Annotated in this window: 96 protein-coding genes, 4 tRNA genes, 3 rRNA genes, 3 pseudogenes and 1 riboswitch (1 of these 107 running past the window's edge); of the genes and pseudogenes, 77 read left to right on the top strand and 29 right to left on the bottom strand. The window is 34.5% G+C overall.

Annotation, left to right across the window (positions count from 1 at the left end; translation table 11 throughout):
* The first annotated feature begins 126 nt into the window (after window positions 1-126).
* The 4 genes from VSF34_RS06695 to VSF34_RS06680 all read left to right on the top strand — a co-directional run bounded on the left by VSF34_RS06695 (window position 127) and on the right by VSF34_RS06680 (window position 2,378).
* Entirely contained in the window at window positions 127-594 is a 468-nt protein-coding gene (locus VSF34_RS06695; protein WP_326716572.1) for a YehS family protein, read from the top strand.
* A 21-nt stretch (window positions 595-615) separates the two neighbouring features.
* Window positions 616-1,074 (top strand): YaiI/YqxD family protein, encoded by a 459-nt coding sequence (locus VSF34_RS06690; RefSeq protein ID WP_326716571.1) that lies wholly within the window; start codon window positions 616-618, stop codon window positions 1,072-1,074.
* Between the two features lie 10 nt (window positions 1,075-1,084).
* Window positions 1,085-1,276, top strand: a complete 192-nt coding sequence (locus VSF34_RS06685) for a hypothetical protein (RefSeq protein WP_326716570.1) — start codon at window positions 1,085-1,087, stop codon at window positions 1,274-1,276.
* A 295-nt stretch (window positions 1,277-1,571) separates the two neighbouring features.
* Window positions 1,572-2,378 carry a homocysteine S-methyltransferase family protein gene (locus VSF34_RS06680; protein WP_326716569.1) on the top strand — a complete coding sequence of 269 codons (807 nt, stop codon included), beginning with the start codon at window positions 1,572-1,574 and terminating at the stop codon, window positions 2,376-2,378.
* Between the two features lie 46 nt (window positions 2,379-2,424).
* Here VSF34_RS06680 and VSF34_RS06675 read toward each other — a convergent pair whose 3' ends face one another.
* Window positions 2,425-2,595 carry a glycine zipper domain-containing protein gene (locus VSF34_RS06675; RefSeq protein WP_326716568.1) on the bottom strand — a complete coding sequence of 57 codons (171 nt, stop codon included), beginning with the start codon at window positions 2,593-2,595 and terminating at the stop codon, window positions 2,425-2,427.
* Window positions 2,596-2,737: 142 nt separating this feature from the next.
* On the opposite strand from VSF34_RS06675, the gene recQ reads away from it, so the two are divergent.
* The 15 genes and pseudogenes from recQ (at window position 2,738) to VSF34_RS06600 (ending at window position 22,650) form a co-directional block, all read left to right on the top strand.
* On the top strand, window positions 2,738-4,510 hold the full coding sequence (gene recQ, locus VSF34_RS06670; protein WP_326716567.1) for a DNA helicase RecQ: 1,773 nt from the start codon (window positions 2,738-2,740) through the stop codon (window positions 4,508-4,510).
* Between the two features lie 126 nt (window positions 4,511-4,636).
* On the top strand, window positions 4,637-5,263 hold the full coding sequence (locus VSF34_RS06665) for a trimeric intracellular cation channel family protein (protein WP_326716566.1): 627 nt from the start codon (window positions 4,637-4,639) through the stop codon (window positions 5,261-5,263).
* A gap of 169 nt (window positions 5,264-5,432) precedes the next feature.
* The gene (locus VSF34_RS06660; RefSeq protein WP_326716565.1) at window positions 5,433-6,974 is read left to right on the top strand and encodes an ABC-F family ATP-binding cassette domain-containing protein; all 1,542 of its coding nucleotides are present in this window, start codon (window positions 5,433-5,435) and stop codon (window positions 6,972-6,974) included.
* Between the two features lie 198 nt (window positions 6,975-7,172).
* The gene (locus VSF34_RS06655; RefSeq protein WP_326716564.1) at window positions 7,173-10,031 is read left to right on the top strand and encodes an endo-beta-N-acetylglucosaminidase; all 2,859 of its coding nucleotides are present in this window, start codon (window positions 7,173-7,175) and stop codon (window positions 10,029-10,031) included.
* A gap of 400 nt (window positions 10,032-10,431) precedes the next feature.
* Window positions 10,432-11,760, top strand: coding sequence for a polysaccharide deacetylase family protein (locus VSF34_RS06650; protein WP_326716563.1), 1,329 nt, complete (start codon window positions 10,432-10,434; stop codon window positions 11,758-11,760).
* Window positions 11,761-11,922: 162 nt separating this feature from the next.
* Window positions 11,923-12,126 (top strand): hypothetical protein, encoded by a 204-nt coding sequence (locus tag VSF34_RS06645; RefSeq protein WP_326716562.1) that lies wholly within the window; start codon window positions 11,923-11,925, stop codon window positions 12,124-12,126.
* Between the two features lie 142 nt (window positions 12,127-12,268).
* Window positions 12,269-13,390 (top strand): hypothetical protein, encoded by a 1,122-nt coding sequence (locus VSF34_RS06640; protein ID WP_326716561.1) that lies wholly within the window; start codon window positions 12,269-12,271, stop codon window positions 13,388-13,390.
* 79 nt (window positions 13,391-13,469) lie between these two features.
* Window positions 13,470-14,537, top strand: coding sequence for a dual-specificity RNA methyltransferase RlmN (gene rlmN / locus VSF34_RS06635; protein ID WP_326716560.1), 1,068 nt, complete (start codon window positions 13,470-13,472; stop codon window positions 14,535-14,537).
* A gap of 22 nt (window positions 14,538-14,559) precedes the next feature.
* Window positions 14,560-15,279, top strand: coding sequence for a gamma-glutamyl-gamma-aminobutyrate hydrolase family protein (locus VSF34_RS06630; RefSeq protein ID WP_326716559.1), 720 nt, complete (start codon window positions 14,560-14,562; stop codon window positions 15,277-15,279).
* Between the two features lie 182 nt (window positions 15,280-15,461).
* Window positions 15,462-16,823: an MFS transporter gene (locus VSF34_RS06625; protein WP_326716558.1), complete on the top strand. Its 1,362-nt coding sequence runs from the start codon at window positions 15,462-15,464 to the stop codon at window positions 16,821-16,823.
* 348 nt (window positions 16,824-17,171) lie between these two features.
* Complete coding sequence (cdaA, locus tag VSF34_RS06620; protein WP_326716557.1) at window positions 17,172-18,068, top strand: diadenylate cyclase CdaA; 897 nt, start codon at window positions 17,172-17,174, stop codon at window positions 18,066-18,068.
* Entirely contained in the window at window positions 18,058-19,044 is a 987-nt protein-coding gene (locus VSF34_RS06615; RefSeq protein WP_326716556.1) for a CdaR family protein, read from the top strand. The genes cdaA and VSF34_RS06615 overlap by 11 nt, the downstream gene beginning before the upstream one ends.
* A 73-nt stretch (window positions 19,045-19,117) precedes the next feature.
* Complete coding sequence (glmM, locus tag VSF34_RS06610) at window positions 19,118-20,479, top strand: phosphoglucosamine mutase (RefSeq protein WP_326716555.1); 1,362 nt, start codon at window positions 19,118-19,120, stop codon at window positions 20,477-20,479.
* A 192-nt stretch (window positions 20,480-20,671) separates the two neighbouring features.
* A pseudogene (locus tag VSF34_RS06605) lies at window positions 20,672-21,261 on the top strand (IS30 family transposase); the annotation flags it as partial.
* A 147-nt stretch (window positions 21,262-21,408) separates the two neighbouring features.
* Window positions 21,409-22,650, top strand: coding sequence for an IS256 family transposase (locus tag VSF34_RS06600; RefSeq protein ID WP_227258472.1), 1,242 nt, complete (start codon window positions 21,409-21,411; stop codon window positions 22,648-22,650).
* A gap of 324 nt (window positions 22,651-22,974) precedes the next feature.
* On the opposite strand, the gene VSF34_RS06595 is transcribed toward VSF34_RS06600, so the two are convergent.
* The 8 genes from VSF34_RS06595 to VSF34_RS06560 form a co-directional block, all read right to left on the bottom strand.
* Window positions 22,975-24,066 (bottom strand): M42 family metallopeptidase, encoded by a 1,092-nt coding sequence (locus VSF34_RS06595; protein ID WP_326716554.1) that lies wholly within the window; start codon window positions 24,064-24,066, stop codon window positions 22,975-22,977.
* Between the two features lie 17 nt (window positions 24,067-24,083).
* Window positions 24,084-25,133, bottom strand: coding sequence for a M42 family peptidase (locus VSF34_RS06590; protein WP_326716553.1), 1,050 nt, complete (start codon window positions 25,131-25,133; stop codon window positions 24,084-24,086).
* A 49-nt stretch (window positions 25,134-25,182) separates the two neighbouring features.
* Window positions 25,183-25,707, bottom strand: a complete 525-nt coding sequence (locus VSF34_RS06585; protein ID WP_326716552.1) for a GrdB-related putative oxidoreductase — start codon at window positions 25,705-25,707, stop codon at window positions 25,183-25,185.
* Window positions 25,708-25,721: 14 nt separating this feature from the next.
* Window positions 25,722-27,059: a PTS sugar transporter subunit IIC gene (locus VSF34_RS06580; RefSeq protein ID WP_326716551.1), complete on the bottom strand. Its 1,338-nt coding sequence runs from the start codon at window positions 27,057-27,059 to the stop codon at window positions 25,722-25,724.
* Between the two features lie 20 nt (window positions 27,060-27,079).
* On the bottom strand, window positions 27,080-27,406 hold the full coding sequence (locus VSF34_RS06575) for a PTS sugar transporter subunit IIB (protein ID WP_326716550.1): 327 nt from the start codon (window positions 27,404-27,406) through the stop codon (window positions 27,080-27,082).
* A 22-nt stretch (window positions 27,407-27,428) separates the two neighbouring features.
* A complete protein-coding gene (locus tag VSF34_RS06570; RefSeq protein WP_326716549.1) occupies window positions 27,429-28,382 on the bottom strand; it encodes a glycosylasparaginase in 954 nt (317 codons plus the stop codon).
* Window positions 28,383-28,575: 193 nt separating this feature from the next.
* On the bottom strand, window positions 28,576-29,286 hold the full coding sequence (locus tag VSF34_RS06565; RefSeq protein ID WP_326716548.1) for a GntR family transcriptional regulator, LSA1692 subfamily: 711 nt from the start codon (window positions 29,284-29,286) through the stop codon (window positions 28,576-28,578).
* Window positions 29,287-29,306: 20 nt separating this feature from the next.
* Entirely contained in the window at window positions 29,307-30,617 is a 1,311-nt protein-coding gene (locus tag VSF34_RS06560; RefSeq protein ID WP_326716547.1) for a Sapep family Mn(2+)-dependent dipeptidase, read from the bottom strand.
* A gap of 469 nt (window positions 30,618-31,086) precedes the next feature.
* On the opposite strand from VSF34_RS06560, the gene VSF34_RS06555 reads away from it, so the two are divergent.
* The 5 genes from VSF34_RS06555 to VSF34_RS06535 all read left to right on the top strand — a co-directional run bounded on the left by VSF34_RS06555 (window position 31,087) and on the right by VSF34_RS06535 (window position 33,960).
* On the top strand, window positions 31,087-31,629 hold the full coding sequence (locus tag VSF34_RS06555) for a recombinase family protein (RefSeq protein WP_326716546.1): 543 nt from the start codon (window positions 31,087-31,089) through the stop codon (window positions 31,627-31,629).
* A gap of 151 nt (window positions 31,630-31,780) precedes the next feature.
* On the top strand, window positions 31,781-32,416 hold the full coding sequence (gene udk, locus VSF34_RS06550; RefSeq protein WP_326716545.1) for a uridine kinase: 636 nt from the start codon (window positions 31,781-31,783) through the stop codon (window positions 32,414-32,416).
* Window positions 32,417-32,444: 28 nt separating this feature from the next.
* Complete coding sequence (locus tag VSF34_RS06545; protein WP_326716544.1) at window positions 32,445-33,029, top strand: peptidylprolyl isomerase; 585 nt, start codon at window positions 32,445-32,447, stop codon at window positions 33,027-33,029.
* A 111-nt stretch (window positions 33,030-33,140) separates the two neighbouring features.
* Entirely contained in the window at window positions 33,141-33,509 is a 369-nt protein-coding gene (locus tag VSF34_RS06540) for a CvfD/Ygs/GSP13 family RNA-binding post-transcriptional regulator (RefSeq protein ID WP_326716543.1), read from the top strand.
* 82 nt (window positions 33,510-33,591) lie between these two features.
* Window positions 33,592-33,960 (top strand): hypothetical protein, encoded by a 369-nt coding sequence (locus VSF34_RS06535; RefSeq protein WP_326716542.1) that lies wholly within the window; start codon window positions 33,592-33,594, stop codon window positions 33,958-33,960.
* 10 nt (window positions 33,961-33,970) lie between these two features.
* On the opposite strand, the gene VSF34_RS06530 is transcribed toward VSF34_RS06535, so the two are convergent.
* Entirely contained in the window at window positions 33,971-34,930 is a 960-nt protein-coding gene (locus tag VSF34_RS06530; RefSeq protein WP_326716323.1) for an IS30 family transposase, read from the bottom strand.
* A gap of 428 nt (window positions 34,931-35,358) precedes the next feature.
* Between VSF34_RS06530 and VSF34_RS06525 the strand changes: the two genes are divergently transcribed.
* The 6 genes from VSF34_RS06525 (at window position 35,359) to VSF34_RS06500 (ending at window position 40,541) form a co-directional block, all read left to right on the top strand.
* A 16S ribosomal RNA gene (locus VSF34_RS06525) occupies window positions 35,359-36,923 on the top strand.
* 71 nt (window positions 36,924-36,994) lie between these two features.
* Window positions 36,995-37,067, top strand: a tRNA-Ala gene (locus tag VSF34_RS06520).
* A gap of 184 nt (window positions 37,068-37,251) precedes the next feature.
* Window positions 37,252-40,168: ribosomal RNA gene (locus tag VSF34_RS06515) — 23S ribosomal RNA — on the top strand.
* A gap of 77 nt (window positions 40,169-40,245) precedes the next feature.
* Window positions 40,246-40,361: ribosomal RNA gene (gene rrf, locus VSF34_RS06510) — 5S ribosomal RNA — on the top strand.
* Together the 16S, 23S and 5S rRNA genes with 3 tRNA genes alongside form the textbook arrangement of a ribosomal RNA operon.
* A 10-nt stretch (window positions 40,362-40,371) precedes the next feature.
* Window positions 40,372-40,445 (top strand) — tRNA-Asn (locus tag VSF34_RS06505).
* 22 nt (window positions 40,446-40,467) lie between these two features.
* Window positions 40,468-40,541 (top strand) — tRNA-Asn (locus tag VSF34_RS06500).
* A gap of 196 nt (window positions 40,542-40,737) precedes the next feature.
* Here the strand turns inward: VSF34_RS06500 and VSF34_RS06495 are convergent.
* The 3 genes and pseudogenes from VSF34_RS06495 to VSF34_RS06485 form a co-directional block, all read right to left on the bottom strand.
* Window positions 40,738-41,696 (bottom strand): annotated as a pseudogene (locus VSF34_RS06495) (IS30 family transposase).
* A gap of 374 nt (window positions 41,697-42,070) precedes the next feature.
* Window positions 42,071-42,445 (bottom strand): lactoylglutathione lyase, encoded by a 375-nt coding sequence (gloA, locus tag VSF34_RS06490; protein WP_326716541.1) that lies wholly within the window; start codon window positions 42,443-42,445, stop codon window positions 42,071-42,073.
* A 73-nt stretch (window positions 42,446-42,518) separates the two neighbouring features.
* Window positions 42,519-43,400 (bottom strand): hypothetical protein, encoded by an 882-nt coding sequence (locus tag VSF34_RS06485; protein ID WP_326716540.1) that lies wholly within the window; start codon window positions 43,398-43,400, stop codon window positions 42,519-42,521.
* 174 nt (window positions 43,401-43,574) lie between these two features.
* On the opposite strand from VSF34_RS06485, the gene VSF34_RS06480 reads away from it, so the two are divergent.
* Genes VSF34_RS06480 through asnS form a run of 4 tightly spaced genes read left to right on the top strand, consistent with a single transcriptional unit; the run spans window position 43,575 to window position 49,289 of the window.
* Window positions 43,575-46,280: a helicase C-terminal domain-containing protein gene (locus tag VSF34_RS06480; protein ID WP_326716539.1), complete on the top strand. Its 2,706-nt coding sequence runs from the start codon at window positions 43,575-43,577 to the stop codon at window positions 46,278-46,280.
* Between the two features lie 10 nt (window positions 46,281-46,290).
* Window positions 46,291-46,770 (top strand): cell wall elongation regulator TseB-like domain-containing protein, encoded by a 480-nt coding sequence (locus VSF34_RS06475; protein ID WP_326716538.1) that lies wholly within the window; start codon window positions 46,291-46,293, stop codon window positions 46,768-46,770.
* 14 nt (window positions 46,771-46,784) lie between these two features.
* Window positions 46,785-47,978 (top strand): pyridoxal phosphate-dependent aminotransferase, encoded by a 1,194-nt coding sequence (locus VSF34_RS06470; RefSeq protein WP_326716537.1) that lies wholly within the window; start codon window positions 46,785-46,787, stop codon window positions 47,976-47,978.
* A 12-nt stretch (window positions 47,979-47,990) separates the two neighbouring features.
* A complete protein-coding gene (asnS, locus tag VSF34_RS06465; RefSeq protein ID WP_326716536.1) occupies window positions 47,991-49,289 on the top strand; it encodes an asparagine--tRNA ligase in 1,299 nt (432 codons plus the stop codon).
* A 64-nt stretch (window positions 49,290-49,353) separates the two neighbouring features.
* Here the strand turns inward: asnS and VSF34_RS06460 are convergent, their stop codons facing one another.
* Window positions 49,354-49,740, bottom strand: a complete 387-nt coding sequence (locus tag VSF34_RS06460; protein ID WP_326716535.1) for a FeoB small GTPase domain-containing protein — start codon at window positions 49,738-49,740, stop codon at window positions 49,354-49,356.
* Window positions 49,724-49,969 (bottom strand): FeoA family protein, encoded by a 246-nt coding sequence (locus tag VSF34_RS06455; protein WP_326716534.1) that lies wholly within the window; start codon window positions 49,967-49,969, stop codon window positions 49,724-49,726. Before VSF34_RS06455 ends, VSF34_RS06460 begins: the two co-directional genes overlap by 17 nt.
* 159 nt (window positions 49,970-50,128) lie before the next feature.
* Between VSF34_RS06455 and VSF34_RS06450 the strand changes: the two genes are divergently transcribed.
* Both VSF34_RS06450 and VSF34_RS06445 read left to right on the top strand, forming a co-directional pair.
* Window positions 50,129-51,295 carry a MalY/PatB family protein gene (locus tag VSF34_RS06450; protein WP_326716533.1) on the top strand — a complete coding sequence of 389 codons (1,167 nt, stop codon included), beginning with the start codon at window positions 50,129-50,131 and terminating at the stop codon, window positions 51,293-51,295.
* A gap of 112 nt (window positions 51,296-51,407) precedes the next feature.
* A complete protein-coding gene (locus VSF34_RS06445; protein WP_326716532.1) occupies window positions 51,408-52,370 on the top strand; it encodes an LCP family glycopolymer transferase in 963 nt (320 codons plus the stop codon).
* 93 nt (window positions 52,371-52,463) lie between these two features.
* Here the strand turns inward: VSF34_RS06445 and VSF34_RS06440 are convergent, their stop codons facing one another.
* On the bottom strand, window positions 52,464-53,798 hold the full coding sequence (locus VSF34_RS06440) for a C1 family peptidase (RefSeq protein WP_326716531.1): 1,335 nt from the start codon (window positions 53,796-53,798) through the stop codon (window positions 52,464-52,466).
* A 135-nt stretch (window positions 53,799-53,933) separates the two neighbouring features.
* Here VSF34_RS06440 and uvrB point away from each other — a divergent pair, with 135 nt between their 5' ends.
* The 10 genes and pseudogenes from uvrB to VSF34_RS06390 all read left to right on the top strand — a co-directional run bounded on the left by uvrB (window position 53,934) and on the right by VSF34_RS06390 (window position 65,828).
* Window positions 53,934-55,934 (top strand): excinuclease ABC subunit UvrB, encoded by a 2,001-nt coding sequence (gene uvrB, locus VSF34_RS06435; protein ID WP_326716530.1) that lies wholly within the window; start codon window positions 53,934-53,936, stop codon window positions 55,932-55,934.
* A gap of 10 nt (window positions 55,935-55,944) precedes the next feature.
* Window positions 55,945-58,764 carry an excinuclease ABC subunit UvrA gene (gene uvrA, locus VSF34_RS06430; protein ID WP_326716529.1) on the top strand — a complete coding sequence of 940 codons (2,820 nt, stop codon included), beginning with the start codon at window positions 55,945-55,947 and terminating at the stop codon, window positions 58,762-58,764.
* Window positions 58,765-58,870: 106 nt separating this feature from the next.
* Window positions 58,871-59,773 (top strand): RNase adapter RapZ, encoded by a 903-nt coding sequence (rapZ, locus tag VSF34_RS06425; protein WP_326716528.1) that lies wholly within the window; start codon window positions 58,871-58,873, stop codon window positions 59,771-59,773.
* Window positions 59,770-60,762: a gluconeogenesis morphogenetic factor MgfK gene (mgfK, locus tag VSF34_RS06420; protein ID WP_326716527.1), complete on the top strand. Its 993-nt coding sequence runs from the start codon at window positions 59,770-59,772 to the stop codon at window positions 60,760-60,762. The genes rapZ and mgfK overlap by 4 nt, the downstream gene beginning before the upstream one ends.
* An 18-nt stretch (window positions 60,763-60,780) precedes the next feature.
* On the top strand, window positions 60,781-61,704 hold the full coding sequence (gene whiA / locus VSF34_RS06415) for a DNA-binding protein WhiA (RefSeq protein WP_326716526.1): 924 nt from the start codon (window positions 60,781-60,783) through the stop codon (window positions 61,702-61,704).
* 149 nt (window positions 61,705-61,853) lie between these two features.
* Window positions 61,854-62,669: a GAF domain-containing protein gene (locus VSF34_RS06410; protein WP_326716525.1), complete on the top strand. Its 816-nt coding sequence runs from the start codon at window positions 61,854-61,856 to the stop codon at window positions 62,667-62,669.
* Window positions 62,670-62,673: 4 nt separating this feature from the next.
* Complete coding sequence (locus VSF34_RS06405; protein ID WP_326716524.1) at window positions 62,674-63,174, top strand: helix-turn-helix domain-containing protein; 501 nt, start codon at window positions 62,674-62,676, stop codon at window positions 63,172-63,174.
* Window positions 63,175-63,368: 194 nt separating this feature from the next.
* Window positions 63,369-63,644 (top strand): annotated as a pseudogene (locus VSF34_RS06400) (FAD-dependent oxidoreductase); the annotation flags it as partial.
* Between the two features lie 19 nt (window positions 63,645-63,663).
* Entirely contained in the window at window positions 63,664-64,605 is a 942-nt protein-coding gene (locus VSF34_RS06395; RefSeq protein WP_326716523.1) for an alpha-ketoacid dehydrogenase subunit beta, read from the top strand.
* A 17-nt stretch (window positions 64,606-64,622) separates the two neighbouring features.
* Complete coding sequence (locus tag VSF34_RS06390; RefSeq protein WP_326716522.1) at window positions 64,623-65,828, top strand: dihydrolipoamide acetyltransferase family protein; 1,206 nt, start codon at window positions 64,623-64,625, stop codon at window positions 65,826-65,828.
* 22 nt (window positions 65,829-65,850) lie between these two features.
* Here the strand turns inward: VSF34_RS06390 and VSF34_RS06385 are convergent, their stop codons facing one another.
* The 4 genes from VSF34_RS06385 to VSF34_RS06370 form a co-directional block, all read right to left on the bottom strand.
* The gene (locus VSF34_RS06385) at window positions 65,851-67,215 is read right to left on the bottom strand and encodes a hemolysin family protein (RefSeq protein WP_326716521.1); all 1,365 of its coding nucleotides are present in this window, start codon (window positions 67,213-67,215) and stop codon (window positions 65,851-65,853) included.
* A gap of 214 nt (window positions 67,216-67,429) precedes the next feature.
* A complete protein-coding gene (locus tag VSF34_RS06380; RefSeq protein ID WP_326716520.1) occupies window positions 67,430-67,939 on the bottom strand; it encodes a thioredoxin domain-containing protein in 510 nt (169 codons plus the stop codon).
* A gap of 14 nt (window positions 67,940-67,953) precedes the next feature.
* On the bottom strand, window positions 67,954-68,547 hold the full coding sequence (gene clpP / locus VSF34_RS06375) for an ATP-dependent Clp endopeptidase proteolytic subunit ClpP (RefSeq protein ID WP_326716519.1): 594 nt from the start codon (window positions 68,545-68,547) through the stop codon (window positions 67,954-67,956).
* A gap of 190 nt (window positions 68,548-68,737) precedes the next feature.
* A tRNA-Arg gene (locus VSF34_RS06370) sits at window positions 68,738-68,809 on the bottom strand.
* Window positions 68,810-68,875: 66 nt separating this feature from the next.
* Here VSF34_RS06370 and rpoN point away from each other — a divergent pair.
* The 14 genes from rpoN (at window position 68,876) to VSF34_RS06300 (ending at window position 87,378) form a co-directional block, all read left to right on the top strand.
* Complete coding sequence (gene rpoN / locus VSF34_RS06365; protein WP_326716518.1) at window positions 68,876-70,216, top strand: RNA polymerase factor sigma-54; 1,341 nt, start codon at window positions 68,876-68,878, stop codon at window positions 70,214-70,216.
* A 181-nt stretch (window positions 70,217-70,397) separates the two neighbouring features.
* Window positions 70,398-71,432, top strand: a complete 1,035-nt coding sequence (locus VSF34_RS06360) for a sugar-binding transcriptional regulator (protein WP_326716517.1) — start codon at window positions 70,398-70,400, stop codon at window positions 71,430-71,432.
* A gap of 43 nt (window positions 71,433-71,475) precedes the next feature.
* Window positions 71,476-72,480 carry a type I glyceraldehyde-3-phosphate dehydrogenase gene (gene gap / locus VSF34_RS06355; protein ID WP_326716516.1) on the top strand — a complete coding sequence of 335 codons (1,005 nt, stop codon included), beginning with the start codon at window positions 71,476-71,478 and terminating at the stop codon, window positions 72,478-72,480.
* Between the two features lie 91 nt (window positions 72,481-72,571).
* On the top strand, window positions 72,572-73,759 hold the full coding sequence (locus VSF34_RS06350; RefSeq protein WP_326716515.1) for a phosphoglycerate kinase: 1,188 nt from the start codon (window positions 72,572-72,574) through the stop codon (window positions 73,757-73,759).
* 25 nt (window positions 73,760-73,784) lie between these two features.
* Window positions 73,785-74,540, top strand: coding sequence for a triose-phosphate isomerase (gene tpiA / locus VSF34_RS06345; RefSeq protein WP_326716514.1), 756 nt, complete (start codon window positions 73,785-73,787; stop codon window positions 74,538-74,540).
* Between the two features lies 1 nt (window position 74,541).
* A complete protein-coding gene (gpmI, locus tag VSF34_RS06340; protein ID WP_326716513.1) occupies window positions 74,542-76,068 on the top strand; it encodes a 2,3-bisphosphoglycerate-independent phosphoglycerate mutase in 1,527 nt (508 codons plus the stop codon).
* 107 nt (window positions 76,069-76,175) lie between these two features.
* Window positions 76,176-77,477, top strand: coding sequence for a phosphopyruvate hydratase (gene eno / locus VSF34_RS06335; RefSeq protein WP_326716512.1), 1,302 nt, complete (start codon window positions 76,176-76,178; stop codon window positions 77,475-77,477).
* 347 nt (window positions 77,478-77,824) lie between these two features.
* On the top strand, window positions 77,825-79,363 hold the full coding sequence (locus VSF34_RS06330) for a class I SAM-dependent DNA methyltransferase (protein ID WP_370659249.1): 1,539 nt from the start codon (window positions 77,825-77,827) through the stop codon (window positions 79,361-79,363).
* The gene (locus VSF34_RS06325; RefSeq protein WP_326716511.1) at window positions 79,353-80,630 is read left to right on the top strand and encodes a restriction endonuclease subunit S; all 1,278 of its coding nucleotides are present in this window, start codon (window positions 79,353-79,355) and stop codon (window positions 80,628-80,630) included. Before VSF34_RS06330 ends, VSF34_RS06325 begins: the two co-directional genes overlap by 11 nt.
* A gap of 3 nt (window positions 80,631-80,633) precedes the next feature.
* On the top strand, window positions 80,634-81,947 hold the full coding sequence (locus tag VSF34_RS06320) for a KAP family P-loop NTPase fold protein (protein ID WP_326716510.1): 1,314 nt from the start codon (window positions 80,634-80,636) through the stop codon (window positions 81,945-81,947).
* A gap of 16 nt (window positions 81,948-81,963) precedes the next feature.
* Window positions 81,964-85,065 carry a type I restriction endonuclease subunit R gene (locus tag VSF34_RS06315; protein WP_326716509.1) on the top strand — a complete coding sequence of 1,034 codons (3,102 nt, stop codon included), beginning with the start codon at window positions 81,964-81,966 and terminating at the stop codon, window positions 85,063-85,065.
* A gap of 21 nt (window positions 85,066-85,086) precedes the next feature.
* On the top strand, window positions 85,087-85,743 hold the full coding sequence (locus VSF34_RS06310; protein WP_326716508.1) for an EcsC family protein: 657 nt from the start codon (window positions 85,087-85,089) through the stop codon (window positions 85,741-85,743).
* Window positions 85,744-85,946: 203 nt separating this feature from the next.
* Window positions 85,947-86,267 carry a hypothetical protein gene (locus VSF34_RS06305; RefSeq protein ID WP_326716507.1) on the top strand — a complete coding sequence of 107 codons (321 nt, stop codon included), beginning with the start codon at window positions 85,947-85,949 and terminating at the stop codon, window positions 86,265-86,267.
* A gap of 151 nt (window positions 86,268-86,418) precedes the next feature.
* Window positions 86,419-87,378 carry an IS30 family transposase gene (locus tag VSF34_RS06300; RefSeq protein WP_326716323.1) on the top strand — a complete coding sequence of 320 codons (960 nt, stop codon included), beginning with the start codon at window positions 86,419-86,421 and terminating at the stop codon, window positions 87,376-87,378.
* A 61-nt stretch (window positions 87,379-87,439) separates the two neighbouring features.
* On the opposite strand, the gene VSF34_RS06295 is transcribed toward VSF34_RS06300, so the two are convergent.
* The gene (locus tag VSF34_RS06295; protein WP_326716506.1) at window positions 87,440-87,928 is read right to left on the bottom strand and encodes a type 1 periplasmic-binding domain-containing protein; all 489 of its coding nucleotides are present in this window, start codon (window positions 87,926-87,928) and stop codon (window positions 87,440-87,442) included.
* Window positions 87,929-87,984: 56 nt separating this feature from the next.
* On the opposite strand from VSF34_RS06295, the gene VSF34_RS06290 reads away from it, so the two are divergent.
* Complete coding sequence (locus VSF34_RS06290; protein WP_326716505.1) at window positions 87,985-89,043, top strand: IS30 family transposase; 1,059 nt, start codon at window positions 87,985-87,987, stop codon at window positions 89,041-89,043.
* A gap of 70 nt (window positions 89,044-89,113) precedes the next feature.
* Here VSF34_RS06290 and VSF34_RS06285 read toward each other — a convergent pair whose 3' ends face one another.
* The 3 genes from VSF34_RS06285 to VSF34_RS06275 all read right to left on the bottom strand — a co-directional run bounded on the left by VSF34_RS06285 (window position 89,114) and on the right by VSF34_RS06275 (window position 91,207).
* Window positions 89,114-89,623, bottom strand: coding sequence for a LacI family DNA-binding transcriptional regulator (locus VSF34_RS06285; RefSeq protein ID WP_326716504.1), 510 nt, complete (start codon window positions 89,621-89,623; stop codon window positions 89,114-89,116).
* Window positions 89,624-89,641: 18 nt separating this feature from the next.
* Complete coding sequence (locus tag VSF34_RS06280; RefSeq protein ID WP_326716503.1) at window positions 89,642-89,932, bottom strand: hypothetical protein; 291 nt, start codon at window positions 89,930-89,932, stop codon at window positions 89,642-89,644.
* Window positions 89,933-90,019: 87 nt separating this feature from the next.
* The gene (locus tag VSF34_RS06275; RefSeq protein WP_326716502.1) at window positions 90,020-91,207 is read right to left on the bottom strand and encodes an FtsW/RodA/SpoVE family cell cycle protein; all 1,188 of its coding nucleotides are present in this window, start codon (window positions 91,205-91,207) and stop codon (window positions 90,020-90,022) included.
* 198 nt (window positions 91,208-91,405) lie between these two features.
* Here VSF34_RS06275 and VSF34_RS06270 point away from each other — a divergent pair, with 198 nt between their 5' ends.
* Complete coding sequence (locus VSF34_RS06270) at window positions 91,406-92,575, top strand: MFS transporter (protein ID WP_326716501.1); 1,170 nt, start codon at window positions 91,406-91,408, stop codon at window positions 92,573-92,575.
* 60 nt (window positions 92,576-92,635) lie between these two features.
* Here the strand turns inward: VSF34_RS06270 and VSF34_RS06265 are convergent, their stop codons facing one another.
* The 4 genes from VSF34_RS06265 to VSF34_RS06250 are packed head-to-tail and all read right to left on the bottom strand — an operon-like array spanning window position 92,636 to window position 95,880.
* Window positions 92,636-93,361, bottom strand: a complete 726-nt coding sequence (locus VSF34_RS06265; protein ID WP_326716500.1) for a TatD family hydrolase — start codon at window positions 93,359-93,361, stop codon at window positions 92,636-92,638.
* 14 nt (window positions 93,362-93,375) lie between these two features.
* Window positions 93,376-94,113 (bottom strand): ABC transporter ATP-binding protein, encoded by a 738-nt coding sequence (locus VSF34_RS06260; protein WP_326716499.1) that lies wholly within the window; start codon window positions 94,111-94,113, stop codon window positions 93,376-93,378.
* 2 nt (window positions 94,114-94,115) lie between these two features.
* Window positions 94,116-95,135 carry an ABC transporter substrate-binding protein gene (locus VSF34_RS06255; RefSeq protein ID WP_326716498.1) on the bottom strand — a complete coding sequence of 340 codons (1,020 nt, stop codon included), beginning with the start codon at window positions 95,133-95,135 and terminating at the stop codon, window positions 94,116-94,118.
* The gene (locus VSF34_RS06250; protein ID WP_326716497.1) at window positions 95,128-95,880 is read right to left on the bottom strand and encodes an ABC transporter permease; all 753 of its coding nucleotides are present in this window, start codon (window positions 95,878-95,880) and stop codon (window positions 95,128-95,130) included. Before VSF34_RS06250 ends, VSF34_RS06255 begins: the two co-directional genes overlap by 8 nt.
* A 52-nt stretch (window positions 95,881-95,932) precedes the next feature.
* Window positions 95,933-96,034: riboswitch (TPP riboswitch) on the bottom strand.
* Between the two features lie 108 nt (window positions 96,035-96,142).
* Between VSF34_RS06250 and VSF34_RS06245 the strand changes: the two genes are divergently transcribed.
* From VSF34_RS06245 to VSF34_RS06175, 15 genes are all read left to right on the top strand, one after another.
* On the top strand, window positions 96,143-98,443 hold the full coding sequence (locus VSF34_RS06245) for a helix-turn-helix domain-containing protein (protein WP_326716496.1): 2,301 nt from the start codon (window positions 96,143-96,145) through the stop codon (window positions 98,441-98,443).
* A gap of 200 nt (window positions 98,444-98,643) precedes the next feature.
* The gene (locus VSF34_RS06240; RefSeq protein ID WP_326718040.1) at window positions 98,644-99,573 is read left to right on the top strand and encodes an asparaginase; all 930 of its coding nucleotides are present in this window, start codon (window positions 98,644-98,646) and stop codon (window positions 99,571-99,573) included.
* Window positions 99,574-99,592: 19 nt separating this feature from the next.
* Complete coding sequence (locus tag VSF34_RS06235) at window positions 99,593-100,954, top strand: aspartate ammonia-lyase (RefSeq protein WP_326716495.1); 1,362 nt, start codon at window positions 99,593-99,595, stop codon at window positions 100,952-100,954.
* A gap of 15 nt (window positions 100,955-100,969) precedes the next feature.
* Window positions 100,970-102,328: a class II fumarate hydratase gene (locus VSF34_RS06230; protein ID WP_326716494.1), complete on the top strand. Its 1,359-nt coding sequence runs from the start codon at window positions 100,970-100,972 to the stop codon at window positions 102,326-102,328.
* 277 nt (window positions 102,329-102,605) lie between these two features.
* Window positions 102,606-104,099 carry an allantoin permease gene (allW, locus tag VSF34_RS06225; RefSeq protein WP_326716493.1) on the top strand — a complete coding sequence of 498 codons (1,494 nt, stop codon included), beginning with the start codon at window positions 102,606-102,608 and terminating at the stop codon, window positions 104,097-104,099.
* Window positions 104,100-104,110: 11 nt separating this feature from the next.
* Window positions 104,111-105,478 (top strand): allantoinase AllB, encoded by a 1,368-nt coding sequence (gene allB / locus VSF34_RS06220; RefSeq protein ID WP_326716492.1) that lies wholly within the window; start codon window positions 104,111-104,113, stop codon window positions 105,476-105,478.
* 157 nt (window positions 105,479-105,635) lie between these two features.
* Window positions 105,636-106,880 carry an MFS transporter gene (locus VSF34_RS06215; protein WP_326716491.1) on the top strand — a complete coding sequence of 415 codons (1,245 nt, stop codon included), beginning with the start codon at window positions 105,636-105,638 and terminating at the stop codon, window positions 106,878-106,880.
* A gap of 14 nt (window positions 106,881-106,894) precedes the next feature.
* Complete coding sequence (allC, locus tag VSF34_RS06210) at window positions 106,895-108,127, top strand: allantoate deiminase (RefSeq protein WP_326716490.1); 1,233 nt, start codon at window positions 106,895-106,897, stop codon at window positions 108,125-108,127.
* 39 nt (window positions 108,128-108,166) lie between these two features.
* A complete protein-coding gene (gene allE / locus VSF34_RS06205) occupies window positions 108,167-108,952 on the top strand; it encodes a (S)-ureidoglycine aminohydrolase (RefSeq protein WP_326716489.1) in 786 nt (261 codons plus the stop codon).
* A gap of 18 nt (window positions 108,953-108,970) precedes the next feature.
* Window positions 108,971-110,038 carry an ureidoglycolate dehydrogenase gene (gene allD / locus VSF34_RS06200; RefSeq protein WP_326716488.1) on the top strand — a complete coding sequence of 356 codons (1,068 nt, stop codon included), beginning with the start codon at window positions 108,971-108,973 and terminating at the stop codon, window positions 110,036-110,038.
* Window positions 110,039-110,059: 21 nt separating this feature from the next.
* Window positions 110,060-111,805: an acyl-CoA synthetase FdrA gene (gene fdrA / locus VSF34_RS06195; protein WP_326716487.1), complete on the top strand. Its 1,746-nt coding sequence runs from the start codon at window positions 110,060-110,062 to the stop codon at window positions 111,803-111,805.
* A gap of 18 nt (window positions 111,806-111,823) precedes the next feature.
* Window positions 111,824-113,086: a YlbE family protein gene (locus VSF34_RS06190; protein WP_326716486.1), complete on the top strand. Its 1,263-nt coding sequence runs from the start codon at window positions 111,824-111,826 to the stop codon at window positions 113,084-113,086.
* The gene (locus VSF34_RS06185) at window positions 113,086-113,856 is read left to right on the top strand and encodes an oxamate carbamoyltransferase subunit AllH family protein (protein WP_326716485.1); all 771 of its coding nucleotides are present in this window, start codon (window positions 113,086-113,088) and stop codon (window positions 113,854-113,856) included. The genes VSF34_RS06190 and VSF34_RS06185 overlap by 1 nt, the downstream gene beginning before the upstream one ends.
* Window positions 113,857-114,783, top strand: coding sequence for a carbamate kinase (gene arcC / locus VSF34_RS06180; protein ID WP_326716484.1), 927 nt, complete (start codon window positions 113,857-113,859; stop codon window positions 114,781-114,783).
* Between the two features lie 158 nt (window positions 114,784-114,941).
* Window positions 114,942-115,268: a P-loop NTPase family protein gene (locus VSF34_RS06175; RefSeq protein WP_326716483.1), complete on the top strand. Its 327-nt coding sequence runs from the start codon at window positions 114,942-114,944 to the stop codon at window positions 115,266-115,268.
* A gap of 2 nt (window positions 115,269-115,270) precedes the next feature.
* On the opposite strand, the gene VSF34_RS06170 is transcribed toward VSF34_RS06175, so the two are convergent.
* On the bottom strand, window positions 115,271-115,343 hold the 3' end of the coding sequence (locus VSF34_RS06170) for an alpha/beta hydrolase fold domain-containing protein (protein WP_326716482.1). Its footprint extends 770 nt past the window's final position; 73 of the gene's 843 nt are visible here — the last part of the coding sequence; its start codon lies off the right edge, out of view; its stop codon occupies window positions 115,271-115,273.

Here is a 115,343-nt window from a genome sequence, read left to right as displayed (position 1 = left end):
TTTCAGGTGTGATTGAGCTACCAGTTGAACATGGTGAACGGTATGCTTATCAGTATGGTCTTTTATAACATCAAAAACTTATCTCTGTTATAATACAAGAGAATATATGAAATAAGGGAGAAAAGAATGAATAATAACGATAGAATCAAACGTCTACGCTACGCTTTAGACATAAAAGACAATGATATGATTGAAATATTTAAGTTGGGTCATGTGGAAGTTACAAAGGATGAATTTTTAAGCATGCTACGTAAAGTAAATGATGAAGATTACGAATTAGAGCTTACTGATGAGCAGTTTGAACGCTTTTTAAATGGGATGATTATTTCTCAAAGAGGCGTGAAGGATGGACCAGAACAACCTTTAGAACTTCATCCTGGTAATGCCAATAATGTCATGTTAAAGAAATTAAAAATTGCTTTATCATATACAACTGAAGATATGATTGATACTCTTGATGATGCTAATATTATTGTATCAAAGAGTCAAATGGGATCATTTTTGCGAAAAGAAGGTCATCGTAACTACGAGCCTTGTGGTGATAATTATGCAAGGAATTTCTTAAAGGGGTTAATGACAAATTACAGAAAATAAATAGTTACAGGAGGTATATTCATGCGTTTTGTGATTGATGGAGACGGCTCCCCTGTAAAAAATGAAGTGATTAAATTAAGTGATATATATCAAATTCCAGTTTTAATTGTGACTAGTGTGGATCATTATACGACAAAAGAATATAGTGATTTAGTAAGGTTTATCTATGTAGATAAAGGAGCTGACGGGGCTGATTATCGAATCGTAAAAGAGATTAATAATGATGATATTGTTATTACCCAAGATTATGGTTTGGCCGCTTTACTTTTAGGGAAGCAAACTCGGATTTTTCACCACTCTGGTACTGAATACCGTCTGGAAAACATTGATATGTTATTAAATCAACGCTTTATGGGAGCAAAAATGCGACAGGCTGGTAAAAGAACTAAGGGGCCAAAACCTTTTACAGCTGCAGACCGAGAAAGATTTTATAAGATGATGGAGCAAGTATTATTGCAAAGTAAGGAGTTAGAAACATGACTCAAAAAAGTTGAAGTATTTTAATGGACTAGATATTATTACCTTAACTGAGGGTGAGGATAATGTTGAAACAATCACCCACAATGAAGGAAATAACTGGGTAATTGTTGTTCAAAATAATCAGCGAAAAACGATTGTTAGTACTTATATGGAATATACAGAAAATATGCCTTTATATAGCCGGAATAATTCTTCCTTTTAAATAAATATTATGAAACTACTTTTGATACTCACAAACATCAAAAGTAGTTTTTTTTGTCTGTTATTCATCCAAAATTAATTGGTTTTTATTTTTTAAAATTGCTATGATTATCTTGTATCAATAAGTTAGAAACTTATTGATTAGCTAAATAACTGTATGAGTTAAAAATAATGAGTCAATAGGTACCTTTAGTTATTTTTAGTCTTTTAAATAGAATTAGTCACTATCCTTATGGTACAGAAACTAATCAATAAACTAAAGAGAAAAATAGAAGTTGTAGGGGAGGAAAAACATGATGTTGAGTGAAGTAATTGGAACTCACTGTTTAATATTTGACGGTGCTATGGGAACGGAGTGTTTGAAAAAAGGGTTATCCTATCAAGAATTTAGTCAAAGTGTGATGAGTCATACTGAAGATATTGTAAATATTCATCAATCATATTTAAATGCTGGTGCTAATGTTTTGAAAACACATACCTTTAGCTTGTCCCTGGATGACCTTCCAGAAGAAGAGATACATCAGTTAGGTATTAGAGCTTGTGGTTTAGTCAAAGGATTACATCCTGATTTTTGGGTCTATGATATGAGCCCAGCTCCTCTTGGTTGGGATAAGGAAAAAAGAAGACAACGTTATCAAACACAGGCAAAAGTTGCCTTAGAAGAAGACTGTCACCAGATATTACTAGAGACTTTTTATGATTTGAGAGAATTGAAATATGCTCTAAATTGCGTTGAGGAAGTGGCCCCAGCTATTGATGTGATTGCTTCAATCACTAATTTAGAGGACTTAACTGTAGCTGAAATTGAGCAATTTGGAAACCTTGTAAATAGGAAGCAAGTGATTGCCTTAGGTATCAATTGTGTGTCTGATTTTAATCAGGTAAAATCTTTTCTTGAGTCATTTAGACAAGTATCAGATTTTCCTGTTGTTATTAGTCCTAATAAAGGAATACCAACAAAAGATGATGAGCGTTTAATTTATCCTGTTAGAGATATGGAATATTTAGAAGGAATTGCTCAAATACAAAAGTTTTCTCATGTTAGTATCGGTGGTTGTTGTGGGACAACGCCTGATATGATTTATAAAATAACTCAAATCTAATCAGAGATAAAAAAAGAAGTAAATGGACATGGTGACATGCATCCATTTACTTCTTTTTTTTGTCTTGTTTCATTAAAAAATCAAACCCTGCACCAATAACTAACCCAATACCCAGCCCTAGCCAGATTTTATTGAAAATAACCCCGTAGATAAGACCAAGAGCAACTCCAATATATAGGTAGTATCCTTTTGTTTCTTGTTTTTTCTTTTTAGCCATAAGAATTCTCCTTACAACTATTATAGCAAAGACACCTTGAGACAGACAATACGAAATTCAGGAAAACAAGGGAATCTTATTTATGAAATAAGTAAGGTATGTTATATTGAGGTGGCGAAAATGATGTAAAGGAGATATTTTTATGGAAAAAATCTACCAATGTTTAGAAGAGGTATTTGGCTATACAACATTTAGGGCTGGCCAGGAAGATATTATCCGCTACATTAATCAAGGAGAAAATGTATTAGGGATTATGCCAACAGGAGGAGGCAAGTCAGTTTGTTACCAACTACCCGCAGTGATGAGTTCTGATCTCACTTTGGTTGTCTCTCCTTTAATTTCTTTAATGAAAGATCAAGTAGATGCTTTAAATGATATGGGAATTTCCGCTACGTATATTAATAGTACTCTGGATTATCAAGAGATAAATCACCGGCTTAGGCAAGTTTTATATGGGGATATTAAGCTTCTCTATGTTGCTCCGGAACGCCTTAGCTCAGCAGAATTTATTCAGCAATTAAACCAACGTCAGATTGGTCTAATTGCCATTGATGAAGCACATTGTATTTCTCAGTGGGGACATGACTTTAGGCCAAGTTACTTAGATCTTGCCGAGAATTTAAAATATTTTTCTAATCAGCCGACTATTGTTGCATTAACTGCAACAGCAACTGAAGAAGTAGCACAAGATATTTGCCAGTTGTTACATATACCTAAATCAAACCGTGTTCAAACAGGATTTGCTAGGGAAAATTTATCTTTTCAGTTATTCAAAGACCAACATGATAACTATTTATTAGAATATTTAAAAACTAATAAAGGTCAATCAGGAATCATCTATGCTACGACTAGAAAAGAAGTAGAGCGCCTTTATAGATTAATCAAACATGCTGGGTTATCAGTAGGGATGTATCATGGTGGCCTATCAGAAACTCAAAGATCAAAAAATCAAGAAGATTTTATTTATGATCAAACCCAGGTTATGATTGCTACAAATGCTTTTGGTATGGGTATTGATAAAAGTAATGTGAGGTTTGTGATTCATGCCCAGTTACCTGGAAATATTGAGTCCTACTATCAAGAAGCAGGAAGAGCGGGTAGAGATGGTTTACCTAGTGATGCTATTTTGTTATATGCCCCTCAAGACATTCAAATTCAGCACTATTTTATTGAGCAATCTACTGGTGAGGCTGAATATAAACAGCATGAATATGAAAAACTACGAGAGATGAATCAATACGCTCACACACAGATGTGCTTACAACAATATATTTTGAGGTATTTTGGCGAAAATGGGGTGGCGTGTGGCCATTGTAGCAACTGTCTAGATGATAGAGAAGTTGTTGATATCACTAAAGATGCTCAAAAAGTACTCTCTTGTGTGAAACGTATGGGTGAAAAGTTTGGTAAAGGTTTGATTGGTAAAGTATTGATAGGTTCTAAAGATCAAAAAATTACCCAATGGCAGTTTGATAAGCTATCAACTTATGGTTTATTATCTGACATGACACAAAAAGAAGTTGTAGATCTCATTGACTTTTTAACTGCTGAACAATTACTTGTTCCAACAAAAGATCAGTATCCTGTTTTACTGGTTTCAGAAAATGGCATTGATGTGTTACTTGGGAAAAAACAAGTGTTTAGAAAACAATTAGCTGTTAAGCAATTGATGAAGGCAGATGAATTATTTGAATCCCTTCGATTGCTTCGATCAGATTTAGCAACCAAACAAAACTTGCCGCCTTATGTCGTATTTTCTGATAAAACCTTACAAGATTTAGTAGACAAAGTCCCTACAACATCCATTGAATTTCTACAAATTAAAGGGGTAGGTCAAAACAAACTAGATAAGTACGGAGAAGATTTTATGAGAGTGATTAAACAACATCTTGAAATGCAAGGACATGCTAACTAGTTTGTGAAAAATAGGAGTCAAAAGTTTATAAATGAGAGAAATTTAAGAAAAAAGTTGCCCTTTTTATGATTGAAACGTTTATAATTGAATCGAAAAGATTGTGGTGGTGTTTAGGGAGGTTTTATCATGAATGTATTAGAAATAACCAGTATTATAGGAACGATTGCATTTTCCTTCTCAGGAGCTTTAGCTGCGATGGAGGAGAAGTATGATTTATTAGGAATTGTGGTTTTAGGTTTTGTAACAGCATTTGGTGGTGGTGCTTTAAGAAATTTGATTTTAGGGTTGCCTATGGAGATTTTTTGGAGTCAAACACAGTTATTTTATGTTTCTTTTATAACGATTATTCTTGTTTATTTCTTTCCTAAGAAGTTATCTTCTTTACGAACCTTTGAAATTATTGCTGATGCTGTTGGCTTAGCAGCATTTAGCATACAAGGAGCTTTGTATGGTTTAGAACTACATCATGGTGTTGGTCCAGTCATTGTTGCAGCGATTCTAACTGGTACTGGTGGTGGATTAATTCGAGATTTGTTAGCAGGTAAAAAACCAACTGTACTCTGTGCTGAGGTCTATGGAAGTTGGTCGATTTTAATTGCGTTAGCTATGTATTTTTTACCTCCACAAAATTCAGAATTTTATATTTTATTGATTATGTTAACAGTTATTCTAAGAGTCATAGGGTTAAATCGAAATTGGCGTTTACCCACTGGTGACTTTGTTAAATCAGAAAAAGAAATAATCAATAAATAAGACATGTAGCTAGGTCCAGTATTATTGACTAATAAGGTCCAAAATGCTATATTTCTACTACATGTAAATCGAGACGATATTAATTATAAATAGTTGAGAGAGCGATTGATGAGCAGTTCAATTGTTCTCTTTATTTTTGTGATAATAGGTATATAAAAAGGAGAAAAAAATGAGTATATTAGAAATAGATGATTTAAGTTATGAATTACCTGATAAAGTGTTGTATGAAGACGGATCACTACGTTTAAATAAGGGAGAGCATCTTGGATTAACTGGAAAAAATGGAGCAGGAAAATCAACTCTTCTTAAGATGATACAAGGAGAAATCATGCCTGATAGCGGACGAATTGTGTGGCAAAATAATTTGAAAATTTCTTACTTAGAACAAGTATTGACCTATGAGCCAGGAGACACTATGTTTGATTACTTAAAACAAGCTTTTTCTGATCTGTATAAAAAAAATGATGAGATTCAAGCTTTGTATGTAGAATATGCCGAAACGTATGATGATGCTCTTCTTGAAACAATTGGAAAGTACCAAGAGCAACTTGAAGCTAATGACTTTTATGGTATTGAAACAAAAATTGAGCAAGTTGCCAGTGGTTTAGGCTTGACGGCGATTGGATTAGATAAAGAGGTAGATCAACTAAGTGGTGGTCAGCGCTCTAAAGTCAGTTTAGCTAAATTACTACTTGAAACAGCAGACGTCTTTTTATTAGATGAGCCGACTAACTATTTAGATGTCTCTCATATTGAGTGGTTAGCTGATTATTTAGGTCAATTAGATAGCACGTATATTGTGATTTCTCATGACCGTGATTTTTTAAATAAAGTAACCAATTGCATTTGTGATATCGATTATCAAACTATCACCAAATATAACGGAAACTTAGAAGCTGCTATGAAGCAAAAAGAAGCTAAAGCTGAGCAACATTTAAGAGATTATGCCAAACAGCAAAAAGAAATTGATAAATTAGAAAATTACGTGCGTAAATATAAAGCTGGAAGCCGATCGAATATGGCCAAAAGTCGTGAAAAACAATTGAATAAAATTGAACGTCTAACACCGCCATCTGAAGGTAAACCAGGAAAATTTGATTTTCCATATGAAATGAGTCATAGTCATTTAGTTGTTCAAGTAGATGATTTATCTATTGGTTATGAATTCCCATTACTTGAGCCGATTAATTTTAGAATTCAAAAAGGCGAGAAGATTGCTATTAAAGGATTTAATGGGATTGGAAAATCCACTCTCTTGAAAACATTAGTTGGAGATATTCCTGCCTTATCTGGTGAGATTGAAATGTCTCGTGATACTAAAATTAATTATTTCTCTCAGGATTTAAACTGGGAGCATCCCAATCAATCAGCTGTTGATTGGCTACAATTTAAACATCCAAAACTAAATCATAAAGAAACAAGACGAATGCTATCTAAAAGTGGGATTACTGATGATAATATGACCAAACCACTTAGTCAATTAAGTGGTGGCGAACAGTGTAAGGTAAAACTATGTTACTTAACCTTGATCAAGAGTAATTTTTTAGTATTGGATGAGCCGACAAACCACTTGGATCAACAATCAAAAGATTCATTAAAACAAACACTAAATGAGTTTGAAGGAACAGTTTTACTAGTGTCTCATGAAATGGACTTTCTAGAAGATTTGGCAGATGGCATCTTTGATGTGGCGTTAGGAAAAATGATCTAGTTATTAGTTAGATTTAAAAGACAAACCTTGATGTATGAGGTTTGTCTTTTATTTTTTTCAAAAATTAGCAGATGTAGCGAATAAAAAACAAATAACCTTTAATTTGTTCACAAATACCTTTAATATGTTTGTTAAAAACCAACTATGAAAACGTTATTATTAATCAGTAGAAGAAAGAATAAACCTAGGAGGAGTTTGATGACAACAAATCGTTTAACAAAATCAGCTGCAGTACTTATGATGTTGGCAACAGGAGTTATTGCCACTGGTTGTGCTAAAGATAACTCTAATGAATCAGCTTTGAGTAATTTAAAATTCCAAGAGACGGAAACAAGTAAATTAGATAAGGGTATGGTCAATCAACCAGAATCATCTTATTGGTTTCCAAAGGACTTTCTAGCATGGAGTTTTGACAAAGATCCGGATGCTAAATTTAATGTAGGTAGCGTGCCTCTTGCAAAACGTGTAGATAAAAAAGAATTACCAACTTCCAATGACTCTCAAGATAAAAACATGAATGTTGTAGCATTATCTATTATGAACAACAGTACAAGTGGTAATGCACCACATGGTATTAACACCTTTGATGCTAATGTATTTTCTTATTGGCAATATGTGGATCAAATGGTTTATTGGGGAGGATCATCAGGTGAGGGGATCATCGTACCACCAAGTGCTGATGTGATTGATGCTGCTCATAAAAATGGTGTACCAGTTTTAGGGACTGTTTTCTTCCCACAACTAGCTCACGGGGGAAAAATTGAGTGGTTAGATGAATTTTTAGTTAAGGATGCTGATGGTAATTTTCCAGCAGTAGATAAAATGATTGAAGTAGCTGATGCTTACGGATTTGATGGTTGGTTTATTAATCAGGAAACAGATAATGAAGTAGAAAGTTTTGATGATGTTAAAGACGGTAAAGAAGAGAAGAAAGAGAAAAAAGACGACGAGAATGGTTTTTCTAAAAAACACGCTGATTTAATGCGTGAATTAATTGCTCAGTATGAAGCAAAAGCTGAGGATAGATTAGATTTAATGTGGTATGACTCAATGACAGTTGATGGTGAGATGGACTGGCAAAATGCTTTAACAGACAAAAATAAAGATTACTTAGTTGATGCCGATATGAATCCACTAGCTGACACTATGTTCTTAAATTTCTGGTGGAATACTGATAAGTTTGCTAAAGATGAGTTGCTGAAAAAATCAAATGAAAAAGCTAAAAAAGAAAACATTGACCCATATTCATTGTATGCAGGAATTGATTTACAGGGAAATGGTTTTGCCACACCTGTTAAATGGGACTTATTTATGGATGATAAGGGAACGCCTTATACGTCTCTTGGCTTATATGTGCCAAGTTGGACATTTAATTCATCTGAAACAGCTGATGAATTCCAGGAAAAAGAAGGTATTTTCTGGGTGAATGGTAAGCAAGATCCACGTGATTCTACCTTACCAAAAGGTGAAGAATGGCCAGGTATCTCGACGTTTGCTGTAGAACAAACAGCGATTACAACAGTTCCATTTAAAACAAACTTTAGTTTAGGTAATGGGTATAATTATTTTATTAATGGTGAAAAAGTATCAGCTATGAACTGGAATAACCGTAGTATGCAAGATATTATGCCAACATATCGCTGGGAATTTGACCATGGTAAAGGAAATGAGTTAATACCTTCTATGGACTATACTGATGCTTATAATGCTGGTAACTCAGTTAAATTAAGAGGTAAAATGGCTAAAGGTGAAACAACACATATGAATCTTTACCGCTCAGAAATTGAAATACCAGAAGGTGCTACATTTACATCAACTGCTAAAGCAACGGAAGAAACATCTCTTGATTTAGTGTTAACTCTAGGTGATGACAAAAAAGAAACAATTAAAGCTGATAAAAAAATTGGTGATGAGTGGACGACTGTTACTTATGATATGAAAAATGTTGTAGGTAAAACAATCAAGGAAATGGCTTATGACATCACAAGTGATAAAGAATCACATGATTACGAATTAAAACTTGGTCAATTAGCTATCTTACCAAAAGAAGAAAAAGTAGACATGGCAGTAAAAGATTTAATTGTTGAAGATACTGTCTTTGATGAAGAGGAAACAAACTTCACCGGTGTACGTATGTCTTGGAGTGAAGCAGGGGATGAGAAAGTTGATTACTATGAAATTTACCGTATTAATGGTGATGATTCTCGTTCATTCTTAGGTGCGACACCAACGACAAATCACTATATTAACGCACTAGAACGTAATGATGATACGAACAAAACAGAATTTGAAGTCATTCCAGTAGATGTTTATGGCCGTCGTGGTACAGCAAGTGAGAAAGTTGCAATGGAGTGGCCAGATAATAGTATTCCAAAAGCAAGTTTCAAAGCATCACGTACATTAATTGCACCAGGAGATGAGGTAACATTTACTAATACATCATCACAAAATGCAGAATCTATTGCTTGGGATTTTGTTGGTGGAACACCTGAGAAGAGTGATCAGGATTCAGCAGTGGTTAAATATGAAAAAGAAGGCACTTATGAGGTTAAATTAACAGCTAAAAATGAATCAGGTGAAAATATTGCCGAAGAGAAAAACTTTATCACAGTAACAAAAGATGCTAAAGGTGAGTTACCTAAGTTATCAGAAGGTGCAACGGCAGAAGCATCATCATTTGTCAATGACGGAGAAGCACCAGAGTTTGCACTTGATAGTAAATTAGATACTAAGTGGTGTGCAGTCGGTCCTGCTCCTCATGATATCACGGTTGATTTAGGTCAAGTTGATACAGTCAGTGAAGTGAAAATGAGCCATGCTGAAGCAGGTGGCGAGGGTCCTGATATGAACACGAAAGCTTACAAAATTGAAGTTAGTGAAGATGGAAAAGAATACAAACAAGTCACACGTGTGATTAATAATTCAGCTGGCGAGACTACAGACACATTCGCTCCAGTTGAAGCAAGATACGTAAAAATTACATTAGACAAACCAACACAAGGTGCAGATTCTGCAGCAAGAATCTATGAAGTATCTGTTTATGGTATGAAAAAATAATCATTTTTTATTCATAACTACACATATTTACCCACATAAACAAAGGAGAGGTTGACTTTAATTAGTCAGCCTTTTTTTGTGTTAAAAATACATTAATCACCTATTTTTGTTGCTTTAGAGAAGTATAGTGACTATTTGATCAAGACATCAAGATCAAAATATTTTACAATTTGGAAAAAAGTAGGTATAATCTTTTAGAATGCCTTAATAAAGTCTATAATTGTCTTCTAGTATGAGATGTTGCTTAGAAAAACTTAGGATTATGGTTATTTTTTTAATGAAACTAATACTGATATTTGAAATTTATTGTGATACAATGACGAGACAAGTTTTATTTTCTCCAAGAAAAGTGTAAAAAAATGTCACTGCTGTATGCGTGGAAAGGTGTAGATGATATAAAATGACTCAAGGTAAAAATAAAAAAATTGTTTTAGCAATCTTAGTGATTATATTATTAGTAGAAGTAGTTTTTCTAGCGAAAAAAATGACAACGGATAGGAAAGCAACTGATATGTTAAAAGCAGCTGAGGAAGAGCAGGTTATGATTACAAAGGCTGTGGATCAACTTAAAAAAACTAGTTTGGAATCTTATGTTGCAGACAATACAATTAAAGATCAAGTAACAAAAACGAAAAAATCAGTAGATGAGAATAAAACGATGTTAGAGAATTTAACTCATATTTCTGGTGAAATGAAAAAACAAAAAAGTGATTTAATCACTCAATATGATAATGATTCTAAAGCGATTGATGCAATGAATAAAAAAATAACCATTTCAAAAGAAATAGCGACCACCTTTGACAAAGATCCTTTTAAAGGAAATAGTTTGGAAAAAGGGTTAAGTGTTAGTAAAGTGATGAGTGAAGCAGATGAGAAAAAGATGTCTGAGAACATTAACTCACTTCCTAAAGATGAACAACGTGCCACTTTAGAAGTAGCTTATAAAGATATTGCTTCTCAAACAAAAACAATTCACACGGCACAATCAGAGTTAGATAAGTACATGAACAAAGATGATATTAAAGAAGTCCCATCGACTGAGGAGTTTGAAAAATTAGTAGCTCAAGTAGATGAGATTAAGAATCCAGAAGTGAAGAAACCTCTAATGAATAGGACACAAATTTTACGTAAGGAAATTCAAAAAGAACATCCTGATGAACTAGTAGACAACCGTAAGTTAGTTGCATTAACTTTTGATGATGGTCCGAATGATGGTAGCTCTGTTCAAATTTTAGATACACTAAAAAAACATGATGTAAAAGCGACATTTTTCGTTTTAGGTAATATGGTAGAAAATTATCCTGACACATTAAAGAGAATTGCTGATGAAGGACATGAAATTGGTAATCATAGTTATGACCATTCTGATTTGTCTACTCTAGATCAAGCAAGTGTGAAAAAACAAATTGATGTCACAAATGATGCTGTTGAAAAAATTACAGGAAAACGTCCAACGATGCTTCGCCCGCCGTACGGAGCATATAATGAAACTGTCACAAATGCGACTGATATGGACATTGCTTTATGGAATGTGGATACTCTAGATTGGCAATCAAGAAATTCTGATGCTATTTTAGGTCAAGTGAAAGCTCAGCCATTTACACAAGCTGTTGTATTGATGCATGACATTCATGACACGTCAGCTGATGCTCTAGAAAATGTGATTCTTTATTATAAAGATCAAGGATATACATTTGTACCAGCTAGTGAATTAATTGGTCAAATTTAAACCAAGAAGAGGATGACTAATTTGTCATCCTCTTTTTGGTCTAAATGAATAGTACTTCATAGTTAAAGTAAAACCAACTTTTGACTTATTCAGTTTTAATGAGTAGTAAATATAGATATAAGAGATGTCTATATAATTTGATGACATAATAAAATTAAAAATATGAAGGAGAATATGATGACACCAGAAGAATTAGCAACATTTAAAGAATATGTTAGAGAAGATAAAACGTGGATTAATGATGCCTATTACCGTTTAAGAGAAATCCCAGAAGGTTATGAGTTTGCCAAACTAGAAATTGATGCGTGTGGTGCATCCATAGTAAGTCCTAAAATCACGTTACAATTAGATAAAGGGCAGTGGTAAGCTATTTCATTAATTGATTTAAGTGTCAGCCCAACAGTTTTTATCGAATTAAGCGATGACACATCTCAAGTACTAAAGACAAAACTAAAGAAGCTGATGAGAGATTGTCAAACAAGTTATCAGAAAACCTAAGGAGGAGTAAATGATTCAAGCATATCAACATATCGATATATTGCCATTAACTGTTCAGCAACGTTATGAGATTTATTCTAAAATGACAGTTAAGCAACGTGATTTATTAGATGATTATAGAAAATATTTACTTCGTTCTGAGTTTTTACAAAATAGTTATTTGCAAGCTTCTGATTGGCGTTTTGATGATTTAAAAATAGACTATCACTATCCCAAAGAAACGCAAAATCAACTGTTTTGTCAGTGCGGCAGAAGATTAAAGTTTCAATATATTATTGTGTCAAAAGTCACAGGGGAAAGTCTAGCTTTAGGTAGACAGCACTTTAAAGATCACTTAAACATTCCAGCTCAAGTTGCAACAGAAATAAATCGTCAAATCAATCATGTGGATTTAGGGATTGATGAGTTATTCACTTATATTAAAGCAGGCATCCCATTTCCAAATGATATATGGCAACAATATCAATATTTATTATTTCAAAATCATATGCAACAAACTCCTCTAGAGGTTGATTTAGCTTTTATTAAGAAGGTAGCAGCTTTTTCTGAGGCTGACATGCCATTATATTTTACTGATATGACTAGTTTAAATAAAAAGTTAAATGTATTGTCAGATTATTTAAAAGGAAAGAAAGAAGTGACGGATGAGTCGGCCTTTGACTTGTTTAAGGAGCATTTCCATCAAGAAATTGAAAGAGAAATTTTGTTCCAGCAAACTGCTATTTGGTCGGAGCAAATTAAGCAACAAATGAAAAAACAAGGCAAGCCAGTCAAAATTTCAGATTCTTATTTTTTAGAATTGTATCAATTAATTCAGGATAATGAAAAAAATGCTTCTAAATTAAAAACAGCACTAAACAAATTTTCTCACCGTGGGATGGGTAGATGGATCCAAAAAGAGGTTTATCAACACTTGTATGAACAAATTATAATTTATGGGTTAAGTGAAGAGTTATTTACTCAAATCCATCCTTTTTTTAGAGAGGGATTACAGATTTATGTGACATATGATAAACGAGGCGTAGAGGTAGAAAAAACTATTTCAAAAATCGAATCTTTGCTAGAGGAGTTAGATACTACTGAAGTGTCAGCTGTTTTAGATTATTTTCAGATGAAAAAACCGATTGAATGATGAGAAAACTCTTGATTGCATGGCATGAATAAATCATATATAGTGATAAAGTCTATAAATGTAAGAAAAGAGGGAAATAATGAAACCATCAATCTATGATTTAACCCAATCAGAACTAAGTGATTGGTTAGTAGAACATCATGAAAAGAAATTTAGAGCGAGTCAAATTTGGCAGTGGTTGTACGAAAAACGTGTGATAAGTTTTAAAGATATGTCAAATTTATCACATAAAACAATTGAATTATTGGAAGAGTCATTCATAATTGCTCCTTTAAAAGAAGTGGTTGTACAAGAAGGTGAAGATGGAACAACTAAGTATTTATTTGAATTAACTGACCACCATATGATTGAGACGGTTTTAATGCGTCAAGCATACGGGTTATCAGTTTGTGTGACCACTCAAATCGGTTGTAATATTGGCTGTACATTTTGTGCGAGTGGGTTACTAAAAAAACAACGTAATTTGACAACTGGTGAAATTGTCGCTCAAATTATGAAAGTTCAGCACTATCTCGATGATCAAGGAAAAGGTGAGCGTGTTAGTCATATTGTAGTCATGGGAATAGGTGAACCTTTTGATAATTATAAAAACGTTATGAATTTCTTAACAATCATGAATGATTCAAAAGGTCTCCATATAGGTGCTCGTCACGTGACGGTTTCAACCAGTGGATTAGTTCCTAAAATTAAAGAGTTTGCTGAAAATGGCTTACAAGTCAACTTGGCTATCTCGCTTCATGCGCCAAATAATGAAGTTAGAACATCAATTATGCAAATTAATAAAGCTTATCCTATTGAGAGATTAATGGATGCTGTTGATTTTTATTTAGAGAAAACTAATCGCCGAATAACATTTGAGTACATTATGTTAGCAGGTGTTAATGACCAGGCTGAACATGCTAGACAATTAGCTGAATTATTGAAAGATAAGAAAAAATTAACTTATGTTAACTTAATTCCTTATAACACTGTAGAAGAGCATAATAATTATCAAAGAAGTAGCAAAGAAGATACGTTAGAATTTTATAATATTCTAAAGAAGCAAGGTATTAATTGTGTCGTACGTCAAGAGTTTGGAACAGATATCGATGCTGCTTGTGGTCAGTTAAGAAGTAAGCAAATGAAGAAAGAAAAAGTTAAAAAATAATAATGAGTAAGTGGGGATGTAAGTGAAACCTATTATTGGTATTTCAGGAAATGAAATTCAAGATGCTGGTAGCATATTACATAATATGCCGATTACCTATTTACCAGCTGGTTATGCTAGAGGTATTCAGGCAGCAGGGGGATTACCTATTCTTATTCCAGTAGGTACAAATGAAGATGCAAAAATGTATATCTCAATGATTGATAAATTAATCTTAACAGGTGGTCAAAATGTCTCTCCGAGTTTATACGGTGAAAAATCTATTCATGAAGAAGAATTAACATACTTAGAACGTGATATATTTGAAATTGCCTTAATAAAAGAAACGTTAGCCCAAAATAAACCAATTTTAGCTGTTTGTCGGGGGATGCAGTTATTAAATGTGGCTTTAGGTGGCACTTTAATACAAGATCTAAGTCTTAGAGATCCAGAGCCAATTAAGCACATGCAAGCCCCACTAGATAGATGGGTAGCCACTCATGACGTCATAATTGATAAGAATCATGTTTTAAGTCAAATTTACGGTACACGGCCAAAAGTCAATTCTTTTCATTTTCAAAGTATTAACAAGCTAGGTCACTGTATGAAAGTAGTTGGAAAAAGTCCAGATGGAGTCATTGAGGCGGTATCACCTCTTGATGAATCAAAAAAATGGCTTGGTATTCAGTGGCATCCTGATTTTGCATGGGAAGAGTTACCTCAAGAAAAAGAAATGTTTAAGTATTTTATTGAAAGAATGTAGTGTGTATGTGATTAAAGTAAAAAATACTTTTATTTGTTGACATTTCGACTATTTTTTTTTAAACTAGGTATTGTAATAATTCGTACAGATAACACAGTATGTTTACTGTGTCGAGAGAGAGGCGGAATTTATCAATTGATAGATTTCGTCTATTTTTTTGAGAAAATGTTAGGAGGATAATAATGACAGAAAAAAAATTTCACGTTAATTTAGCCGTATTAGCCACTGGAATGATGGCATTTGCTGGTGTGCTAATTGAAACAGCAATGAACGTAACTTTTCCAACTTTAATGCAGGAGTTTGATATCTCAACATCCCAAGTGCAGTGGGTAACAACTATTTATCTATTAATGATTTCAATAGTGGTACCCCTTTCATCTTACATGATAAAAAATATTAGCCGTCGTCAGTTATTTTTAGCATCCAGTTTATTATTTATAGCTGGTGTGGCTGTTGATGCTTTTGCATTTAGTTTTTTATCTCTATTATTAGGTCGTGTGTTGCAGGGGGTTGCTACAGGGATTGCATTACCCTTAATGTTTAATATTATTTTAACAAAAGTGCCACTAGAAAAAAGAGGGATGATGATTGGTATTGGTAATTTGACGACCTCAATTGCACCAGCCATGGGCCCAACATATGGTGGTGTTTTAACCACGCAACTTGATTGGACTTATATTTATAAGTTTTTAATTCCAATTTTGATTATTTCCACATTGATTGGTCTATATGCCATTCCAAAAGAAAAAGTGAGTAAGCAAGATACAATCAATATTAAAGCTGTTATCTACTTATCAGTGATGTTCACTGGTTTATTGATGTTCTTTAGTTATTTAGAAAATGGACTAGGTTGGGTATCACTAATTGTTGGTTTAATTAGTGGTTGGTTATTTTATCGTAGTAACCAAGAAAAAATGTTACTTAATCTATCTGTTTTTAAACATAAAATGTTCACTATTTATTTAGCTTCATTTTTAGTTTTCCAAATTTTACTCTTAGGTGTTTCTTTTGTATTACCTAATTTTATTCAGATTGTACAAGGAGTACCAGCCAGTGAGGCAGGGCTTATGATGTTTCCAGGTGCCTTAGTTGGGGCATTGTTTGCTCCAATATCTGGTAAGATTTTAGATAAGTTAGGCTTTAGAAAACCTATTGGGGTCGGGATTGCTGTGGCAACAGCTGGTTGGTTGCTTTTAATTTTAATTATTCAAACTGGTAGTGTGCCATTAATTATCTTGTCTCACGTTATCTTTATGATTGGTGTGGGACTTGCTTATAGCAATGTGATGACAGTTGGCCTATCTTCAATTGATAATAACCTTCAAAATGATGGTAATGCTGTCTTTAGTACTCTACAACAATTTATGGGGGCCATCTCGACATCATTTGTAGCGATTATTGTTGGGTTATTCCAAGCTAAATCAAGTGATTTTGCTCAAGGAACAAGCATTGGATCTAAAGTTGCTTTAATTTGTTTATTTGTGCTATTAGTAATAAGTAGTTTAGCAGTCTTTAAAACATTTAAAGAAAAAGTTAAGCAATAACATGAAAGAGTTAGTCAAGAATGAACTTATTAAGTTTGTTTCTTGACTAATTCTTTTTTCTTTTTACAATTAAGGTATAAAGAAATTTTGAGGAGAGGTTTGACATGGAGAGTTTCATCACAGGATTTGATCCTTCATTTAAATGAGTTAAAAAAATTGATCACAAAAAAATAGAAGGAGTTGAGATAAGCCAAATATCTCCTTGATGTCTTTTGATTTAATGATTATTTTTAACCACAAGGAAGAGTTTAATGAGTTAAGTAGTCAGACTCATAAAAAAAATAATTAGAAATATCTAGTGATATGATATACTAATAATTGAAATAATAAAGAAGGGGGCAGAACAAGATGCTTGTGAATGGTATTGGCTTGTTCAAGCCTGAAGAATGGCAACATTTATTGGACAAATACTTCACACTAAGTACTTTGGTCCATGTCATTGATATTTTAGTGGTCTGGTACGTGATTTATAAATTAATTATGATGTTAAATGGCACAAAAGCCACCCAAGTATTTAAAGGTATTGCTGTGATTATTATTGTGAGGATTGTGAGTGATTTTCTAGGATTAAATACTGTCTCCTGGCTAATGAATCAGGTTATAACGTATGGTGTCATTGCAGCTATTGTTATTTTTCAGCCAGAAGTTAGACGAGGCTTGGAACATCTGGGGCGTGGGACGATAATAAAGTCTCCTCATGCTAAACAAGATCACAAAGAATCATTTATTACAGCCCTTGATGACTCACTACAGTATATGTCAAAGAGAAAAATAGGTGCTTTAATTACCATCAAAAAAAATGATAGTCTGACTGATATCATTGAAACAGGTATTGCTTTAGATGCAGATGTGTCAAGTCAGCTATTAATTAATATTTTTATTCCAAACACACCTCTACATGATGGTGCTGTTGTGATTGAAGGAGATAGAATCGCATCAGCCTCATCATACCTACCATTGTCAGAAAGTACGACAATTCCAAAAGAATTTGGAACAAGGCATAGAGCTGCTATTGGAATGAGTGAGGCATCTGATGCCTTAACTTTGGTTGTCTCAGAGGAAACAGGTGACATCAGTATTACTTATAATAAAATATTTTTACCCAGATTATCCAGAGAAGCCTATTTAGATGTTTTAAAAAGTGAGCTATCTGAAAGTAAAGAAGATGACAAGCATAATGTGGTTGTGAAATTCTTTGATGATTTGAAACATTCTTTTTCAAGGAGGGGTAAAGATGAAGAATAAAGAAAACAGATCCCCTTGGCTAATTAGAATATTGTCTCTTTTTTTTGCGATTTTACTTTACTACAATGCTAATTCCTTAACGTTAAGTAGTAATAACCCTAACCAACATTTTAATAATCTAGAGGCAACGGCAGAAAATGTACCAGTCAATGTGACGTATAATCAAGAAAAATATTTTATTTCAGGTTTTGAAGAAACAGTTCAAGTTGATTTAACAAGCTCAAATAAAATTTTATTAGACAAAGAATCAAATGCAGAAACAAGGGGTTTTTCAGTTGTTATGGATTTAACGAAATATGGTGAAGGGCATTTTGATGTTCCGTTAGAAATCATAGGTCTACCTAAATCAATTCAAGCAACTATTGAGCCAGATATCTTGTCCGTTGTGATTGAAAAAAGACAAACGAATACTTTTAAAGTAGAAGGTGCTGTCGATAGTAAAATTTATGCTGATGGTTATGAGACAGAGTCCATTGTGATTGATCCGCCTGTCGTTAATATATCAGGTGCAGAGTCATCTATTAAAGAGATTGACCGTGTGATTGCAGGTATTAGTGACAAGTCTAATATCACAGGTAATTTTTCTGAAAAAGTAAAGCCATATGCGATCAATAAAGATGGTCAACCTTTAAATGTGATAATTGATCCAGAAACTGTATCTGTTCAAGTAGGTGTTACTGTTCCTAGTAAACGAGTCAGGGTCACCCCTATTCAATCTGGTATTATTCCAAAAGGGATTAAGGACTACACTTTTTCTATTCAAAATGACATGGTAGATTTAGAAGGGCCAAAAGAGATATTAGATGAAATTAATGGTATAGATTTAAAAATTGATACAACCAATATAAGGGAAACGATGAGTAGCTCTTATGCAGTCGTTGTACCAAGAGGTGTTAAGGCTAATCCAGAATCAGTCTTTGTAACAATTAAACCAAATGAAGTATCAACTGATAAAAGTTCAGTCAGTAAAAAATAGACACAAATAACGTGTTCTGTTACACTGTCAACTATAAAAATGAAGATGAGAAAATGTGAGGAGATTTTTAATAATGGGTAAATATTTTGGAACAGATGGTGTTAGAGGTGTTGCTAATAAAGAATTAACACCAGAATTAGCGTTTGAAATTGGTCGTTGTGGTGGGTTTGTATTATGTGAACATAGCCGATTGGGGGATGAAAAACCTCAAGTTTTAGTTGGTAGAGATACTAGAATTTCTGGGCAATTATTAGAACAGGCTCTTGTTGCAGGTCTTTTGTCTGTAGGAATTGAAGTCTTACAACTAGGTGTCATCTCAACACCAGGAGTCGCTTATTTAACTAGAACACAAAAAGCAGCAGCAGGTGTGATGATTTCAGCTTCTCACAATCCAGCTGAGGATAATGGTATTAAGTTCTTCGGACCTGATGGATTTAAGTTAGCTGATGATGAGGAAGAAGAAATTGAACTATTACTAGATGCTAAGGAAGACACTCTACCTCGTCCTTCTACAGATGGATTAGGGACTTTAGATGTCTATAAAGAAGGGTCACAAAAATACATTGAATTTCTAAAAAAATCAGTTAAAACAGAAGATAAATTAGCTGGTTTAACAGTTTGTTTAGACGGAGCAAATGGGGCAACTGTACCACTTGTTAACCAATTATTTGCTGATTTAGGTACTGAGTTTTACACAATGGGTGTTAGACCTGATGGCTTAAATATTAATGCTGGCGTTGGTTCTACTCATCCAGAAGCATTGGCTGAATTTGTAGTGGAAAAACAAGCTGATTTAGGGTTAGCTTTTGACGGCGATGGTGACCGTGTGATTGCAGTTGATGAAAAGGGCCAAATTGTTGATGGAGATAAAATTATTTACATTTGTGGTAAATACTTAGCTTCTAAAGGTGAGTTAAATAAAAATACTGTTGTTGCGACAGTGATGAGTAATTTAGGGTTTCATAAAGCGATTAATGAAGCAGGCTTAAAAGCTATCACAACCCAAGTTGGAGACCGCTATGTGGTGGAAGAGATGCGAAAACATGATTATAATTTAGGTGGCGAGCAGTCTGGACATATTGTTTTCCTTGATTACAATACAACAGGTGATGGTTTGTTATCTGGTATTCAATTAATGCAAGTTATGAAAGAAACAGGGAAAACTTTGTCGGAACTTGTGTCAGAGATTGAAGAATATCCACAAAGATTAGTTAATATTCGCGTTTCTGATAAGTACGGTGCGACTGAAGTACCTGCTATTAAATCAGTGATTGAAGAAGTCGAATTAGAGATGAATGGTGACGGGCGTGTATTAGTTCGTGCATCAGGGACAGAACCGTTGCTACGTGTTATGGCAGAGGCACCAACAAAAGAAAAAGTTGATTATTATGTTGATAAAATTAGCAACGTAGTTATTGAAGAGATTGGTATTTAATAATAAGTGTTCTATAAAGTAGAGTCAGGCTTAAAACCTGGCTCTTTTTTTGTGAATTGATTAAAACACGAACTATTTTTGTTAAATCGCCGATTGTAAAATTAAGCTAGACAAATAAAAAAATCATTTGTGATACACTCAAATTGTCCAAATTGTATTTCCGACGAAAGAAAACAAGGAGAGTGATCACAAATGACCTATATACATCTTACTACAGACGAGCTTGTTTTAATAGAATCTTATTATCACCAAGCTAAAAAAGTTAAACATGTTGCTGATACTTTAAAAAGATCAAGACAAACTATTTATAATGTTTACAACGCTTTAAATGAGGGATTATCTATTCTAGATTACTATCAAAGATACAAAAAAATAAAAAGAAATGTGGAAGGCGTCCTATTTCTTTACCTGATAATGAAACAAAATATATTCAAAACAAAGTGGCTCAAGGATGGACTCCTGACGTGATTATCGGTCGTGCTGAGATTTCTATTTCTTGTTCTGTTCGGACACTTTATAGATTGTTCTCGCGTGAATCTTTTGATTCCACAACTTTACCAATGAAAGGTAAAAGAAAACCTAATGGGCATAAAGAAAAACGAGGTAAACAAGCATTTAAACGAACCATTCATCAGAGAGACGCTGAGCATAACGAGTTTCAAAGTGAATTTGGTCACCTAGAAGGTGACACTATTGTTGGGAAAAATCATAAAAGTGCTGTTATTACATTAGTTGAAAGGTTATCAAAAGTTATTATTACCTTAAAGCCAACAGGGAGACAGGTTGCGTCAAGAATTATGTGTAAATGGAAAATCCATTCCATTTTTTTAGAGAGTGTAATATAAACCGTGTAAGTAACCTACCATCCTAGGTAGTGGGTTGCTTCGCGGTTTTTCTTTTTTTACAATAGATTAAAGGAGTGGTAAGTCATGACAAAAAAGAAAAAAGATCAAAAATCAGCGAAGTTAGCTCAATCAATTATTGATGCCTATCAACCAGAATCGGTTGAAGACATGCAAGAAGCCCTAAAAGATGTTTTTGGACCGATGTTTGAAGCAATGCTTCGTGGAGAATTAGATAATCATTTAGGTTATGAGAATCAGTCAAGACAAGAAAAAGAAACTCAAAACAGACGGAATGGATATGGAAATAAAAAATTAAAAACAAGTTTTGGTGAATTAGACATTCAGGTTCCTAGAGATAGAGACGCTTCTTTTGAGCCAGAAATTATTCCTAAAAGAAGCAGAGACGTTTCAAGTATTGAAGGAAAAGTTCTTTCTATGTATGCCAAAGGCATGAGTCAACGAGATATTGCCTCGACAATTGAAGATATTTATGGTTTTACTATTTCTCATGATATGGTGTCGGATATCACAGATCAAATATTACCAGAACTTGAGGAATGGCAAATCAGACCTCTGGCCAAATGCTATGCCTTCTTGTTTGTCGATTGTATGTATGTCACTCTAAGAGAAAATTATGAAGTGAAAGAATGTGCGGTGTATACAATTCTTGGTTATGATTTAAAAGGAAATAAAGAAATTCTAGGTCTTTGGCTAAATCAAACAGAATCGAAAAATAGATGGATGCAGATTTTTGATGAGATTAAAGAGCGTGGCGTTGAAGATATTTTGTTTATTTCAATGGATGGTGTATCAGGGCTTGAAAATGGAGCCAAAGCTATTTTCCCAGGTGTTGTCGTTCAACGTTGTCTGGTCCATTTAGTTAGAAATGCCCTTCGTTATGTGCCAAGTAAAAGTTATAAAGAGGTTTGTAAGGATATGAAGTCTTTTTACAGTGCCTCCTCTTTAAAAGCGGCTCAAACAGCTTTTGATACCTTTCAAACAAAGTGGGCAGTCTATCCTGGAGCTATTGATGTTTGGAAAAGAAATTTCCACCATGTCGAACAATTATTTGATTACGGCTCAGCTATTCGAAAAATAATGTACACGACAAATGCTGTAGAAAGTGTTCACTCTAGTTTCCGCAAGGTAACTAAAAAAGGAGCTTTCCCTAATGAGAATGCCCTTCTTAAGCTATTATATCTTCGAGTGAAAGAACTTCAAAGTAAATGGGAAGGTGGGCATGTTCATAATTGGGCTATGGTGCTTAACCAATTAACGGTCAACGACTCTTTTTCAAAACGTGTCGAAAAATATAATCGTTACTAATCAAAATAAGTGAGACATATAAAATTTGACAACGAGTCTCTCGTCCTGCGATTTTTTATCGGGACAAGAGGTTTATTAAAAATACCCTCTTATTCCTAGAGATTATCACAGGACGACTCATTGTCAAATTGAGTTTCTATTTTTATTTTTAAGGAATTTACACACTTAACTTGACAAACCCTTTCTATTTTTATTTTTAAGGAATTTACACACTTAACTTGACAAACCCAGGATTTATGAATTCCGACTCTTTTATTTAAGAACTATGATTACTTATGTCACAGTCTCCTCTTTTTAAGAATAAAAAATGTTAGTTATACTATTTTAAATAATACTTTCCTTAATACCAATCAACATTTCATTATCTAACTTGGAACAAAATTCGCTCAGTAAAGTAATTGTTTGACTATAATCTTTTCTATGGATTAGAAGAGTAGGAGAGTGCATGTAGCGAGTTGGGATAGAGAGTGTCATTGTTGGGACGCCTTCCATTGCTTTATGAATATTACATGCATCGGTTCCACCATCTACCATAAAGTCATAGTTCACATCTAGTTTATTATCTACAGCGACTGTTTTCATAACATCATATAAACCTTTATGTGCCATCGTTAAAGAGTCTAAAAATGACAAGATGACACCATTTCCTAAAGCAACATTTCCCTTGTCTAAAGGAGTATCTAAACTCGTTGTAACATCTAGTGCAATCGCAATATCGGGTTTAATTGTGTGAGTTGCAGTTCTAGCACCCCGAATACCAACTTCTTCTTGTGTAGAGGCAACAAAGTATACATTAGCATCTGTATGTGTTTCTTTTAATGCTCTAGCCACCTCAATTAAAACACCAACACAAATCCGATCATCCCACGCTTTTCCACATAAATAATTTGGATTATTCATAACAAAGAATTCAGTAGCTGGAGTTACCATATCCCCAATCTCAATGCCTAATTCACTGACTTCAAGATCATTCGAGACCCCTAAATCTAAGTATAAATCTAGAGGGTTGATAACAGTATTACGATCTTTTTCATTCATTCCATGAGGTGCCCTTGATCCTATAATACCAATAATTTGTTCATCAGTACTTGTTGTTATTACCATTTTTTGTGAAGGCATTACATGACCCCACCAACCACCAATGGGCATTAAAAAGATAAAACCCTGCTCATCAATATGTCGTACTATAAAACCAACCTCATCCATATGAGAAGAAATCATAATTTTAGGACCATCTTCTTTACCTTTTTTTAAGCAAATAAGTGAACCAGAGTTGTCATAAGAAATATCATCACAAAATTCTGTCATATAATCTTTGACAATTCGACTAACATATTTTTCACAACCACCAATGGCATGGACATCACTCAAGCGAGATAAAAGGGTCAAATCAATATCTCCATATGCTTTTTCCATCAAAATCAACTCCTTAATTATCTATTTTCTTCTTTAAATGAATGTATATCCATTGTTGTTAATTTTTCTATAATACTTACTGTGGCATTTAGAGCATCTTCAATGTCTTTTATGTGAACCCCATTTAGAGAATAGTCTAAATTAGTACCAGCTACATTAATTAAAAGGGTTGGTGTTCCAATACGTAATTTATGAATCCACCCAGCATCACTTGATTGCATAGAGAAATATGGCTGTGTGTTAATTCCTTTTTCATGACAAGTAGACGTCATAAGTTTTGTTAAACTTCTATTCGGTAAAATACTACGATCATAGTAAGTAATAAGAGCACCTTCACCCAATTTACCTTGGACTTCTGACGAATCAGAAACTTTTTTAGAAGCAGGTAAGACATCAAAAGTAATGGCTAAGTCTGGTTTAACTAAATTTGTAGCAGTTTGTGCACCCCGGTTACCGACTTGATTTAAAACAGTTCCCCCAACGTATAGATCAAAAGGTAAATCTGTATCTTTTAATTCTGATAAAACATTTAACAACTGAAGGCTACCATAAGAACGTCTTATAGCTTTTCCAAAAAATTGTTTTTGGTTGATTGAAGTGTAGCCCGTAACACAGAAACTAATACTATCCCCATAATCAACATCAAAAGATATGGCTTCATCTTTTGAACTAAAACCAAAATCAATTATAACCTCACCTTTTAATTTTTCAAAAGGTGAATGTAAGATAATACCATCAATAGCTTGAGTTTCTTTTTGAATGTAAACTTTAGAGCCCACAATATTATCAGCTTTGATATCTCCAATCACTAATGCTTTAATTAAACCATTATCTTTGATTTCTTTAACAACAAAACCAGATTCATCTAAAAATCCCGTTAACATTACTTTTGGAGCATTACTAGTGTTAGATTTTTTAATCCCATAAATAGAACCTAAGTTGTCATAAACAAACTCATCAACCAAGGGTGTCATTTTAGTTTTTAATAAACGTGTTAAATTTTTTTCATCTCCTGAGATAGCTTGGACAGCTGTTAATTCGTTTAGTATTTGTTTAATATCAATCATAGTTTATTCTCCTTTAAGTAAAAGCCTCCTTATATAAGGAGGCTTTGTATTAATAACAGTGTTCAGAAACAAAAGTAGTGACTTCTTTTGAATCGATTGATTTAAGAAAAGCTAATTCACAAATGTTTGATAAAGCCTCTGTTAATCCAGTTCCGCCTTTTTTAGGCATTTTAACAATACTGATATCATTTTTATAGGTGTCAATTGTTGTTTGACACTCAACTGACATAGCAGTTACAACAGGGATTTTGACTTTATCTTCGATAAAGGTCCCAACTTTAGCACACATACTAGCATAGCCTTCATAGTTATATGAAGGACCTGCAATAACAACATCAGGATTAATTTTTTTAACCATGCCTGCCATCTTTTTAGTGACATCTTCTTCATTTGCTTCAAAAAAACCATCACCACAGTAAAGAGTTGCGACTACTTTACCATCGTGTTTATCGAGGAAAGGTTGTAACATATTAGCTGCACCAATTCCCATGTTTTTTCCTCCAAGAGGTAACATTGGTTTTTCTTTTCCACCAAGACCTGCTTGAGTTTGATCAAATATTAGTAAAACTTTCATAACATGTATACCTCCTATAGGTCATCAAATGAAATATCGTCAAATGAGATATCTTCATCATCAATTGATTGAACAGCTTGTGCTTCATCAAGTAAATATTTTTTATCTAATGTTTTAATAAATGGATAATAAATTACACAACCAAGAGCAAGTAATGCAAATTGCCAAATTGAGGCGACAAAACTACCAGTCGATAGATATCCAGAAAATCCAATTGGAGTTGTCCATGGTAGAGCGACACCAGTTGTATAAGGTATAATTCCCAATTTAGTTGCATATGTTGATAAGATTAAGTTTACCTGTGGCACGATAATAAATGGAATTGCCATAATTGGATTTAAAATAATTGGCAAACCAAAGATAATCGGTTCATTAATTCCGAATATACCAGGTACTAAAGATAATTTACCTAATTGTTTAATACGTTGTGATTTACAGAATAAAATCATTACAATTACTAGTGATAAAGTACTACCACCACCGCCCCAGTTTGTAAAGAAGTTAGAGAAGGGGTCTGTAAAAATATTTGGTAATGTTTGTCCACTTTGGAAAGCATCTAAGTTTTCCATAGTTAATACTTTAGTCACTGGCCCAAATACAGCATTAGCTACTGCTGGACCATTGATACCAAATACCCAGAATACAGTACTTGCAATACCATAAACTAATTGAGCTGTTAGAGTGTTACCAACACCCTTTAATGGTGTTTGAAGAATTTCAAAAATCAAATTATGCATTGTTTCGAATGCAGTAAAGCCAATAAAGATTCTTACTAAGAAGAATAATGTAATAACAACTGCACTAGGAATTAAAGCTTCAAAAGATTTCACAACTGCTGGTGGTACACCGTCAGGCATTTTAATTGTCCAACCCTTACGGTAAACCCAGTTAAAAATCCAAACAGAAATAATAGAAACGATAATAGCTAAGAAAATTCCGTCAGATCCTAAAAATTCTAAACCAATGGCACCGATTGGATCAGGTAGCCCTTCAACAGTAATACGTGTTGGTGTTAAAATAATAAACGAGACAATACCAATAGCAGAACTTTGGATAGCATCACCCTTAAGTTCACGACCGTAAGCATAACTTGTACCGAATACTGTGAACAATCCAATTAGATTAAATACAGCACGAGAAACATTAGTAAACCAAGCTTCCCATCCAGTACCGAAAATACCATTCCAAAATTCAGCCCAGTTTGGAATAGGGAAGTTTGCAAAAAGCAAGAACATAGAAGCAACAATAACAAGAGGTGTCGTAATTAGGAAACCGTCTCTAATTGCAACCAATATTTTATTTTTACCTAATTTATCCGCAATAGGCATTAGGTACTTTTCTAATTTATCCATTAACTCAACTCCAACCTTTATTATTTATTATTTTTTAATGCTACAAGAGCTTGTTTTAGTACTTTAGCACCATTCATAACACCATAATCCTCAGATGAAATCATTTCAATAGGTTGTCCGTAATGGCCAAATTTAGTGACTGTTTCGTCATAAAGGTATCTCACTTGTGGTCCTAAAAGAATGACGTCTGGATGTTTCTCATCAATAATTTCTTGAAGAAGGCCATGAGAGAAAGCTTCCACTTCTACTGGCATATTATTCTCATCTGCTACCTTTTGCATTTTTTGAGCTAACATACTTGTTGACATACCTTGACTACAAAATAAATAAATTTTCTTTTTACTCATTGTTATTTCCTCCTAATAAATATTATTTAATTGGTGCTTTAATCCTTTTTTCATAAGCATCTAACCATTCCTGAGTGATTGGTTCAATCACAGTTGTATGATTTTCACCCATGTTTGCTATAAAAATAGCAGCTTCTTCTGAGTCGTTACCAACAGAGAAAGTAAACTCAACGTTTGTAGCAACGCCCCATTCACCTTTGTTATTCATAGCAACTAAAGAGAATGCACCAGCTTTTCCGTAACGTTTTGTTAATTTGTCATGAAATGGATAAACTGTTTGGTCACAAGCTTCTTGAGGTGATAATCCTTCTTCCATTTTACGAACAATTTCGTAAGAAAGAATTCCTTTCATTAAATCCTCACCAAGACCAGTTGCAGCAGCCCCACCAACGTCACTATCCACATAAAATCCTGACCCAGATAAAGGAGAATCTCCAACGCGACCTGGTTTTTTCATGAACAGACCAGAACTAGATGTTCCTGCACTCATACTTCCATGGGAATCTAGACTGACAACACCAATTGTGTCATGACCATCATAAGGACTTAAGTTGTGTTCAGCCATTTCAGCTAAACGATTTTCCCACATTTTTTTGGCACGTTCTGTTAGCATATTACGTCTTTCAAATCCATTTAACATAGCGTATTTAGTAGCACCTTCTCCGACTAAAAAACTATTAAACTTATCATGGCTTAACTGACGAGCTACAGAGATAGGATGCATCACATCTTCAATTCCAGCAACAGCACCAATCTTAAATGTGTCACCACACATGAAGGCAGCATCCATTTGTAAAATACCTTCAATATTCGGTAAACCGCCATAACCTACTGATTTGTAATAAGGATATGCTTCAACAACTTTAATTGTTGATTCGACAGCATCCCCAGCAGTGCCACCTTTTTCTAGAGAATTTAGTGACTCAACAATACCATCATGAGCCATTCTCCATGTTGCAATACTTCCAAATGACATAATTTCACCTTTCTTTATTTATTTTATAGCGTTTTCACCTGTATTATATAATAGTATATACTATTTTGTCTAGACTATTTCTACTAAATAGTCAATAGAAAGAAATACGTAAAAATTTAGTTTTTAAAACTAGAATTTATAAAAAATAAGCATTTCCTGACAAAAATTGTTTTTTTATCAGGAAAAACTTATCTTATCTATGTAGTGTATTTTTAAAAGAATATTTATCAGCTCTATAATAGGAATTATCAAAAAGAATTGGTAAACCTGCTGCTGAAAATGTCAATGTTTTAACTAAAAGAATAGGATTTCCTATGGCTAACCCCATTAAATGATGAAGCTTTTCATCAACTAAAGTAGCTTCAACTTCTTGATGAGAGTACGAAATGTCTACCTGTTTTTCAATAATAGAAAAAAGAGAGTGTTCTAATTCATTAATCTTTTGAAAAGTTAAATATTTTTTGGGGATATATAACTCTTCAACAGTCATGGGATCATGATCAAAATACCTCAATCTAGCAAGATGAATGATATCCTCTTCAGAAGTATCAAGGTTATTTAAAACTTCTTTGGGCACATTTGGTTGTTCATCAAAAACAATAATTTTTGATGAAGATGTCTTACCGTACAACTTAGCACTTTCAGTGAAACTTACTAGTCCGTCTCGTCCACTTTGAATTTTAGAGGTATAATTCATCGGATAAGTCCCTCTACCTCGGTGTTTAACGACGATATTTTGTTTAATGAGTAAATCAATGGCTTTTCGGATAGTGAGGCGGCTTACATCAAATTGCTTAGCTAAATCATATTCTGAAGGTAATTTTTGATTCATGTTATAAGTACCATCATGGATTAATAGCTTAATTTCGTTAGCGATGTCTTCAAATACAGCAGTGTTACTCAAATGAATACTCTCCTTATGTTTTATTTACCTAAATCAGCTAAAAGTAGGCCGTAGATATGTAAGTTAGTAATTAAATCTTTTTTATCCATATATTCGTCCTTGTTATGTGCAATACCTTTTTGACCAGGAAATGATGGCCCAAATGCCATGATGTTAGGCATTGAGCGAGCATATGTTGCACCAGTGGTAGTCACAGGTGTACCGTCAAGGCCTGTCACTTCTTCATAAACAGTTGTCATTGTATCAATCATAGGATGATCCACTGGAAATAAGACAGAAGGCATACTTCTAGTAATAGTAATGGTTGATTGTGTTGGTAAATGTTTTTTTATTTCTGCTATTATATCATCTTCCTTAACACTAATTGGATATCTGGATGAAATTGACAGACAAATCTCATTTTCATTAATTGATAAATCATAGGGTGATAGTGATAATTCTCCAGAGGCTTCATCAGAAAAATCAATACCTAATCCTGCCCCGTTATGCTGGTTATGTAAGCCATCAGACAACCATCTCATATACTGTAATGCTTCACCAGCTAACACATTTTGTTCAACTATTTCTTTGGCTAAAAGAGTAATGGCATTTAAGCCCATATCTGGAGCGTTGCTTGGTGAGCGTTTACCTGTTACATTGATTTCTTCACCATTTTGTAAAATAATAGTTGCTGAATCTGGAATGGCACTACGATCAAAATTACCACTTAGTTCAGTAATAGCTGCTAAGGAATTGTCAGTAATAGTTGTTTTGATATCAATTCCTAAAACTCCACGTTCACCATAAACAGCAGGGTATTTACAGTCCGGTGTATAACCATACATAGGAGGAGCTTCTTTTTCTAGGTATAAGGGGATATCTAGAGAGCCGCTTTCTTCATCAGTTCCAAAAATAATTCGAATAGTTTTTGTAAAAGGATAATTTATTTTTTTTAGAGCATAAAGAGCGTAAAGGTTGGCTAGAATGGGTCCCTTGTTATCTAAAACACCTCGTCCGTAAAAGGTACCATCGTCTAAAGTTAAATCAAAAGGTGGGTAAGACCAACCATCTCCTTCATGAACAACATCTAAGTGACCAACAACACCAATATAATTTTCATTATCATCACCCAATTGTGCATAGCCCATAGCATCATTAATAATAGCTGTTTTAAAGCCCATTTTATTAGCTATATCTAGTGTTTTAACTAAAGCTTCTTTAGGGCCCTCACCAAACGGTGCATGTGTTTTTGGTTCACTTTTGACGCTATTAATTTTCAGAATTTCTTTTAAGCCATCAAAAAACTCTGGCTCAATAGCAGTTAGTGCCTGTACAATATGTTGTCTTTTCATAAAAGAATCATCCTATTCGTTGTTTTTTTATTTAGTATATACTATTTGAAAGTAAAACCCAAATAAAGTGAGTAATTGAAACATATAATAACCCATATTAAACAACTATGTTAAAATGATTTAGTTATCTAAGTGTTTTAAAAAAATATATTATAATAGTGTTTTTTTAGAATAACGTCGTATTATTCAAAAGAAATGATTAGTTTTTCATGAGAAAAATAAGGTTGTTTACAATCATCTTAGTGCGTTTTTTAATTGTTATATCATAAAAAGCTTAGTTATTTAATCATATTTTACGTTTTTTGTTTAATTGTACATTTTTTTGGGGGAGATGGTGATTCACTAGGAAATAATTTCTCATGGTTATGAAAAAATTGATAATGTATAATTCAACAAAAGACGTTATAGTATGTTCATAAAACAAAGTAAAAGAAAAAACATATAAAAATAAGAAGAAGAGGTAATTGAGATGAAACAAATTGGATTTTTATTTAATACATCAGATAAAGAATTTATGGAAGTACAAGAGACAGCCTTTAGAGATTTAGATTTAGATGACATATATGAACGAACAAGTGATGCTAGCGAGTCCTTCTTACTTAGCTTTATTAATAATCTATCAGCTGGAGACCAAGTTATTTTTTATGATTTAAGTTGTATTGGCAAGTCTGTTATCCAACTATCTGACTTTTTAAATTATTTAAGTACAAAAGGAATCAATTTAGTGATTCTAGATAAAGGTATAGGAGCTAAAGAGGTTAGCGATGAAGCTTATATTCAAATGCTTTTAAAAGTTGCTGATATGGAAAAAGAAATTATTCGTGATAGAACAACTAGAGGGCTTCAAAAAGCTAGAAAAAACGGCCGAGTTGGTGGACGTCCAAAAATATCAAATGAAACAATTGAGCAAATTCGTTACTTATACAACAACAATCGCTACACTTTAAGAGAGATTGCAGAAGAGTGTAATATTTCTTTAGGAACAGCATATAAATACGTTCAAGAAGGCTAAATGATTATTCTTTAAATGAAACAATAAGTATTTGGAATAGAGTTATTAAAAATGAGGAAATACTTAATAAAAAAAACTTAGTTATATTGAAATAAAACCGCTTATAGAGTAGGATATCAAAGAAGGAAAAAAAGATAAGCGAGGAAATCTAATGATAACGAAGAAAGAACAGCCTATTGTAATTGGTGTCACGGGTGGATCTGGAAGTGGTAAGACCAGTGTTAGTCGTGCTATTTTAGAAGCTTTGCCAAACCACTCTATTTTACTATTTGAACAAGATTCTTATTATAAGGATCAAAGCCATCTGTCATTTGAGGAAAGACTAGATACTAATTATGATCATCCGTTTGCTTTTGATACAGATTTGTTAATTGAACAATTAAAAATGTTAATGAACTTTGAACCAATCGAAAAGCCTGTTTATGATTATGAGGCACATACAAGAAGTCAAGAAGTTATTTTTCAGGAACCTAAAGAAGTTATCATTGTTGAAGGTATCTTAATTTTAGAAGATGAGCGTTTACGTGAGTTGATGGATATTAAAGTATATGTTGATACAGAAGATGATATTCGCATCATTAGACGTATTGAACGAGATATGGAAGATAGGGGTCGCTCTTTAGATTCAATTATCAATCAGTATTTAGATGTTGTAAAACCAATGCATCAACAGTTTATCGAGCCTACTAAGAAATATGCAGATATCATTGTACCTGAGGGTGGTAAAAATCAAGTGGCAATAGATTTGCTTACAACCAAAGTTCGTAGTATTCTAGAAGATAAGTAGTACAATATATTATTGGAGGAATTACATTATGTCAAAATACCCACAACTTGTTGCCAAAGAGCAAGCAACAACAGGAACAATTAAAACAAATAGAGGGGATATTAAAATTGTTTTATTCCCAGAACAAGCACCTAAGACCGTTAAAAACTTTGTTGAATTAAGTAACAAAGGCTACTATAATGGTGTAATTTTTCACCGTGTTATCTCTGATTTCATGATTCAAGGTGGAGATCCTACTGGAACAGGTATGGGTGGAGAGAGCATTTATGGTGATAAGTTTGAAGATGAGTTCTCTAATCAGTTATTTAACTTAAGAGGCGCATTATCAATGGCTAATGCAGGACCTAACACTAACGGGAGTCAATTTTTCATTGTTCAAAATGAAAATGTACCGGCTAATATGTTGGGACAATTAGAAGGTGCTGGCTACCCAGAGGAAATTATGGAAGCATACAAATCAGGTGGAACACCTTGGTTAGATTTCAAACATACTGTTTTTGGACATGTAGTTGAAGGCATGGATGTTGTAGATGAGATTTCTAAAGTGAAAAGCGACCGCCAAGACCGTCCAGTTCACGATGTTGTGATTGATGAAATCATCATTGATGCTTAAAAATTAATAAATTTAAGAAGATAGTAGCTTTCATCAACGAAATGCTTTCTATCTTCTTTTTTTATGTTAAAATATCTATTGAATATATAGATAGAAAAAGAAGGTAGAAAAATGGAATTTAAAATAGGGATGGTATTAGAAGGTGAGATAACAGGAATTCAGCCATATGGTGCATTTGTATCTCTTGGAGATGAACAACAAGGTCTTATTCATGTGTCTGAAGTCAAGCATGGTTTTATCAAAAATATTAATGAAGAACTAGAAATTGGAGATAAGGTCACTGTTCAAATTATAGATATTGATGAATACACTAAAAAAATCAGTTTATCACTACGAGTTTTTCAGGAAGCAGTTCCTGTTGTATATAAAAAGAAAAAGTATTTTACTAATAGATATAAAACAATTGGCTTTACTTCGATTGATGAAAAGTTAGATGGTTGGGTGAATGAATTTTTAGACGATTTATTGGAAAAAGACTGATTTTTTTCTGAAAGTGTGGTAAAGTTAGAACGATAAATATAATATAGTCAATCTAAAAAAATTAATGAAGAGGTGTTTTCATTTGGAACAATCCAAAGTTGCTGGTACGGTTATTCTTAATCAAGAAAATGGTCATAAAAAATTTTTAGTAAAGAAAGAAAACAAAGACGTTGCTTTTATTAATGTATCTGGAAATTCAAATGTTACTAGCCTTGCTTGTATTTTAGATGAGTTAAACGATGTTGTTGGATTGGATTCTAGTCATATGGACCTTGTTGAATTAACGAATATTAATATTCATGAAGAAAAAGTCCCGTTTTACGTATTCAGTATGGATGAAACCAAATTGTTACATGATATGGAAGATAACGTCTTTTTATGGGAGACACCTTCAATTTTAAGAGAAGTTTTGCAAAAATTTAATGTTAGTGGCGTGCCGTATTTTTATTAAATTTCATTTGTCAAATTAAGCTAGACAAAATGTCATTGTCTACATAGCTCAAAAATACTTCTAATGGTGTTTTATAGTTTAATGATTTTCTAGGAATATTATTTCTTTTGGATGCAACAGATTGAATGAAAGATTCATCAACTTCGTTGAAATCCATTTTCTTAGGCAATCCATCCTTACGCAATAGCCCATTAGAATTTTCATTTAAACCTCGTTGTGAAGGTGTACCAGGGTCAGCAAAGTAGATATCAATATCATTTAAGTTACTGATAGATTTCCAGTTAGAAAATTCTTTGCCACAATCAAATGTGATAGATTTAAACAAGTGATTAGGGCATTTTTTTAACCATTCATTTAAGCTATTCTCAATATCTATAGCGTGTCTCCCTGTTGGCTTTAAGGTAATAATAACTTTTGATAACCTTTCAACTAATGTAATAACAGCACTTTTATGATTTTTCCCAACAATAGTGTCACCTTCTAGGTGACCAAATTCACTTTGAAACTCGTTATGCTCAGCGTCTCTCTGATGAATGGTTCGTTTAAATGCTTGTTTACCTCGTTTTTCTTTATGCCCATTAGGTTTTCTTTTACCTTTCATTGGTAAAGTTGTGGAATCAAAAGATTCACGCGAGAACAATCTATAAAGTGTCCGAACAGAACAAGAAATAGAAATCTCAGCACGACCGATAATCACGTCAGGAGTCCATCCTTGAGCCACTTTGTTTTGAATATATTTTGTTTCATTATCAGGTAAAGAAATAGGACGCCTTCCACATTTCTTTTTATTTTTTTTGTATCTTTGATAGTAATCTAGAATAGATAATCCCTCATTTAAAGCGTTGTAAACATTATAAATAGTTTGTCTTGATCTTTTTAAAGTATCAGCAACATGTTTAACTTTTTTAGCTTGGTGATAATAAGATTCTATTAAAACAAGCTCGTCTGTAGTAAGATGTATATAGGTCATTTGTGATCACTCTCCTTGTTTTCTTTCGTCGGAAATACAATTTGGACAATTTGAGTGTATCACAAATGATTTTTTTATTTGTCTAGTTTAATTTTACAATCGGCGAAATTAAATAGAAAGTCGATATTTTTTTAAAATGTTGACTTCTTCTTTTTTTTTTGTTATTATATTTTTTGTTCCAAGTAACAAGGTGAGCGGTTATAAAAAAGTTTTTTAAAATCATAAAAAACTATTGACAAATAATCTCAAACTTGGTATTATATAAAAGTTGCTGATGCAACAAGATTAGATCTTTGAAAACTGAACAAAGTAAGACGAACCAAATGTGTAGGGTGTTTTTATTAGTAAAAACAAACCATATTTAGTGAATAAATTCGCTAGCAATTTTTAAAACAAATGAGCTAAACATCTTAGGATGTTAATCAACTTTTATTGAGAGTTTGATCCTGGCTCAGGACGAACGCTGGCGGCGTGCCTAATACATGCAAGTCGAACGAACTTCTCTTCCCACCGGAGCTTGCTCCACCGGGAAGAGAAGTGAGTGGCGGACGGGTGAGTAACACGTGGGCAACCTGCCCATCAGAGGGGGATAACACTTGGAAACAGGTGCTAATACCGCATAATTCTTTTCTTCACATGGAGAGAAGATGAAAGACGCTTTTAAGTGTCACTGATGGTTGGGCCCGCGGTGCATTAGTTAGTTGGTGGGGTAATGGCCTACCAAGACCATGATGCATAGCCGACCTGAGAGGGTGATCGGCCACACTGGGACTGAGACACGGCCCAGACTCCTACGGGAGGCAGCAGTAGGGAATCTTCGGCAATGGACGAAAGTCTGACCGAGCAACGCCGCGTGAGTGAAGAAGGTTTTCGGATCGTAAAACTCTGTTGTTAGAGAAGAACAAGTGATAGAGTAACTGCTATCACCTTGACGGTATCTAACCAGAAAGCCACGGCTAACTACGTGCCAGCAGCCGCGGTAATACGTAGGTGGCAAGCGTTGTCCGGATTTATTGGGCGTAAAGCGAGCGCAGGCGGTCTTTTAAGTCTGATGTGAAAGCTCTCGGCTCAACCGAGGAAGGTCATTGGAAACTGGAAGACTTGAGTGCAGAAGAGGAGAGTGGAATTCCATGTGTAGCGGTGAAATGCGTAGATATATGGAGGAACACCAGTGGCGAAGGCGACTCTCTGGTCTGTAACTGACGCTGAGGCTCGAAAGCGTGGGGAGCAAACAGGATTAGATACCCTGGTAGTCCACGCCGTAAACGATGAGTGCTAAGTGTTGGAGGGTTTCCGCCCTTCAGTGCTGTAGTTAACGCATTAAGCACTCCGCCTGGGGAGTACGGCCGCAAGGCTGAAACTCAAAGGAATTGACGGGGGCCCGCACAAGCGGTGGAGCATGTGGTTTAATTCGAAGCAACGCGAAGAACCTTACCAGGTCTTGACATCCTTTGACCACTCTAGAGATAGAGCTTTCCCTTCGGGGACAAAGTGACAGGTGGTGCATGGTTGTCGTCAGCTCGTGTCGTGAGATGTTGGGTTAAGTCCCGCAACGAGCGCAACCCTTATTGTTAGTTGCCATCATTAAGTTGGGCACTCTAGCAAGACTGCCGGTGACAAACCGGAGGAAGGTGGGGATGACGTCAAATCATCATGCCCCTTATGACCTGGGCTACACACGTGCTACAATGGACAGTACAATGAGTCGCAAGACCGCGAGGTTTAGCTAATCTCTTAAAGCTGTTCTCAGTTCGGATTGTAGGCTGCAACTCGCCTACATGAAGCCGGAATCGCTAGTAATCGTGGATCAGCATGCCACGGTGAATACGTTCCCGGGCCTTGTACACACCGCCCGTCACACCACGAGAGTTTGTAACACCCAAAGTCGGTGAGGTAACCTTTATGGAGCCAGCCGCCTAAGGTGGGACAGATGATTGGGGTGAAGTCGTAACAAGGTAGCCGTATCGGAAGGTGCGGCTGGATCACCTCCTTTCTAAGGAATATTACGGAAAACACATTACGTCTTATCTTTGTTCAGTTTTGAGAGATTTATTCTCAAAATTAGGGGCCTTAGCTCAGCTGGGAGAGCGCCTGCCTTGCACGCAGGAGGTCAGCGGTTCGATCCCGCTAGGCTCCATTTGATGAAATAATTCATCAATATTTGTTCATTGAAAACTGGATAATTGAAGTTAGATATCAATATAAACCGAGAACACCGCGTTGATCAGTTTCTTAATAAAGAGCTGTGAAATGTGTTAGTCAATAATTATCGCTAATTATTGGTTAACGAAAAATTAGTAGCTAACCGTAAGGTTAGAAAAGGTTAAGTGAATAAGGGCGCACGGTGGATGCCTTGGCACTAGAAGCCGATGAAGGACGGGACTAACGCCGATACGCTTCGGGGAGCTGTAAGTAAGCTATGATCCGGAGATTTCCGAATGGGGGAACCCAGCATCTTTTGTAGGATGTTATCCAGTGGTGAATACATAGCCACTGGAAGGTAGACGCAGAGAACTGAAACATCTAAGTACCTGCAGGAAGAGAAAGAAAAATCGATTTCCTTAGTAGCGGCGAGCGAAACGGAAGAAGCCCAAACCAACAAGCTTGCTTGTTGGGGTTGTAGGACTCAAACATGGTAGTTGTTGAAAGTAGTCGAAGTGACCTGGAAAGGTCAGCCGAAGAGGGTAAAAGCCCCGTAGGCGAAACTTTCAATGCACCTATGAGTATCCTGAGTACGGCGGAACACGAGAAATTCCGTCGGAATCCGGGAGGACCATCTCCCAAGGCTAAATACTCTCTAGTGACCGATAGTGAACCAGTACCGTGAGGGAAAGGTGAAAAGCACCCCGGAAGGGGAGTGAAATAGAACCTGAAACCGTGTGCCTACAAGAAGTCAAAGCCCGTTAATGGGTGATGGCGTGCCTTTTGCAGAATGAACCGGCGAGTTACGATAGCATGCGAGGTTAAACTGAAGAAGTGGAGCCGTAGCGAAAGCGAGTCTGAATAGGGCGAATGAGTATGTTGTCGTAGACCCGAAACCATGTGACCTACCCATGTCCAGGTTGAAGGTGTGGTAAAACGCACTGGAGGACCGAACCCACGTACGTTGAAAAGTGCGGGGATGAGGTGTGGGTAGCGGAGAAATTCCAATCGAACTTGGAGATAGCTGGTTCTCTCCGAAATAGCTTTAGGGCTAGCCTCGGAATTAAGAATGATGGAGGTAGAGCACTGTTTGGACTAGGGGCCCGTCTTGGGTTACCGAATTCAGATAAACTCCGAATGCCATTCATTTATGTCCGGGAGTCAGACAGTGAGTGATAAGATCCATTGTCGAAAGGGAAACAGCCCAGACCACCAGCTAAGGTCCCCAAATATATGTTAAGTGGAAAAGGATGTGAGGGTGCACAAACAACTAGGATGTTGGCTTAGAAGCAGCCACCATTTAAAGAGTGCGTAATAGCTCACTAGTCGAGTGCCCTTGCGCCGAAAATGTACCGGGGCTAAACATATTACCGAAGCTGTGGATAGAACCTTTTGGTTCTATGGTAGGAGAGCGTTCTAAGTGCGCAGAAGTCAGATCGTGAGGACTGGTGGAGCGCTTAGAAGTGAGAATGCCGGTATGAGTAGCGAAAGACAGGTGAGAATCCTGTCCACCGAATGACTAAGGTTTCCTGGGGAAGGCTCGTCCTCCCAGGGTTAGTCGGGACCTAAGCCGAGGCCGAAAGGCGTAGGCGATGGACAACAGGTTGAGATTCCTGTACTCGTTTGTTTTGTTTGAACAATGGAGGGACGCAGGAGGTTACAGAAGCGCACTGTTGGATATGTGCGTACAAGCAACAAGTCTTGGAGTGAGTCAAATGCTTACTCCTTTAAGGATGAGTTGTGATGTGTAGGGAAATAAAGTACCGAAGTTCTAATATCACACTGCCAAGAAAATCTTCTAGTTAGAAGCAAACGACCCGTACCGCAAACCGACACAGGTAGTCGAGGAGAGAATCCTAAGGTGAGCGAGAGAACTCTCGTTAAGGAACTCGGCAAAATGACCCCGTAACTTCGGGAGAAGGGGTGCTGAACGCAAGTTCAGCCGCAGTGAATAGGCCCAAGCGACTGTTTATCAAAAACACAGGTCTCTGCAAAATCGAAAGATGACGTATAGGGGCTGACGCCTGCCCGGTGCTGGAAGGTTAAGAGGATTGGTTAGCATTTATTTGCGAAGCTAAGAATTGAAGCCCCAGTAAACGGCGGCCGTAACTATAACGGTCCTAAGGTAGCGAAATTCCTTGTCGGGTAAGTTCCGACCCGCACGAAAGGCGTAACGATTTGGGCACTGTCTCAACGAGAGACTCGGTGAAATTTTAGTACCTGTGAAGATGCAGGTTACCCGCGACAGGACGGAAAGACCCCATGGAGCTTTACTGTAGTTTGATATTGAATGTTTGTGACACATGTACAGGATAGGTAGGAGCCGTAGAACTCGGGACGCTAGTTTCGAGAGAGGCGCTGGTGGGATACTACCCTTGTGTTATGACCATTCTAACCCGCATCACTGATCGTGATGGGAGACAGTGTCAGATGGACAGTTTGACTGGGGCGGTCGCCTCCTAAAAAGTAACGGAGGCGCCCAAAGGTTCCCTCAGAATGGTTGGAAATCATTCGTAGAGTGTAAAGGCAAAAGGGAGCTTGACTGCGAGAGTTACAATTCGAGCAGGGACGAAAGTCGGGCTTAGTGATCCGGTGGTTCCGCATGGAAGGGCCATCGCTCAACGGATAAAAGCTACCCTGGGGATAACAGGCTTATCTCCCCCAAGAGTTCACATCGACGGGGAGGTTTGGCACCTCGATGTCGGCTCGTCGCATCCTGGGGCTGTAGTCGGTCCCAAGGGTTGGGCTGTTCGCCCATTAAAGCGGCACGCGAGCTGGGTTCAGAACGTCGTGAGACAGTTCGGTCCCTATCCGTCGCGGGCGTTGGAAATTTGAGAGGAGCTGTCCTTAGTACGAGAGGACCGGGATGGACATACCTCTGGTGTACCAGTTGTTCTGCCAAGGGCATTGCTGGGTAGCTATGTATGGACGGGATAAACGCTGAAAGCATCTAAGCGTGAAGCCCCCCTCAAGATTAGATTTCCCATTCCTTTAAGGAAGTAAGACCCCTGAAAGATTATCAGGTAGATAGGCTAGAAGTGGAAGTGCAGTGATGCATGGAGCGGACTAGTACTAATCGGTCGAGGACTTAACCACATAAGCGGTGGACGATTATATGTTGTCTAATTTCAAATCCAGTTTTGAGTGAATAATCACTCATATAGATACAAAAGTGTAGTGGTGATGGCAAAAAGGATACACCTGTAACCATGCCGAACACAGAAGTTAAGCTTTTTAGCGCCGAGAGTAGTGAGGGGTTTCCCCTTGTGAGGGTAGGACGCTGCTACGCTTTGTATCATTCCGGCATAGCTCAGTTGGTAGTAGCGCATGACTGTTAATCATGATGTCGTAGGTTCGAGTCCTACTGCCGGAGTTAGTACCAAAATAAATATTTTTCCGGCATAGCTCAGTTGGTAGTAGCGCATGACTGTTAATCATGATGTCGTAGGTTCGAGTCCTACTGCCGGAGTGATTGAAGATGAGAAATCATCTTCTTTTTTTTGTAAAATTTTATAAATGAGATTCAGTATAAGCGGTCATATATTGAAAAATAGATAATTAAAGGCTCTTCGTCAAATCGTGTTGATATTTAAAAATTGATAAAATAAGGCATTAGAAGAAGGGGGATTTTTCCTCCTTCTTCTTTTTAATTAAATTTTCATTTGTCAAATTAAGCTAGACAAAATGTCATTGTCTACATATCTCAAAAATACTTCTAATGGTGTTTTATAGTTTAATGATTTTCTAGGAATATTATTTCTTTTGGATGCAACAGATTGAATGAAAGATTCATCAACTTCGTTGAAATCCATTTTCTTAGGCAATCCATCCTTACGCAATAGCCCATTAGAATTTTCATTTAAACCTCGTTGTGAAGGTGTACCAGGGTCAGCAAAGTAGATATCAATATCATTTAAGTTACTGATAGATTTCCAGTTAGAAAACTCTTTGCCACAATCAAATGTGATAGATTTAAACAAGTGATTAGGGCATTTTTTTAACCATTCATTTAAGCTATTCTCAATATCTATAGCGTGTCTCCCTGTTGGCTTTAAGGTAATAATAACTTTTGATAACCTTTCAACTAATGTAATAACAGCACTGTTATGATTTTTCCCAACAATAGTGTCACCTTCTAGGTGACCAAATTCACTTTGAAACTCGTTATGCTCAGCGTCTCTCTGATGAATGGTTTGTTTAAATGCTTGTTTACCTCGTTTTTCTTTATGCCCATTAGGTTTTCTTTTACCTTTCATTGGTAAAGTTGTGGAATCAAAAGATTCACGCGAGAACAATCTATAAAGTGTCCGAACAGAACAAGAAATAGAAATCTCATCATGACCGATAATCACGTCAGGAGTCCATCCTTGAGCCACTTTGTTTTGAATATATTTTGTTTCATTATCAGGTAAAGAAATAGGACGCCTTCCACATTTCTTTTTATTTTTTTGTATCTTTGATAGTAATCTAGAATAGATAATCCCTCATTTAAAGCGTTGTAAACATTATAAATAGTTTGTCTTGATCTTTTTAAAGTATCAGCAACATGTTTAACTTTTTTAGCTTGGTGATAATAAGATTCTATTAAAACAAGCTCGTCTGTAGTAAGCTGTACATAGGTCATTTGTGATCACTCTCCTTGTTTTCTTTCGTCGGAAATACAATTTGGACAATTTGAGTGTATCACAAATGATTTTTTTATTTGTCTAGCTTAATTTTACAATCGGCGTTTTACAGAATGGACTTTCTTTTTTTCTACCCTAAATTTCTATTTACACAAAATATTTTACCCTATCAAAACCTACTCTTTTTTTATTATATTATGTCAGCACTATAAAAATGACTGCTAAGATTTAATATAATGAAATCATCTTCTTTTTATGACCTACTTAAGATTTGAGAAACGATAATGGTTAATTTTAATCACAAAAAAACTGTAGAAGTTAGTTTTCTTATCTAACTTCTACAGTTTATGTCATTATTATTGGTTTATTTATCTTATTTAAAACGAATAACTTCAATTTTATAGCCATCTGGATCAATGACAAAATAGTATGATGGAGGAACGCCAGGTAAATTTTTAAGATCAGTAACATCAAAGCCTGCTGCTTTGTGTTTAGCGTGTAAACCTTCCAAATCATCTGTTGCGATTGCAATATGACCATAACCATTTCCAAGGTCATAACCATCTGAATCATAGTTGTAAGTTAGCTCTAATTCGTAATCATCACCTGGTAAAGTTAAATAAACTAAACTAAATTTACTATCAGGAAAATCTCTTCTTCTTGAAATTTCAAAATCAAAAGCTTTTTGATAAAAATCTAAAGAAGCATCTAAATCTTTCACTCTTACACAAGTATGTGCCATTTTCATAATCTAAATCATCCTTTCTCTATGATTTACATATTAGCACGTATAAAAAAAGCTTTCTACTTTTGAGCCTCACCTAAGCATTATAAAATGCTAGAGAGATAGTTAAATTATAGCTAATAAAATCTTTAATGATTTTAATTTCTCCTTGTGAATTCATATAAGCACGTTTATACGTCCCACCAAGAATAGTCGGGAAAACTTGAATATCTGAATATTTTTTTAATAACATATCCGCTTTATAACTATCCTCAATAGCAATAAAACCAAGAGAATCATCTGGGGTAGAAGGATCAATATTTGGTAAAAAAATAGCGATTCTATTACTATCTGATGCTGGGTCATATAATAATTTTGCATATGTATTAGGTAAAATATGATCATACAATTCAAAAATATTTCGATTTTGGTACTCATCAAACTTGGTAATGAGATCTTCGTTAGTGACATTTCCATAAAAACTAGTAAAAAAGGATTGTTGTTTTAGTCTTTGAATGGTATCAAATAAGATTTGTTGAGCTTCTCCTTCGTAAAGGCTTGGAATATTTGTATGTAAGTATTCTTTATTCCGAATGTTTGAAGGTGATTCATTGATGATAATTCTTGAGTCTTTCGTATTTTTTCTACGATTGGCAACATGGCCAATTTCAAAAGAATGTCGTTTTTTGCGGCGTTTCTTTTTACGTCGATTATTTTTAGTTACAATAATGTCGTAGTAATCATCTTCCTCATATGGTAAGGATTTGGTTGAGGCATGTCTTAGTCTATTCATAAATGAATTATTCTTATTTGTAAAATCCATAATTTCTTTTTGATATAATAAAATACCTGCTAAAAGAATGGCGATAGCTGATATGATAAAATAGGCATACCAGAAGAAAGAATGATTATAGGTAAAAATAAGAGCTATTATCCAAATAATTAGAATGACTATACCTGTAATTTTTAAATATTTCATAGTATTAGATATCCACCTAGTTAAATTTTATATAAATCGTTATATAATCTATTTAACCATAGATTTTATTTGAACACAATCGAACTGATAAATCTATTTGTTTATAAATTGTTTAATGAAAAAAAATCGAAATATAGTATAATCATATTTGTATGAAAAGGAGGGAGATATGGATTGGATACAAATAGTTTATTTGCTGTTGTAGATATTGAAACAACAGGTACCGATCAAGAGCATGATAAGATTATTCAATTTGCTTGTGTATTTATTGAAAATTCACAAATTGTTAATCAATTTTCAATAGATATAAATCCCTTACGTTCAATTCCTAAAACTATCAGTCTATTAACTGGTATAACCAACTCAGATGTCACTCAGGCACCTTATTTTGAAGATGTAGGGTTTACAATTCGTCAAATGTTAGACGGTTGTGTCTTTGTAGCTCATAATGTTTTTTTTGATTTTAATTTTTTAAATAGCGAATTAGTCCGAGCAGGTATTGAGCCTTTAGCTCTTGAGTGTATAGATACTGTAGAGTTGTTTCAAGCAATTTACCCAACATCAAATGGGTTTCGGGTAAGTGATATGGCAAGTGAGTTACAAATACTTCATGAAAATCCTCATGAAGCTTTAAGTGATGCTTATGTGACCGCTAATGGGTTAATTAAGATGATGGAAAGACTTAATACTTATCCTTTAGTGACTCTAGAGAGCCTAACTGATTTATCAAAACATATGGGTGTTGATAATCACTTATTTTTTGAAATGGTATTGAATAAAAATAAACAGGTCAAAAATAGACAATTAAATGAAGGGATTAAAATTGTTGATGGATTGGCACTAAAAGAAAAAGATTATTCTTTTCTGAATACTAAGGAATTTTTTAAAGAAGATAGTAACAAAAATCTTCTTCGTCCAACACAACAAGTGATGGTTGATAATATTGAGGTATTTTTACAAGATGATAAAGCCAAAAATTTATTGATTGAGGCAGAAACAGGAATTGGTAAAACGATGGGATATATTTACCCTTTCACTTCTAAAAAATATAATAAGCCTGTTTTAATATCTACTTCTACTATCATGCTTCAAGAACAATTTGTTTCAAAAGACATACCCTTCTTTAATGATTTAATGAAGGCTCAAGCTATTGCAGTACTTAGAAAGAGTCAGCGCCACTATATTTATTTAGATGCTTTTAAAGTAGGTTTAATCAATGAATATGGCAATGAGCAAAAACATTATGTTATCACACAAATGGCAATTTTATCTTGGTTATTAATTACAACAACAGGGGATCTAGATGAAATTAATGTCAATAAAACAAATATTATCTATAAACATATTGCTCACCCGGGAAGTCATGTGATGTCAAAAAAATCTTCTTTTTATGAAGAAGACTTTTATCTTTACTTGGATAAGAAATGCCAACATGCAGATTTCATAGTAGTTAACCATGCTTTTTTACTTTCTGATCAGTTTAGAATTAAAAAGCAATTACCAAGTAGTGATTATGTAGTGGTTGATGAGGCTCACAGGTTACCTCAAATGGCTGAGGAAACAGCAATGATTCGATTTTCTTTTAATAATACTAACTTTTTAATAAAATCACTTTTATCATACGGGGAGGTATCTGAAAAATCATCTGAGGTATCTTTAAATCACCTTGTTGATTTGGCTAATAATATAATAAATGAATTAAGAGAAAATTTGGAATGGCTAGAGTTTAGCTTAATGCAATTTTTTAAAGTATCTGAAACTAAGCAAGATACTATCATGAATTTAGATGACTACTTGACTCAAATTAGTTTTGCCAAAAAGAATATGTCAGAGACGAATTTGTTATTTAAGGAATTAATAGTTCTTAAACAGAGTATTAAAGAATCTGTCTACCGAGGATCGGCTATAAATTTAATTGATTATTTAAGTCGTTTAGAGGAATTGGTTTTATTAGGAGACTCTTTTATGTCAATTTTTACATTTTCTAATAAAGGGGAAGTGAAGTGGTTTAATCAGCATAAGTCGCATTTAAACGTTTTGATGGTTAATATGCAAGAAACAATGCTTAGTGATCATGATTGGTATAAGCAAGCTAAAAAAATCGTTTATACTAGTGGAACGTTACAATTAGATAAGGATAGTCATTATTTTGAGGATAGGCTAAAGCTGGAGCATGTAAAAAGTATAAAGTTACCTTCTTTATATCATTATGACAAGCAAAGTCGATTTTATGTTGTCAGACATCCACAATTTCAAGCAGTTCATGATACAAAAGACTTTGCTAAAAGAATTAGTCAGATTGTTAAGAAAGTTTATAAAACACAAGAAAAGAATATTTTGATTTTGTTTACAAATCATAAGTTATTACAAGCAACTTTTAGACAATTAAATGATTACTATGCTAATACACAAGTACAGGTATTAGCTCAAGGAATTACAGGAACAAAAGAGAAAATTATAAAAAAAGTTAATCAAGGGGAGCACTCTATTATTTTAGGTGCAACAAGTTTTTGGGAAGGTGTTGATTTTGAGAGTGATCTAGTGGATATTGTGATGATGACTAAAATTCCATTTGATCCCCCCAATCGACCTTTTGTACAGGCTAGGTATCAAATGCTTGAGGATCAAGGATTAAACCCTTTTAAAGTGGATGCACTACCTCTTGCTGGCTTAAGGTTAAGGCAAGGATTAGGTCGTCTACTTAGAAGTCCTCAAGATAAGGGAGTTGTGATGATGCTTGATGAGCGTTTCATGACAAGTGATTATCACAAAGCTCTGTTGTCTTATTTACCAGAGAGCCTATCAGTGGATTATTTACCTATGAAGGATATACTAGAGGACATGACAGCTTTTTTTGATGACAAATCAACAATAAATTAGGAGGTTTATAATGAAAGGACATAAAATAGCAAAATACACATCTATTGTGTTGATGATTATTATTTTAGCGATTGGTTTTGTATTAATTAAATCAACAAGTCCTCAACGAGCAGCGAAAAAACAAGCTGTTAAAATTGCAAAGGACATTGGTAATATTAAACAAGTAGATGAGTTTTACTGGTTTACAAGAGACCAATCATTTTTTACCATTGTAGGAAAAGATGATAAAAATCAGGGGAAAATTGTCATTATACCTGAAGACGGTAAAGAAGGTATTGTTTATGATACAAAAGACGGGGTTCATTATGGTGAAGCAGTACAAGCTGTACTAGACTCAAATGAAACAACTCATATAAAAAATATTAATTTAGGAATGGTTGATAACAAGCCTGTGTGGGAAATTTCAGCAGATGGTAAAAATCATGAGCTAAATTATTATTTAGTTGATTTTAAAACAGGAAAGATTATTGAAAAAATAATAGGCGTTTAAAGGAGATGCTTTTAATGTATCTATCAAAAAAAGTAGTTAACATGCAACCTTCGCAAACACTAGCAGCAGCCGCTAAAGCTAAAGAGTTAAAAGATCAAGGGGTTGAAGTATTAGATTTAACGCTTGGAGAGCCAGATTTTACAACGCCAAAAGCAATAGAAGAGGCAGCTATTGCTTCAATTAAAAATGGTTCTGCCAGTTTTTATACACCAGCCACTGGCTTAGTGAACTTAAAACAAGCCATTATTAACCGAACGAAGTTAGATTATGGGTTAGTCTATCAGATGGATGAAGTTTTAGTAGGAACAGGGGCTAAATTTGTTCTGTACAGCCTCTTTCAAGCTCTTTTAAATCCAAGTGATGAGGTCCTAGTTCCAGAGCCTTACTGGGTGAGTTATGTTGCTCAAATTGAGTTAGCTGAAGCTAAGGCAGTAGTTGTTAAAACAAAATTAGAAAATCAGTATAAAGTGACAGTAGATGAGTTGAATCAACAACTTAGTCGTAAAACAAAAGCTCTTGTTTTAAATACGCCTACTAATCCTACAGGCTCAGTGTATACAAGACAAGAGTTAGAATCCATTGGAGAATGGGCAGTAAAAAACAATATTTATCTGATTGCCGATGATATTTATGCTAAATTAGTTTATAATGGGAATGTATTTACATCAATAGCAAGTATATCCAAGGAAATCAAAGAACAATCGATTGTTATTAATGGGGTATCAAAAGCCTATTCAATGACAGGTTGGCGAATAGGTTATGTCTTAGGTAATCAAAAATTAATTCAACAGATGGCTAAAATAGTCTCTCAATCAACTAGCAACCCAGCTGCTGTGAGTCAGTATGCAGCTATTGAAGCCTTAAATGGTAGTCAAGCTGACGTTGAGATTATGAGGCAAGCTTTTGAGGAGCGTTTAAATCAAACATATCCTCTACTAAGTCAGTTACCTGGTGTGAAAATTGAAAAACCTGCAGGGGCTTTTTATTTTTTTCCAGATATTAGTGAGTGCTTGAGTATATGTGGTTATGAGGATGTTTCTGAGTGGGTTAGTGATTTACTGATTGAAGAACACGTAGCGGTCGTATCTGGTAGAGCTTTTGGAACCGATCACCATATTCGCTTAAGTTATGCTACAGATATTGAGACATTGACAGAGGCGATAGACCGGATAGGAAACTTTATTGATCGTAAAAGAAATTTGAAATGATGGGGTGTTGAAATGGAAACAATCAATATTATTGATTCAAAAAATCATGTTGGAGAAACAGTTAAAATAGGGGCATGGGTAGCCAATAAGCGCTCTAGTGGAAAAATCGCCTTCTTACAATTAAGAGATGGGTCTGCATTTTTCCAAGGAGTTATTGTAAAAAGTGAAGTAGGTGAAGAACTTTTTGATTTAGCTAAAAGTTTAAACCAAGAAACATCAGTTATCGTAACTGGTGAAATTAGAGAAGATACACGTTCTAAATTCGGCTATGAAATTGGTATTACTGGAATCGAAGTGGTTGGAGAAAGTATTGATTACCCAATTACTCCAAAAGAGCATGGAACAGACTTTTTAATGGATCATCGTCATTTATGGTTACGTTCATCTAAGCAACATGCGATTATGCAAGTGAGAAATGAATTAATTCGTGCTACTTATGAATTTTTTAATGATCGTGGTTTCATTAAAATTGATCCACCGATTTTAACAAGTAGTGCACCAGAAGGAACAACAGAGCTATTTGAGACTGATTATTTTGGTAAGGAAGCTTATCTATCACAAACTGGTCAATTGTACTTAGAAGCAGCAGCAATGGCTTTTGGTAAAGTCTTTTCATTTGGTCCAACATTCCGTGCTGAAAAATCAAAAACACGCCGTCATTTAACAGAATTTTGGATGATGGAGCCAGAGATGGCTTTTGTCGAACAAGAAGAAAGTTTAGAAATTCAAGAGCAGTATGTTGCCTTTATGATTGAGAAAGTGTTAGAAAATTGTGACTATGCTTTAGATGTTTTAGAAAGAGATACTGAGTTACTTAAAAAATATACTCAACTACCTTTCCCTAGAATTTCTTATGATGAGGCTGTCGAATTATTACAACAAAATGGTTTTGAGGATATCACATGGGGTGATGACTTTGGTTCACCACATGAAACGTTTATTGCCAATCACTATGAAAAACCAGTATTCATTTTAAATTATCCAAAATCAATGAGTCCGTTTTACATGAAACCACATCCAACAAGAGAAGATGTAGTAATCCGTGCTGACTTAATTGCACCGGAAGGATATGGTGAAATTATAGGTGGTAGTGAACGTGCGATTGGTTACGACTATTTATTAGCTGAAATTGAAAAAGATGGTTTAGATCGTAAAGATTATGAATGGTACTTAGATCTACAACGCTACGGGGCTGTTCCTCATTCTGGATTTGGTTTAGGTTTAGAGCGAACTGTAACCTGGGTTTGTGGTATTGATCACGTGAGAGAGGCAAGTCCATTCCCACGTTTATTACAACGTATTTACCCATAAAAATAAAAAAACTTTTGACATGATCATGTCAAAAGTTTTTTTGTTTTTATAATTTAGATTATATTTAGACTAAATGAAATAAATGAGCGATAAATGTTGTCATCATAGTAATACCTACACCAATAATGGTTGGAATTATAAATGATGCAAAGGTCCATTTTTTACTTTTGGTCTCTTTATAAATAGTTAGTAGTGTAGTGGAACATGACCAGTGATATAGGATAAATAAAATCACATTCATAGCTGTTAACCAAGTCCAGCCATTATCAAGCAGTAATTGTCTAAATTGCTCTAGTGAGCTAAAGTCTGTAATAGTTCCTATGTGTTGCCTGAGCCTTGTTAATTCATTAAAAATTGAGCTTTTTCCAACATTAGGATTTCCAGCTAAAGAAATCACTAAATCACTGGGTTCTTTTTTGTCTATAATAAATCCATTAGCTGTCATGTCCATCTTGTATCATTACCTCCACATATGCTGCATCATAATTTCTAATTGCAATGGTTGTTCCACGTACTCTATAGGCAATAGGATCTCCTTTTGGACTAGTTAGAACTTTTTTCACAAGTGTTCCCGGATAAAAACCTAAGTCGTAAAAACGTTGTGTCATATCTTGATCAGGGTGATTAATTGTTTGTATTACAGCATTATCTTTTTCTGTTATATTGAGTAAAGAAATCATGTCACCCTACTTTTTAGGGTTGCTTAATTTAAAGTTGTTCTACACCTAACTAATTTAATAAACAAGTGTTTTTAGAAAAAAAGAAATTTTTATTTGTTTTGTCTGGTATTTCTATTATGATGGTATTAAGAAGGAAAGGAAGAGAAGAGAGGTGATTAAATGGAGGATTTTATTCATCAATATTATGTACCAAGAATAGGTACAGATTCTATAAAATGGGATGGTATGACAAATACTTATGGTGAAGAAGGATTATTACCACTTTGGGTTGCTGATCTGGATTTTAAAGTACCAAAAGAGGTTCAGCACGCTCTATCTGAGAGGGTAGATCATGGAATATTTGGCTATAGTATGCCACCTAAAAATTATTATGAGACATATCTAGATTGGCAACTAAATCAACATGATATGAAGATAAAACAAGATTGGATACGTTTTAGTACCGGTGTGGTCAATTCGATTCATTATATGATTCAATGTTTCACTAAAAAGCATGATAGTATTATGATTTTAGCACCTGTCTATTATCCATTTTTTGATGCTGTGCGTGATAATCAGCGGAAATTAGTTGTATCAGATTTGGTTATAGAACATGAACAGTATGAGATGGACTTTGATGATATTGAAGCAAAGATAAAAGCACATCAAATCAAGATGTTAATTCACTGTTCACCTCACAATCCTGTTGGTCGGGTGTGGTCTCAAACAGAATTAGAAAAATTACTTGATATCTGCTCTAAACACGATTGTTTAGTAGTATCTGATGAAATTCATCAAGATTTTGTAGCGAGTGGTTATACATTTGTTAGTGTTCTTAATATAGGTGAGAAGTATAGAGAGAATCTGATTATCTTAAATTCTGCATCGAAATCATTTAATTTAGCTAGTCTGCTACATTCACATATTGTGATTCCTTCGAAAGAAAAACAAGAGCAATATGATTTGTTTGCTAAAATTGTAGTTAATAATGCACCAAGTTTATTTGGAATGGTAGCAACACAGGCTAGTTATGAATATGGCCTAAAATGGTTAGCATCTTTAAATCAAGTCATTGACAATAATTTCATCTTACTTAAAGAGCTATTTAAGGAGTTACTCCCAAAAGCTGTAGTCTATGACAAACAAGGAACTTACTTGGCATGGATTGATTTATCTTTTTACCTAAATGGTGAGGTGAGTATCCAAGACATTCAACATAAAGCAAAAGTAGCTGTTGACTACGGAGAGTGGTTTAGTGATAAAAGTAAAACTTGTATTCGACTTAACTTAGGAACACACCCAGATATTATCAAACAGGCTGTGTATCAAATAAAGAGCATTTTTTAGGAAATTATTTAAATGTTTAAATTTGTTTAAGGTTCACCTAAAATGATAAACAACGTATATCATTCTATGTTAGAATACATTTATTAATTAAGAGATGTTTAGGAGATGACTTATGGAAACAAGAAAAAGTAGAAGTGAACAAAATAATAAATCAAATAAGCCAAAGAAAAAAATGAGTGGTCTCAAAAAGACTCTGATTGCTTTAGCAACAGTTTTAGTAATTTGTTTAGCCGGAGCAGGAATCTTTTTTGCTAAAACATATTTTGATGTCAAAAATGTTGCAGAAAAGATGAGCGTACCTGTTGAAGGACGGCCTGAGAGTGTGAAGGTGAAAGAAGGCGATCCTTTCTCAGTTTTACTACTTGGAATTGATACAGGGGATTTTGGAAGAAACGATGTTGGTCGTTCTGATACCATGTTAGTGGCTACTGTAAATCCTCGTGAAAAGAAAACAACTTTAATAAGCGTACCGCGTGATACAAGAACTGAAATTATTGGACATGATACCACTGAAAAAATAGCTCATGCCTATGCTCATGGACAAGAGAAAATGGCGATGGATACTGTTGATAATTTATTAGATATGCAACTAGATCATTATATTTGGATCAATATGATGGGGTTTGAAGGTTTAGTTAATGCTGTTGACGGGGTTGATGTGGATAATAAATTTGAATTTGAGCAAGATGGCTTTAAATTTAAAAAAGGGCCTCAATCACTTAACGGAGAAGAAGCATTAGCTTATACTCGTATGCGCTACGAGGATCCAAATGGTGATTATGGTCGTCAAGTTCGTCAACAAGAAGTGATTGAAGGAATTGCTGATAAAGCACTTAGTCTTGGTGGAGTTAAGCATTATAAAGCTATTTTAAAAGCTATTGAGGACAATATGAAAACAGATTTAGAGCCAGATGAGATGTTTGAAATTGCTCTAAATTACCGGGATAGTTTCCAAAATATTGAAGATGAAACCTTATATGGCGAGGGTGTTTGGATTGATGATGTGTCTTACCAAGAAATCCCAGATGATGAGTTAGTTCGTGTTCAAAATATTATTAAAGGACAAGTTAAGTAGAAGTAGATGTTTAGCTTGTAATAAAGAAGAGGAAAATGCTTATGGTGCATTATAGAACCACAGGCATTTTCCTCTTTTTTTATACAAAATAGCTTAAGCTAGTGCCCCCATTGGATCCCACGGAGCTAAAACAGTCACGTCATCTTTTTCAACAATGGTTTTTAATTCATCAGAAAGATATTTTTTATTAATAACGACTTGGTATGTAAATTCTTCAAACCAATCATCACTCATAACGAAATAGCCTTTACTTCCAACTTTGTCACCCCAACTGTTTTCTACTTTCCATTTTTTAGCTATATCATTAACTAAATCCACACCAGTGATAACCATGGCATGAGTCATTAGACTCTCACCATAATCAAGTCTTTGGGCTTTTGACATAGTTAAATCAATATCAAGGGTCTCTTCAACACTGTAAATATCCAGAGCCATAATACCTGAATCACGAGTTGAAGACTGTCCAACGTCACAACCAAACCAGACACTTTCTCCATCTTGAAGTTGTTTAATCGTTAGTTCTTTAAATGTTTTCATATCTAAATTAAGATGTCTGATTTCTTTTCCGCCTACTACAGTTCCTAGCATATCTATGGTGTAGAGCTTGTTATAAGGTTTATCTTTGGTTGGTGCATTGATAATACTAATATAATCATCTAAATCAACCCCAATGAATTCATCAAAAAAAGTTTGAGGTGTTAATCCTTGTTTAATATGATAATTATTGTCAGTATCATAATAAGCATAATCAAATTCAGTTGGTGGTGTCCCAAGTGCGATGCTTAAGAGATTATAAACTTCTTGTAGTAATTGATTAATGATATTTTGAATATCAGATTTACTAGCACCTTCATCAAGGGCTTTTCGAAGTGTTAGGGCATCTTTTCTTAGTTTTTTATTTAAAATAGTGTTTAATTCACGGCTATTTGAGCTACTACTTGTTTCTGGCATAATTGTTTTTGGAACGATACCATATTTTTGAATAATCGCAACTAACATGTCCCACTGGCCACCATCTTGTTGTGGGGTAGCAAGTAAAAAGGCTACATCACGACTTGTAATATCTTCGTGGGAAGTTTTAATAATGTTGTGGTAAAAATAATTAGCTTTTTCAAATTTGTCCCAAAAGAAAGTATAGTTTTGTGATAATTCAAAATCTTTAATATGATGATTGTTTAAAACATCATGTCTAAATGTATTAAGTGCCGCAAACATCCAGCATCTTCCACTTTGTTTTTGATTGGTCACATTACCTGTATCTAAATCAATTGAAAATGTTGGGTGATTAGCTACTACAGAATCCATATTTTCTGAAGAAGCTAAAATTCCATTTTTACTAACAGAACGTTGTGCAATATGGTGCTCTTTACTCGACTTAAATTCTTGTTGCATTGTTTTAATAGTTTCTTTATTAATTGAAAAACTCATAATACATTACCCCTTTCATTGAGATTATTCTACTCCTTTTTTTATTAAATTCAAAGGACTAAGAACTTGGCGAAAATATGTTCGGTATGTTAAACTTTAACAAGTTAGAGTCAAATGACAAAGGAGAGTATGCAAGTGATAGAAAGACAGACCCATCATACTTTTGATTTAGTATCTAAATACGCCCCTGCAGGAGATCAGCCAGAGGCCATTAAACAATTAGTTAAACATATCGAAGACAAAGAAAAAGCTCAAATTTTATTAGGTGTAACAGGTTCTGGTAAAACATTCACCATGAGTAATGTGATTAAAGAGGTTAATAGACCTACTTTAATTATCGCTCATAACAAAACTCTAGCAGGGCAACTTTATAGTGAGTTTAAAGAATTTTTTCCAAATAATGCTGTTGAATATTTTGTGAGTTATTATGATTATTATCAACCAGAGGCTTACGTGCCATCAAGTGATACTTATATTGAAAAAGATTCTAGTGTCAATGATGAGATTGATAAATTAAGACATTCAGCCACAAGCTCACTGTTAGAGCGTAATGATGTCATTGTTGTGGCTTCTGTGTCTTGTATTTATGGTTTAGGTGATCCTAGAGAATATCAAGATCAAGTGTTATCCTTAAGAGAAGGCATGGAGATGGAGCGAGATGAGTTACTTAGAGCTTTAGTTGATATTCAGTTTGATCGTAATGATATAGATTTTCAGCGTGGTAGATTTAGAGTTAGAGGTGACGTTGTAGAGATTTTTTTAGCATCAAAAGATGAGCATGCTATTCGTGTTGAATTTTTTGGTGACGAAATTGATAGAATTAGAGAGTTTAATACTCTAACAGGTGAAGTACTAGCTGATAGAGAACATGTGGCAGTTTTTCCGGCGACTCACTTTGTGACAAATGAGGAACATTTAGAAGAAGCCATAGGAAATATTCAAGCTGAATTAGACGTTAGGCTGGCTGAGCTTCGCCGTGAAGATAAATTAATTGAAGCACAAAGACTTGAGCAGCGAACAAACTACGATATTGAAATGATGCGTGAGATGGGTTATTGCTCAGGAATTGAAAATTATTCAAGACACATGGATGGTCGTAAAGAAGGAGAGAGTCCTTATACTCTAATTGATTTTTTTCCTGATGATTTTTTAATTATGGTAGACGAGTCACACGTTAGTTTACCGCAAATTAGAGGCATGTATAACGGGGATAGAGCTAGAAAACAAATGCTTGTAGATTATGGGTTTAGACTACCAAGTGCTTTAGATAACCGTCCTTTAAAACTAGAAGAATTTGAAGAAAAAGTCAATCAGATTATGTATGTATCAGCAACACCAGGTCCTTACGAAATGGAGGAGACAGATCATGTTGTAGAGCAAATCATTCGCCCAACCGGCCTTTTAGATCCTGTGATTGAAGTTCGTCCAATTATGGGACAAATTGATGATTTGGTTGGAGAAATAAATGAGCGGACACAAAGAAATGAACGTGTCTTTATTACAACATTGACTAAAAAAATGTCAGAGGATTTAACAGATTATTTAAAAGAGTTAGGTATTAAAGTGAAGTATCTTCATAGTGATATCAAAACTTTAGAAAGAACAGAAATCATCAGAGATTTAAGACTAGGTGAGTTTGATGTTTTAATCGGAATCAATTTACTACGTGAAGGTTTAGATGTTCCTGAAGTGTCTCTTGTGGCGATTCTTGATGCAGATAAAGAAGGCTTTTTAAGAAGTGAGCGCTCATTGATTCAAACTATTGGACGAGCAGCGAGAAATGCTGATGGGAAAGTTATTTTGTATGCTGATAAGATGACAGATTCTATGATGAAAGCGATGGATGAAACAAGTAGACGTCGTCAAATTCAGGAAGCATATAATAAAGAACACGGTATCGTACCTAAGACAATTATGAAAGAAATTAGAGATTTAATTAGTATTACAAAAGAAGCAGATCACACCTCAGAGGAGCGTTTATCTATTCAAGAGCAGTACAAAGAACTTGACCGTGAGGGACGTGAGGCTGTCTTACTTGATATGGAGTTACAAATGAAAGATGCTGCAAAAAATCTTGATTTTGAAAAAGCAGCAACGCTAAGAGATACCATTTTAGAATTAAAAGCAAGTAAATAGGAGATAAATTATGGCAAATGATAAAATAGTCATTCACGGAGCGAGAGCTCACAATTTAAAAAATATAGACGTTACCATTCCAAGAGACCAGTTAGTTGTCATTACTGGACTATCAGGATCAGGAAAGAGTTCACTGGCCTTTGACACACTATATGCTGAAGGTCAAAGGCGATACGTAGAAAGTTTGTCATCATATGCCAGACAATTTTTAGGGCAAATGGACAAACCAGATGTGGATAGTATCGACGGTCTAAGTCCTGCTATTTCAATTGATCAAAAAACTACAAGTAAAAATCCAAGGTCAACTGTTGGGACGGTTACTGAAATCAATGATTACCTGCGTCTACTTTATGCCCGAGTTGGCACGCCGATTTGTCCTAACGATGGCACAGAAATTAGTAGTCAATCGCCTGAGCAGATGACAGATAAATTACTAGAGCTCAAAGAGCGTACCCGACTACAAATTTTGGCTCCTGTTGTTAGAGGGAAAAAAGGACAACACAAAAAAGTTATTGAAAAAATCAAAAAAGATGGGTTTGTCCGTTTAAGAATCGATGGGGAAAATTATGATATTTCTGAAGTACCTGAACTTGAAAAAAATAAAAAACATGATATTGAAATCGTAGTTGACCGTATTGTAGTTAAAGATGGTGTCAGGTCACGTTTATTTGATTCAATTGAGCTGGCTTTAAGACTAGCTGAAGGGTATGTTCTAGTAGATGTTATATCTCAAGAGGAGATGTTGTTTAGTGAGCATTATGCTTGTCCTTATTGTGGGTTTACTGTAGGAGATATTGAGCCTAGATTGTTCTCATTTAATACCCCGTTTGGTGCTTGTCCTGAGTGCGATGGTTTGAGTCTTAGACTAGAAGTTGATGAGGATTTAGTTATTCCTGATCCAACTAAATCACTAAGAGAAGGAGCGATTGCGCCTTGGAATCCAATTAGTTCAAACTACTACCCACAAATGCTAGAACAAGCGTGTCAAAGTTTTAATATTGATTTTGATATTCCTTATGAAAGTATTTCAGAAGAAGATAAAAATATATTACTTCGTGGTTCAGGAGAGAAGACATTCCATTTTCATTATGAAAATGAGTTTGGTGGAGTTAGAGATGTAGACATTCCTTTTGAGGGGATTATTACAAACATAAATAGACGTTATCATGAAACAAATAGTGATTATACAAGAGAACAGATGAAATTATACATGACAGAACTAACGTGTGAAACGTGTCATGGTTATCGGTTAAATAAAGAAGCATTATCAGTTAAAGTAGAAGGTAAACATATTGGTGAAGTAAGTCAGTTATCAGTGAAAGACTCACTAATACATATGTCTCAGTTAACTTTTGGTCAGCAAGATACTGTTATTTCAAAACCTATTTTAAAAGAAATTCAAGACCGTTTGAGCTTTTTAGAAAATGTTGGGTTGGGCTATTTAACTCTAAGCCGGGCTGCTGGTACTTTATCTGGTGGAGAGGCACAAAGGATTCGTTTAGCGACTCAAATTGGCTCTAACCTCTCAGGTGTTCTATATATTTTAGATGAGCCTTCAATTGGGTTACACCAAAGAGATAATAATCGATTAATTGATTCGCTTAAAAAGATGCGTGATTTAGGTAATACTTTAATTGTTGTAGAACATGATGAAGATACAATGCGTGCTGCAGACTATTTAATTGATATGGGACCAGGTGCTGGTGAATTTGGTGGTGAAGTGATTGCTTACGGGACACCAGAAGAGGTGGAACAAGATGAGAAGTCATTAACAGGCCAATACCTTTCTGGAAAAAAAGAAATAAGCACACCAACAAAGCGAAGAAGCAGTAACGGGCAAGCAATTAGACTAACAGGTGCTAGTGAGAATAATTTAAAAAATGTTTCAGTCGAGTTTCCTATGGGGCAATTTGTTTCGGTGACAGGTGTTTCTGGTTCTGGAAAGAGTACGTTAGTAAATAGTATTTTGAAGAAAGCTCTCGCTCAAAAAATTAATCGAAATTCAGAAAAACCAGGAAAGTATAAAACCATTAGTGGTTATGAATCAATTGAAAAAATCATTGACATTGATCAAAGCCCGATTGGTAGGACACCACGTAGTAACCCAGCTACCTATACTAGTGTATTTGATGATATTAGGGATTTATTTGCTCAAACAAATGAAGCAAAAACACGAGGGTATAAAAAGGGACGTTTTAGTTTCAACGTCAAAGGTGGTAGATGTGAAGCTTGTCGTGGGGATGGTATTATCAAGATAGAAATGCATTTTTTACCTGATGTGTATGTGCCTTGTGAAGTGTGTCATGGAAAAAGATATAATTCTGAAACGCTAGAGGTACAGTTTAAAGGTAAAAATATTGCTGAAATATTAGAAATGACAGTGGAAGATGCCGTTGAGTTTTTCAGAGCGATTCCTAAAATTCATAGGAAATTACAAACAATTGTCGATGTAGGACTAGGCTATGTTAAGTTAGGACAATCTGCCACAACACTATCTGGTGGTGAAGCCCAAAGGATGAAGTTAGCTAGTGAATTACATAAACGCTCCACAGGTAAGAATTTTTATATCTTAGATGAGCCAACAACAGGGTTACACACAGAGGATATCAAACGATTATTAGTTGTCTTAAATCGTTTAGTCGATCAAGGTAATACTGTACTTGTGATTGAGCATAATTTAGATGTGATTAAAACAAGTGATCATGTCATTGATTTAGGTCCAGAAGGTGGAGATGGCGGTGGTACAATTATTGCAACAGGGACACCTGAGGAGATTATTTTAGTTGAAGAAAGTCATACAGGACACTATTTAAAAGATGTTATGAAGTAAGTGCATATGATTCTATAAGTATACTTATGGAATCATATGCATTTTTGTGTTATGATACACCAGGAATGTTAGAAAAACAATGGATTGTTAAGGAGTGAGTATATAAATGGAAGAAAATCAACAAGTAGATAGTTTACAATTAGTCGTTATCACAGGTATGAGTGGTGCTGGTAAAACAGTTGCTATTCAAAGTTTTGAAGATATGGGATTCTTTTGTATTGATAACTTACCACCAAGTTTAATTCCAAAGTTTTGGGAATTAATTAAAGAGTCAGGAAAAATTGCTAAAATTGCGTTAGTGATTGATTTGAGGTCTAGAGGATTTTTTGAAGAATTACAAAACATGCTCATTGAAATTGAAAATACAAAGATGATTGACACAACAGTGATGTTCCTAGATGCCTCAGACAAAGAGTTAGTTTCTCGTTATAAAGAAACAAGACGTGCTCACCCTATGGCGATGGATGGCCTAGTAACAGAAGGTATTGATAAAGAACGTGCCTTATTAACTGAAATTAAAGCAGAAGCGCAATTAGTGATTGATACAACAAAACTGACACCACGTGAATTACGTGAACAAATTATTCATCATTTTAAAGAAGAAGAAGATGTGTCAACATTTAGAGTTGAGTTAGTATCATTTGGTTTTAAATATGGCTTACCTATTGATGCTGATATTGTAATGGACGTCAGATTTTTACCAAACCCTCACTATGTCGATGAATTACGCCCCTTAACAGGTAAAAATCAAGAAGTTTATGATTATGTTATGACATCAGAGTTAACAGAAGATTTTTATCAAAAATATGAAGATTTAATTTTAAGTATCTTACCAGGATATATTAAAGAAGGAAAAATGAGTTTAACGATTGCGATAGGTTGTACAGGTGGCCAACATCGCTCCGTTGCTCTAACTGAGCGTTTAGGTGCTAGAATTATGGAAGAGTATAAAGCTAATATTACTCACCGTGATATCTTAAAACGTAAAGAGTCGGTTAATAGATCATGAAAACGTACCGTATAAGAAAGCCAAAAATAGTTGTTATTGGAGGCGGGACAGGTTTACCTGTTATCTTAAAAGGCTTAAGAGACCAAAGTGCTGACATCACTGCTATTGTTACTGTAGCTGATGATGGGGGGAGTAGTGGTTTACTAAGACAAAGTGTGAAAATGAGTCCACCTGGTGATTTAAGAAATGTTTTAGTCGCACTGTCAGATATGCCTAAAACATATGCTGATATTTTTCAGTACCGATTTAAAAAAGAAGATGATTTTTTAGCTAATCATACTGTAGGAAATCTAGTCATTGCTGCTATGTCTGAAATGAAAGAAAGTACCTATGAAGCGATTCAGATTTTAAGTAAATTTATGCATGTGGATGGTCACATTTATCCAGCATCTGAAAATTCAATGACCTTACATGCTAAATTTTTAGACGGGACACATGCAACTGGTGAGAGTTCTATTGCAAGAGAACGAAAAGATATTGATTATGTTTATGTCACTAATTCAGAAGATGGCAAACCCGTTGAGCCAGCTAGAAAAGTGATTTCTTCTATTATGGATGCTGATATGATTGTTCTTGGACCTGGTAGTTTATACACCAGTATTTTACCAAACTTAGTTATCCATGAAATAGGAAAAGCCATTAAAGAATCAAGTGCAGAGGTTGTCTATATTTGTAATATTATGACTCAAAAAGGAGAGACAGAGCATTTTTCTGATGCTGATCATGTGAGGGTATTACATAAACATCTTGGTTCAAATTTTGTTGATACTGTGCTTGTAAATACAGAGCAAGTACCTGATGGTTATATGGATCCAGAAGTATATGATGAATATTTAGTCCAAGTTAGTCATGATTTTAAAGGCTTACGAGAGCAAGAGTGTCGTGTTGTTTCGACGGATTTTCTAGAACTTAGAGATGGTGGTGTCTTCCACGATGGCACAAAAGTAGTTGAGGAATTGTTCCGATTAGTATTTGGAACGAAATATTAAAGAGTGAGGTGAGTCAAGATGTCTTATGCATCAGATGTCAAAAAAGAACTAACAACACTTGAGGTTCATAAAGAGCATGCAAAGGCTGAATTGGCAGCTTTAATTCGAATGAATGGTTCAGTGACACTAGCTAATCATCATTTTGTATTAAATGTACAAACTGAAAATGCAGCAATAGCTAGACGAATTTATACCTTATTAAAGGACCATTATCAAGTTAATAGTGAACTTTTAGTACGTCGTAAAATGAAATTAAAGAAAAATAATGTCTATATTGTTAGACTAAAACAAGAAACAAAAGCTGTATTAAGTGATTTAGAAATTATGGACGGCATGATGTTTAACCTCAACGCGGCACCTTCTATTATGGGGAATGAACAAAAGATGCGCTCTTATTTAAGAGGGGCATTTTTAGCAGGTGGCTCAGTAAACAATCCAGAAACTAGTCGATATCATTTAGAAATCTACTCTATGTATGAAGAACAGTGTGAAGATTTATGTGAGATGTTAAAATTCTACGGCTTAAATGGTCGTGTGATTGAGAGGCGTTCTGGATTTATCACTTATTTAAAAGGTGCCGAAGAAATTGCTGATTTTTTAGTTTTAATTGGTGCTACAAACGCCATGTTAAAATTTGAGGATGTCAGAATTGTTAGAGATTTAAGGAATTCCGTGAATAGACTAATGAACTGTGAAAATGCTAATATGAATAAAACGGCAGATGCAGCAAAGCGTCAAATTGAAAATATTCGTTTGATTGAGTCAACTGTTGGGCTAGATCAATTACCAGAGCGCCTTAGAGAGGTGGCAGTTGTCCGCTTAGAGCATCCTGAAATTAGTTTAAAGGAGTTAGGTGAGTTAATCCCATCTGGTCCAATAACTAAATCAGGTATCAATCATCGTATTCGTAAAATTAATGAATATGCGAGTGAATTAAGTTAGTATAAACTTAACCAGGATAAAAATATTAAGTTATTTTTATACCTGGATTTTTTATATTTTTAGGGCATAGTGTTAATTGTTTTAGTGTAAAAACTTTGTGATTTCATGTTATACTTAATATAGAAAATGTACGTAAAGGAGCTGGGAAAATGTTCACAAAGAAACAAGTGTGGGAAACATACATAACGGCACAGCATGTTGATGCTACAGTTGTACCGCAACGTATTGCTGAGTCTTGGGATTATTGTTCAAAGAAAAATGTAAACCCTTACCTGTCTTATGAATTAGATGAAGTTCCCCAACCAACATTAACTCTCGTCCGTAAAGAATTACAACAAGTTATTAGACTAGTTAAAGATGAGATTTTTCGTCTATCAGACTTTTTTTATGTAAAGAAACCCTTATTTGTGTTAACTGATGCAAAAGGTGTCATTATTTGGCGAGATGGGCATCATGAGACAAGAGATCAAGCAACTTCGATTAAATTTCATGAAGGGAGTATCTGGACTGAAGATGCAGTTGGAACAAACGCTATTGGTGTGGCTATTAGGACAGAACAACCTGTTGTTGTCACTCAATATGAGCACTTTTCAAAAGCCTCTCATCCTTTTACTTGTACGACCTCTCCGATTTTAGATGCTAATGATCATCCTATTGCTACTTTGACAGTATCTACAATGGAACATGTTAATGAAAGTCAATATACTTTAATCGCTTTGCAGGTTATCACCAAAAATATTCAAAATGAGTTTAAAAAAGAAGCTATAACAACTAAAAAACGTGAGTTATTAGAAGCAATTGGTTCACCTGTTACAAGAGGTGTGATTTGTGACAAAGATAATAATATCGTTGCTGTATCAAAAGAATTTGAAGAAGAATCCTTATCTAAAGATCAAAACATGTTGGTAAGTAAGGGTTTCAATAAAATAACACTGATATTTAGATATTTTTACCAGAGTGGCTAACTTAATGTTGCAATTTAGAAACTTAAAAAAGTTAGTAAAAACAGGTGAATTTAGAGAAGACTTATTTTACCGTATCTATGTGATTCCACTGACACTTCCACCACTTAGGGAAAGACAAGAAGATATTCAAGAGTTAGCTCATTATTTCTGTTTGAAAAAAAATTGGTTCCCTGAATGGTTACCACAAGCCTTAGATATAGCCAAAGATTATGAATGGGCTGGAAATATTAGAGAGTTTCAAAATTTTTTAGAACGATTATATGTCTTTTACCCAATCAAATGCCCGCCTAAAAATAAATTAGAAGAGATGATCCAAGTAGGGGCTATATCTCTGAGACAAACGACTTCTAACACCATACTTCCAGATTCATCAGAAAAAAAATTGATAGAGGCTGTTTTAAAAGAACAACAATACCATATGAGTCGCAGTGCAAAAGAGCTTGGAATAGCACGAAGTACGCTTTATAGAAAAGTAGATAAATATAATATTATCTTACCAGCATAACTCATTTTAATACGTGACAAGCGGAGCAGACTTTGGTTTGCTTCTTTTTTTTGAAAACTGTCTCAAACTGTTGCAACACTTTTGTTTCATTTTTAGAACATTCTTTTGAAAGCGCTATATTATCAACTTCTAAAAGTTGGCACGGTGATTGCTTATATTAAAGTGAGAACGAATAAGGAAGGTGATGAAGTGAGATGTACGATTTAATTGTTATTGGTGCAGGTCCTGGTGGTTACGTATCAGCTATTGAGGCTGCGAGTCTTGGAAAAAAAGTTGCCGTTATTGAAAAGCAAGACATCGGTGGCACTTGTTTAAATGTTGGTTGTATCCCATTCAAATCATATTTAGAACATGCTAAATGGGTTGAAACGCTTCAAGAAGCTAATCAGTTTGGGATTGAGAATCAAATTAATACGATACATTTTGATAAATTAGTCGCTAGAAAAAATAGTGTAGTGAACCAATTACAACGATGATAAAGTAATTTTAATGGGTGAAGATATCGCTGGTGGTACAACGATTGAACACTTAGAAGGAGAAGGTGTTTGGGGTGGTGTGTTTGGTGTTACAAAAGGTCTTGTTGAAAAACATGATTTTGAGCGTGTGATTGATACACCAATCTCAGAAATGGGTTACATGGGAGCAGCAGTAGGTGCAGCAGCAACTGGCCTTAGACCTGTACCAGAATTAATGTTTAACGATTTTATCGGGTTTTGTTTAGATACGATTTTAGCTCAAGGGTCAAAAATGCGCTATATGTTTGGTGGTAAAGCTAAAATTCCCTTAACAGTTAGAACATGTCACGGAGCTGGTGCTTCAGCAGCCGCCCAACATTCAGGTTCTTATTATGGTATGTTTGGTGCGATTCCTGGTGTTAAAGTAGTTGTCCCGTCAAATCCTTATGATGCCAAAGGATTATTACTTGCAGCAATTGAAGATGATAACATTGTGATTTATTCAGAAGACAAAACGCTTTACGGATTAAAAGGTGATGTTCCAGAAGATTACTATACTGTTGAAATTGGTAAGGCTAAAGTAAAACGTGAAGGAACAGATTTAACCATTGTGACGATTGGAAAAATGCTTTATGTTGCTCTTGATGTCGCAACTGAACTAGAAAAATCTGGTGTATCTGTTGAAGTGATCGATTTAATTACAGTAGCACCTTGGGATCAGGAAACAGTAATCAACTCAGTTAAGAAAACAGGACGTTTAATCGTCATTGATGAAGCTAATCCACACAATAATACAGCAACAGATATCGCTTCAATTGTTGGGGATAAAGCATTTGATTATTTAGATGGCCCAATCAAATGTATCTGTGCACCAAATACACCAGTTCCATTTGCAACTAATTTAGAGGCACTTTATTTACCAGATAAAGAAAAAGTATTAAAACAAGCAAATGAATTAATCGAAGACTTAAAATAAAAGGTAGGTGTTAAAACATGGCGGAAAAACTAATTATGCCCACACTTGGGCTAACGATGATAGAAGGTACAGTGGACCAGTGGTATAAACAAGTAGGAGACACAGTAGCAAAAGGTGAAGCAGTTGTCACGATCAGTTCAGAAAAATTAACTCATGATGTAGAGTCTCCAATTGATGGTGTATTATTTAGTATCATAGCTGATGAGGGTGCAGAAGTACCTTGCCAAGAATTAATCGGATACGTGGGAGAAACTGGAGAAGAAATACCTAGTGGTGAAGTAAGTGAGAAGGCTTCTGATGAGGACATAGTAGAAGTAAAAGAGACAAAAGTAGAGACAATAGCTGTAAATCAGCCTCCTACAAGAGATGCAGGTGCGAGAGTTTTTGCCACACCTTTAGCTAAAAAAATGGCCCAAGCCAAAGGATTTAATTTGGAAGAAATTATTGGTACTGGTGGAAACGGACGCATTACAAGACGAGATGTTGAGCGTTTTGTACCAAGTATGCCAGTAGCATCTCAAGTATTATCTGATATTGGTGAAGGACTAGAAGGTATGCGTAAAGTGATTGCTAAGCGTATGCATCAAAGTTTACATCAATCAGCTCAATTAACTCTACATAGAAAAGTTGACATTACTAGTTTACTTACCTTCAGACAAGATTTAAAAGCAAAATCTAATGGCAAGTTATTAAGAAGTGCTCTAAGTATTAATACATTGATGATTAAAGCTGTGACTCTTGCCCTAAAAGAGCACCCAGAGATGAATGCATGGTATGATGGACAAGCATTAGTAACTCATGATGAGATTCACATGGGTGTTGCCGTATCTGTACATGACGGATTAGTTGTACCAGTAATTAGAGATGTTCATCAAAAAGGATTGTCACAAATTGGTGAGGGCTTTGTCACAGTAACATCTCAAGCAGTAGATGGTAGTTTACCTGGAGATTTATATAGTGGATCAACATTTACCATTACAAATTTAGGTAATGCTGGAGTTGAATACTTTACTCCGATTTTAAATACACCAGAATTAGGTATTTTAGGTGTTGGAGCAACAACAAATAAATTGATTTTTGATGATAACAAAGAAATTAAAGAGATTTCTGAATTGCCACTAAGCTTGACGTTTGATCATCAAGTGATTGACGGAGCACCAGCAGCAGAGTTTTTAAGTAAAATCACCTATTATTTAGAAAATCCATATTTATTAGTTGTTTAGATAAAGAAAAACAGAGCCTTCATTAAGGAGACTCTGTTTTTTTGTGTTCTTCTTTTTTAGGGCGTTGGTCAATCACTTTAAAAGAGGTGATAACTGACTCATTGCTCATCTTAAGTACCGTGTAATCAACATCATCAATGGTGACATTAAATCCTTCTGTTATATCAAATCCGTAATGACTAGTAAAGTAACCACTTAAGGTCACATTTCCATTAGGATCTTCTAACGTTGGTAATTTTAAAAGATGAGTAAAGTCATCTAATTCTATCCCACCATCTACAATATAGTGATTGTTACCTAAAGATTTAATTAACGGAGTTTCCATATCTACCTCATCTTGAATATCCCCAACGATTTCTTCAATGATATCTTCGATTGTTACAAGACCAACTGTTCCACCGTATTCATCAACTACAATCGCCATATGTTTATGTTGAACTTGCATCATATTTAGAACAATTTTAATTGGAGAGTTTTCCATAATAAAAATTGTTTTTTCCAAAAATTCTTCGACTAAAGCATTTGGATCAATATAGGCTTCTCTAACTAATTGGGCAAGAGTCACATAGCCTAAAATATCATCTTTTGAATCATCAATAACAGGAAACCTACTGTGTCCACTATCGACCATTTTTTTGATTGATTGTGAAATCGTCAAGCCTTTTTCAATAACATCCATATCCAGTCTGTTAGTCATGATTTCTTTTACTTGGCGGTCATCAAAATGAAACACACGTGATAAGTATTGATATTCTTCTTTATTAATTCCCCCTTTTTGAAAACTATCTTTAGCTACTTGTAATAACTCTTCTTCTGATAGAGTTTCCTCGGACTCTCCTACCATTTTAATACCAAATAAGCGCCCAATGCGATTGGCAGAAAAATTTAAAAACTTAATAAAAGGAGCCATGCATTTGTAGAAAATGTGTAAAGGTTTAGCTACAGCTAAACTAACTTTTTCAGGTTCGACGATACTATATGATTTAGGTAATAACTCACCAACAACAACCTCTACAAAAGTAATAATGATATAAGAAAATACAATTGATAGTGTTAATGTTAAACCTCTGTTAACAGGAAGGTGTGAGAAGAGGGGTTGTAGTATCAGTGTCATAGTAGACTCACCAATCCCCCCAATAATTAATGTTGTCAGTGTGATACCAAGCTGACATGCACTTAAATAATCATCTAAGTGATGTGTCATGTGTTTAGCTAGTGCAGCATTTTTGACTCCTTGCTCCTCTAAAGCTTCTAGTTTTGAGCTTCTAACTTTAACAAGAGCGAACTCAGCTGCAACAAAAATAGCTGTCACCCAAATCATTAAGGCAATAATGATTAATTTTAGAGTGATCATATGTAACCTCTTTTCTTTATTTACTTCTTCCATAAATAATACTTGATCTGTGATTTTTTACTTAATCAGTATACACATAAAAAAAGTGAATTACTAGAAGAAAGCTATCTCATTTATGAATATATTTTACATAAGGGTTAATATTGAGTTAAGAATTAATTAATCTGTGACATTGGTTAAAAGAAAAACACTAAATAGCGATTATTGAAAAACAATATCGTATTTAGTGTCTTACTAGTCAATAGTATTATAACATATCCTTTAATTCTACCATAGAAATCTTTTGGTCAAAAGAGGCATCTCCAACAATGACAGTTGGAACAAAAACGACATTAGCTTTATTTGCTTCCTCTACAATATCAGCTAGCATATTGTCATTATTTTGACGAGTTAAGTTTAATGTGTTTTCTGCATAATCCTCAACCATTTCAAAAGAGTCTAAGTCACCCCAAATATCTTGAGTTTCATAGATAGCATCAATTACTTGAATAGCTGATTTATCATTTGGAATATACTGATGCATAATATTACCCATATCTAGACCTGGCTTTTCTTTATTGAACGGCTTAATAATATGGAGTAAATCACCTGATTCACTTAATTCATTTAAAAAAGCCGATTTTTCGTCCCACCATTGTCTACAAAAAGGACAGCGAACGTTAATAAATTCAACTAGTACTTTTTTAGCCTTCGGATTTCCAAGTTTAATTCCTGTTTTGTGTGTCACATGATTTACTTTAACTTCTGTTTGTCTCATAAGAAGTATCTCCTTTACTTAAGTCCGCTACTATTCACCATGACTTCATCAATTAAACCATATTCTTTAGCCTCTTCAGCAGACATAAAGTTATCACGGTCTGTATCTTTTTCAATGACTTCAATAGGTTGCCCAGTATTTTCAGCTAAAATTTTGTTTAAACGCTCACGTGTTTTTAAAATGTGACGAGCTGCGATTTCAATTTCAGTTGCTTGTCCTTGCGCTCCTCCTAAAGGTTGGTGAATCATAATTTCAGCATTTGGTAAAGCAAAACGTTTGCCTTTTGTCCCAGCTGATAGTAAGAAACTTCCCATAGAAGCAGCCATTCCTAAAACTATAGTTTGAACGTCTGATTTAACAAAGTTCATTGTGTCATAAATAGCTAGACCTGCTGATACACTTCCACCTGGAGAGTTAATATATAGGTAAATATCTTTCTCTGGGTCTTGGGCATCTAAGAATAAAAGTTGAGCAATCACTGAGTTTGCTACTGTATCATCAATCGGTCCACTTAACATAATAATTCTATCTTTTAATAAACGAGAATAAATATCATAAGCACGCTCACCACGGGCTGATTGCTCGATTACTGTTGGTATTAAATTCATAAAAATTCCTCCTAAAAATAAAATCTTTTCAATAATTATAGTTTAACACAAGATAATTATTCTACCTAGAATATAGTGTAATATATTGGTCAACAAAGGTCAAAAAATTAAACTGAAAAATAAAAAGGCTTACATGAGCCTAAAGAAATGACACAATATCTGTGCTATAATCTAATTAACTTAAAGAAAACACGCCTTGAGGGAATCGAACCCCCGTCTCAAGAACCGGAATCTTGTGTGATATCCACTACACTAAAGGCGCATCTACTTTTAATAGTCTACCAAAAATTATATAAATATCAAGGTTAAAAGGAGGATTTATGTAAAAATGCGACTAGATCAACAAATGAGACAGAACCAACAACAAAAACAATCCCAAAAACTTGTGATGACCCAACAATTACAACAATCGATAAATATTTTACAATACGGAACGGATGAACTCTTATCCTTCTTAGAAAATAAATCCCTTGAAAATCCTTTAATGGAAGTCACTGTTGAAACAAGTGATTATGATGAAAAATACACGTCAAGACATATTAAACAACAAGAGAGTGAAAAAACGGAATGGGTGAATCAAGTGCCAGACAATGGTTTATCATTATTTGATTATTTGATTCAGCAAATCCATTTAAATTATAGAGATACTTCTCTTAGAACGTATAGTCTTTTTTTAGTGGAGTACATAGATGTTAATGGTTATTTGACTATTACTTTAGAAGAGGCGTGTGAAAAAACTGGAGCTTCACCAATAAATATGCTAGATGCTTTGACTCTCATTCAGATGCTAGAACCTGCTGGTGTTGGAGCTAGAAATTTACAAGAGTGCTTACTACTTCAAATAGAACGTGATGACCGAGCACCAGATATGGCTTATATCATTGTAGAAGAATTTTTTGAAGAACTAGCGAACCGTAAATGGCTAAAAATTGAAAAGAAATTTGATATTTCTTTAAGTGAGATTCAGCAGATATTTGATTACATCCAAAAATTAACACCTTTTCCAGGTGCTTTATTTGATCAATCAACAGAAAATTTCGTTTACCCAGATTTAATAATTGATATTAATAAAGAGAAGAGACGGATTGACATTGCTAGAACCTCATTTGGCTCACCTAAGATTCAATTTCAAGCTAATTATTTTAAAGAGATGAGTCAATATAAAGATGAAGAAGTTAGTCGCTTTTTAAATGAGAGGAAACAAGAGTTTGATTGGATTAAAAAAGGTGTTGATATGAGAGGGGATACTATTTTAAGAGTAGGAGAGGAGATAGTTCGCAGGCAGCCAGAATTTTTCCTTGATCCAGCCCATCCTCTATCTCCTATGCAGTTAAAAGATATTGCCAAGGCTATTGACGTTCATGAATCAACTGTTAGCCGAGCAGTTAATGGTAAATACTTAGAAACAGATTTTGGCATCTTTGAACTTAGAAGCTTTTTTACAGTTGGCCTATCACAAAAAAATAATGGGGAAGATGTTTCCACACAAGTCATTAAAGCTGATATTCAAAAGTTAATCGACAATGAGGATAAGAAAAAACCATTATCTGATCAAAAAATAGCTGATTTATTAACAAAGAAAGAGTTAAACATATCAAGAAGGACAATCGCTAAGTACCGTGATGAACTAGGGATTAGCGCGTCATCCAAAAGAAAAAGATTTGATTAAGTCCTAGTTTTAGTGAAATATACTTGAATTATTTAATCAAAGTTGTTATGATGTGTTCATAGGGATCTAACAAAGTAAAGATAGTATTTTGTATTGTCCCTTATTTTTTTTAATAAAATGGGTCACAAAATGTCTACGTAGGACAATAAATGCCCCACGTGGTTAGGAGTCTTTTTGAAAGATGAATGATTTTAATCTAATAGAACAGATTGCTCCTGACATGATGCAACTAATAGAAGAGAGGTTTCGTATTTTGAGACATATCTACTGGCTACAACCAGTAGGCAGGCGAACATTAGCAGCTAAAATGAATCTCACTGAGAGAAATCTTCGGACTGAAACAGATTTTTTGAAACAAAATGATATTATTAATGTTTCAAAAAGTGGGATGACCTTAACTGATAAAGGCCTATCCATCTATAAAGGTTTGGAGACGTTTATGGCAGAGCAGACTGGAAACCGTGTGTTAGAAAGAGAATTAGCTAATGTATTAGGAATTGAAAGATGCCTGATTACTCCTGGTGATAGCGATAACGAACCAAAATTAATTGAAAATTTTGGAGAATTAGTCTCAGATTGTTTAGCTACCCAAGTTCCTGATGGTGATAATATCGTTGCAGTAATGGGTGGGACAACAATGGCGACAGTTGCTAGAAATATGCACCATATCGAAACAAGTACAAAACATTACACTTTTGTGCCAGCTAGAGGTGGGATTGGTGAGAAGATTGATATTCAGGCCAACTCAATTAGTGAAAAAATGGCAGAAAAAACTGGTGGGGACTTTAAAGTTCTCTACGTACCAGAACAAGTCAGTCCAGAAACATATGACAACTTATTACTAGAGCCAGCCATACAGCGAGTTCTAATGTTGATTTCTAAATCAAATGTGTTGATTCACAGCATTGGAGAAGCAAGGCATATGGCTAAACGACGTAATATGTCGGTGGATGATTTGACAATGTTATCTGAGAAAAAAGCTGTGGCAGAATCCTTTGGCTATTTCTTTGATAAAGACGGAGAGGTCGTCTATAAAATACCTAGAATAGGACTTCAAATGAAGGACCTTAGACAAATACCTTATGTGATTGCTGTAGCAGGAGGTGCCACAAAAGCACCTGTTATACAAGCATACATAAAAAATGCTCCGAAACAGACGTGGTTAGTCACAGATGAAGGAGCTGCTAATCAGATTTTAAAAGGGGTAACCCTTTAAAATAAATAAATTTTTTTCGATTTTCTTGAGGAGGAAATATAACATGACAGTTAAAGTAGCAATCAATGGTTTTGGACGTATCGGACGTTTAGCATTCCGTCGTATTCAAGAGGTAGAAGGATTAGAAGTAGTAGCAATCAACGACTTAACAGAAGCTGATATGCTAGCTCATTTATTAAAATATGATACAACTCAAGGACGTTTCAACGGTGAAGTTGAAGTTCATGATGGATTTTTCAGAGTTAACGGAAAAGACGTAAAAATCTTTGCTAACGCTAACCCAGTTGAATTACCATGGGGAGACCTAGGCGTTGATATCGTTTTAGAGTGTACTGGATTCTTCACTTCTAAAGAAAAAGCTGAATTACATTTACAAGCTGGTGCAAAACGCGTTGTTATTTCTGCTCCTGGTGGAAACGACGTTCCAACTATCGTTTACAATGTTAACCAAGATATCTTAACAGGTAAAGAAACTGTAATCTCAGGTGCTTCATGTACAACAAACTGTTTAGCTCCAATGGCTGATGTTTTAAATAAACAATTTGGTATTGTTGAAGGTTTAATGACAACAATTCACGCTTACACTGGTGACCAAAATACTTTAGATGCTCCACACAGAGGTGGCGATTTCCGTCGTGCTCGTGCTGCTGCAGCTAACATTGTCCCTAACACAACAGGTGCTGCTAAAGCTATTGGTTTAGTAATCCCTGAATTAAAAGGTAAATTAGATGGTGCTGCTCAACGTGTTCCAGTTCCAACTGGATCATTAACTGAATTAGTAACTGTTTTAGACAAAGAAGTAACAGCTGAAGAAGTTAACGCTGCAATGGCAAAAGCTGCTAACGAATCATATGGTTATACTGAAGACCCAATCGTATCTTCTGATATTATTGGTACTACTTACGGATCATTATTTGATGCAACACAAACTAAAGTATTAACAGTTGGTGACAAACAATTAGTTAAAACTGTTGCTTGGTATGATAACGAAATGTCATACACTGCACAATTAGTTCGTACTTTAGCTTACTTTGCAGAATTAGTTTAATTATAACTAACCCTAACAAGTAAATTTAAGCGGGAAAGCTATCGCGCTTTCTCGCTTTTTTCTTAATTCAAACTAGGAGGCGTCACATAACATGGCAAAAAAAACTGTTGAAGATTTAGACTTAAAAGGTAAAAAGGTATTAGTACGTGTTGACTTTAATGTACCAATTAAAGATGATGTCATTACAAATGACAACCGTATTGTTGCTGCTATACCAACTATTGACTACATTACTGCTGAGGGTGGAAAAGCGATTCTTTTCTCTCATTTAGGTCGTGTTAAAACTGAAGAAGATAAAGCAGGAAAATCATTAAAACCAGTTGCAGAGCGTTTATCAGAATTATTAGGTAAACCAGTGACGTTTGTACCAGAAACTCGTGGTAAAGAATTAGAAGAAGCGATTGCTAACATGAAAGATGGCGATGTATTAGTAGTAGAAAACACTCGTTTTGAAGATATTGATGGCAAAAAAGAAAGCAAAAATGATCCTGAATTAGGTAAATACTGGGCATCTTTAGGTGATGTATTTGTCAATGATGCATTTGGTACAGCACATAGAGCTCATGCTTCAAACGTTGGTATTGCGTCAAACTTACCAACTGCTGTTGGTTACTTAATGGAAAAAGAAATCAAATTTATCGGTGGTGTTGTTGAAAACCCACAACGTCCATTTGTTGCTATCTTAGGTGGAGCTAAAGTATCTGATAAAATTGGTGTCATTGAAAACTTAATCGACAAAGCTGATAAAATCTTAATCGGTGGGGGAATGACGTATACATTCCAAGCAGCTCAAGGTCGCAAAGTGGGTATGTCAATTTGTGAGAAAGATAAATTAGATCTAGCTCGTGAATTATTAGAAAAAGCAGGAGACAAATTAATCTTACCAGTCGATACTGTGTGTGCTCCTGATTTTGATAACGATGCCCCAACAACTATTTTAACAGGTGACATTCCTGATGATTTAGAAGGACTTGACATTGGACCTGAAACTATCAAGTTGTTTACTGAAGAATTACAAGGTGCTAAAACTGTCATTTGGAATGGACCAATGGGAGTATTTGAATTACCAACATTTGCTAAAGGAACAATTGGTGTTTGTGAAGCCATTGCTAACTTAAAAGATGCCACAACAATTATCGGTGGTGGGGATTCAGCTGCAGCTGCGATTCAATTAGGATTTGCTGATGAATTTACTCACATTTCAACTGGTGGGGGCGCTTCTTTAGAATATTTAGAAGGTAAAGTCTTACCAGGTGTTGAATCAATTTCTGATAAATAAAGATAACTAATAAGGAGATAAAATCATGCGTAAACCAATTATTGCTGGAAACTGGAAAATGAACAAAACTGCTAAGGAAGCACGTGACTTTGCTGAAGCAGTAAAAAACAATATCCCAAGTAACGATAAAGTAGATGCTGTTATCGGTTCACCTGCTTTATTCTTATCAGACTTAATGACAATCTCAGAAGGTAGTGATTTAAAAGTTGCTGCTCAAAACTGTTACTTTGAAGAAAGTGGTGCCTTTACAGGTGAAATCTCACCAGCAGCTCTTGCTGATTTAGGTGTTCAATATGTGATTATTGGTCACTCTGAGCGTCGTGAGTATTTCCATGAAACAGATGAAGACATTAACAAAAAAGCAAAAGCTATCATTAAATATGACATGACACCAATCCTATGTTGTGGTGAGTCTTTAGAAACTTATGAAGCAGGGGAAACTGCTGAGTGGATTAAAGCTCAAATTACAGCTGGACTTGCTGGTCTTACTCCAGAGCAAGTATCAGAAATGGTCATTGCTTATGAACCAATCTGGGCTATTGGAACTGGTAAATCAGCTGATGCTAATATTGCAGACGAAATCTGTGGTGTGGTGCGTCAAACTGTTGCTGATCTTTACTCTGATGAGGTGGCACAAAAAGTTCGTATTCAGTACGGTGGTTCAGTGAAACCTGAAAATATCGCTGAATATATGGCTAAAGAAAACGTTGATGGTGCTTTAGTAGGTGGAGCAAGCTTACAAGCTGATTCATTCTTAGCATTATTGGAGGCTTTAAACTAATATGAGTAAAGCACCAGTAGCAATTATAATCTTAGATGGTTATGGTCAACGTGATGAAGTAGTGGGAAATGCTGTTAAACAAGCAAACACACCAAACTTTGATCGTTACTGGAACCACTATGCACATAGTACATTGAAAGCATCAGGACTAGACGTAGGTCTTCCTGATGGCCAAATGGGTAACTCTGAAGTAGGCCACACAAACATCGGTGCTGGACGCATTGTTTATCAAAGTTTGACACGTATTGATAAAGCGATTGAAGATGCTGAATTTGAAAAAAATGAAGCTCTAAATCATGCGATTGATCATGCTCTTGAAAATGATTCAGCTCTACATTTATTTGGTCTTTTATCTGATGGTGGGGTGCATTCTCACTTAAACCATTTATATGCCTTACTTAAAATGGCTAAAGAAAGAGGCGTTAAAGAAACTTACATTCATGCCTTCTTAGATGGTCGTGACGTTGCGCCAACGTCTGCTTATGGTTATATGGAAGACTTATTAAAGGTGATGAAAGAGTTAAACTACGGTAAGGTAGCAACTGTTTCAGGTCGTTTTTATGCTATGGACCGTGACAAACGCTGGGAACGTGTGTCTAAAGCATACGAAGCGATTGTTGATGGTATCGGTGTGAAAGCAACTAACCCACTTGAAGCCGTTAAAGAGTCTTATGATAACGGAGTTAATGATGAATTTTTAATTCCAGTTGTGATTGAAGAGGACGGAAAACCAGTTGGATCAGTTAAAGATAATGATTCAGTGATCTTCTTTAACTTCAGACCAGACCGTGCGATTCAATTATCTAATGCTTTTACAGATAAAGAATGGGAACATTTTGAGCGTAAAACTCATCCAGAGAATGTAAAATTTGTGACAATGACTTTATACAACCCAAGCATTGTAGCAGAAGTGGCTTTCCCACCGGTTACTATGAAAAATGGTATTGGTGAAGTCTTATCTGATGCTGGCTTAAAACAATTAAGAATTGCTGAAACTGAAAAATACCCTCACGTTACTTTCTTTATGAATGGTGGACGTAATGAGGAGTATGAAGGGGAGAGCCGTATCTTAATCAACTCACCAAAAGTTGAAACTTATGACCTGCAACCAGAGATGAGTGCTTATGAAGTCACAGATGCCTTATTAGCTGATATTAAGGCTGATAAGCATGACGCGATTATCTTAAACTTTGCTAATCCTGATATGGTTGGTCATTCAGGTATTTTAGAAGCAGCGATTAAAGCGATTGAAGCTGTAGATATTTGCTTAGGTAAAGTCGTGGATGCGATTATTGAAAAAGGTGGGGCTGCGATTATTTTTGCCGATCATGGTAACTCTGAGACAATGAGTACACCAGAAGGTAACCCGCATACAGCTCACACAACTGTTCCAGTTCCAGTAATTATCACAAAAGATAATATTACCATTCGTGATGGTGGACGTTTAGCAGATGTGGCACCAACAATGTTAGACTTATTAGATATTGAGAAACCAAAAGAGATGACTGGTGAATCACTAATTAAGTAGTTAACAGGCTTTTGATTGAAAAATCAAGAGAAAATAGGTACAATAGTAACTATGGAAGAATTCTTCCGTAGCTAAAAAAAACAATATCCTAAAGGAGAGAATTTTTAATGTCAATTATTACAGATATTTATGCTCGCGAAGTCTTAGACTCACGTGGTAACCCAACAATCGAAGTAGAAGTTTACACAGAAAGCGGTGCTTTTGGTCGCGGTATGGTTCCTTCAGGAGCTTCAACTGGTGAACACGAAGCCGTTGAATTACGTGACGGAGACAAATCTCGTTATTTAGGTAAAGGTGTTTTAAAAGCTGTTGATAATGTAAACAACGTTATCGCTGAAGAATTAATCGGATATGACGTAAGAGACCAAATGGCTATTGACCGTCGTATGATCGAATTAGATGGTACACCAAACAAAGGTAAATTAGGAGCTAACGCTATTTTAGGTGTGTCTATTGCTTGTGCTCGTGCAGCAGCTGACTACTTAGAAATTCCTTTATACCACTACTTAGGAGGATTTAATACTAAAGTATTACCTACTCCAATGATGAACATCGTAAACGGTGGTTCTCATTCTGACGCACCTATTGCGTTCCAAGAATTTATGATTTTACCAGTAGGAGCACCTACATTTAAAGAAGCTCTACGTTGGGGTGCTGAAGTATTCCATTCATTAGCTAAAATCTTAAAATCTCGTGGATTAGAAACTTCTGTTGGTGATGAAGGTGGATTCGCTCCTCGTTTCACTGGAACTGAAGACGGTGTTGAAACAATCTTAGAAGCTATCGCAGCTGCTGGATTTGTACCTGGAAAAGACATCATGTTAGGATTTGACTGTGCATCAAGTGAATTCTACGAAGATGGTATCTACAACTATGCTAAATTTGAAGGTGCTAATGGCGCTAAACGTACTTCTTCTGAACAAGTAGATTACTTAGAAGAATTAGTAAACAAATACCCAATCATCTCAATTGAAGATGGTATGGACGAAAATGACTGGGCTGGTTGGAAAGAATTAACTGCTCGTTTAGGCGAAAAAGTTCAATTAGTTGGTGACGATTTATTCGTAACAAACACTGAAATCTTATCTCGTGGTATCGAAGAAGATTCAGCTAACTCAATCTTAATCAAAGTTAACCAAATTGGTACATTAACAGAAACATTTGAAGCAATCGAAATGGCTAAAGAAGCTGGCTTTACTGCAGTTATCTCTCACCGTTCTGGTGAAACAGAAGATTCTACAATCTCTGACATCGCTGTTGCAACAAATGCTGGACAAATCAAAACTGGTTCTCTATCACGTACTGACCGTATTGCTAAATACAACCAATTATTACGTATCGAAGACCAATTAGGTGACGTAGCTGAGTACAAAGGTTTAGATGCTTTCTACAACTTAAAAAACAAATAATTAACAGTTAAACAAAGCTCATTCTATAGGAATTAAAAATGACCGGACGTGAAGACACCTTCTAGCGATTGCTAGGGGGTGTTTTTTTGTCTATTTTGATAAAGATAGTGATCTAGTCATAATTCGATTGATATTTAGTCGTTTTGAGTAGAAAGTGATAAATGTTTATGAAATTGAATAATTAAACAGGATTTTTGTTTCATATGGTATAACATATGGAGAGACAATCCGATAAAATGATGGATTGTCTTTTTTTATTTTATAATCGTACAATTTATAATTCTAGGCATACATGATGATTATTGGTAAAATGATATTGTGAATAGATAACATAATTTAATTAGAAAATGGGGCATATAAAAATGGCGACAGCAGAATTAAAAATAGAAGAAAAGTTATGGCAAACAGCTGATAAATTAAGAGGTAGTATGGATGCTTCTGAATATAAAAATGTGGTCTTAGGATTAATCTTCCTAAAATATGTGTCTGATAGTTTTGAAGAAAAGCATGCAGAGTTACTTGTAGATGAGTATGCAGATGAAGAAGACAGAGATGAGTATCTTGCAGAAAATATTTTTTGGGTCCCGAAAAAAGCCAGATGGAGCTATATCAGTGAGCATTCTAAGTCTCCTGAAATCGGGCAAATTATTGATCATGCAATGATTGATATCGAAAAAGCTAACCCAACTTTAAAAAATGTGTTACCTAAAGATTATGCTAGGCCACAACTTGATAAAATTAGATTAGGTGAAACCATTGATTTAATTACAAATGTCAAAGTGGGAGACGCAGAAGGTAGAAAAATAGATGTTTTAGGAAGAGTCTATGAGTATTTCTTAGGCAAATTTGCTAGTGCAGAAGGTAAAGGTGGTGGCGAATTCTATACCCCGCGTTCCGTTGTTAAATTACTAGTCGAGATGTTAGAGCCTTATAGCGGACGTATCTATGACCCGTGTTGTGGTTCAGGTGGTATGTTTGTCCAATCTGAAAAATTTGTAGAAGAACATCAAGGAAGAATTGGAGATATTTCTATCTATGGTCAAGAGTTTAACCCAACAACTTGGCAACTATGTAAGATGAATTTAGCTATTCGAGGAATCGACGGTAATATTGGGGAATATAATGCCGATACATTTCACAATGACCTACATAAAGGCTTACGAGCTGATTATATCCTAGCTAACCCGCCTTTTAATATTAGTGATTGGGGTCAAGAAAAAATAACTGATGATGTTAGGTGGCAGTACGGTACACCATCAAAGGGAAATGCTAACTATGGTTGGATTCAACATATGGTATCAAAACTTGCTCCAGAAGGAACAGCAGGGTTTGTTTTAGCTAATGGTAGTATGTCCACAAGTCAACGTAATGAGCTAGAAATCAGAAAAAATCTAGTGGATTCTGATATTGTAGAGTGTATCGTGACGCTACCTGGACAAATGTTTTATTCCACTCAAATCCCTGTTTGTATTTGGATTTTGACAAAATCTAAAACTAAAAAAAATGAACGAGATCACCAACATGAGATTTTATTTATTGATGCTAGAAATGAAGGTTTTATGGCAGATAGAACAACGAAAGAATTTAGTGCTGATGACATAAAAAAAATTGCTGATACTTATCATGCTTGGAAAGGGACAAATGAGGAAGCTTACGAGGACGTAGCAGGCTTTTGTCACTCAAGTACAACAGAAGATGTAGCAAAACAAGAGTACATTTTAACACCAGGACGTTACGTAGGACTTGCTGAAGAAGAAGAAGATAGTGAGCCATTTGAAGAGAAAATGTCACGCTTAACAATGACTCTTTCAGAGCAATTTGCTAAATCACATGAATTGGAAGATGAAATTAGAAAAGCCCTAGGAGGTATAGGGTATGAGATATAGTCCTTTAATAAATAAAAATACTCCAAATAGCTGGAAAAATAGAGATTTAAACGAACTGACTACATACATTTCTAGAGGTAAGCAGCCAAAATATGTAGAGAAAAGTGATATTCTAGTTCTTAACCAAAAATCTGTTCGTTGGAATTACCTTGAAAGAAAATATTTGAAATATCATAATCCTGAAATTGCAGTACCTGAAAGACATTATATTAAAAAACAAGATGTCGTGATAAATTCAACAGGTGTTGGAACAGTTGGTAGAGCATATTATTTTAAAAATGTTGAACAGAGAATGTTTGCGGATTCGCATGTCACTATAGTTAGAACAGATGATTCTAAATTAATCAGTGAATACTTATATTATCAAATTTCTGATAAGAGATTTCAAAATTATATAAATAATTCTCTTTTAGCAGGTTCAACAGGCCAAGTAGAATTGAATAAAAGTAAAGTAGAAAAAATGGCAATGCTAGTTCCTGATTTACTTTATCAAAAAAACGTAGTGACAATATTATCTTCCTTGGATTCAAAAATAGAACTAAACAATCAAATGATTGATACGTTAGAAGAGATGGCATCGGCTTTATTTAAGAGATGGTTTGTTGATTTTGAATTTCCTGATGAGAATGGAAATCCATATAAATCAAGTGGTGGAAAGATGGTTGATAGTGAGTTGGGAGAGATACCTGAGGGGTGGGAGATAAAAAGAATAAAGTCGATAGTAACAATTACTAGAGGTGCATCTCCTCGCCCAATAAAAGATTTTATTCATAATGAAGGAAGACCTTGGATAAAAATATCAGACGCAAATGCAACTTTTTCTCCTTATATTTATGGTACGAAAGAATTTATAAAAGAAGAAGGCGTTTCAAAAAGCAGAACAGTAGAAAGTGATACATTAATTTTGTCTAATAGTGCAACACCTGGTATTCCTAAAATAGTTAAAATGCTATCTTCTGTTCATGATGGTTGGTTGATATTTGATAGTTTTAATGAATTGTCAAAAGAGTTTCTATACTTATTCTTAATAGAGTATAAAAAAGATATCCTTTCATTGAGCAACGGAAGTGTATTTAGAAATTTAAAAACTGATATACTAAAAGAATTTCCAATAATATTACCTCAAAAAGAAGAATTTGAAAAATTTCAATTAATAGTAGTGGATTTGTTTTCAAATATTAATACACTTGCATTAGAAGTATTAGCACTAGAATCGTTGAGAGATGCACTAATTCCGAAACTACTATCTGGTGAATTGGAGGTATAAATATTGCAAAGACTAGATATTGAATACAACGTAGATGAGATAAAAAGGTTGTTAAGTATTGATTCTTTGAATCGAAATAAAAATTTAGAGGTAATGATGAGATTTTTAGATAATCTTAATAGTCAAATGGTGCTAAACCTTGATGATGGTTGGGGAACAGGTAAGACGGTTTTTCTAAAACAACTGGAATACTTAGGTAATATAAATGAAATTAATGAAAATATTGTAAATTTAGATAAAAAAGTTATTAATTCATTTAAATCTAAGTATAATGTATTTTATTTTAATGCATGGGAACATGATTTATATGATAATCCATTAGAATCATTGATCTATAGTTTGTTGATGAAAATGGCAAGCATTGAAGATAATGAAAAGATACAAGGAGAAATGGTTAAGGTAATTACTAAGACACTTAAAAAGATTGGAATATTATCTGCTAATACAATGGTTAAAATAATAACTAATGGTTCAATCGAAATAAAGGATTTGGTTTCAAATGATGAGGACCCTATTCCCAAAATAACTTCAATTGAAAAGAAAAGAGAAGCCATTAACGAGTTATTAGAAGGGCTTCTGGGTGATTCAAATGAAAAAATACTAATAATTATAGATGAATTAGATAGGTGCAAACCAAGTTATGCTGTAAAACTTTTAGAAGTTGTAAAACACTTCTTTATTAATGATCAGATTGTTTTTTTATTTGGGAGTAATAAGAAAGAATTATCAGAAACAGTAAAGCATGAATATGGCAATAATTTTGATGGATATAAATACTTGAATCGTTTTTTTGATTTCGAATTTACATTACCTAAGATAGATAGGAAAATATATGCTCAAAATAAAATAGGGAATAAAATGACTCATAATGATGTTAGATACAAAGAAGCATTAATTGTAATTGAATATTTTAATTTTTCTATGAGAGATATTAATCGTTTTTTTATTTTATTTGATAATATTATACCCTATCTAAAAAGAAATAATAATGATTACTACAAGGTAGATCCTACTGTGAAATATTTGATGTTGTTGTATTCAATAGGACTAAGAATACATAGTGGTGAAGAATATAAGATGTTTATTGGTGGTCAGGGAATGAATGGTTTGATAGATTTCTATGAATTTAGAAAAGAAGATCATGACTATATTATTATTTGGGATGGACACAGAACAGAAATAGATGCAGTGGGAAAATTAACTACTATTTATGATTCTATAAAGTCAGTCGATTCCACAAATGAATATAATCTATCTGACATTCAGCATTCCTTTAAAGAAATGTTTGAGGTTTTAACTATGATGAGTAATATTTAAAATTGGAGGTGTCATCATGTCAGATTTTCGTTTCACAGAAGCAGAGCTAGAAGAAACAGCTTTAGAGTGGCTTGAAGAGGTGGGATACACTGTTGTATCAGGTAATCAGTTTGATCCTGAGCAAGTCTTGTCATTAAGAGATAGCTATTCAGATGTGGTGTTAGTTGAGTCGCTAAAAAATGCTTTAATTAAAATTAATCAAGATGTCTCTTTAGAAGTGATTGATGATGCTATTCGTCAAGTTTCAAGGTTATCTCACCCTGATTTAATGACGATGAATCGTTCATTTCACCAGCTTGTGACAGATGGTGTTGATGTGGAAACTCGTGAGGGAAATAGAAATACCACGAAAAAAGTTTGGTTATTTGATTTTAATCACCCTGAAAATAATGAGTTTTTAGCAGTTAATCAGTTTGTTATCAGAGAAGGGGAGACTGAGAAACGACCTGATATTATTTTATTTGTGAATGGCCTTCCTCTAGTCGTGATGGAGTTAAAGAATGCCACTAATGAAAATGTCGGGACCAGTGATGCATTTAATCAGCTTCAAACTTATAAATCAAGTATTTCCAATCTATTTAAGTTTAATGAAATGATGATTATTAGTGACGGGTTTAATGCAAAAGTTGGAACCATCTCAAGTAATGAAGAGAGGTTTATGGTCTGGCGAACGATTGATGGGCATAAGGAAACAAGCACTAGTCACACACAATTAGAAGTCATGATTAAAGGGATGTTAAAACTAAGTGTTTTTTTAGATTTAATACGAAGTTTTATCTTATTTAAAGATGATGGTAGACATATTATTAAAATACTAGCTGCTTATCATCAGTATCATGCTGTAAATCGTGCAGTGACTGAAACGATACGTGCGACAGAAGTTGACGGGGATCAAAAGATTGGCGTTGTATGGCATACTCAAGGGTCAGGTAAGAGTTTGTCTATGGTATTTTACTCGGGTAAGTTGATTCAGCAATTAAATAACCCAACTATAGTGGTGTTAACTGATAGAAATGATTTAGATGATCAGCTATTTTTAACCTTCAGTGAGTCATATAGTTTACTTAGACAGACACCTAAGCAAGCTGAAAACCGAGAAGATTTGAAAAAACTCTTATCTGTTCAAGCAGGGGGAATTGTGTTTACTACGATGCAAAAATTCTCTGCTGATGAAGGGACAACTATGGGCACCTTGACTGATCGCCGTAATGTGATTGTGATGGCAGATGAAGCACATCGAAGTCAGTATGGTTTTTCAGGGAAATTAGCCCAACAAGGTAACGAGGATTTTGTCATGAAGTATGGCTATGCAAAATATTTAAGAGATGCTTTGCCTAACGCGTCATATATTGGATTTACTGGGACACCAATTACCAGTACAGATAAATCGACTCGAGCAGTATTTGGTGATTATGTGGATGTTTATGATATGACACAAGCTGTTCAAGATGGTTCAACTGTTAAAATATTTTATGAAAGTCGGATTATCCCTCTAGAGTTACCTGAAAACCTAAAACTAGATGAACAAGTTTCAGAGATTATGGAAGATCAAGAAGAGTACGTGGTTTCAAAAGCAAAAAGTAAGTGGACAAGATTAGAGGCTGTCTCAGGTTCTCAGTCCCGTTTAGAAACTTTAGCTAGGGATTTTGTTAGTCATTTTGAAACACGTCAAGAAGCGTCATTTGGTAAGTCCATGATTGTGTCTATGTCTAGACGGATTGCTATCGATTTATATAAAGAAATTATTAAGCTACGTCCTGAGTGGCATTCTGATGATGATGATAAAGGAAAAATTAAAATCGTTATGACAGGCTCATCAAGTGACCCTGAAAGTTGGCAACCTTTCATCGGAAATAAGGCTAGACGTGAAAAATTAGCAAGTCGAATGAAAGATAATGATGACCCACTTCAGATTGTCATTGTCCGTGATATGTGGCTAACAGGTTTTGATGTGCCTGCTATGAACACGATGTATATTGATAAACCAATGCAAGGGCATAACTTAATGCAAGCTATTGCACGAGTAAACCGAGTTTTTAAAGACAAAGAAGGCGGCTTGATTGTTGATTATATCGGTATTGCTGATTCACTAAAGGAAGCTTTGCAAGAATACACACCAAGTGATCAAGAGCAGGCTGGGGTAGATGTGGCTGAAGCAGTGAATGTCATGATGGAAAAATATGATTTAATTACTGAGTTACTTTACGGGATTGATTATGACGATTTTAACAGTGATAAAGCATCAGTTAAGATGAAAACATTAAACAATACCATGGATTATATTTTAAGTTTAGGGAAAACAGAAACTAAACGTTATAAAGACTTGGTGACAGAGATTTCTAAAGCATATGCGCTATGTGCCACAGAAGAAGAAGCACAGGAAATTAATGCTGAGATAGCTTTTTTTAAAGCAGTTAAAGTGGCCTTGATGAAACTTGATATTACAGGAGACAAACCAACACAGAAACAAGTAGATGAGCAACTAAAACAATTGATTTCTAAATCAGTTGTAGCTGAACGTGAAGTTGTTGATATTTATGAATCTTTGGGATTAGAAAAACCTGACTTATCTATTTTATCAGATGAATTTTTAGCTGAAGTAAGAGCTTTACCACAAAAAAATGTGGCAGTAGTATTACTTGATCGCTTGCTTCGGGGGAAGGTAAAATCTATCCAACGAACTAATTTGATGCAATCTAAGAAATTCAGTGAGATGTTAGATGCGTCTATTAATAAATACAACAAACGAACCATTGAAACCTCTAAAGTTATCGAGGAACTGATTGAGATGGCTAAAGAGATGAATGATGCTATGAAACGTGGGGAAGATTTAGGACTTAACCGAGATGAGATGGCTTTTTATGATGCACTAGCAGATCATAAAACAGCAAAAGAAGTTCTAGGTGACGATGAATTAAAAGCGATTGCTCATGAACTGACTAAGACCATTAAAGAAAATATGAGTGTAGACTGGAATGTCAAAGATAGTACAAGAGCACAAATGAGAGTTGCTGTGAGACGATTATTGAAGAAATACGGCTATCCACCTGATTTACAAAAAATGGCTGTAGAGCGGATTGTAGAGCAAGCTGAATTGATGGCAAGTGGGTTGAGTTAAATAGATATAGGGAGTTGTAAGATGGAAAGCACTGAAAAAAATAAAGGTGTTGTGATTTTAGATACTTTGTATGAGAGATGTTTAAATGGTGTGCCGAAGGTATCTAAACCTGTGCAAGAACTGACTAATGACTATACAAAAAAATATGGCTATACAGATAAAGCGATAGATAAGTTGATTCAAAATCAATTAAGTAAGAATACATTGAATGGTTTTGTCACAAGTTTTGGTGGATTCATCACAATGCCTGTGACGTTACCTGCCAATATCACATCTGTGTTGTATGTTCAAATGAGAATGATTGCTGCTATTGCTATCATTAGAGGATATGACTTGAATGATGATGAGGTTCAGACATTTGTATATGGGTGTATGGTGAAAAAAGCGATGACAGATGCTCTGAAACAAGCAGGAGTTCAAACAGCGAATAAAGTCACTTTAAGTGCTGTGAACAAGATTCCAGGTAAAGCTTTGACAGTAATTAATCAAAAAATTGGTTATCGTTTCATCACGAAAGCTGGAACAAAAGGAACAGTTAATCTGACAAAAATCGTACCAGTAGTTGGTGCTGGTGTAGGTGGCACAATTGACTTTGTCACAACAAAAACAATAGCTAATAGAGCAAAGAAAGTATTTGTAGGTAACAACGTGATAGATGTATCAGCGTTTGAAAAGTAAAAGATCAAAAGAGTATACGCAATCGTTAACAGGCTCTCAGCCTGTTAACGATTGCTAGTGGGATACTGTCGCCCCACACCATGACAATTCATCCAAAGATCGCTTCGCTCCTTTGGCGAATTAATATTTATAAATTTCCCCCATTTTTTTACACCAACTATATATTATATAGGGGTAAAAAAATGGGGAAGAAGGAGGATTTTTTGAGAAAGATTTATGTTGAAAAGATGGTTGAATTAAAAGAATTTGAGGGGGTTATTCCTAAAGAAGAAGCTAAAAGAGTCAAATTAGGAAACTCACTAAACAATCCAGACCATGTTGCTGCTAAATTAGATAAAAAGTATACTTATGTTTTATATGGATCAGATGAAACAAAACCAGTTGGTAGAAAAGGTTACTTTGAAATTGGAGAACTCAAGGGTATTGACGACATTTTGCACCAATATAAAGTAAGAAATAGAAAAAAAATTAGATCAAATAGCAACAAAAATGTTCTTAGAATATTTAAAAAGTATCGATCATGAAAATCTAGATGAGATAGACTATGCTAAGACTAGAAAAGAATGGTTACGCCGATTGTAAAATTAAGCTAGACAAATAAAAAAATCATTTGTGATACACTCAAATTGTCCAAATTGCATTTCCGACGAAAGAAAACAAGGAGAGTGATCACAAATGACCTATATACATCTTACTACAGACGAGCTTGTTTTAATAGAATCTTATTATCACCAAGCTAAAAAAGTTAAACATGTTGCTGATACTTTAAAAAGATCAAGACAAACTATTTATAATGTTTACAACGCTTTAAATGAGGGATTATCTATTCTAGATTACTATCAAAGATACAAAAAAAATAAAAAGAAATGTGGAAGGCGTCCTATTTCTTTACCTGATAATGAAACAAAATATATTCAAAACAAAGTGGCTCAAGGATGGACTCCTGACGTGATTATCGGTCGTGCTGAGATTTCTATTTCTTGTTCTGTTCGGACACTTTATAGATTGTTCTCGCGTGAATCTTTTGATTCCACAACTTTACCAATGAAAGGTAAAAGAAAACCTAATGGGCATAAAGAAAAACGAGGTAAACAAGCATTTAAACGAACCATTCATCAGAGAGACGCTGAGCATAACGAGTTTCAAAGTGAATTTGGTCACCTAGAAGGTGACACTATTGTTGGGAAAAATCATAAAAGTGCTGTTATTACATTAGTTGAAAGGTTATCAAAAGTTATTATTACCTTAAAGCCAACAGGGAGACACGCTATAGATATTGAGAATAGCTTAAATGAATGGTTAAAAAAATGCCCTAATCACTTGTTTAAATCTATCACATTTGATTGTGGCAAAGAATTTTCTAACTGGAAATCTATCAGTAACTTAAATGATATTGATATCTACTTTGCTGACCCTGGTACACCTTCACAACGAGGTTTAAATGAAAATTCTAATGGGCTATTGCGTAAGGATGGATTGCCTAAGAAAATGGATTTCAACGAAGTTGATGAATCTTTCATTCAATCTGTTGCATCCAAAAGAAATAATATTCCTAGAAAATCATTAAACTATAAAACACCATTAGAAGTATTTTTGAGCTATGTAGACAATGACATTTTGTCTAGCTTAATTTGACAAATGAAATATTTAAAAACAAAAAATCGTATTAATGGAAACTATCCATCAACACGATTTATTATAGACCCGAGGTTTGCCCTTGTTTTTCTGATAATAATAAATTAACAGCTTGTTTGGCTACAGTTTTTAAATGAAAGTCAACGGTATTAAAATTTAGTAAGTCACTATAGGCTAAGTTATCTTCACCGAGGATAAAAAAATCACGATGAAGAACTTTTTGGTTATGTTTTGCTACTTTAATGATACCAGCAGCTATGTCATCACCATTTGCATAAATACAGAAGGGAGTTTTTACTTTTTTGAATAACGCCTCACCAACCTTAAGCCCATCTTGAAAATTAGTAATATTTGGTATTAAAAATTTTTCTTTGTCTTGGTGTGGGTAATGGGCAATCATAAATTCTTGTTTCAAAAAGCTACTTTTACTTGTTTTTGGTGAACGTTGGGTTGTTAGATAGAGTGGTAAATCAGGATAGGTTGATGAAAAGAAATCAAAGCTTAGTTGTAAAATCAAGTTAGCCACTCTAAAATAATAAAAAAACACCATGGTAAAAATTCGTGTATCATTGAAGTAACTACCCAACAACGAAAGGAATTTTTATCATGGTGAAAATTAAGAATAACACAAAGACATCTAGTTATAAACATCTTTCCTTAAAGGAAAGGCAGCTTATTGAAGTTTGGCATAATATGGGAGACTCTAATAGAGAAATTGGTAGACGATTAGGTCGACACCATCAAACGATAAATAATGAGCTCAAACGAGGAACGACCACGCAAATCAAAGAAAATAAGAAAGCTAAACAACTCTATTTTGCTGATACGGGGCAAGCTAAATACATAGAAAACAGGAAACGCTGTGGTTCGAAATCTAAGCTAGTTAGTGCTGTTGATTTTATTAATTATGCCTGTAAACAAATGATAGACTTTAATTGGTCACCAGATGCAATTGTTGGTTTTATCAAGTCTTTAGGGACTTGGGATAAACCTATTGTTTCTACTAAGACACTTTATAATTATATTGATAAAGGATTTTTACCGGTCAGAAATCATCATCTCAAGATGAAAGTTAGACTATCACCTAAAAAGAAAAGAAGTCGTCAGCATAAAAAAGCTCTTGGAAAATCAATTGATGAACGACCTAGCAAAATTGATTCTAGACAAGAGTTTGGTCATTGGGAAATAGACAGTGTCATTGGTTCAAAATCTAAAGATGATAATGCTCTACTTACACTTGTTGAAAGAAAAACTCGCTACATGATTACTGTTGTTCTAGATGATCATACTGAAGAGTCTGTTAGTTACGCTATTAAACAGTTAAAATATGAGTTTGGAAGAGCCCGATTTAGTAGCATATTTCAATCGATTACTGCTGATAATGGCAGTGAATTTAGCTCACTTGATGATACTCTGCAACAAATGACTGATATCTACTTTGCTCACCCTTATTCATCTTGGGAACGAGGAACAAACGAAAGACATAATGGTTTATTACGGCAATTTGTTCCGAAAGGAACGCCTATCTGTCACTACTCAAAGCAGTTCATACAACTGGCTACTGAAAAAGTTAATCTTTTGCCGCGTAAAATTTTAGACTATAGACAACCAGCAACATTATTTTTAGAAGAAATTCAAAATCTAAAGATCAAAACATGTTGGTAAGTAAGGGGTTCAATAAAATAACACTGATATTTAGATATTTTTACCAGAGTGGCTAACTTAATGTTGCAATTTAGAAAAAGAAATCAAATACGTCTTGATAAATTTTTTGTCTATCTGGATATACTGATGGAACACTTTTTTGTGATGTCAATTCAGTAGTGACAATTGGCCCATATTTTTGTAAATCATTTAAAAACTGACTATCTTGTGTACGTGAGGTAATAATCATCCCATCAAGCGTTTTGTCACGCAGAAAAGTATAGTAATCTTTTTCTTTATTCTCATCAAAATAAGTGGGTAAGATCATAACTTGCTTTCCCTTTATGGAAGCTTCTTCAAGTGCGCCTTCGATTAACTGCTCATAACAAGAATTTCTAGAGTAAGGCACTAGTAATCCAATAGTTTCACTATGGCCATTACTTAAATTAATAGCATGCCTATTAGGAACATAATTAATTTTTTCCATAGCATCTAATACTCGCTGTCTTTTAGCATCACTAACATAAGGGTGCTCGTTAATGACTCTAGATACAGTTGTAATGGAAACATCTGCTAATTCAGCAATTTTTCGAATACTCATAACTTTCCTCTTTCCTTTTTATGCAACTAAAAAATATTGTTGAGCCAATAAGCGACTAAAAATTGAAATCGTATGGTTACCATATTCTACAAAGCGGTAGCCATCTCCTTGATAATTAAAGTAAATTCCTTGAATACTTTTGTCATTTAATTGGGTTACCTCTTTGATATCAACTACAGGAATGACCTTATTAAAAGGTTTTTTGCCCCCTGCTCGGTCTTCAAGGTATAAAATATTTTCTGACAAATTAATTGTCACAAAGAAAAATGTTAGTGTATCTTGGTGATTAAATTCTACAATGCCATACATTTATAACAGCTCCTTTTCTTATTAAAGCCATCATATATGATGAAACGCGTACCATAGCAAGCTGAAAATAAAAAAAGAGCCGAAGCTCTATTTATGAGGTGTGTATTCAGGTAAAAAGAACTGTTGACTAATCCTTCTCTCTTCAGCACTAATGTTAAGTGCTAGACCAACTAGGATTGACATGGTAATCAAGTTTGATCCACCATAACTTAAGAATGGAAAGGGAACACCTGTCATAGGAATAATACTTAAAATACCACCTAGGTTGATGAATAGTTGAAGCATAATAGCTGAGGCAACACCAATACAAACTAATGAATTAAAGGCACTCGTTGATTTAATTCCAACTTTTAAAATATGAATAATCATAAAGAATAAAATCCCTAATATAATTAGTGCCATAATCAATCCAAGTTCTTCAATGGTGATCGAGAAGATAAAGTCAGTTTCTGCAACGGGCAAGAAACCTTTCTTTTGGATACTCTTACCTAAACCTTGACCAAACCAACTACCATTATAGATAGCAAAGTAAGAATTAACGAGTTGAAAGCCGTTGTCATGTTTATCAGCGAAAGGATCGGCCACAACAGCAAATCGGTCGTAAACATGAGAGAAACGCTCAGGAATCAACATGCCTCCTTTAAACATTACAATCAACCAGGCCAGTCCAGTAAAGAGTAAAATACCACCAAAACTAATGAAAGTATAAGCAGCTGGAATACCACTAGCAAGTAACAATATTAAAAATAAAAGTGAAATGATAGCAGCCCCACCCACATTTGGTTGAATCATAATTAATAGAATCATCGATCCAACAATGATGACAGGTATTAAAATAGATTTCCAAAAATGTGTGTTAATTGTTTTTTGCCGCCTGGATAAAATATAGGCAGTATATAAAATTGTTGTAATAATAACAAATTCAGAAGGTTGAAAAGTAAACCCACCAATGTTAATCCACCTCTGAGCACCTCCGATGGTACTACCTAGACCTAAAATACTAGTACTAATAAGTAAAACATAGGTAATTCCTACCATAATTTGTTGAAACACAGCTGTTTGGTAAACCCGCATTTTCGTTTTATAAATGAGTAAAATAATGAGCAAGGAAATAATAAAAAAGGCTGCTTGCCTCAAGGCTATAGAAAAAGGACTTTTTCCTAACTGATCTAGATTGTATGAACTAGCACTAAAAATCATAATCATGCCGATTATATTTAAAACGATGTATGGTATTAATATTTTAAAATCAATAAATTGTAATTTTTTTCTCATGGAGAATTCTCCTTAATTGTAAAGACATATGCTACTAGTATATCAAAATGAAAACTAAAGAAAAGCCTAATCTTGAAAAAATTAATGAAGTTTTAGATAAAATTTGAAAATAAGGTAAACTTAGTCTATGGGTATCTATTTTTCGATAAATAATGGTATGATTGGGTTGTTCGAGTTTAATATATAGGAGTTGACTGTATGCCAAATGTAGAGAAAAATAAATTCACACCATTTGCAGTGTTGTCTGTTTCATTTATTTTAACTAGTGGGGTAACTATTAATGGTACACTCCCATTTATTAAAGATCATTTTAATTTAAGCCAAACTCAAAGTGAATTATTGGGAACGTTACCAAGTTTTACTGTTGTTATTTTCATTTTACTGTCGAATTATCTAACAAAAAAAATTGGAATGAAGCAAGTAGTTATTATTGGTTTAATCATGGCATCAATTGGTGGTGTTCTACCGTGGTTGACGCCAAATAGTTATGGTCTAATTGTTTTTGGTAGGCTTTTATTAGGTGCAGGTTTGGGAATGTATAATGCTTTATCTGTTAGTTTTATTAATGGTTTATTTACAGGAAAAGAAAGGTCGACATTACTTGGTTTTAGAAATGCTACAGAAAGTATAGGCCAAATGATATTGACTTTTGTAGCAGGTCTATTGTTGATGAGAAACTGGATGGACTCATACTTAATATATTTATTAGCGATTCCTATAGCTATATTATTTTATTTGTATGTTCCAAATATTGAAGCAAAAGCTAAAGTGAAAACTGTAGATAAAGGTGGTTCTTTTTCTTGGGTATTACTGTTAACAATTTTAATAGTTGCTAGCTTATTAATGAATGCGATTGCAATTGGTGTGAGATTTCCAACACTTGCTATCGAGTTAGCAGGACAAGAAGTGAATGCTAGTGCATATTTAGCTTTAATGCCTATATTAGGTATTGTAGCAGGTATATTATTTGAAAAAATTGTCTCAAAAGTATCTTTTGGGATTGTATTTTTAGGCATTGGATTTAATATTCTATCAGATTTTCTCATTGGATTTTCAACCCAATCATTTTGGTTGCTTACTATTGGTTTGTTTTTATCTAGTATACCAATCGCTTGGGTAATTCCCTTTATTTTTAACCACATTGAAGAATTAGGTAGGGGAATAGAGCCGAACAAAGCAACATCTTATGTGTTTGTTGGTTGTAATTTTGGCGTTTTTTTGGCTCCGATGTGTATGAACTGGGCCTCTAAATTACTTGGATCAAGTGATTTAAGACTACCCTTTATTGCTTTTGGCATTATTTTTACGATAGTTTTAGTTATTCTGATATCAATTAGGAAAAAAATTGAACAATTATTAATAAAATAAAAGTCTACTCCAAGCAACTAGAGTAGACTTTTGTTTTACCTTGACTAAGTTTTACTAACACTAATTGATCCATCGTAAGTAGTTTTTTTGAAGGAGATCCCTAAATTCATTAAGAGGCATATCAAGAACCTTAGCACATTGCACCATTAAGTTCTTTTGTGAATCTAAGTAATCAACACTTTCTATATCTTTATCTAATGCCCACGCAAGAGCATCTAGTCCATCTGATTCAATGAGTAGCCTATCTTTTGGCACAGTAGTTAGGACTTGTTTGACAGCATCATCTGTCAGTAAAGAAGGGCCTACTGTGAAATAACAATCTTGCTTAATGTACTCTTTCAAATGTTCTTGACTTGAGTACCAGTGAACTAAATAGCGATTTGGAAAATAAGAAATGATATCTGCTATTTCTTTTTCCATTCCTTTAGTATGTAAAATAACAGGTTTTTTCATATCAGTAGCTAAAGATAGTTGTTTGATAAACATCTTTTTTTGTAGAAGTATGTCGTTTGTTGTCCAAACACTATCTAAACCAATTTCTCCAATGATAGGTGTTTGCTGGAAGATATCCAAATTATTTTCTATTTCCTGGAAATCAACATCCCAAGGGTGAATACCAAAGCTAATGTTTAAAAAGGGATGTGATTTAGTTAAAGGAGAATAATCATGCCATTCTTTGCGGCTTTGACAGTTAATTGTTGCAGGTATGTTGTATTTAATAAGTAAATCAAGTAGCTGCTTATCTAAATCAATATGACAATGGGCATCACATAGAAAATCACTCACATAAACATCTCCTTTTAATGTCTAATTTTTTGACTTAATAATTCATAGATATGTTGGCGTGTTTGACCTTGTTCACTTAACCACTGTCTACTTCTTTTGGTAGTACTTAAATCGATTTCTTCAATAAGAGAAGCAGGTGAGCCTCCCATAATAATGACTCTATCTGATAAATATAAGGCCTCATCAATATCATGAGTGACTAAGATGATGGTTTTATTTAATATATTCGTCAAATTTTTTAACCAATCTTGAAGATGTTGTCTTGTAAAAACATCCAAAGCACCAAAGGGTTCATCAAGTAATAAAATATCTCTATCAACAAAAACGGTGCGAAGGAGAGCAACACGCTGTTTCATACCTCCTGACAATGTTTCAGGGTATTGATGCCTTACTTCATGTAAGCCAAATTTTTTGATATATTCACTCAATTTATCTTGATTGATCACTTGTTTATGTAAACGTTGATACAAAGTGATATTATCTTCAACATTTTTCCAATCTAAGAGTAAGTCTTCTTGTGGCATATATGCAAAATGCTCATTAAAACCAGAGATAACTGTATCCCCGACTAATACTTCACCAGTATCAGCTTTTAGACTTCCAGCTAAAATATTTAACAAAGAAGATTTACCACAACCACTTGGGCCAAGTATAGAAATAAACTCTCCTTTTTCAATTTTCAAATTTAATTGTTCAAACGTTTTTTTTCCTTCAAAACTTAAACCAAGATTTTTAATAAAAATGTCAGTCATGTTTAATCAACCTTTTCAATGAATGCATTTGTAAACATGTCACTAGCTGGGATATCTTTATCAATCAATTTATTTTCTAACATAAATTCAGTATAGTTATTCCAAACATCTTCCTTCATGATTCCCCATTTTTGAGGGTCACTAGTATAGTTTTTAGATACAAATTCTTGAGATTTTTTCAAAAACTCTATATCTTGGTCAGGAGCAGCTTGATGTAGAATCTCAGCACTTTCCTCAGGGTTGTCTATAGCATCAAGATAGCCATGTTTGGTTGCTTTTAAAAAGTGTTCGACTAAAGTTGGATCGTTTTCCATAACATCATCACGAGCCACAATAATAGGTGTATAGTAGTCCAGTCTTTCATCTAATTCACGAAGAGGCATATAATTTAAATCATAACCATCCATCTTAGCTTTCGTTAAGTCCCATCCTTCAAAATACCATTTTAAATCAACATTCTTTTCTAAATCACTTGGTCCGCCACCAGGATCACCAACAATCATCAATTTTGAAGAATCGGCATTAGCTTTTTCCATAACGGCTTTTAAAACAGCCTCTTCTGCAGCAGATTGCCAACCGGCATAAGTTTTACCTTCAAAATCTTTAGGAGAAGAGATTTTTTTATCGGCAGTACTGACAAAGCCAGAAGTATTATGTTCCATAATAGCAGCAATTGCTTTAGTTGGAATTGGTTGAGCACTAGCTGCTGAGTAAGTCAGGTCTTCTTGATAGCTAATGGCAAACTCTCCTTTTTTACCTCCTAGAAGTGTCAGACTAGTATTATCATCACCAGGCTCTACAATCGTTAAATCAATACCTTGTTCTTTGTAATAACCTTTATCTTTTGCTACATATATTCCAGTGTGATTGGTATTTGGAATATAATCTAAAACAAGTGTTACATCTTTTAATTTATCTTTGTTTTCATCAGTTTTATCTTTGGCAGACTCACTACTACAACCTGCCAAGCCAATTAATCCAATACTTAAACCAATAAATAATCCTTTTTTCTTGTTAAACACGTCTAATCATCCTTTTCTTAATGAGTTGTTTTTGAATCAATGATACAATGGCATTTAATGCTAAACTTAATAAAATGATACAGATGATTGATGCAAATACTTTATCTAATAAAAAACTATTCTTTGCACGAATCATGTAATACCCTAAACCTGATGAAGCGCTTAACCATTCACCAACAATAGCACCACTAACACAATATGTTGCTGCTATTTTTAAACCTGAAAAGAAAGAAGGCATAGCTTCTGGAAATTTAAGTGTCGTGTAAATTTGTTTTTTAGAAGCACCGTATGTTTCTAGTAAGGTTATTTTTTTAATATCTACTTGTGCTAAACCATCAACAAAGGCTACAACTATTGGGAAAAAACACATTAGAATAACCATCATAATTTTAGGTGTAATACCAAAGCCAAACCAGATAGTGAAGATAGGACCTAAAACTAAAACAGGTATAGTCTGGCTCACGACTAAGTGCGGGTAAAAGGCAAGTTTAAGCCCTTTAGATAAATCCATTAAAATCGCAATAAAAAAAGCCAGAATAGCAGCTAAAATTAGACCAATCACTGCTTCTAATAGTGTCGTTAAAGAGTGCTTGAAAAGGTTATGCCAATCAGTAAAAAGAGCTGCCCCGATTTGACTCGGTCTAGGTAGTACATAAATAGGTACTTGATAAAGAATCGTTAGAATTTCCCAAAGAATAATTAGAACAACAAAACTTAAAATGGGATAAATCCATTTTTTATACATCTCATCACCTCCTAAAATAAAAAAGAGGAATAGCTAGAAGCCATTCCTCGTAAGTACGATTCATAAGACTCCCTACGACGGTACTAACCGACAGGTTCAAAGGGTCAAAGCACATGGCTTACTCTCAGGTCAAAGACCTCCCCTATATGTCTATTACCAGTGAAGTATATCACTTATTAAATTATGAGTCAATATAGAAAGTGTTGGCTAGATGAGTTTGAGTGAGTATAATAATAGTGAGAACAAATGAAGAGGGGATTGCATGCAAAAAAATCAAGCTATAACAATTGATATTATTCAATTAGAATCATCTTTAAATGAAATGAACACCCCTAATGAGTTAAGTTTAGTTTACCTGTTAAAAGGCAAATGTCATTTTTTAAACCAAGAACAACAGTTATCTTTGCATAAAAAAGATTTTATCTTTATTGGGCCGAATCAAAAGGGCCAATTAATTAGTGATAGTTACAATAAAGAAGTGATCATATTACGTCTTATATTTCATTTGCCAGAAATAGAATCTTTAATCAATCAAAATTGGAGGCCGGTGTTTCCTTCTTCAAAGATTGATGTTTATCAATCGAATGGACGAGAAAAACTGATAGAATCTATTTTTAGACTGACTTTGGAAAGATTAACTAAGGCTTCTAAAGACAGATCCTTTTCTGATTTACTTTTAGTGTCTGATTTGTTAGATAAAGTAGAAGGAATGTTTTTATTTACTCAATATCAAGAATTAGCTTCACTTGATAAACAAAAAATTCACCCTTTAATTATTGATATGCTTGATTATGCTAAAGTTAATTATACAACAAAGTTATCTTTAGGAGATTTTGCCAAGGAAAAGTTCGTTTCAGAAGCTTATTTATCAAAACTATTTAAAGATGAGATGGGTGTGACTTTTTCTGATTATCTTTCCTCTATTAGACTTAAGGCAGCAGTTAGTGAGTTAAGAAATTCAACTGAACCTACTTTGTCGATTGCTTTAAATAATGGCTTTCCAAATCCTAAAAGCTTTACAGCAGTTTTTAAAAAGCAATATGGTGTGACACCTCATGAGTATCGTAAACACTATATACCAAAACAAGAAGAGCTTACTTTACAGCAGACATCTGAGGATTATCGTTACTTAAGCCATCAAGAATCTATTCAAGTTATCGCTCAATTTATGTTAACGCAAAATATTAAACAGGCCAAGGGATTATCTGTAGAAGAGATTGAGCTGGATTTATCAATACCTCCTTTTGCTAACTTGAATAAACCTCAAAAAATAATTAATCTAGGTCATGCTAACAATGGATTAAAGGAAAGTGTTAGGCAGCAAGTGAGAATGATTCAAGAGAAAATACCTTTTGATATTTGTCGATTTTATGATTTTTGTACTGAGACTATTTCAGAGTTTGATATCATAAAAGATAGGTTTGTTAATAATCACCGTCTTTTTTCTTTTATGCGAGAGATGAATTTAAGACCGATGTTTGTTTTAGTGATAGATGAGAGTAATGGCATTTCAGAGTTGTCTTTAAAATTAGATACTTTAAAGGAAATGATTCAAGGTTATGTACAATATGAGGCTAGCTTTCGTGAAGGTTGGTATTTAGAACTTAGCATTAGTGATAGTGCTAAAGTATCTCAAACTTTTTTTAGACAAGCATATCAGCTAACTTCTGATTTTTTAGTCACTCATTTTTCAACTGGTTATTTAGGGTTCAATCTTCATTTTAACTATTTAAATGACTGGCTAACCTGTCTAAGGCTTCCTTTAAATGTTGATCCTGATTTTATTAGTATCACTTATGAAAAAAGTTTAGGTTTACAAAGTCAGTCAGAGCATTTATTTAAGGAGTTTAAAAGACAAATTAGCCAATTAAAGCATTATTTAAAAAATATAGAAAAGAATACGGCACTCTACATATCAGAGTGGCACTTAGTTGCTGAGAGTACTCAGTTATCTCAAAGTACTTTCTCGCGGTCTGCTATCTTGTTAAAGGCTTTAATTGAGATGACAAATCATATTGATGGGATTGGTTTTTGGTTAAATGTAGATAGTGAAAAGAGTATCCCTATCTCTAAAAAATTAGGTGATTTATCTATCTTTTTACATGGACCTCTAAAACGTCCTTTATTTTTTTTATTAGTATTTTATGACAGAATTGGTGATGAGGTTGTGTTAATCTCTGAACACTACATTGTGACAAAAAAATTTAACTCGTTTTATGTGCTATATTATAATGAACATCATTTAGACAAGAAAGATAGTGCTTATGAAAATCTCTGGAAGGCGACGAGACGACAAACAACATTCTTATTTAATCAACTTCCGGTAGGTAACTATTTAGTTAAGCGTTTCTTGTTGGATAGCCATCATGGAGGGATCTATCATCAGTGGTTAAAATCAGGTGGGATGAGAGAACTTGATACAGATATGCAAGAGTATTTACAGCAATCTGTTGTACCAGAATTTTTAATGAAAGAATTATCCATTACAGATGGAAAACTGGAAAAATCCATTGATTTAGAGATGAATGCTTGTTATTTGATTATTTTAAATCGAATAAATTAAGGGGATAGTTAAAAATAGACGGCTAATTTTTAACTAAATAGGAAAATAAATCAAAAATAGAAATAATTTAACGGTGTTAGCATTAAAATAATGCAAGACAATTTGTGAAAATATAAATAGAATGGACGTGTGTAAGCGTGTTAAATGAAGAAAAAAGTAAGAAAAAAGTATTAGCTTTACATACTGGTGGAACCATCTCAATGGTCCAAGAAAGTGATACTGGTGGTGTTAGTTTATCAGATACCCACCCATTATCACAAAATTTAATTGGTATACCAGAGGAGATTGATGTTGATGTGGAAGAGATTTTTAACTTGCCCTCACCTCATATTACACCAAAAGATATGTTACGTTTGAAAAAACGTATAGAACAAGCTACTAAGGAGAGATATGATGGTGTCGTGATTACTCATGGTACAGATACTCTTGAAGAAACAGCTTATTTTCTTGAATTAACAACTAATAATGATTTAGCGGTTGTCTTGACTGGTGCAATGAGAAGCAGTAATGAAATCGGTTCTGATGGATTATATAATTATGTACAGGCAATTATTACTGCTGCTGACGCTTCAGCTAAAGACAAAGGAGTCTTAGTTGTGATGAATGATGAAATTCATGCGGCCAGATTTGTCACTAAAACTCATACAACTAGTGTTGACACTTTTAGAGCACCAACATTTGGACCAATTGGTATAGTATCAAAAAACAGACCATTCTTCTTAAAAGAAGTTATTGAGGATGTCATCTTACCAATCGACACAGTTGATGGAGAAATTCCAATCATTAAAGCCTATGCAGGCATGGATGATACATTATTTCGTGTTTTAACAAAAGCCAAAGTGGATGGGGTCGTGGTGGAAGCTCTAGGGGCTGGGAATTTACCTCCTAACGTACTAGATGGTTTGTCTCAGATGCTTGAAGAGAAGATTCCAGTTGCCCTAGTGTCTAGATGTGCCAATGGTGTAGCAGAAGATATTTATAGCTATACTGGTGGAGGCATTCCTTTAAAAAACATGGGAGTTATGTTTGTCAAAGGTTTAACAGGACCAAAAGCTAGATTACGATTATTAGTTGCACTAAACGCACGTTTAACACCTGAACAATTGCGAAATTATATGACAGCATTGTAATTTAAAGGAGACGAAAACTATGTATCGTACAGAAAAAGATAGTGTTGGAGAAATAGAAGTACCACAAGAAAAATATTACGGAGTTCATTCTCTTCGTGCAAAAAATAATTTTACGATTACTAATCGACAATTAGATTCTGATTTTATCATCAGCTTATCCCAAGTTAAGCAAGCATTAGCTTTAGCTAATTATGAACTTGGTTTATTACCTAAAGAGAAATTTGAGGCAATCAGTCAAGCTTCTCAAGAAATTATTGATGGTAAGTGGCATGAAGAGTTTATTGTTGATCCTGTTCAAGGCGGAGCGGGGACAAGTAGTAATATGAATGTTAATGTTAATGAGGTTATTACTAACCGAGCTATTGAAATTATGTCAGGTACAAAAGGTGATTTTTCAGTGGTTCATCCTAATGATGATGTTAATAAAGGTCAGTCAACTAATGATGTTTATCCAACAGCTGGGAAATTAACGATGTTGAAAAAAATTCCTTTACTTCGTGCTGTTTTAGTGGAATTAAAAGAAGCCTTCTTAGCAAAATCTGAGGAGTTTGATTATGTATTAAAATTAGGGAGAACACAATTAAGTGATGCCGTACCTATGACACTTGGTCAAGAGTTTCATGCTTATTACTCAGTAGTGAAGCGTGGTATTGAAAGACTTGACCATGTTCAGCGTGAAATGCAGGCGATCAATATTGGTGGTATTGTAATTGGCACAGGAATTACAGCACACGAATCTCTATCAAAAACAGCCCTAGTTTATTTAAACGGTATTACAAAAGAACAACTTGTTATTGCTGATGATTTAGTGGACGGCACACAACACATTGAACAATACGTCGTGTTATCAGATACGCTAAAATCAATTGCAATTAGTCTATCTAAAATTGCTAATGATATTCGCTTATTATCATCTGGGCCAAATTCTGGGATTGGGGAAATTAGCATTCCAGCTAGACAAAATGGTTCCTCTATTATGCCAGGGAAAATTAATCCAGTTATTCCAGAAGTATTATCTCAATGTGCTTACATTGTTATGGGAAATAATAGTACAATTGGTTTAGCTGCTGAAGCTGGACAATTAGAATTAAATGCTTTTGAGCCAGTTGTTTTCTATAAGTTGATTGAATCATTTGACGTATTAACAAATGGTATTAAAACATTTACAGAAAATTGTGTTCTTGGTATCACAGCTAATGAGGAGCGTTGTCAAGATAATTTAGAAAGAAGCATGTATCTTGCGACAGTTTTATCTGAAACAATTGGTTATACAAAAGCAGCAGATTTAGCGAAAGAAAGTTTAAGTACTGGGAAATCTATTCGTGAGCTTGCTCAAATGCAAGGAATCGATGTCGATGAATCAATTAAAAAATCTGTGTAGGAAGAAGGTTATTATATGACGTTTAGAATTGAAAAAGACTCGTTAGGTGAGGTGGAAATTCCAAGTGAAGCCTTGTGGGGACCTCAAACAGAACGTAGTCGTCATAATTTTCAGATTGGTGACAAGTTAATGCCGATTGATGTGATTTATGGCATGGTTGAAATCAAAAGAGCAGCAGCCCTTGTTAATTATAAAGAAGGAAAACTACCAGTTGATAAAAAAGATGCTATTGTCGCAGCCTGTGATATGCTATTGTCAGGTGAGTTTGATGGGGAGTTTCCTCTTAGAGTCTATCAAACAGGTAGTGGTACCCAAACTAATATGAATGTTAATGAGGTTATTGCTAGACTTTGTGTATTAAACGGCGTTACTGTTCATCCTAATGATGATGTGAATATGTCACAAAGTTCTAATGATACTTTTCCAACAGCTATGCATATTGCTTCATATAAAAAAATTACGGAGTCATTGATACCAGAGATGACGCAATGGGTTTCTCAATTAGCTTTAATAGAGAGTAAGTATCATGATGTGTTTAAAATAGGACGTACTCACTTACAAGATGCAACACCATTAACTTTTGCTCAGGAAGTGTCGGGCTGGCGAGTAATGATTGAGAAATCACAACAATTTATTCATGAAAGCAGTCAATCATTGAGATATTTGACTATTGGTGGCACAGCTGTTGGTACTGGTCTTAATGCATCAAAGACATTTGATACAGCTATGGTAACAGAGATTTCAGAAAATACAGGCTTACCATTTTTAGTTGAAGCAAATAAATTTTATGGCTTAACTAGTCATTCAGCCATAAGCTTTACCCATGGTGCCCTGAGAGCTTTGGCTGGTGATTTAATGAAAATTGCTAATGATATTCGCTGGTTAGCAAGTGGTCCAAGGGCTGGGTTTAATGAAATTACTATCCCATCAAACGAGCCAGGTAGCTCTATCATGCCAGGAAAAGTTAATCCTACCCAAGCCGAGGCTTTGACGATGGTGAGCTGTCAAGTTATGGGAAATGATACAACGATTCAAGTAGCTAGTAGTCAAGGTAATTTTGAACTTAACGTATTTAAACCTGTGATTATTAGTAATTTTTTAGAGTCTATATCTTTAATTGAGGCTGGAATGGTGTCATTTAGAGAAAAATGTTTAGATGGGTTATATCCAAATGAGGATATTATGGAAAAAGGATTAAATGATTCTTTAATGTTAGTGACAGCTCTTAGTCCACATATTGGTTATGAAAAGAGTGCAGAAGTTGCGAAATATGCCTTTAATAATAATCAAACATTAAAAGAAGCTGTTTTAGAATTAGGTTACGCGACAAGTGGTAACTTTGATTTATGGGTTAGTCCTAAAGATATGATTTAAAAAAAACATCTCACGCTTCACTACATTCGAAGATAAGTGAGGTGTTTTTTTGTTTCACAAAGTAAAATTAGATAATTTGTATTAATTTTAAAAATAATTGTCTAATAATATGATTGATATATTTATTTTTTATTAATAATTTAAGTCATACCAAGGGGTTTGTCTAATATGCACAAAACAACAACTTATTTTGTACAATAAACATAATGTAAACGCTTTATACTTTGTGTAATATTAACCTATCAGCAGCTGACAAAGTGATTTACAGGAGGAGAATATGGAAGCGAAAAGAGAAGACACGACACATTTACAAAATAATAGTATCGCTGTTACACAAGAACAAGTAAATCTGATTAAGACAAGAGGCTATAACGAAGATCTTGTACCAAAAACAGCAGACAAAAGAAATATGGGTTGGAATAATTATTTTACTCTTTGGATGGGTTCAGTACATAATATTCCAAACTATGCAGCTGTCGGTGGTTTTTTAGTTTTAGGTTTGTCCCCATTAAATATCATGGTAGCACTTATTATCAGTAGTATTGTTGTAGCTGGGATGATGACTCTAAACGGTAAGGCAGGAGCAAAATATGGTATTCCATTTTCAATGCATTTAAGATCGACATACGGAGAAACAGGAGCTAAATTACCAGGATTTTTAAGAGGGATTGTTGCAGCTATTGCATGGTTTGGGCTACAAAACTTCACAGCCTCTCTTGCTTTATTAATTTTAATTGGAAAAATTTGGCCAGGATTTTTAGGTTTGGGTGGCGATTGGAGTTTTTTAGGAATTAGTTTACCAGGTTTAATTGCTTTTACAGTCTTTTGGGCTATTAATGTTTTAATCGGATTAGGTGGTGGAGCAATTTTAAATAAATTTACGGCAATTTTAAACCCACTTATCTATGTTGTTTTTATCGGAATGACAATTTGGGCAGTCAAAGTTGGTGGAGGTTTTGGAAATATCTTAGCTTACCGACCTGAGGGTGTGATACAAAATCAGTCTACGTTATTAATTTATTTAATGGTTATCAACTCTGTCATTGCTGTATGGGCAGCACCAGGATCAAGTGTATCTGATTTTACACAAAGTGCTAAAACAATGAAAGATCAAGTATTTGGTCAATCAATTGGTTTAATTACAGGTTATATAATCTTTGCATTTTCAAGTATTGCAATTTTAATTGGTGGATCAATTCATTATGGCGTGAATGAGTGGAATGTTCTTAACATCGTTCAAAAATGGGATAATTTGCCAGCAATCATTTTATGTATCTTAGTGTTATTGATGACAACGATTTCAACTAATGCAACTGGAAATATTGTACCAGCTGCTTATCAATTATCAGCTTTATTCCCTAAACAAATTAATTATAAAAAGGGAGTTATTATTGCCGGGGTAATTAGTTATGTTATTATGCCTTGGAAATTAATGGAAAATGAGCAAAGTATTTTCGCTTTTCTTAATATGGTAGGAGCTGTTATTGGACCAGTTGTAGGTGTGATGTTAGCACAATATTTCTTTGTTCATAAAGAAAAAATAAATCTGGAAGAACTATATATGGATAATTCTGTTGATAATAGTCAAAATCAATATCATGGAACAAACAAAGAGGCCTATGTGGCAACTATTATTGCCCTAGTTATCTCAATTAGTGGACAATTTATTCCAAGTCTTTCAGTCGTAACAGATCTATCATTCTTTGTTGGTTGTGGTTTAGCCTTTGTTATTTACTTAGGTATGAAATATAAAACTTTAAACAAAAAATAGGAGGAAGTAAAATGGCATATGATGTAATTATAAAAAATGGATTAGTAATTTTAAATGGTGGAGAAGTTGAAACAGATGTAGCGGTGAAAGATGGTGTGATTGCAGCCATTGGTCACGACTTAGGTGAGGCAAAAGAGGTGATTGATGCCAAAGGATTAATTGTTAGTCCAGGTATGGTTGATGCCCATGTTCATATTACTGACCCAGGTGGTGGTTTTAGAGATTTTTGGGAAGGTTATGTGACTGGAACAAAAGCTTGTGCTAAAGGTGGGGTAACTTCATTTATGGAAATGCCTCTTAATCAAGTACCAGCGACAGTTGATAAAGAGTCTTTAGATATTAAATATGCAGCAGGTAAAGATAAATTACATGTAGATGTGGCATCTTTTGGTGGTGTGGTACCATTTAATTTAGATGGTGGTATTCAAGAGTTAGATGAAGATGGTGTAGCAGCTTATAAATGCTTCATGGCAACTTGCGGGGATCGTACGATTGAAGGTGACTTCATGAATGTCGATGACTATTCATTATATGAAGGTATGAAACAAGTAGCTAAGACTGGAAAAGTTCTAGCAATTCATGCGGAAAATGCAGCTATTACAGATAGATTAGGTGAGATTGCTTACGAAAATGGAGAGACAACTTTAAAAGCTTATGTTGAAACTCGTCCGGTATTTACTGAAGTAGAACCTATTAAAAGAGCAATTACTTTTGCGAAAGAAACTGGCTGCCGTATTCACATCTGTCATATTGCTTGTCCAGAAGGGGTTGCTGAAGTTGTGAAAGCTCAAGAAGAAGGTGTTGACGTGACTTGTGAGACATGTACACACTACCTATATTTCGAAACAGATGAGCTTGATGCTATTGGTCCAGTCGTTAAATGTTCTCCTCCAATTCGTGATAAAAAAGCTCAAGACGGATTATGGGAATATGTTGCAAATGGTGGATTAGATTTTGTCACAAGTGATCACTCACCTTGTACACCAGACTTGAAAGATAAAGACAATGCTTTTGAAGCATGGGGTGGTATTTCTGGTGTTCAAAATAATGTGGATGTTTTATTTGATGAAGGGGTACAAAAGCGAGATTTATCCTTGACTCAATTTGCTAATATTATTGCGACCAATCCAGCAAAACGTTATAACCTAGATCGAAAAGGTGAAATTGCAATTGGAAAAGATGCTGATTTTGTTTTAATTAAACCTGACTCTCCTTATGTATTACAAGCCGAAGATTTAGAGTATTATAACAAGATAAGTCCATACATTGGTCGTGAAATTGGAGCTCAAATTGAGAGAACTATTTTACGAGGGGAAACAATCTATTCTAAAGAAGAAGGCGTAAGTGAGGAAGCAATGGGTGTCTTTATTAAAAAATAACCATTGAAAAAAAACAGAGCCTATTACTAGGTTCTGTTTTCTTCGTCTATAGTAAACAAGAAGTGATATAACTTAGTCCAGAATAGCTAATGACCTTTCATGACAGGTTAGTTAAGATGAGGATAGATGTTATGTTTTGGAAAGAAGGTTTTATGACGTGGAAAAAGATGTAAAAAAAACAAGGTCCTTATTAACCCCATATTGGAAACAAATTATCCTTGTTTCTACTCTAGGTTGGATTGTAGTTTGGTTTAATAGAACAGCTCTAACTCCAATTTATCCACAACTTAGTGAGTATTTTGGTGGAGCAAGCGATGCTCAAATTGGAGCCATTTCTAGTTTCTACTTTCTTGGTTATGTGTTAATGCAGATCCCATCAGGAATTTTAGTCGATCGTTTTGGTAAAAAAACGGTATTGATTCCTGGTTTTATCCTTTTTGGATTAGGAACGCTACTACTTGCTATGTCGACTTCTTTAGAGTGGATGTACTTTGGTAATGTGCTAGCAGGTATTGGTAGCGGGACATTTTACGGGGTTGCCTTTTCTATGACTAATGAGTATGTTCCAACCAAATATCGTAGCTTAGCAACCGCTATTGTTAATAGTGGGACTGCTGTAGGTAGTGGTATAGGAATGATTGCTTCAAGTTATTTCATTTCAGAACGAGGAATGAAGTGGCAATCAATAGAGTATGTATCTTTTGTGACAATTGTTGTCATGGTGATTATATTTATCCTTTATTTACATAAAGATGAAACAAAAACCCAAAAAGAGGTTCATGAGTTTCCTCAAGAAGAAAAAATGACATTTAAGAAATTGATGGCACCTAAGATGATTGGAGCATACGCTGTTTATTTTGCTACTTGTTATGCTTACTATTTAGTGAACACATGGTTGCCTAACTTTTTAGAGACAGAACGTGGCTTCACTGGAGCAACAATTGGTCTTGCAACATCGTTAATTTTTATTTCGTCAGTACCAGGAGCATTATTCTTTAGTCGAATAGCTGATAAGCATTCTGATAAAAAAATAAAGCTTGTTGTATTTTTAGAAATCATGGCAGCTTTAACTTTATTTTTAACAGTTATGTCAAATAGTAAGTCTGGACTTTTAATAGGTTTGATTTTATATGGTTTCTTTGGAAAAGTAGCTGTTGAGCCAATCATTATTTCTTGGTTAGGAGAAAATGTCTCACGTAAAGGTCTGGCAACGACTTTAGGTATGTTTAATTTCCTTGGTATGAGTTCATCAATTATTGCACCATCTTTAACAGGTATGATTTCTGATCAGACAGGGTCTAAGATTAATGCTTTTTATCTATCAGTTATTATTTTAATTATTGGAACATTGATCTTTTATTTAGTTAATAGAAAAAAATCAGGTAAACAAATTATAAATTGAGAGGTATCGCTGATATGAAGACAATAGAAAAACAAATCGACGAGCAAGTAACGTGGTTATCATCAATTGGTTTAGATGAAGCAGGTGGAACGACTCGTTTATTATATGATGATAATTGGGTGAAAGCTCAAGAGGGTTTAAAAGAAAAGTTTATCAATAGCGATTTTGAGACATATTTTGATAATATAGGTAACTTGTATGGGCGCTTAGTTGGGAGTAAGTATCCTAATGAGGTGATTTTAACTGGTTCTCATGTAGATACAGTTGTACATGGTGGAGCTTTAGATGGTCAGTTTGGTATCATCGCATCTTACTTAGCTATTAAGTACTTGAAAGAAACGTATGGTCAACCACTAAGAACTTTAGAAGTTGTATCAATGGCCGAAGAAGAGGGCAGTCGCTTCCCTTTTGCTTTTTGGGGAAGTAAAAATATTTTTGGTTTAGTCAATCCAGAAGAAGTCAAGTATGCAGAAGATACAGATGGTATTAAATTTGTAGATGCTATGGAAAATGCTGGTTTTACGTTTCCTATTACAAAGCAAGAGCCTAGAGATGATATTAAAGCTTTTGTAGAGATTCACATTGAACAAGGTAGCGTTTTAGAAAAAACACAAAAACAAGTAGCTGTTGTCAATAATATCGTAGGTCAAAAACGTTATGATATTAGGCTAATAGGTCAAGCTAATCATGCTGGAACAACACCTATGGGCTTTAGGCAAGATGCCGTTTATGCTATGAGTAAAATGATAAGCCGTAGTATTGATAAAGCTAAAGCCATTGGAGATCCTCTAGTTTTAACATTTGGACATATTGACGTGACACCTAATACAGTTAATGTGGTACCTGGAGAAGTATTCTTTACAGTTGACTGTAGACATACTGATGCTGATGATTTAGAAGAATTCACAACTCAAATGGAAAAAGATTTTCAGGAATTAGCAAAAGAGTGTGATGTTTCAATAGAAATAGATAATTGGATGAACGAAGCTCCTGTACCAATGTCACCAGATATTGTGACAGTTTTAGAAGAGGCTTGTGCTGAGTCTAATTTAAATTACACAACAATGCATAGCGGGGCAGGACATGACTCACAAATTTTTGCTCAATATGTACCAACTGCTATGATTTTTGTTCCAAGTATTGATGGTATTAGCCATAATCCTGATGAATCTACTAAATTAGAAGATTTAACTGAAGGGGTTAAAGCGCTGATTGCTTCCTTGTATAAATTAGCTTATGAAGAATAATAAATAATAAATATAAGAAAAAGAAAGAGGTTTTTAATTATGGGTTATCGTACAAATGAATTAGGTTATCCAACAGATATTTTACAATCAAGAGCGATTGTTGAAAGAGGTAATTTTGCTTTAATTCCACCTCAAGGGTTAGTTAAAAATTTATTACCAAGTTTTGAAAAATGTGATATGACAATTTTAGCGACACCAAAACTAGGTGCAGAATTTGTTGATTACATGTGTCGTGTTCTACCAGGTGGTGGTAATAAAGTTGGATTTGGTGGTAATGGTATCCAAACGTTCCTATATGTTCTAGAGGGTGATTTAACTGTAAGTGATGGTGTGGACACGTTTGAGTTAACAACTGGTGGTTACATTTATGTACCAGAAGATAAACAGTTAACATTTGAGAATAAAACAAATACACCAACTGAAACATTTCTTTATAAAAAACGCTATCAAAAAGTAGAGGGACTGAAAGCTTATACAGTTGTTGGTAATTCAAAAGATGTTGAGAGCGTTGATTATGAAGATATGACAGACGTTGACTTTAAAACACTCCTACCAACTGATTTAGATTTTGACATGAACTTCCATATTTTAAGTTTTGAAACAGGTGGATCTCATGGGTATATTGAAACACATTATCAAGAGCATGGTGCTTTATTATTAAGTGGAGAAGGTATGTATAATCTTGATAATAACTGGATGCCAGTTAAAAAGGGTGATTACATTTTTATGGGCGCTTATAATTTACAAGCTTGTTATTCAATTGGAAGAGATGCCCCTTTAAGTTACCTATATTCTAAAGATTGTAATAGAGATGTTGAATTATAAACTAGGAGAGTGTTAATCATGAGTGAGGAATTAATCTATTTATCAGATGATGAACTTCGTGACTTAATGCAAGCTAAGCTTTTAAAAGCTGGCTTAATGGAAGATCATGCAAAAGAAGTTGCTCGTCATTTAGTCTATGCTGATTCAAGAGGGGTTCACTCTCATGGTTCAGTCCGTGTTGAATACTATGCAGAGCGTATTGCTAAAGGTGGGACAACGATAGATCCTGATTTTCATTTTGAAAAAACAGGAGCTAGTACAGGTGTTTTCCATGCAGATAATGCGATTGGTCATGTAGCAAGTCGCAAAGCACTAGATTATGCTATAGATATGGCAAAAGAAACCGGCGTTGGAATTGTTGGTGTGTCACAAATGGGACATAGTGGTATGTTGTCTTACTATGTTGATTTAGCAGCCCAAGAAGATTTGGTCGCTTTAGCAGTTTGCCAATCAGACCCAATGGCTGTACCTTTTGGTGGGACAGAACCATTTTTTGGTACAAACCCAATTGCTTTTAGTGCACCAACAAATGAAGATCGTCCGATTATTTTTGACATGGCAACAACTGTTCAAGCTTGGGGAAAAATATTAGATGCTAGAAGTAAAAATAATGATATCCCACCAACCTGGGCAGTAGATGAAAATGGGGAACCAACAACTGACCCTCATAAAGTACGTGGCTTACTTCCGATTTCTGGGCCTAAAGGTTATGGACTGATGATGATGGTAGATGTGTTATCTGGTTCATTACTAGGGTTACCTTTTGGAAAACATGTTAGTAGTATGTATGCTGATTTATCATCAGGTCGTAATTTAGGACAATTATTTATTTTGATTAATCCAAGCTATTTTACAGATTTAGATACGTTTAAAGAAAATCTTTCTCAAATGATTGAAGAATTACATGACAATAAACCAGCTACTGGTTTTGATCAAGTTTATTATCCTGGTGAACTATCTGAAATTCGTTATGCTAATCATTTAGAGACAGGTATTCCAATTCCAGAGGGGATTCACGACTATTTAACAAGTGAAGTCGTTCATTTTAATAAATACGATCAAGCAGATGCTTTTGCTGAAAAATAAAAAATTATTGGGGGTAAAATAATGCTTCAAACAATTATAAAAAATAATAGTTACCAAGATTCAGTTGTTTTAATGTTATTAACAAGTAAATTAAGTCAATTAGATGAGGTAGAACGTGTATCGATTATGATGGGAACACCATCAAATATTGATATTTTTAGAGCAAGTGGTTTTGATACAAAAGAGCTTGATGAAGCCTCTTCAAATGATATGGTCATCATGTTAGAAGTGAATTCAGCTGATGATAAAGATAAAGTACTGGCTATTATTGATGAGGAATTAATGTCAACCAATGATGGTGGTGGTGAAGTTGAAGAAACTATCAATTCATGGGATAAGGCAATGAAAAAAGATCCAGAAGCTAATGTTGCTTTGATTTCTGTTCCAGGAGAGTATGCTGCTTTAGAAATTGAGCAAGCGATTGATAATGGTTTACATGCTTTTGTCTTTAGCGATAACGTTGATATTTCAGAAGAAAAACGTTTAAAAGAAAAAGCCCATGAAAAAGGGTTGCTTGTTATGGGACCTGATTGTGGAACAGGTATTGTTCATGGTGTTCCTCTAGCTTTTACTAATAATGTCAGAAAAGGCCGTATTGGTGTGATTGGTGCTTCTGGCACAGGGATTCAAGAAGTAACGACGCTAATTCACCGTTATGGTCAAGGGGTAACAAATGCCATTGGAACAGGTGGTCGTGATTTGTCAACAGAAGTTGGAGCTATTTCTATGATTGATAGTATCGTAGCTTTAAATGATGACCCAGATACTGATGTGATTGTTGTGATATCTAAACCACCTGCAAAGGAAGTAGAGGAAAAAGTATTAGATGTTTTAAGAAAAGTAGATAAACCAGTTGTTACTCTATTTTTAGGCAGCAAACCAACAGAACATGAAGAAGGTCTGTATAAAGCATATACGCTAGAAGAAGCAGCTCAGCTAGCAACTAAATTAATTAATAATGAGTCAGTTGAATACACGCCAGCACCTGTTATAACTATCTTAAAAGGTACAGCTGGGACTGATATTAAAGGTTATTATTCAGGTGGAACACTTGCTTATGAATCAGCCTTTTTACTTGCTGATGGACTAGGTTTAGATAAGCTGGATTCTCCTGAAGGGTATACATTACTTGCTGGTGGACATGAGGTCATTGATTTAGGAGATGACATGTATACACAAGGTAAACCACATCCAATGATTGATCCAGAAATTAGAATAAATAAAATTAAAGACGTTATGAATCAGCCAGATACAGGCGTTGTTGTATTTGATGTCGTATTAGGTTATGGTGCCCATCCAGATATGGCAAACGCTTTAAAACCAGCCATTGTTGATGTGCAAGAAAAGTTAGCTAAAGAAGGACGTATCGTGAATTTTGTTGCTGTTTTAGTAGGAACAGATGAAGATCCTCAAGGTATGGCAGAACAACGCCAAATTTTGGAAGATATTGGTGTAACGGTTTGTGAGAATAATGTTCAAGCAATTCAAACAGCATTAAAACTTGTTGATCATGATTTAACATTTGATAAAAAAGAAGTATCAGGTAAAATTCAAAGCTCTTTAGTTGAATTACCTGTTCTCTCAGATGAATTGAAAACATTAATCGCAACAGAACCACGTATTATTAACGTAGGTTTACAAAGTTTCACACAATCTATCAAAGATAATCATGCTCAAGTAGTGCAATTTGATTGGAGACCATCAGCTGGTGGTAATGTTAAATTACAAAAAGTTTTATATTTCTTAAATCATTATGAATTTAAATAAGATCGAGGAGAAGAGAATATGACATTTAAAACAATTGATGACGCAAATCAAGCCGTAATAGATAAAGTAGTACAATCAGCCCCATTTTTATTAGATGTAGTACCAGCAAAAAGTGTGATTAAAGAATTAGAAGGTCATATGTTACTTCATGCTGGTCCTCCTATTGAGTGGGACGAGATGACTGATCCTATGCAAGGATCTTGTGTGGGAGCTGTCCTTTTTGAAGGTTGGGCAAAAAATGAAGAAGAGGCACGACATATGTTATCAACTGGAGACGTTAAATTTGCTCCTTGTCATGATTACAATGCAGTGGGGCCAATGGGTGGTATTACCTCTGGAAACATGCCTGTTTTAGTTGTAGAAAATAAAACAGATGGTAACTTTGCTTATTGTACGATGAATGAAGGTATTGGAGCAGTATTACGTTTTGGTGCTTATTCTAAAGAAGTTATTGATAGATTAACATGGATGAAAGACGTATTAGGACCTGTGTTAAGCAAGGCTCTTAAAACAATGGAAGATGGTTTAAATATTAACGTATTAGTCGCTAAAGCCATTGCAATGGGGGATGAGTTTCACCAACGTAATATCGCAGCTTCACTTGCATTTTATAAAGAAGTTGGTCCAATCATTACAACATTAGACATTGATGAAAACGAGAAAAAAGAGGTATCTCAATTTTTAGCAGATACTGATCAATTCTTCTTAAATATCATGATGGCGGCAACAAAAGCTGTTATGGATGGGGCTCGAATGATTCAAGAAGGTACAGTAGTAACTGCTATGTGCCGTAATGGTAAAGATTTTGGTATTCGTATTAGTGGTATGGGGGATGAGTGGTTTACAGGACCAGTTAACACACCTCAAGGTTTATATTTTGCTGGATACAGCGGGGAAGATGCGAACACTGATATTGGAGATTCTGCTATCACAGAAACATTTGGTGTTGGTGGAATGGCAATGATTGCAGCTCCTGCTGTGACACGTTTTGTTGGATCTGGAGGTTTTTATGATGCCTTAAACACATCAAATGAAATGAGTGAGATTTGTATTAGTCAAAATCCTAATTTTCCAGTACCAACATGGGACTTTAGAGGAATTTGTTTAGGTATTGATGCTAGACTTGTCGTTGAATCAGGAATTACTCCTGTCGTTAATACAGGGATTGCACATAAAAAAGCTGGTATTGGCCAAATTGGAGCAGGAACAGTTAATCCTCCTGTATCTTGTTTTGAAAAAGCAATTGAAGCCTATGCTAAAAAATTAGGTATGGCTGAATAATGTTAACAAAAATGGTGTGTGCTAAAACAGTAGGAGAACTAGTACCAAATATGTTAACTGGTAGTAAAGAAGTTAGTTTTCATAGTTTATTTAATACCAGTTTCAATATATTAGTTGGCAAAGAGCTATTACACGTTGGGTCTGAATCTAAACAAGTTACCCCCTTCGGTATTCAAGTCTCTCAAACAGACTTTGATTATTTAAAAAAAATGTATAACAAAGTGATATTAAGACTTCATGATGATCATTTGTTCATAGGACAAGTCCAGTTAAATTATTCTGAAGTATCTCATCAAAATACTTGTCAGATTCTACTTGAAGAAGATGAGGTACTATCTTCCAGACCTGTTTTCACACCATTTTTAGTACAAACAGGCTTAGATTTTCAATTATTGACCTGTACGGATTTGGATGTTTATTCCTTGATTGGTAGTGGGAGAGGTTTAACGCCATCTGGTGATGATTTTTTAGTAGGAATGTTGGCCATTCATCATTGTTATTCTATTTTATCCGTTGAGGAATTAAAGAAAATAGACCAGGCTATTTTAGAAAAAAGGACCACAGATGTGTCGCTTGCCTACTTACAAGCAGCTAGGAAAGGCTTTTTTACGTCAACAATCTGCTTACTATTATCAAATATTGATAATATCGTTTTATTGAAGATGTATTTAGCTGAGTTAGCACAGTTTGGTCACACTTCTGGTAGAGATACAATATCTGGTATTTATGAAGGTATAACACGGTATTTAAAAATAAAAGGAGTGGCATGAATGAAACAAAAAGTGGTTCTTGCGTTAGGTGGTAATGCTATTTTACAACCAGGGCAAAAGGGAGAGTATAGTATTCAAAAAGAAAATGTGGATATTAGTGCTAAAAGTATTGCAAAAGTAGCAGAAACAGGCTGTGATATTGTGATTGTTCATGGAAATGGACCTCAAGTTGGTCAAATTTTGCGACAAAATGAATTGGCAAAAGATGAAGTCCCAATTCAACCATTACCTGTATGTAGTGCTGAATCACAAGGTTTTATTGGTTATATGATGCAAGAGTCTTTAAAAAATGTGTTACCAAGTAAACAGGTAGCTACGATTTTAACGATGACAGAAGTTGATCCAAGTGATCCAGCATTTAAACATCCAACAAAACCAATTGGCTCATTTTACTCAGAAGATGAGAGTAAACAGTTAGCTCTTGAAAAAGGATGGGTAATGGGGGAAGATGCTGGTCGTGGGTATAGACGACTAGTTGCCTCACCAAACCCTAAAGGTATTGTTGAAGTAGAAACGATTAAACTATTGATGGACAATGGTGTGTTAGTTGTGTCAACAGGTGGTGGTGGTATTCCTGTGATTAAGAATACTCAAGGAGAATATGAAGGTGTTGCAGCCGTTATAGATAAAGACTCATCAGCACTTAAACTATCTAAGGAGATAGATGCAGATATTTTAATGATTTTAACAGATGTTCCTAATGTTTATATTAATTATGGTAAACCTAATCAAGAAAAATTAACTGATTTAACTGTTGAAAAAGCACAAAAATATTATGATGAAGGTCATTTTTCAGATGGTAGTATGGGCCCTAAAATGGCCGCTTGTATTGAATTTGCTAAATTAGGCAAGACTGCTATTATTTGTTCTCTAGATCAAGCAGCAGAAGCTGTTAATGGTGAAGCAGGTACACGTATCATAGGATAAGCATAGTGAGACATAGAAATTTAAATCATTTCTATGTCTTTTTGTGCTACATTAGTATGAGGGGCGTACTGAATGAAAAGTTTGCTAATTACGATTTGTGGCAATTCATCAAGTGGTAAAACGACACTAGCTAAAGGTATCCAAATTTAGTTAAATCCATGGTGAATTTTGGAAGGGGTCGTATTCCAATTATTGTTCTTGAAGGGATTTTTGGAAAAGAGATCTATGAAAATATGTTTGATGAATTACAGCAAGAGTTTAATAATCATACCTTGAATTATTATTATAATGTTCCTTTTGAAGAAACAGTGATTAGGCATGCAACTAGTCCTAAAGTAAATCAATTTGACACTACTCGTATGGCTTCTTGGTATCTTCAGGAAGATTATATGTCATGTTTATCAGAGACCGTTTTAACACAAAATCGATCAATAGATTGTGCCTTAAATAAAGTGTTAAATGATATAAAAAGCCTAGATATTTAACTCTATAAGTCATTTATCCAGGTTTTTAAGTCTTGATATACTTGAATAGCTTGTGAATCTTTTGGGTTTTTATCA

This window comes from Vagococcus jeotgali (genome assembly GCF_035918315.1).
In the GTDB taxonomy this organism is placed as follows: domain Bacteria; phylum Bacillota; class Bacilli; order Lactobacillales; family Vagococcaceae; genus Vagococcus; species Vagococcus jeotgali.
Note: the sequence above shows the minus strand (reverse complement) of the source record. Positions and strands in the feature narration are given on the sequence as shown.

What these genes read in the sequence shown, in the direction of transcription:
- VSF34_RS06695 (WP_326716572.1), top strand. Translation starts at nt 127, where the DNA reads ATGAATAATAACGATAGAATCAAACGTCTACGCTACGCTTTAGACATA.
- VSF34_RS06690 (WP_326716571.1), top strand. Translation starts at nt 616, where the DNA reads ATGCGTTTTGTGATTGATGGAGACGGCTCCCCTGTAAAAAATGAAGTG.
- VSF34_RS06680 (WP_326716569.1), top strand. Translation starts at nt 1,572, where the DNA reads ATGTTGAGTGAAGTAATTGGAACTCACTGTTTAATATTTGACGGTGCT.
- VSF34_RS06675 (WP_326716568.1), bottom strand. Translation starts at nt 2,595, where the DNA reads ATGGCTAAAAAGAAAAAACAAGAAACAAAAGGATACTACCTATATATT.
- recQ (WP_326716567.1), top strand. Translation starts at nt 2,738, where the DNA reads ATGGAAAAAATCTACCAATGTTTAGAAGAGGTATTTGGCTATACAACA.
- VSF34_RS06665 (WP_326716566.1), top strand. Translation starts at nt 4,637, where the DNA reads ATGAATGTATTAGAAATAACCAGTATTATAGGAACGATTGCATTTTCC.
- VSF34_RS06660 (WP_326716565.1), top strand. Translation starts at nt 5,433, where the DNA reads ATGAGTATATTAGAAATAGATGATTTAAGTTATGAATTACCTGATAAA.
- VSF34_RS06655 (WP_326716564.1), top strand. Translation starts at nt 7,173, where the DNA reads ATGACAACAAATCGTTTAACAAAATCAGCTGCAGTACTTATGATGTTG.
- VSF34_RS06650 (WP_326716563.1), top strand. Translation starts at nt 10,432, where the DNA reads ATGACTCAAGGTAAAAATAAAAAAATTGTTTTAGCAATCTTAGTGATT.
- VSF34_RS06645 (WP_326716562.1), top strand. Translation starts at nt 11,923, where the DNA reads ATGAAGGAGAATATGATGACACCAGAAGAATTAGCAACATTTAAAGAA.
- VSF34_RS06640 (WP_326716561.1), top strand. Translation starts at nt 12,269, where the DNA reads ATGATTCAAGCATATCAACATATCGATATATTGCCATTAACTGTTCAG.
- rlmN (WP_326716560.1), top strand. Translation starts at nt 13,470, where the DNA reads ATGAAACCATCAATCTATGATTTAACCCAATCAGAACTAAGTGATTGG.
- VSF34_RS06625 (WP_326716558.1), top strand. Translation starts at nt 15,462, where the DNA reads ATGACAGAAAAAAAATTTCACGTTAATTTAGCCGTATTAGCCACTGGA.
- cdaA (WP_326716557.1), top strand. Translation starts at nt 17,172, where the DNA reads ATGCTTGTGAATGGTATTGGCTTGTTCAAGCCTGAAGAATGGCAACAT.
- VSF34_RS06615 (WP_326716556.1), top strand. Translation starts at nt 18,058, where the DNA reads ATGAAGAATAAAGAAAACAGATCCCCTTGGCTAATTAGAATATTGTCT.
- glmM (WP_326716555.1), top strand. Translation starts at nt 19,118, where the DNA reads ATGGGTAAATATTTTGGAACAGATGGTGTTAGAGGTGTTGCTAATAAA.
- VSF34_RS06600 (WP_227258472.1), top strand. Translation starts at nt 21,409, where the DNA reads ATGACAAAAAAGAAAAAAGATCAAAAATCAGCGAAGTTAGCTCAATCA.
- VSF34_RS06595 (WP_326716554.1), bottom strand. Translation starts at nt 24,066, where the DNA reads ATGGAAAAAGCATATGGAGATATTGATTTGACCCTTTTATCTCGCTTG.
- VSF34_RS06590 (WP_326716553.1), bottom strand. Translation starts at nt 25,133, where the DNA reads ATGATTGATATTAAACAAATACTAAACGAATTAACAGCTGTCCAAGCT.
- VSF34_RS06585 (WP_326716552.1), bottom strand. Translation starts at nt 25,707, where the DNA reads ATGAAAGTTTTACTAATATTTGATCAAACTCAAGCAGGTCTTGGTGGA.
- VSF34_RS06580 (WP_326716551.1), bottom strand. Translation starts at nt 27,059, where the DNA reads ATGGATAAATTAGAAAAGTACCTAATGCCTATTGCGGATAAATTAGGT.
- VSF34_RS06575 (WP_326716550.1), bottom strand. Translation starts at nt 27,406, where the DNA reads ATGAGTAAAAAGAAAATTTATTTATTTTGTAGTCAAGGTATGTCAACA.
- VSF34_RS06570 (WP_326716549.1), bottom strand. Translation starts at nt 28,382, where the DNA reads ATGTCATTTGGAAGTATTGCAACATGGAGAATGGCTCATGATGGTATT.
- VSF34_RS06560 (WP_326716547.1), bottom strand. Translation starts at nt 30,617, where the DNA reads ATGAAAAGACAACATATTGTACAGGCACTAACTGCTATTGAGCCAGAG.
- VSF34_RS06555 (WP_326716546.1), top strand. Translation starts at nt 31,087, where the DNA reads ATGAAACAAATTGGATTTTTATTTAATACATCAGATAAAGAATTTATG.
- udk (WP_326716545.1), top strand. Translation starts at nt 31,781, where the DNA reads ATGATAACGAAGAAAGAACAGCCTATTGTAATTGGTGTCACGGGTGGA.
- VSF34_RS06545 (WP_326716544.1), top strand. Translation starts at nt 32,445, where the DNA reads ATGTCAAAATACCCACAACTTGTTGCCAAAGAGCAAGCAACAACAGGA.
- VSF34_RS06540 (WP_326716543.1), top strand. Translation starts at nt 33,141, where the DNA reads ATGGAATTTAAAATAGGGATGGTATTAGAAGGTGAGATAACAGGAATT.
- VSF34_RS06530 (WP_326716323.1), bottom strand. Translation starts at nt 34,930, where the DNA reads ATGACCTATATACATCTTACTACAGACGAGCTTGTTTTAATAGAATCT.
- gloA (WP_326716541.1), bottom strand. Translation starts at nt 42,445, where the DNA reads ATGAAAATGGCACATACTTGTGTAAGAGTGAAAGATTTAGATGCTTCT.
- VSF34_RS06485 (WP_326716540.1), bottom strand. Translation starts at nt 43,400, where the DNA reads ATGAAATATTTAAAAATTACAGGTATAGTCATTCTAATTATTTGGATA.
- VSF34_RS06475 (WP_326716538.1), top strand. Translation starts at nt 46,291, where the DNA reads ATGAAAGGACATAAAATAGCAAAATACACATCTATTGTGTTGATGATT.
- VSF34_RS06470 (WP_326716537.1), top strand. Translation starts at nt 46,785, where the DNA reads ATGTATCTATCAAAAAAAGTAGTTAACATGCAACCTTCGCAAACACTA.
- asnS (WP_326716536.1), top strand. Translation starts at nt 47,991, where the DNA reads ATGGAAACAATCAATATTATTGATTCAAAAAATCATGTTGGAGAAACA.
- VSF34_RS06460 (WP_326716535.1), bottom strand. Translation starts at nt 49,740, where the DNA reads ATGGACATGACAGCTAATGGATTTATTATAGACAAAAAAGAACCCAGT.
- VSF34_RS06455 (WP_326716534.1), bottom strand. Translation starts at nt 49,969, where the DNA reads ATGATTTCTTTACTCAATATAACAGAAAAAGATAATGCTGTAATACAA.
- VSF34_RS06450 (WP_326716533.1), top strand. Translation starts at nt 50,129, where the DNA reads ATGGAGGATTTTATTCATCAATATTATGTACCAAGAATAGGTACAGAT.
- VSF34_RS06445 (WP_326716532.1), top strand. Translation starts at nt 51,408, where the DNA reads ATGGAAACAAGAAAAAGTAGAAGTGAACAAAATAATAAATCAAATAAG.
- VSF34_RS06440 (WP_326716531.1), bottom strand. Translation starts at nt 53,798, where the DNA reads ATGAGTTTTTCAATTAATAAAGAAACTATTAAAACAATGCAACAAGAA.
- uvrA (WP_326716529.1), top strand. Translation starts at nt 55,945, where the DNA reads ATGGCAAATGATAAAATAGTCATTCACGGAGCGAGAGCTCACAATTTA.
- rapZ (WP_326716528.1), top strand. Translation starts at nt 58,871, where the DNA reads ATGGAAGAAAATCAACAAGTAGATAGTTTACAATTAGTCGTTATCACA.
- mgfK (WP_326716527.1), top strand. Translation starts at nt 59,770, where the DNA reads ATGAAAACGTACCGTATAAGAAAGCCAAAAATAGTTGTTATTGGAGGC.
- whiA (WP_326716526.1), top strand. Translation starts at nt 60,781, where the DNA reads ATGTCTTATGCATCAGATGTCAAAAAAGAACTAACAACACTTGAGGTT.
- VSF34_RS06410 (WP_326716525.1), top strand. Translation starts at nt 61,854, where the DNA reads ATGTTCACAAAGAAACAAGTGTGGGAAACATACATAACGGCACAGCAT.
- VSF34_RS06405 (WP_326716524.1), top strand. Translation starts at nt 62,674, where the DNA reads ATGTTGCAATTTAGAAACTTAAAAAAGTTAGTAAAAACAGGTGAATTT.
- VSF34_RS06395 (WP_326716523.1), top strand. Translation starts at nt 63,664, where the DNA reads ATGGGTGAAGATATCGCTGGTGGTACAACGATTGAACACTTAGAAGGA.
- VSF34_RS06390 (WP_326716522.1), top strand. Translation starts at nt 64,623, where the DNA reads ATGGCGGAAAAACTAATTATGCCCACACTTGGGCTAACGATGATAGAA.
- VSF34_RS06385 (WP_326716521.1), bottom strand. Translation starts at nt 67,215, where the DNA reads ATGGAAGAAGTAAATAAAGAAAAGAGGTTACATATGATCACTCTAAAA.
- VSF34_RS06380 (WP_326716520.1), bottom strand. Translation starts at nt 67,939, where the DNA reads ATGAGACAAACAGAAGTTAAAGTAAATCATGTGACACACAAAACAGGA.
- clpP (WP_326716519.1), bottom strand. Translation starts at nt 68,547, where the DNA reads ATGAATTTAATACCAACAGTAATCGAGCAATCAGCCCGTGGTGAGCGT.
- rpoN (WP_326716518.1), top strand. Translation starts at nt 68,876, where the DNA reads ATGCGACTAGATCAACAAATGAGACAGAACCAACAACAAAAACAATCC.
- VSF34_RS06360 (WP_326716517.1), top strand. Translation starts at nt 70,398, where the DNA reads ATGAATGATTTTAATCTAATAGAACAGATTGCTCCTGACATGATGCAA.
- gap (WP_326716516.1), top strand. Translation starts at nt 71,476, where the DNA reads ATGACAGTTAAAGTAGCAATCAATGGTTTTGGACGTATCGGACGTTTA.
- VSF34_RS06350 (WP_326716515.1), top strand. Translation starts at nt 72,572, where the DNA reads ATGGCAAAAAAAACTGTTGAAGATTTAGACTTAAAAGGTAAAAAGGTA.
- tpiA (WP_326716514.1), top strand. Translation starts at nt 73,785, where the DNA reads ATGCGTAAACCAATTATTGCTGGAAACTGGAAAATGAACAAAACTGCT.
- gpmI (WP_326716513.1), top strand. Translation starts at nt 74,542, where the DNA reads ATGAGTAAAGCACCAGTAGCAATTATAATCTTAGATGGTTATGGTCAA.
- eno (WP_326716512.1), top strand. Translation starts at nt 76,176, where the DNA reads ATGTCAATTATTACAGATATTTATGCTCGCGAAGTCTTAGACTCACGT.
- VSF34_RS06330 (WP_370659249.1), top strand. Translation starts at nt 77,825, where the DNA reads ATGGGGCATATAAAAATGGCGACAGCAGAATTAAAAATAGAAGAAAAG.
- VSF34_RS06325 (WP_326716511.1), top strand. Translation starts at nt 79,353, where the DNA reads ATGAGATATAGTCCTTTAATAAATAAAAATACTCCAAATAGCTGGAAA.
- VSF34_RS06315 (WP_326716509.1), top strand. Translation starts at nt 81,964, where the DNA reads ATGTCAGATTTTCGTTTCACAGAAGCAGAGCTAGAAGAAACAGCTTTA.
- VSF34_RS06310 (WP_326716508.1), top strand. Translation starts at nt 85,087, where the DNA reads ATGGAAAGCACTGAAAAAAATAAAGGTGTTGTGATTTTAGATACTTTG.
- VSF34_RS06300 (WP_326716323.1), top strand. Translation starts at nt 86,419, where the DNA reads ATGACCTATATACATCTTACTACAGACGAGCTTGTTTTAATAGAATCT.
- VSF34_RS06295 (WP_326716506.1), bottom strand. Translation starts at nt 87,928, where the DNA reads ATGGTGTTTTTTTATTATTTTAGAGTGGCTAACTTGATTTTACAACTA.
- VSF34_RS06290 (WP_326716505.1), top strand. Translation starts at nt 87,985, where the DNA reads ATGGTGAAAATTAAGAATAACACAAAGACATCTAGTTATAAACATCTT.
- VSF34_RS06285 (WP_326716504.1), bottom strand. Translation starts at nt 89,623, where the DNA reads ATGAGTATTCGAAAAATTGCTGAATTAGCAGATGTTTCCATTACAACT.
- VSF34_RS06280 (WP_326716503.1), bottom strand. Translation starts at nt 89,932, where the DNA reads ATGTATGGCATTGTAGAATTTAATCACCAAGATACACTAACATTTTTC.
- VSF34_RS06275 (WP_326716502.1), bottom strand. Translation starts at nt 91,207, where the DNA reads ATGAGAAAAAAATTACAATTTATTGATTTTAAAATATTAATACCATAC.
- VSF34_RS06270 (WP_326716501.1), top strand. Translation starts at nt 91,406, where the DNA reads ATGCCAAATGTAGAGAAAAATAAATTCACACCATTTGCAGTGTTGTCT.
- VSF34_RS06260 (WP_326716499.1), bottom strand. Translation starts at nt 94,113, where the DNA reads ATGACTGACATTTTTATTAAAAATCTTGGTTTAAGTTTTGAAGGAAAA.
- VSF34_RS06250 (WP_326716497.1), bottom strand. Translation starts at nt 95,880, where the DNA reads ATGTATAAAAAATGGATTTATCCCATTTTAAGTTTTGTTGTTCTAATT.
- VSF34_RS06245 (WP_326716496.1), top strand. Translation starts at nt 96,143, where the DNA reads ATGCAAAAAAATCAAGCTATAACAATTGATATTATTCAATTAGAATCA.
- VSF34_RS06240 (WP_326718040.1), top strand. Translation starts at nt 98,644, where the DNA reads ATGGTCCAAGAAAGTGATACTGGTGGTGTTAGTTTATCAGATACCCAC.
- VSF34_RS06235 (WP_326716495.1), top strand. Translation starts at nt 99,593, where the DNA reads ATGTATCGTACAGAAAAAGATAGTGTTGGAGAAATAGAAGTACCACAA.
- VSF34_RS06230 (WP_326716494.1), top strand. Translation starts at nt 100,970, where the DNA reads ATGACGTTTAGAATTGAAAAAGACTCGTTAGGTGAGGTGGAAATTCCA.
- allW (WP_326716493.1), top strand. Translation starts at nt 102,606, where the DNA reads ATGGAAGCGAAAAGAGAAGACACGACACATTTACAAAATAATAGTATC.
- allB (WP_326716492.1), top strand. Translation starts at nt 104,111, where the DNA reads ATGGCATATGATGTAATTATAAAAAATGGATTAGTAATTTTAAATGGT.
- allC (WP_326716490.1), top strand. Translation starts at nt 106,895, where the DNA reads ATGAAGACAATAGAAAAACAAATCGACGAGCAAGTAACGTGGTTATCA.
- allE (WP_326716489.1), top strand. Translation starts at nt 108,167, where the DNA reads ATGGGTTATCGTACAAATGAATTAGGTTATCCAACAGATATTTTACAA.
- allD (WP_326716488.1), top strand. Translation starts at nt 108,971, where the DNA reads ATGAGTGAGGAATTAATCTATTTATCAGATGATGAACTTCGTGACTTA.
- fdrA (WP_326716487.1), top strand. Translation starts at nt 110,060, where the DNA reads ATGCTTCAAACAATTATAAAAAATAATAGTTACCAAGATTCAGTTGTT.
- VSF34_RS06190 (WP_326716486.1), top strand. Translation starts at nt 111,824, where the DNA reads ATGACATTTAAAACAATTGATGACGCAAATCAAGCCGTAATAGATAAA.
- VSF34_RS06185 (WP_326716485.1), top strand. Translation starts at nt 113,086, where the DNA reads ATGTTAACAAAAATGGTGTGTGCTAAAACAGTAGGAGAACTAGTACCA.
- arcC (WP_326716484.1), top strand. Translation starts at nt 113,857, where the DNA reads ATGAAACAAAAAGTGGTTCTTGCGTTAGGTGGTAATGCTATTTTACAA.
- VSF34_RS06175 (WP_326716483.1), top strand. Translation starts at nt 114,942, where the DNA reads ATGGTGAATTTTGGAAGGGGTCGTATTCCAATTATTGTTCTTGAAGGG.